Genomic DNA, 110,441 nt, shown 5'->3' on the forward strand with positions numbered 1-110,441 from the left:
CCCTGATAGCTTAGTTTTATATAATTCAACATTTTATCTCCGTTCAAATCAAATTCTGTCCAGCTGCTGCCTTGTCCAGCCTGACCCCAATCAGGGAAATAATTAATTCCTGCAACATTATTATACTTAGAACCATAAATAGAAATCACATCTCCCGCCTGTCTGTTTGGCGGAGTCGGGGCAGCTGATGTTGGATTAAGTACAAGTTTCGCAGTAACTTCAGTGGTATATTCTGTGGTTGCAATGGCAGCGCTTTTTGAAACCACGCGAACTGTATACACTCCAGCATTTTGGTATGTATAGGAAACTGATTCGCCGTTATTAGCCGAAATTGGATCCGGTTTTCCTGCTTCTCCAAAATAAACATCATAAAACAAAGCATAATCTGCGCTTGCTTTAACTGTTACTTTTTTAGATACTGATAAATCATTGGTTACAACAACTATTAAATTTTCCGGAGCTTTAAAAGAGACTACCACTTGCTGATTTGCTTCAGTGGTTTCTCCATTTAATCCCATTGCTATAATTTTAGCCGTATAAACGCCCTCTGTATATGCATGTGTCACGGTAGCTCCCGGCGAAATATATTCCGAAACGGCACTTCCATCACCAAAATCAACTTTGTATTGTGTTGCTCCTTCTCCCTTAGGCAAAAAAGTAACCTTGCCTGAATTATCCTGTGTTACCGTAGTCAAAGCAGATATATTTTCCGGTGAAGCTATACCATCCAAATCAATATCACTATTGTCGCTTGCACAACCCATCAGGATTGTCAAAACGAAAAAACTTATAATAAAATGTATTTTTTTCATAATTGATGTTATTTAATATATCCCGGATTTTGTTGCCAGTTTCCGGCTGAAAATTGAATTTCTTCAATTGGAATCGGAAATAATTCATTTTTATTAGCCTGAAAACCAGGAATTTTCCCAACTGCTTTTCCTGTTCTCACTAAATCAAAGAAACGATGTCCTTCACCAAAAAGCTCCAGTCTTCTTTCTGCTAAAATAAAGTCGGTTAATGCCACTCCTGATGCCGATATATTATGATTAGTATCTCCAAAAGCACGTTTTCTAACTTCATTCAAATATGTTCTTGCTTTGCCATCATCAATCCCTCCTCTGTTATAAGCTTCAGCTGCCATTAACAAAACATCAGCGTAACGGATTGCTCTGTAATTATTCGGATTTGTCAAATTCAAATCTCCGGCTGCATTCCCACTTCTTTTTCTTGGCAAATATTTTCGGTTAAAAAAACCTGTGTCTTCATTTCCTTTACCGAATATAATTCCTTTCTCTCCCTTTGCATTAACATAATTAGCATTTGCAGCTGCCCAGGCAGTAATATCCAGAATCGCTACATTTTTACGTTTATCACCTACCTCAAAAGCATCAGCACTTTCCTGAGTCGGAACATTAAAACTAAAACCTGAGGTAAAAAGAGGCCCGTCATAACCTCTTACTCCACTAAAACCAACAGCCACATTTCCTTCACTACATTGTAAACATGTAAAACCTGCACCTTCAACATCAGTATACTGAATTTCAAAAACAGATTCCGGCCCGTTTTCTCCCTCCATTTCGAATAATTTATTATAATCTGATTCTAAAGAATACGGAGAAGTACTTATTAAACTTTCTAAAGTTGTCGCTGCCTGCGGGAATTTATTTTGATACAAATAAGCTTTCCCTAATAATGCCTGAGCTGCTCCTTTTGTAACCCTTCCTTTATGAGCTGCTGTTGGAGATAAATTAGCAACCGCAAAAATTAAATCAGCTTCAATTACTGCATAAACCTCCTGAACTGAAGAGCGCGGTATTTTAGTTTCATCGCCAAGCTTAAATCTCGCATCTCCCTTCATCGGGATACCTCCAAACCATTTTACTAATTCAAATTGGTAGTAAGCTCTAAGAAAACGTGCTTCTGCTATAATCTGTGTCTTTCCTTCAAAATCTATTTTATTCTGAAATTCAAGTATATAATTCGCTCTTTGTACACCTGCAAACATCCAATCCCATATATTTTTAAGATTACTGTTTGTCGGAGTATGAATCATATCGTCAATTTGCTGCCAACCGATAACATCTGTAGGGCTTTCTCCACCGCATAAAGTATTATCTGAAGCAATTTCTCCCAGCAAAACATTTGCGTATGATGACTGTAGCAAATCATAAGCAGCTATCAATGCATCATTAAAGTCTTCTTCTGAATTAAAATAATTCTCTACATCTATAGAATAAGGTGGCTTGGTTTCTACAAAATCATCTGAACAAGAAATAAAAATGGTTGAAAACAGCATTCCTGTTAAAAGAAATATGTATATATATTTTTTCATTTTGATAACAATTAAAAGTTAAGATTTAGTCCCAAAAGATAAGTTCTTGGCATTGGATAGAATCCATAATCAATTCCGGCACCAATTGGAGACTGAGAAACCTGGTCTCTATTAGTTGGACCAACTGACGCTCCCGGGTCAAACCCTCTGTATTTGGTAAATGTGTATAAATTATTTACTGCTCCATAAAGTCTTAATTTTGAAATACCCACTTTTTGAGTAAGTGAAGGACTCAAAGTATATCCCAATTGTATATTTTGTATTCTTAAATAAGAGGCATCTTCAACATAATATTCAGAAAAATTATTATTTGCAGTAGCTCCGGTAGTTACTCTTGGAATTGAATTAGAAGTTCCCTCTCCTGTCCATCTTCCTAAAACATAATTTAAATGATTTACATCTGTTAAATTTCTTTCGTAATTACGAACCATATCATTACCAATTGAAGCAAATGTATAAAGTGCAAAATCAAAGTTCTTATAATTCATTTGCAAATTAAAGCCCATTGTTGCTTCAGGAATCGGGTCGCCAATATTCGTTTTGTCATTAGTATCGATTACCCCGTCATTATTAACATCAACAAAGCGAATATCACCCGGAGCAGCATTAGCTCCTAATGCTAACTGAGAAGGATGTGCATTAACTTCGGCTTGATTTTGGAAAATTCCATCCGTTTTATAACCATAAAAATATCCAATTGGTTTTCCAACTTCCATACGAGAAGGCGGTTGCTGTCCGACTGCAAATGCTCCTCCTTCAATAAAACCAGTACCATTGTTTACTTTTATAACTTCATTTTTTATAAAAGTTACATTATACCCAACATTCATTGAAAAAGAATCTGAAAATTTCTCCTTGTAGTCTATTGCAAATTCAAAACCTGAGTTTCTTACAGTACCAGCATTGACTGTTGGTGCGCTTGCCCCGGGTGCTCCAGTACCATTAATTCCTGAAACAGGAATATTTGGAATCAATAAATCTTTTCTGGTATCAATAAAATAATCAGTAACTATAGATACTTTATCATTAAATAACTTTAGATCTGCACCCACATCAAATTTTTGGGCTTCTTCCCATTTTATATTAGGATTTGGTAGTTGTCCCTGAGCTCTTCCTCCACTTAATTCGCCATCGAATACATAAGTTGCTTCACCATTTAAAATTCCTATATACCCGTAATTAGGAATTTGGTCATTTCCTAAAGTACCGTAACTTGCCCTAAATTTCAAAAAATTAATAGTTTTTGATTCTCCAAAGAAGCCTTCGTCAGAAACAACCCAGCCTCCTGTAACAGAAGGAAAATATCCTACTTTATTTCCAGGGCCAAATTTAGTTGAAGCATCCCTTCTTACCATTGCTGATAATAGATACTTGCCTTTATAGTCGTACTGAGCTCTTGCAAAATAGGACAATCTTCTTTGATCATAAGTGTAAGAACGACTAGTCAAAACTTTTGAAATCGTTGTTATTAAATCCAGATCAGCAAATTCCCATGAATTATAAGGTACATCATAACCAGTACCAGAAAGACCTTTGCCCCACGTCTTATATATTGTTGTCCCAATTGTACCGGCAATGTTATGGTTCTCTCCAATTTTATTAGTGTATGTTCCAAAAAGGTCAAAAGAATAATCATTATCATTTACAGTACTTTGCGTTACTGAACTTTGTACTACATCAAATACTTTTCCTCCATAACTGATTTGTTTTGCAAATTCTTTTCTTTCACTATTTGAAGTATTAAAACCAAATGAACTTGATAGTACAAAACCTTTAAAAATTTTATAATCAAAGCCAAAATTTCCGTTGATTTTTTTATAATTATAATCATTATAGGTATTTTCAATTTGTGCTAAAGGATTGATAATCTCGTTTCCTAAAGAATTTGGAATTATTGTAAAATCGCCATTTGCATCATATGCGCTAAATGTTGCAGGAATATTCAAAGCATTGAACAAAACTGATCCCAAACCATTTTCATTTAATGTTTTTCTGGTGAAATAGGTATAAATAACATTTGTTTTAACTTTTAGTTTCTCACTTACATCAGCACCTAATGCTACTCTGGCTGTATTTCGCAGAAAACCGGATTTGTCTCCGCCTACAATCCCTTCCTGATCTAAATGTGAACCACTTACTGCATAACTAATTTTCTCAGAACCTCCAGAAATAGAGATATCATGATTAATAATAGGAACTCCTTTACCAAAAACTTCATCCTGCCAGTCAGTACCTTTCCCTAAACCGGTAACATTCGGATAAGGAAGCGGTTTTCCTCCGTTAGCATAACTTTCATTTAATAAAAGGGCATATTCCGTAGCATTCAGAGTTGGTAATTTCCTTGACGTTTCCTGAAACCCTGTATAAGTATTGTACACAACTTTGGGTTTTGAATTTTTTTTACCCATTTTAGTTGTAACTAAAATAACTCCATTTGCTCCAATCGTACCATAGATAGCTGCCTGTGCATCTTTTAAAACGGTAATAGTTTCGATATCATTTGGATTTAACAAACCTAAATCTCCAACATAGCCATCAATAATAGCTGTTGGTTTGTTTTCTCCATTAGTAGCAATACCACGTATACGAATGTCTAATCCTGCACCGGGAGCACCTGATTGTGAAGTTACATTTACACCCGAAATAGTTCCTTGTAACGCTTGTTCTACTTTAATAGGTTTTAATGTTTCGATAGTCTTGCTGTCAACAATGGCCACTGCTCCTGTAACTTCCCTCTTTTTTTGGCTTCCGTAACCAATTACAACAACTTCTTCCAATGACTTTGCATCATCACTCATCTTAACAGTAATCTTGTTACTCGAAACCGAAACTTCCTGAGTTCGGAAACCAATGTAACTTAAAACAATTACAGTACCTTTTGACAGGCCTGATAATTTAAACGATCCGTCAAAATCTGTGGTTGTACTTTGTGATGAACTTTTAACTTTTACATTTACTCCAGGTAATGACATTCCCGAGGCATCCAGCACCGTACCATTTACATCAAATGTCTGCGAAAACGCAAAAGAGGTAAATAGCAGCAATACCATTAATAATAATTTTGGTTTCATAATTTAGTTAGTTTTTATTTAATGCTAAAAGTATTCTATCTCTTTGATAAAAAGACAAAATTAACCTCAACAAAAAACATACATCGTAAAAAAACCAATATTAAAATAAACATGCATTAAAAAAACCTCTATTTAATAACAATTCAGCAATGTTAATTTCCTTAACAATTAAGTGTAAAAATCACAATAAAAGGTTAATGTTGAGGTAATGTATAGTTGTTTTTTAGCTTATTTCACTGACTATACAGATAAAATATATTCTACTAAACCTATTTCGTGCTGTAAATCCATTTTTTTTCGTAATCGATATCTTTTTATTTCAACACTTCGTACCGAAATATTAAACAATGGCGCAATCTCTTTTGAAGAAAGATTCAATCGCAGGTATGCGCAAAGTCGCAAATCATTTGGAGTAAGGAGTGGATGGATTACTTTAATTCTTTTTAGAAAGTCTTTATCAGCATTATCAAAAGCTTCTTTAAAAACTTTCCAGGAATCTTCCTCGGTAATATTATCATTTATCGTTCTAATTACCGATTTTATATTTTTATCATCATTTTGAGTAGTTTTCTTCAAATCTTCTTTAATAAAAGCCAAAAGCTCATTTTTACTATTCAGACTCATTGTTGAAACTGCCAATTCGCGATTTTTATTATCTACATCTTGTGATAATTGTTCATTTCGAAGCTGCATTAATTGCTGTTCGTTTTCAAGCTCTTTAATTTCTAACAACAAGTTATTCTCTTCAATCAATTTCTCTTTTTGTTTTTGATAAAAATTCCGGTAAGCTTTATTTATAAAATACCCAATAATAACAAGAATTAACAAATAAATAAAACAAGCGACATTGGTTAAATACCAAGGCTTTAAAATTACAAAAGTATAATTAGCTGTGTTTTGTAAAAGTGTGTTGGCATATTTTGCACGAACTTTGAAAGTATATTTTCCTGGTGGTAAATTTTTAAAATTCACCGAAGATTTTGTACTCCATTCACTCCACTCATTCTGGAAACCTTCCAACAGATACTGATATTCTGAATTGATATATTTATTGTATTCCGGAACAGTATAATTTAAAGTAATATTGTTTTCATTCGATTCAAATCTTCCTTCATCATTTAAAACAACATTTTTTAAAGCCTGATTTTGCTCGTTAATTAAAATTTCTGAAATTGAAACGGTATAGTTTTTAAAACTTAGATCATCAATATTAAGCGTATAATAACCATCTGTAGTACCAATTAAATAAGTTGATTTTGAAATTTGAGTAATATTTTCAAAACCCAACATTGAATTCGTTAAAGAGGATGGAATTGGGATAACATTTTGCTTTAATTGATTACTTAGCTTACTGGCAGAAAAATAATGAATGTAATTTTTAGAAAAAAGCCAGATTTTATTTGATTGGTCTACAATTAATTTTCCCGACGTATATTCATCCTTTTCAAAAATAGAACTCAGTAATTTATCTTTTTCAAATTGTTTTGTAACTGAATTTAGTTTAAAAATACCATCTTTATAAGCATAATAAATGGCATTATTAAATTTCGTCAGACCTGCATTTTTTCCTTTATTAGGAGAAGAATAAGCATGAAAATCTTCTGCTTTTGAAAAAGAATAATCAGGTTTAAACCTAAAGATTCCTTTGTATTCGTGGCTTACATACACTTCCAGGCCTGGAGCAATTTCAAAATAACGCGACGAATAATTAAAACCTTCGATTTTATTTTTAAATCGCCATTGATTATTAGCTTTCTCTAAAACCGAAATACCATAATAATTTCCCTGAAGCAAAATATTTTTATTGTTTGGAACAGCCTCAAACTTCCATGTTCCTGAACTTCGAAATATATTTTTGGCCGATGTATTTTCTACAATAAAAGTTCCCGAATCGTGTCCGCAGAAAAGTGTATTATCATATTCAAATAATGACCAGACTTGCCCTTTTGTTCCATTAACAAAATCAAAATCCCCCGTGCTTTGATATTTTTTACAAAACAATCCCTGATTTGTTCCTACATACAGCATTCCGTTATGTGCAATTGAAGCATAAACAGTTCCTAAAACGCCTGTATCATCTGTAAAACTGTGCACAGGGGTCTGAAGATTGATACAATTAATTCCGTTATCAAGGCCAATCCAAACATTCTGGTCTTTATCTTCAAACAGAGACAAAGCGGTATTATTGCTTAATCCTTTACTTTGTGTAATATGATAATTTAGTTTTCCTGTATTTGATAAAATAAAAATTCCGTTAGAAACAGTTCCTAATGCATAACCTCCGTCATGAAGCTTCTGACTGCTATAAACAAAACTTGATTTTATCTGTGCATCTATTTCAGTTGCAAAAGGAGTTAATGATGATCCGACAAGCTTATAAAATCCATCTAATTGTGTTTGAATTAACAAACCTTCGTCTATGGAAAAAACATTTACAATTGTATATTTTTTTAGAATGGGGTTGTTTGAAACCAATTTTCCTTTTCCCCCTTCAATTTCAAAAAGCCCTTCATTTAGCGTTTGATAATAAATCGAATTTTTAGTACCGAATGATTTTACAACACCATTTTTTGGCGAAATAATTTTAAAAGTTTTTGTTTTGGTATCATAAATATAAATTCGGTTCAAAGACTGAAATAAAATCCACTGATCATATTTTAGAATGTTCCAAAACTGTTCGTCATCCAGAATTTTATTTTTGATCGTGTCGCTAAGCGAAGTATATTTTAATTTGCCATCTGATTGCCTGGTCCAATAACCAAAATTCATATAGCAACCTGTATAAATCTTATTATCAATTACTTTTACAGATCGCATAATGGTTTCGTTTGGAGTTGGATATAACTCCCAATTTGTTCCATTATATTCTAAAAGCCCTTCATTATTTGCAAAATAGATTATATTTTGGTCATCCTGCGAAATCATCCAGCTTTGATTTCCTGCGCCATAAACAGTCGAAGGATATTTAATAATTGGTGGTAATTCCTGAGAAAATAAGGTAAAACCTAATAAAGAACAAAGTATGTAAAGTTTCGTTTTCAAATTTATACGGTTAATTTGTTATAAAATCAGTTCTAAAATAGCTTATTTTAAATCAAACCTGCAAATTTTTAATAAATATATCCATAAGAAAAAGTTTGTCTTCCTTAGCTATTCTGTTAAAATTTGGAACAATCTCCTTAACAAAACTGAATTTAAAATTGATTACTTTTGTAGAAATTGACTTTTTTTATGCAAATTGATCTTTCTACACTCGACCCAAAACACAATATCATCATTAAAGGAGCCCAGGTACATAATTTAAAAAATGTAGATGTTGCCATTCCACGAAACAAACTTGTAGTCATCACAGGACTTTCAGGATCAGGAAAGTCAAGTTTGGCATTTGATACTTTATATGCTGAAGGGCAACGTCGTTATGTAGAAAGTTTATCATCATATGCACGCCAATTCTTAGGGCGTTTAGACAAACCTAAAGTAGAATACATTAAAGGAATAGCCCCTGCTATTGCCATTGAGCAAAAGGTAAATACAACAAATGCTCGTTCTACAGTTGGGACTTCTACTGAAATCTACGATTATATCAAACTTTTATTTGCCAGGATTGGACGTACTTATTCGCCGATTTCAGGCAGGGAAGTCAAAAAAAATACGGTAACAGATGTAGTTTCAGATGTAAAAAGTTTTCAACTGGATAGCAAATGGTTATTGCTTGCTCCTATTCATCTTGAAGAAGGCCGCCAGCTCGAAGACAAACTTAAGGTTCTTTTACAACAAGGATTTGCCCGTATTTTAGTTGATAACGAAATGGTTCGTCTGGATGAATTTACACCTACAGATATTCACAAATTAGATAATAAAGATATTTTATTAGTCATTGACAGAATCGTCGTTAAAGAAGAAGAAGAATTCTATAATCGCCTCGCTGATGCTGTACAAACTGCTTTTTTTGAAGGAAAGGGAATTTGTTACCTTCAGGAGTTAGGCTCAGACAAAAGATTTACATATTCAAACAATTTTGAATTAGACGGCATTACGTTCCTTGAACCAAATGTCCATTTATTCAGTTTCAACAATCCTTATGGCGCCTGCCCTGTTTGTGAAGGCTATGGAAATATTATTGGTATTGATGCTGATTTGGTTGTACCAAACACATCATTATCTGTTTTTGAAAGTGCTATTTATCCATGGAGAGGCGAAAGTATGAGCTGGTATAAAGATGAATTTGTAAAACATGCTTATAAATTTGATTTTCCAATTCACAAACCCTTTTTCGAACTCACAGAAGATCAGAAAGATTTAATTTGGAAAGGGAATCAATATTTTCAGGGATTAAACGGTTTCTTTAAGGAACTTGAAGAGAAAAATTACAAAATACAAAATCGTGTAATGTTGTCCCGTTATCGCGGAAAAACAAAATGTAACGCTTGTCGTGGAAAACGCTTACGCGAAGAAGCTTCGTATGTAAAAATAAACGGCAAAACAGTATCTGATTTAGTTGATTTACCAATTAAACATCTGGTGACTTTTTTCAAAAATATAGATTTGAATGTTTACGAACAGCAAATCGCAAAACGTTTGATGATTGAAATCAACAATCGTCTCTCATTTTTGACTGAAGTTGGTTTGGATTATCTTACTTTAAATAGAAATTCAGCCACACTTTCGGGAGGAGAATCTCAAAGAATAAATCTTGCTACTTCGCTGGGAAGCAGTTTAGTTGGATCAATGTATATTCTGGATGAGCCAAGTATTGGCCTGCATCCAAAAGACTCTGAACGATTGATAAAAGTTTTGCTCTCGCTTCGTGATTTAGGGAATACCGTAATTGTGGTTGAACACGATGAAGATATTATGAAAGCTGCTGATATGATTATTGATATTGGTCCTGAAGCAGGAACTTTTGGAGGGAATCTGGTCGCTCAGGGAACCTACGATGAAATTCTAAAATCAGAGTCTTTAACAGCTAAATATTTAAATGGTGATTTAGAGATTTCGGTTCCAAAAAAGAGACGGAAATTCAAAAATCATATTGATATCATTGGTGCACGCGAAAACAATTTGAAGAATATCAATGTTACTTTTCCATTGGATATCTTAACAGTAATTACAGGTGTTTCAGGAAGTGGAAAAAGTACATTAATCAAAAAGATATTATTTCCTGCCATGCAGAAAAAACTAGAAAACGCTGCCGAAAAAGCGGGTCAGTTTAGTGAAATAACAGGCTCTTTTTCGCAAATAAAACATATCGAATATGTTGATCAAAATCCTATTGGAAGAAGTTCGAGGTCAAATCCTGTTACCTACATAAAAGCTTATGATGATATCCGTGATTTGTATGCTAAAGAAAAACTTTCTAAAATAAGAGGTTACCAGGCCAAACATTTTTCTTTTAATGTCGATGGTGGCCGATGTGAAACCTGTAAAGGAGAAGGCTCTATAAACGTTGAAATGGTTTTCATGGCAGATGTTTCTCTACCTTGTGAAACCTGCGGAGGAAAAAGATTCAAAAAAGAAATTCTTGAAATTAATTTCAACGAAAAAAACATCAACGATATTCTAACTATGACTATTGATGATGCTATTGCTTTTTTTGAAAAAAATAAACAGACAAAAATTACTCAAAAACTACAGCCACTTCAGGATGTTGGTTTAGGATATGTGCAGTTAGGACAATCGTCTTCAACACTCTCAGGTGGAGAAGCACAACGTATTAAATTGGCCTCTTTTTTAGTAAAAGGCGCTACGAAAGACAAAGCTTTATTTGTTTTTGACGAACCTACAACAGGATTACATTTTCATGATATCAAAAAATTACTGGCATCGTTTGATGCTCTTATCGAAAAGGGACATTCGATTATTGTAATTGAGCACAATCTTGACCTTATAAAATGTGCCGACTGGATTATTGATTTAGGTCCTGAAGGCGGAGAAAACGGCGGTCATTTATTAGCCACAGGAACACCGGAAGACATTGTAAAAGTGAAAGAATCTGTTACAGGAATTTATTTAAAGGACAAACTAAACTAAATAAATTAGCCACGAATTACTTCTTTTTATTGATTAGTAAAAAGAAATAACTCGTGGCTATTTTTTTAAAATTATTTAATTGCTAAGCAACTAAACATCTTTCTTCAAAAGGAACTCCATCTTCATCTATAGCAACTAAAATCTTTTTTTGTTTAGATGCTTCAACTGTAAGATACAACCAAGCAACTGACCACAAACCTAATGTTAAACAAAAAATTATAAAATTGAATCCATGGTCTACAGCTTTTCCTCCTTTTGAAAGTACAGCAAAGAGCATTTTGTCATTACGCTCTTCAAGTACAAATCCATTATGAACCTTTTTTGAGATCATATTAGAAAATACTTGTAAACTTTCTTCCGGGTTGAATTGATTGTTTTTCATAATAGTTAACTAAAAAATCTTGCTTAATTATTTAAACATTAATTTTTAACAAAAATAAAAAAACTCAACATCTTTAACAATACCCACTTTTAGTGATTTATAAGAAAATTTTTAACATAAAAGAGGATTTGTTATTAATTTGAGAACTTAAAGTTAATTTTTATCTTATAAAATACAAAATAAACAACTGTAAATTTCAATAATAAAACCTATCTATTCAACATATTGAACCCTGTAAATCGTATTAAATACTAATTCCAACTTTTCTTAAAAGACCATCAATAACCTTATTGATATCAGGTGATATATTGAATTTATAATTCAAATAAAGATATAAAATCGTTACAAATATGGATTTTAAACCAATACCAATTAAAGGATAAACCGGAAATTCCCAAAAATAAAAAACTAAAAACAAAACTGTAGTAACTGCCAGAGAATATAAATTCTGTTTTGTAAAAGGATATAAATGAAGTTTTTTAACCACAAAAAGCAATTTAGCTAAGCTATAAAACGTAATAGACAATAAAGTAGCAAATGCTGACCCCATAATACCATAAAGAGGTATAAAAATTACATTTAGAATAAACGTCAATACCACTAAACCTAATCCTAAAAACAATACCGTTTTGTAGTATTTTGTATTAAAAATGATAGCATTATTATTTCCTAAAATCAAATCAAAATATTTTGATAAACCAATCATAAAAACAACCGGCACTCCTCCTCTATATTCTGCTGGAACTATTTCGTATAATTGATTAATATTTACGAAAATGCATAACATTACAAAACCACCAACAATCTGAAGATTTATAGAGGTTTTTTTATATAAATCATTTAGTTCATCATGTTTATTTTCATGCATTAATTTGGCTGTAATCGGATATACAATCTGATGCATTGCACGACTGGGAACAGAAATCACCAAAGCAATATAGGTCGCTACAGAATAATAAGCAATATTCTCAATTTCCATATATTGGTTTAGCATTATTTTATCACCATCTAATAGTAAATTAGCGACACTTCCGGAAAGAATGATATAAAAAGTGTATTCCATTACACTCTTTACATTTTCAGGTATTGTAATTTGAAAATTAGGCCTTTTAATATAAAAAGCATAAAACATCGTAACTAAAAACGCGACAAAATAAATACCTGCAGTCACATAAACAAACTCAACCAGCGTTATCCAATGAAAATACAAACCTATTAAAGCAACTGATGAAAACAACCTTAATCCTACTTCTTTAATAAAATTTCCAAAAACAGAATGCATATGCACTCTTGCCCATGCGTAGAAAATCTCAAAATAAGCCATACATATTCCGATAAACGGAATTAAAAGCATAAATTCTTTTACAACCGGATTTTTCTTTGATACAAAAGCAGTAATATCATCGAAGAAAAAGAGTCCTATAATTCCCAAAGGAATACACATTAATACAGGAAACAATGCCGTAAATGACAAAAATTGTTCTCTTTCTTCTTCTGTTTTGTATTGTGAATAAAATTTTACCAATGTATTTTGCATTCCGATAGCAAACAAAGGCATGATAACATTCGCTGCAGATAATATATAGTTTGTTAATGCATAATACGTTGCACCTAAAAAAACCGGGTATAAATAAAGTGTATTTATGGCTCCAATACCGAAACCTATATAGGTGATGATAGTATTTTTGAAAGACTGATTTAAAACAATACCCATATGTGGATTTATGAATTTAGATTTTAGATTCTTGCACTGTTATGATTGCTTAATCAATTGTGCCAATTGTTTGGTAAGGTTTTTTCTTGAATATTGTTGCAAACCAACCCCGTTTGCTTGTAATTTTCCTTCTAAAAATTGATTATAAAAGTCCAAAATTACACTTTTTAACTTCGTTTTTTCAGAATAATCAAAAAATACTCCCGTATTCGTTTCTTTTATAATATCCGAAAAATCAGAACCTTGCGGACCAATAGCGATTATTGGCCTTTCTGAAACCATATATTCAAACAACTTACCTGGAATAATGCTTTTTGTATCTTCAGAATTAATTTCGATTAAAAGTAAAACCTGAGATTTTTTTTGATGGGCAATTGCCTCATGATGGGATACATATCCAAGAAGATTCAAATAAGAATTCAGATTAAACGCTCCAATAGAATCAAGCACTTCCTGACTTACAGCACCGATTAATTTAATTTCTAAATGCGATTTAAAATCAGGAATTTCGTTTAGCAATTCAACCAAAGATTCCCATAAAAATTTCGGATTTCTATCTGACAAAAAAGAACCTATGTGAGCTAGAGTAAATTTAGTATCTAAGACTTGTTTCTCGACATTTTCAATATCATAACCATTTGTAATGACTGAAATCGGTTTATCTGTTATTGCCTGAAATTCTATTTTAGTCGTTTTACTGGTTACTATAACAGTATCTGCTGAATTGAGAACTTTATATTCTAATTGTTTGTGTTTTTTAGCAGCATAACCTGATAAACGCAGTGCTTTATGATAGCCAATAGTAGTCCATGGATCACGAAAATCGGCAAACCATTTTACATTTAGTTTCTTTTTTAATTCTAAACCAATTAAATGCAAACTGTGCGGGGGTCCGGAAGTAATAATTGTATCAATATTATTTTCCTTAATATACTTTTCAAGATAAGAAACAGAAGGCTTTACCCAAAATACACGTGCATCAGGAATAAATAAATTTCCACGCACCCAAAGAAAAAGTTTGTCAAGAAAACTTTGTTTTTTCTTATTAGGCATAATTCCCGAAGCAATCTTCTTGGTTTTATTTTTTGAAAAAACATAAGCTAGCTGATAAGGCTCCCATATTTTATTTTTAAGAATAATGACTTTATTTGAAATTTCTTTTACTAAACCTTCATCAACAATTGGATAAGTTGGATTTTCAGGAACATAAACAATGGGCTGAATATCAAATTCAGGCAAATATTTCACAAACTTCAACCAACGTTGAACACCTGGTCCTCCCGCAGGCGGAAAATAATAAGTAATTATTAAAAGTTTTTTTTGTTCCATATTCCAATTCCACAGAGATTCAGAAAGTCTCCACCAAGGATCACAAAGATTTTTAAATTATTTTTGAGTGCCTCCGTGATTAATTTGCGAATCTTTGCGAAAGAATTTTTCAAAATAAATTCCTCCAATTAAAAGCAACAAAATACCAATTGAACTTCCTAATGCAATTGCGCTTCCGGTTTTAACAACCTGAGGTTCGAATTTAAATTCAATCGTATGTTTTCCGCCTGGAATTTCCATTGCTCTTAAAACATAATCAACAGGAAAATGATCTGTTAACTGACCGTCAATATATGCATTCCAGCCATTTTTATAATACATTTCAGAGAAAACAGCCAAACCGTCTTTTCCATTGTCTGATTGATATTTGATATAATTTGGTTTGTATTCAATAACTTTAATTGTTCCTGTGTTATCCCATTGTTTTTTCAATCGGGCACTTTTAAATTTAGCTTCATAATCATGAACATTAAATACTGCAACATTTTTAGTATCTAAATTATCTAAAGCTTTCATAACATCATCAGGCTTGTTCACTAATTTTACTGAACTTACAAACCATGCGTTCCCATTCGCTTCAGGATTTGCGACCGGAACTTCATTTCCTTCTTTATCTGTTTGAATTACATACTTAACATTTAACATATTAAGAACTTCAATATTACCCTTTTGAATTTGATAATCCATCAACTGTTGCATTCTTCTTGGTCGTACAGCACTATAACCGCCAATTGTTTTATGGAAATACGAAGACCTCCCTTGCAATTGTCCCTGCACATCAAAAACACGATAAATCGATTTGTCTTCCAAAATTTTCGTATCAATTGGTGTTTCCTGAAAAGGAGCTGCAATTTGTACAGGACTTACAAAATCTTTAGCAGAAACATATCTTTTATCCACAAAAAACAAATCGAAAATCATTAAGATACCTATAAGAATTAACGTTGTATTTTGAGCAAGTTTATTTTTGATGAACATCCATAAAATTCCAAATGTCACAACTATAAAAAAACCTGAGCGTAATAAGTCTGCTGAATACAAACTCATTCGATCTTCCTTTAAGGCATCTACAAAAGCAGGCCCGTAACTTTGCAAGTAAGCATTATCACTCATTCCCGTAAAATGGAACATGCTTTTAGCAAATACTAAAATCAATAAAACGCCAATACCAAATACCCCTGTTTGGACTAATGCTTTTTGCTGCAGTTTCGGCTCGTTTTTTGCATTAAAAAAAGATTGTAATCCCATAACCGCAAGTACAGGAATACACAATTCTAATATAACCTGAATAGAAGATACTGCTCTAAATTTATCATACATCGGAACGTATTCGATAAAAAAGTTAGTCAAGACTGAGAAATTTTTACCCCATGAAAGCATCAGCGTAAATAAAGCACCTGCAAGAAATACATATTTAATCTTTCTTTCATCAATAAACAACGCCAGAACAGCTAAAAAGAAAACCACAACACCAATGTAAGCTGGTGCAGAAACTATTGGCTGATCTCCCCAATAAGTAGGCATTCCTGAGACAAAATCCTGTGCCTGACCAGCAGGAACACCTTGTTCAATCATAAACGAATACATACGGCTGTCAGTTCCTACATTTTCATGACTGGAACCTCCAAAAATTCTTGGTGCTATTAAATTTAAACTTTCTGCTATTCCATAACTGTATTCAGTTATGTAATCTGTAGTCATTGACGCTGTTGTAGTATTTTTTGATCCGTCCGGGTTAAAAGTCAATTCACTTTTATCACGAATACTAAATTTAGCATATTCGCTGGTTGCCATCAGATTTGTTGCATTTGCACCAATGGCAAAAATTCCGGCTACAGCCAAAACACCAACCGCAATACCTAGTTCTTTAAATTGTTTTTCTTTAATAAAAATAAAAGCAAAATATCCTGAAAGAATCAATAAGAAAATCAATAGATAATAAGTCATTTGAAAGTGGTTTGCATTTACTTCTAATGCAACCGCCAACATGGTGAGAAGACCTCCCCAAATGTATTTTTTCTGAAATACCAATATAAAACCGGCAATTACCAATGGCATATACGCAATCGCATGTGCTTTTGCATTATGCCCTACTCCAAGTATAATTATCAAATAAGTAGAAAAACCAAACGCAATTGCACCTATAAAAGCTTTTAATGGATCTGTTTTTAAAACCAGAAGCAAACCATAAAAACCTAAGAAATATAAAAATAAATAATCGGCAGGACGTGGTAAAAATCGTAAAACATCATCTAGCTTACCCACGTAATCATTCGGATAATTTGCACCTAATTGATAAGTTGGCATTCCTCCAAAAGCAGAATTCGTCCAATACGGTTCTGTATTTTGAGCTGCCCTAAAGTCATTTTGCTCTTTTGCCATTCCGGTATATTGAGCAATATCAGACTGAAAAATCTGTTTTCCCTGCAAAACAGGATAAAAATAAATTAATGAAACAAGAATAAAGCCCAGAATTACAAGGGCATGCGGATAGAACTTATTTACTATTTTCAATTTTGGGTGGTTTGGTTAAATGATGAATCCTGATAATTTCAGGGTACAAACTTAATCTATTTCTTCGTAATCAACATAATCGCCAACTTTTTTGGTTTCGCGGGGCTTTTTTGCATTAGCAGTATTGATGATTATCTCATCATTATTATTTTGAGTTCTTTGCCATGAATTATTCTGGCTATATTGCTGTTGTCTCTCAAAATTCTCACCTGCTTTCTCAACCGCTTTTTTTACCAGGACTGGTAAAAAGATTTTAGCTAAAAATTTAAAAATATAATAAAAAGCTATTACCCACATTATGGTTTTAAATAACCCTGAAAATGATGCTTCTTGCATAATCGTATAATTTTTTTCAAAATTAATAAAACCATCGTTCAAAATTAAAATATCAATCTTAAATAAATAATAAAATATAGTACATTTGAAAACGTTATTACTTTTTAATCAAAAAATACATATATGTTAAAAATTAAAAACTTTTTGATAGCCTGCCTATTTTTATTCCCACAATACTTTTTTGCTCAACATACAGATGTTATAAATTCAAATCGCCCAGGCGAAACTATGTCAGCTTTTTCTGTTGGAAAATCCGTAATACAAGGTGAAGTTGGTTTTTATGGTATAAATGAAAAACATGATGCACAAGATTATGAAGCCACAGGTTTTGGTACTGACTTTACTCTTCGTTGGGGGCTTTTTCACGAACAGCTTGAATTTATAGCCGATATTCAATATCAAAATGAAAAATTTGAAACCCCAGCAATTACTTTTAGAAAAAGCAACCTAAAACAAACGGTTTTGGGTGCAAAATACTTAATTTACGATCCCTTCAGACGTTACAATAAAAACATCAATATTTACAGCTATAACGCAAATAAAAAATTCAGCTGGCGTCAATTAATTCCGGCAGTTTCAATCTTTGCCGGTGCTAATTTTGTATTCAAAGACAATCCATATGCTTATAATACAAATACACTCAATTATTATTCAACCGAATTCAATATTGCCCCTAAGCTAATGTTGATTACTCAAAATCATTTTGGCGATGGAAGATGGGTACTAGTAACAAATCTTATTGCAGATTACATATCAACCGACAATCCCGGTTTTGGATATGTTCTAACTATAACAAGAGGTTTCAATAGCAAATGGTCTGGCTTCCTTGAAAATCAGGGCTATAAAAGTGACTTATATAGCGATGCTATTATAAGAGGAGGTGCAGCTTATTTATTATCAAGAAATGTACAAGTCGATGCTTCGGTTAGCAAAAATTTAAAAAATTCACCTTCATTACTTTATGGAGGAATTGGCTTTTCTATCCGTTATGATGACAATCATAAAGACAAACTTGTGAATTATGGCAAAGCAAGAAAAGTAAAAAAGACAAAAGACAAAAAGAAGAAAGATAAAAATGCAGTAGAAGAACCAACCGAAGAAGAAATAATAGACTATCAGGAAAAAGAACGTGAAAGAAAATCTAAATATGAATAAGCTTAAATTTATAAGTAGTTTTTTTACTCGAAAATTCAAATAAAAACACATTAATGATTACAATTAAAGAAGCCAAAACAAAAAAGGAATTAACAGAGTATATTAAATTCCCTTTTTCTTTATATAAAGACAATCCATACTGGGTTCCTCCCATTATTTCAGATGAATTGGAATCATTTGATAAAACAAAAAACCCTGCTTTTGAAAACGCTGAAGCTTATTTTTATATGGCCTATAAAAACAACGAAGTTGTTGGGCGAATTACGGCTATCATAAATTGGTCCGAAGTTAATAATCAACATAAAAGGAAAGTTCGTTTTGGCTGGTTTGATGTTATTGATGACATAGAAGTAACTAAGGCATTACTGGAAAAGGTTTATGAATTAGGAAAACAGCACAACCTGGAACACATTGAAGGTCCGATGGGTTTTTCAAATCTGGATAAAGTTGGAGTTTTGACTGAAGGTTTTGACCAGGTAGGAACTATGATTACATGGTATAACTATGAATACTATGTTACACATTTTGAGCAGCTAGGTTTTCAGGTAGAAAAACAATATATAGAAAGTATTTTTCCGTTTTCAAATGTAAAACCAGAATTCTTTTTGAAAGCACAGGAGCTTATCAAAAAACGATATGGTTTAAGGTCCTTAACCTTTACAAAAACAAAAGACATCATGCCACATGTTGACAAAATGTTTGATTTGTTTAATGAATCTTATGAAAAACTAGCTTCATTTGTGGCAATATCTGATGTTCAGAAAGAATATTTTAAAAAGAAATACATTAGCTTCATCAATCCGGAATATATCAAATTTGTTGTTGACAAAGACGATAAATTAATTGCTTTCAGTATTGTAATGCCTAGTTTTACAGAAGCTTTACAGAAAATTAAAGGAAAGCTTTTCCCATTTGGTTTTCTCCAATTATTAAAAGCCAGAAAGCATAGTAAAGATGTTGTTTTCTATCTTATTGGAGTTCACCCGGACTATCAAAACAAAGGAGTCACCGCAATCATATTTGATGAATATTACAAGACTTTTTCAGAAAAAGGAATTCAAAATTGCATCAGAACTCCTGAACTTTTAGAGAACAATGCAATTCATTTATTATGGAAAAATTTTGACCCGAAAATTCATTGTCAAAGAAAAACATATAGAAAAGATTTATCGCAGTGGAAATAAAAAAAAAACAAAATTATCTAATAATCTCTTATACAAAAAAAAGGTCGAAAACTAATTTCGACCTTTTTTGTATTCTTTCTTGCAAGAATTATTTCTTTTTATTCTGAACTTTTTTTGCTGCCTCCTGCTGCTCCATTACTTCCTGAAGACGCTGCTGGAACTTACTTGGTTTTTTAGGCTCTCTTTGTTTGTTTTCCTCAATCTGAGCGTGAATTTTTTCACTGTCTACAATATAGTTCTTGATTACAAACATAATTCCTATTGTAATTAAGTTCGAAATAAAGTTGTACAAACTTAATCCTGCACCATAACTGTTGAAAAAAATTAACATCATTAATGGTGAAACATAAATCATGATTTTCATCATTTTTGCCATATCCGGCATGCCTTCCTGCTGTGGAGCTGCCATTTGCTGATCTCCGGAAGTCATTTTCATATAGAAGAAAATCGCAATCGCTGCCAAAATTGGAAATAAACTGATATGATCTCCATATAAAGGAATATGAAATGGCAATTTAAAAACTGAGTCAAAAGAAGACAAATCATCCGCCCAAAGGAAACCTTTTTGCCTTAGCTCAAAAGCTGACGGGAAGAACTGGAATGACGCATACATAAAAGGAAGCTGGATCAATGCCGGAATACATCCTGCCATTGGGTTAACCCCTGCTTTATTATACAGCTTCATTGTTTCCTGCTGCTTCTTCATTGGGTCTTTTTTGAATTTTTCTCCCAATTCTGTAATTTCAGGACGCAAAACTTTCATTTTTGCCTGCGACAAAAAGGACTTATAAGTAATTGGCGACATCGCCAACTTGATAAGAATCGTAAAAATAATGATTGCAATTCCAAGAGATAACCCAATAGTTGAACTTAAGAATCCAAATAACGGAATGAAAATCCATTTGTTAATCCAGCCAAAAATTCCCCATCCAAGCGGAATAATTTTTTCAAAATTCTTATCGTATGATTTTAATACTTTATAGTCAGCCGGACCAAAATACCAACTCATTTTATAATCAATCTCTCCATTAGAAAACGCTAAAGGAACTGTTGCTTTAAATTGTTTTGTAAAAACAGTATCGATTTTTTCGTCTTTAACCAAATTCTGGGAAACCAATTGCGATTTTTCGAAAGATGTATTTGTTTGTAGAATCGTAGTAAAGAAATGCTGTTTAAATGCTACATAATCCACTTTTTCAGGCGTTTCTTCTTTATGATCACCCTGTCCTACATAGCTTTCTTTTCCATCTTCATAACTATAATAGATTTCAGCATAACGGTTTTCATACGAAATACTTTTTTCATTTCTATAGGTTTTTAAATCCCATTGCAAATCTAATGGCTTCGACGAATTCAAAACTTTATTCAATCCCTGAGAACGAATATCAAAACCAACTAAATAATCATTTGGTTTTAAAATGTATTTATATTCTAAAAATTCATTAGCTCCAGCTTTTAAGCGCATTGTTAAAATCTGGTCTGAACCATTTTTTGTCAGTATTGGCTCAAAAAACAAGTCTTTAGAATTTAAACTTCTATTATCAGTTGTTTGTAGCTGAATATTTAAATTTGAATTATTGTCTTTAATCAATTCAACTAATTGTTTTGAACCTTTTTCAAATCGCTCAAATTCTTTAAGAGTAGCTTCAACAATATAACCTCCTTTATTAGCGATTTTAAGCTTTATCTTTTCATTTTCAATCGTGGTAAAAGACTCTTTTGCAGAAGGAAGTGTAGCTGAATAAGCAAAACCACCTAATGTTTTTTGTAATTGGGCTAATTGAACCGTATCACCAGGAGTTGTTGCGACAGCTGGTAAAGCAGCAGTTTTAGATTTATCTTCTTTTGCTTGTGCCTCTTGTTTCGCAACTAATTCTTTCTTGGCTTTTTCAGCAGCAATTTCTTTCTCAGAAGGTTGATTTTGATACATAATCCAAATCAAAATTCCAAATATCAATACAAAACCAATGATTGAATTAAGGTCTAATTTTTTTTCTTCCATTATAATTTAAAAAAGTTACTCATTAAAGAATATTAGTTATGAGTTAGACTCAAAAGTTACATCCTCTTAGAATATTAATATTATTTTTTATGTGAATTTACAGCAGCAGCCACAAAATTCACAAAAATAGGGTGCGGATTTGCTACCGTGCTTTTGTATTCAGGATGGTATTGTACTCCAATAAAAAACGGGTGATTTTCTAATTCTACAATTTCTACTAAACCAGTGTCAGGATTAACTCCAGAAGCAATTAAACCTGCTTTCTGCAATTCATCTTTATACTTATTATTGTACTCATAACGGTGACGATGACGCTCCGAAATAGTTTTTTCTCCGTAAATTTTATGTGCTAAAGTATTTGGCTTAATGTCACATTTCCAGGCTCCAAGACGCATTGTCCCTCCTTTGTCTGTGATTGTTTTTTGCTCTTCCATCAAATTCACAACAGGATGTTTTGTTTTTTCATTCATCTCTGTAGAATTCGCTTCAGCATATCCTAAAATATTTCTTGAATATTCGATAACCGACATCTGCATTCCCAAACAAATTCCGAAGAACGGAATATTATTTTCACGTGCATAACGAACTGCCTCAATTTTTCCTTCAATTCCTCTTTCTCCAAAGCCAGGGGCAACTAAAACTCCGTCAAGCGGTCCTAGTTTCTCAGCCACATTATCAATATTAATATGTTCTGAGTGAATCGAAATTACATTTACTTTAGTTTCATTCGCAGCACCTGCATGAATAAACGCCTCCAAAATAGATTTGTAGCAATCCTGCATTTCTACGTATTTACCAATCAAACCGATATTTACAGTATGTTTTGGATTTTTTAATCTGCGTAAAAAAGTATTCCAGTTTTTAAGATCCGGAGCTGCTTTTTTAGGTAAATCTAACTTTTTCAAAGCCACAACATCTAATCCTTCTTCAAGCATTAAATTAGGAACTTCATATATGGTTGAAGCATCAATAGACTGAATAACTGCTTCTTTTTTTACATTACAAAACAAAGCTAATTTACTGCGTAATTCCTGAGACAATTCATGCTCAGTTCTACATACTAAAATATCTGCTTTGATTCCGCTTTCCATCAACGTTTTTACAGAGTGCTGTGTCGGTTTTGTTTTTAATTCTCCTGCAGCAGCCAAAAATGGCACTAAAGTCAAATGAATCACAATTCCGTTGTTTTCACCCAATTCCCAAACCAACTGACGAACAGATTCAATATATGGCAAAGATTCAATATCACCAACAGTTCCGCCAATTTCAGTAATCACAATATCATAATCGCCTGATTTACCAAGCAATTGCATTCTGTCTTTGATTTCGTTAGTAATGTGAGGAACAACCTGAACTGTTTTTCCTAAAAACTCTCCTCTTCTTTCTTTTTCAATAACCGAAAGGTAAACTCTTCCTGTTGTAACGTTATTTGCCTGAGAAGTAGGAACATTTAAAAAACGCTCATAGTGACCTAAATCTAAGTCCGTTTCGGCACCATCATCTGTCACATAACATTCTCCATGCTCGTAAGGGTTCAAAGTACCCGGATCAACATTGATATAGGGATCGAATTTCTGAATAGTAGTACGATATCCTCTTCCTTGTAACAATTTTGCTAAAGATGCCGCGATAATTCCTTTTCCTAAAGAAGAAGTCACACCGCCTGTAACAAAAATATATTTTGTTTGATTCATTCTGTTGTTAGTTTGTATTGTAGTTGTGTAAAAAACTTGGCAAAAGTACAATTTAATTAGACAATTTGCTAATTAGAAAATTAGAAAATGTATCAATTGAAAAATTTAAGAAATAGACAAGTGATAATTACAAAACAATGAATTAAATTCATTTTAAATCAATATTTTAAAGCTATCTGTCTAAACATTATCTAATTTTCTAATTTTCCATTATCTAATTCTTTTAAGGTTTCGGATACTGCTTTTTAATATTTCTGATTAACTCTTCTAATCCATTCAGTTTTAACTCATAAATAAGCTGTAGCTGCTGCCCTAACTCTCCTTTAGGAAAACCTTTATTATGATACCAAACCACATAATATTCGGGCAAATCAATTAAAAAACGTCCTTCGTATTTTCCGAAAGGCATTTTGGTATGAGCTAATTTTATAAGAAGTTTTTTGTCTTGTTCCATTTTTTTAAAGAAAAAAGAAGCAAGAAAAAAGAATGTAAATCTATCCTCTTTCCTGCTTCTTTTAATTCTATAATTAGATTCTTATTTCCAGTTAAAAGTGATTCGTTTTTCAATATCAGAATTTAGACTCAAAAAAACCGGACAAGTCATTGCTGCACGTTCTAAAATTATTCTGTTTTTTTCATCAGCATCACTTTTCAAATCAAAAACAATTTCGATGGCGCCAATTCTTCTTGGTTCGGCGTTCATGATTTTAGTTACTTCAGCTGTCGAATCCACTAAATCCACATTTAAATCACGAGCTTTAATTCCCATGATCGTAAACATACAACTTGCCAAAGCATTTGCAACTGTATCTGTTGGAGAAAACGCTTCTCCTTTTCCGTTATTGTCTAATGGTGCATCAGAAATAAGTTCGCTTCCTGATTGCACATGTATTGATTTTGTTCTTAAATCGCCTAAATAGGTTACTTTTGATGTCATTAATTTGCTACTTTTAAAGTTAAGTCTGAGTCGTAATATAAAATGTAAACACCTTTATTGGCGTGTCCTCCATCTTCTTTTTTATAATATTGAAATTTATTATCAACCTGCTCGGTTGTCATTAAATCTGCTGTTTCCTGATATGTTTTTCCCTGAACCAGACGCATCATGGTATCAAAAGTTACATCAAATCCACGAGTTGCGTACGTATTAGGATTTACTTTGTTTTTCAACTTGTATTCTTTTTCAAAAACTAATACACCAGCCTCATCGCTTTCACGAGTAACAGACGGATACATTAATTTTAATTTTACCAAATTTTCGAAATTAATCTCATCTGTATCCAATGTACTGTTTGGCTCCAGAATCACCAATTGTATCTGACAGGTTCTCTGAGCATCAATTAAAGCTTTTATGGTGGTTTTAATCATTGCGGTATTAGCTGTTTCCATTACAACATAATTCATTTTTCCCGGAAACAATAAACTTTTTAAATTAGCAACATCCAACCCTCCGGTTTCAGTAAAAGAAGCAAATGCTACTCCTTTTTGGTTTTGTTTAATATAACTGATAACTGATTCTTTTTTCTTATCAACCACAGCTACAATGTTACCGTTTTTAGAACGCATATAATCAAAAACAGTATTTCTTACGACATCATTAGACGGAACTGACTGATACAAATTATCAATTGGATTAGCCGAATCTTTTGACAATGGCGAAATCACAGGCACATTATACAATCGTAATGAATTTGCTGTGGCCTCAGCATTATTTTGATAAAATGGCCCAATAACAGCATTGGCATTCTGCAATTTATTTTGAGAAATCAACCCTGAAACATTCGATGTACTTTTCGTTTCCTGCGAATCATAAATTGAAATATCAATTGGCAATTTTAAAACTTTAGCTGAATCTATCGCCATCATTGCTCCCGAATAAAAGTCCAGTGTCATATTCAAAAATTTGTCGCTTTTAATTCGGCTGGCAGAACTTAACGTATCATTTTGCATTTTTGCTAAATTAAAAGGCAATAATAAAACCAGCTTTTTACGCTCGTTCTGACCTCTTTTTTTACTTAGTTCAACTATCTCCGGATCAGCAGAAACAGTTTCAGATTTTACTTTTTCAAGAATTTGAATTCCTCCTTTATTTTCTACCGGTTTTTCAATTTGTTTTTGTTCTTCTTTTACGATAATTGGAACCGGAGCAACATATCCTGATGGAACTTTTAAAACCATTCCTTCTTTTACACCTTCAGAAAGTGCCGGATTCAGTTCTGTTAATTCTTCCTGAGTGATATGAAAAGTTCTTCCTAAACTATAAAAAGTCTCTTTTGGTTTAACCTGATACTCCATATAAGTAGTTACTTTTTTTGAAGCTTCAACAGGCTTTTTAGCCTCAGCAGGTTTAGCATTATTTGCAATTACAGTTGTGGCTTCTGTATTTGGAGCCGTTCCTTTTATCGTTAATCTGTATCCAATTGGTAAATTAGATACAATTTCAGGATTACGTTTTTCTAAATCTTCAATAGTAGTATTGTATTTTTTGGCTATTGAAAATTTAGTTTCTTTAGCTATAACATCATGATAAACATATTTTTCCTGAGTTTTTTCCTTTACTGGTTTGGTAGAAGAAGGTGTTTTTACCGAAGCTCCTTTTGCAGGAATTACCAATTTTTGCCCAATTTGAACGCCGTCTTTTTCCAGAAACGGATTTGCAGCTTTCAGAGCTTCATCTGAAATACCATATTTTTTTTCAATACTGTAAAAGGTTTCTTTTGGCTGTACTTCATGTATAACTTCTTTAGTATTTCCGTTCTTTTTCGCTGCAGTTTCTTCTTTTTTAAAAGTTGCAGTTTTATCGCTGCTGCTTGGAATCAGTAAAACTGTATTAGGTTTTAAAGAAGTCCTTGCATCTGGATTTAACTGGTAAATATCATAAGGAGTAACCTTGAATTTTTGAGCAATCTGATTGATTGTCTCTCCATTCGACACAGTGTATTTAAATACTTTTCCTTGTGAAAAAGCAGAACACGTAATAAAAAAAGCAACAGAAAACAGGGTGAAAAAATATTTCATAATAGATATTAAAAACAATTATTCTTTAATTCGAACAAGGTACTAATTTCTGTTCAAAACAAAAATCAGTCCGAAAGTTAATTCTTTACTAATTATTACCTGAGATCAATCTCGGCCTTAACAATAATTACATTTTTATATAACTCATTTTCTTCCTTTTTCTTGCACTGATACAAAACTTCTTCCATAGTATTATATTTGTCAGAATACACATAATATGAAAGACTATTTATATTAAAAAAGAAGCTGGCATTAAAATCACCTGAATCAATTAACTTCATAATCAACTGATCTCTGGGCGCAGGATCTGTAAATGTGCCCAAAACTAAATAATAGCTGTTTGGAACTTCTTTCAGATTATCAAAAACTTCAATTTTTGTATTTTTTTCATTTTTAAACGGATTCTCTTTCAGTTCTTGTTTCATTTCCTCTAGCGAAACTGTTTTAGAACTTTCAACTAAACCAGATACATTTTGATTTTTAATGGCTTCATCCTGATACTTTTTCAGTTTGATCAAAGCCAGTTTATCATCAAAATTTCGCGCTTCCATACTATAATAAGTAGCTTTGCTAATGTGTCTTTTAACTTCAATCTTTTTCTGATTATCCAAAGAATCAATTTTAGCAATTAGTAACTGATTTTGGGCATCTCCTTGTTTCTGTTGGATTTTATAACGTTTGATTTCTTCTAATGAAAGCCTTTGCTGTATCGAAGTAACATTGTTCTTTTTCTCGCTTTCGCGGATTTTTTTCTTGTATTCCTGGTTTTCTTCTACGGCAATTTTCTCCACTTTATTCATTAAACCGGCATACACTTTTCGGTTTTCAGCCAGTTCTTTCTTTAATTGAGAAGATAATTCACTTGTTTTACCAATACTTTCATACGATTGCTTTTCTAATCGCTTTGATTCAGTAACATTCAGGACATCCATTCTTTTCAATTCGACCAAATCATTGTTCATCGTATTGACTAAAGAATCTAATTTTGCCATTAAAATATCCTGAACATTTTTATTCGCTTCTAAAACCAAACGCAGCTTTTCAACTGAATTCTCTTTAGAACCATTCATATCATCCAGATTCAGTTTTAAATCATTGATTTTTATGATTTTCTGATTCATTTCTTTCTGAACAACCAATCTGTCTTTTAAATCATCAATTTCAACTGTTTTGGCTTTTGTTTTTTCAACTACCACTTGTTTTTCGGCAAGAGCCAGCATCAACTCTTCACTTTCATTCGCCGGTTTAATTGCTTTTGTATTAATTGCCAGCTTATTTCCAACAATTAATCCGTTTACGATTTCAGGATTTTGAGATTCTAACTGATCAATTGAAATTCCATATTTTTTAGAAATTGAAAATTTGGTTTCTTTAGCTTCAACAATGTGAAAAACCGTTTCCTGATTTATTACACGAACTCTTCCGTCTAAAGTTTTTCTTTTGTTTGGAATTGTGATTGTCTGACCAATCTGCAGTCCGTTTTGAAGAATCTCTTTGTTTAAATTTTCTAAGTCCTGAACCGAGACATTATATTGCCTCGCAATACTGAACAACGATTCTTTAGCAACAACCAAATGTGTTGGTTTAGCTGAAGATGAAGCTTCCTGCTTAAATACATTATATGAATTTTGAGGAATTATTAGTTCTTGTCCGATTTGAAGTCCGCCCGCCAGAATTTCAAGATTAGCATTTTGAATAGCCTCAACAGAAACATGATATAGTTTTGACAAGCCAAAAAGAGTTTCTTTTGGTGCGACTAAATGCGTAAGCTGTGTTTTTTGATGGTTTTTGGTTTCGGCATGAACAGGAATTTTAATAATTTGATTATCCTTTATACCATTTTGCGATTCTGGGTTGAGTTTATAAATCTCGTCGACAGAAACCTTATACTTTTGGGCAATAAAATAAGCAGTTTCTCCTTTTTGAATTTTATGCTCAATAATTGAATCTTGCGCAGTTATTTTGTTAAAAGACAAAATAAACACAAGAGAAATCGTTAAAAAGTTTCTCATAAATAGTAGGTTATAAAAAATTAAGGCCTTACAAATGTAAGACCTTAATTTTAAATATGGTACTATTCCCACTCAATTGTTGCAGGTGGCTTTGAACTTATATCATAAACTACACGATTCACGCCTTTTACCTTATTGATAATGTCATTTGATATTTTCATCAGGAAATCGTAAGGCAATTGAACCCAGTCAGCAGTCATACCGTCTGTTGATTCTACAGCTCTAAGCGCAACTACTTTTTCGTAAGTACGCTCATCACCCATCACTCCAACAGAGTTTACAGGAAGTAAAATCGCTCCGGCCTGCCAAACTTTATCATACAGTCCCCATGATTTTAATCCTTCAATGAAAACAGAGTCTACATCCTGCAGAATTCGAACTTTCTCCGGAGTAATATCACCTAAAATTCTGATTGATAATCCAGGTCCAGGAAAAGGGTGTCTTCCTAATAATTCAGGATCTATTCCTAAAGTAGCACCTACTCGTCGCACTTCATCTTTAAAAAGCATTCTAAGTGGTTCTACAATTTTTAATTTCATATAATCCGGCAAACCACCAACATTGTGGTGTGATTTAATCGTAGCCGATGGTCCTTTTACAGAAACCGACTCGATTACATCTGGGTAAATCGTTCCTTGTGCTAGCCATTTTACATCTTCGATCAAATGTGATTCATCATCAAAAACTTCGATAAATACACGTCCGATTGTTTTACGTTTGGTTTCAGGATCGCTTATTCCGGCTAATTCGCCAAGAAAACGATCTCCGGCATCTACTCCTTTTACATTTAATCCCATTCCTTTGTATTGATCTAATACATTTTGGAATTCGTTTTTACGAAGCAAACCGTTATTTACAAAAATGCAATATAAGTTTTTACCAATTGCCTTGTTTAATAAAACTGCTGCTACAGTAGAATCTACTCCGCCAGAAAGTCCTAAAACTACTTTATCGTTTCCTAATTTCTCTTTTAATTCTGCTACCATTTCTTCTACGAAAGCACCTGGTGTAAAATTTTGAGGAACGTCAGCAATTTTTACTAAAAAGTTTTCCAGCATTTTTGATCCGTCAGTAGAATGGAAAACCTCAGGGTGATATTGAATGGCATAAGTAGTTTCACCTTCTATTTTGTAAGCGGCAAATTCTACGTCATGTGTACTGGCTAATTTCACTGCGTTGGTTGGAAGCGCCTTGATACTATCACTGTGACTCATCCAAACCTGACTGTTTTCTGAAACACCATTAAAGAAAACTTCATTCTCTTTAATATAAGATAAGTTTGCTCTACCGTATTCTCTGGTATTAGAGGCTGCTACTTCTCCGCCGCTAAAGTGTGCTAAATATTGTGCTCCGTAACAAACGGCAAGCATTGGAAGTTTACCTCTTATTTGCGATAAATCAGGATGAGGGGCATCTTCTCCGCGAACAGAAAAAGGGCTTCCTCCTAAAATTACGGCTTTATAAGGTGATAAATCACTAGGAAAGTGATTGTAAGGAAAAATTTCGCAGAATATATTTAATTCGCGAACTCTACGCGCAATAAGCTGAGTGTATTGCGATCCGAAATCTAAAATAAGTACGTTGTGTTGCATGCGCAAAAATACTTTTTATATTCGAAAATGAAAAATCGGAACAATGAAAAAAAATATTTTTTTTTCATTGTTCCGATTTTTAGGTTAGAGGCTATTAATTACAAAGACACAAAAACGTAGCAACTTTATTACTTCGATATTTTTTGAATAGTTTTTTTACCTTTTGTAAATACTTTATCCTCCTTTATAATAATAAATTTTGCTTTAAAACCCGTATCCAAATTATCCCAAGAGTCAGACAAAATAAGATGGCCTTCGGCATCGTAAAATTCAAATCCACCGGTATTTCCTCCAAGAGACCCCCTGTTAAGTGCTTCTATATCAAATGTATTAAAACCTTCATTAAAAATTATTTTAAACTCTTGATAATCTCCTCTTAATATCATTTTCTCTACTAAAACATTTTGATTAAAAACAGCTTTAATCAAGTCGCCATCAATCGCACCTACATCACGGCATTTTACAACAAAATAAGAAGAACCTGTATAAATATTACCGAATTCAAGATTTTTTCTAACTAATTGCCCTCTATCTTCTTTTAATCCGGCATCTGTCAAAGCCTGATCCAAATCTTTTTCCATTTTGCCAACATAACGATCTCCAGGGTTACCAAATTTATTTTCTGTTGACATCGAAAAATTGCTCTTTTCTTCTCCAATCTGAAATTTAGATTTTGGGGTTATAGTGGTATTATCAAAAACGTTTGGTGTTTTAATACTAGGAATATCTGTATTTTGTGCCTGTGGATCTTTAAATTCAGGAGCAGGTATTTTCTTAGGCTTTGCATCAAATTTTCGGGCAGGAATTGGTTTAAAACCCGAGTTGAATTCAGCCTGAGCAGAAGCAGTCAGGACAGTAAAAAATAATATGAATAATAAAATATGCTTCATTGAAAAAGTATTATCGAATTCGGCTTTTAAAATTTTATAAAATCAATGTTCAGGTCTGGCAAAAATAACATAATTTAATTATTGACTGTCTGTTTAAGAATTTTATAACAATATATTAGGCTAATTTTTGGAAGCAAAAAACCTGCCATTTATTTATGGTATTCAAAAAACGAATTGTGAATTGCATGAGGGATTGAAGCGATATCCTTTTATGAAGAGAAACGGAATAAAAGATTTAGCAGAAAGCCCGACCCGCTTTTTTTTTGCGGGACATGCCCAAACCTTCAAAATTATAACAAAATGAAGTTATTTTTTTACATAAGGAGTAATGTTGCGTGATAAGATTGTAATTCTATTTTTTTAAATTGCAAGCCATTAATCTAACTACAAAATGCTTTAAAGTATTTTGAAAAATTATAAAAAAATGAAAAGAGAAAACATCTTAACAGGATCACCGTGGGAAGACAAAATGGGATATTGTCGTGCCGTAAGAATTGGCAATATTATTGAAGTTTCAGGCACTGTGGCTATTGTTGATGGCGAAAAAGTAAAAGCCGATGATGCTTATGCACAAACTTATAACATTCTGGAGCGTATTGAAAAAGTATTAGAAGATTTGAATGTTGGAATGAAAGACGTTATCAGAACACGAATTTTCACTACCGATATTGCTACTTTTGAAGATGTTGCAAAAGCGCATGCTGTTTTTTTTAAAGATGTAAAACCTACAACCGGTTTTTATGAAATCAGCAAACTTGTTGCACCTGAATATTTAGTTGAAATTGAATTTACAGCTGTAGTACAGGAATAATTTTCTGCCACGAATTTCATCAATAACTTTTAAAATTCGTTTTTATTGGTGAAATTCGTGGCAAAACTATCTAAATGAATTTTCAAAAATTTAAAGAAATACTCCTCATCCTTTTCAAATGGGTCCTGATTTGTGTTTTAATCGGCCTTCTTTCAGGATCTGCATCAGCCTTCTTTTTACTTTCATTAGAATTTGTTACAGAATTTAGAATTCAACACCACTGGATTATATGGTTTTTGCCTCTTGGCGGATTATTAGTTGGATTCAGTTATTATTATTGGGGCGAATCTGTTGTAAAAGGAAACAATTTACTGCTTGAGGAATATGAAAAACCTCAGAAAGTGATTCCTTTTAAAATGGCTCCTTTAGTTCTTTTAGGAACTTTACTTACTCATTTATTTGGCGGATCTGCAGGCCGTGAAGGAACTGCTGTACAAATGGGCGGTGCCATTGCAGATCAATTCACAAAACTTTTCAATTTAGATAATTCCGAAAGAAAAATTCTGATTATTCTGGGAATCAGTGCGGGATTTGCATCTGTTTTCGGAACACCTTTGGCGGGTGCTATTTTCGCTCTGGAGGTTATATATTTTAGTAAAATCAATTTCAAAAGTATTATTTTATCTTTTTTAGTGGCTTATGCCGCTTATTTTACTGTTGAACTTTGGCAGGTAGAACATAGACAATATTACATTTATGAAGTGCCGGAAATTTCAATTAATGCTATAGAATGGACCGTTATTTTGGGAATTATATTTGGTTTAACTTCAATGCTTTTTTCCAGAAGCACTCATTTTTGGGGTTTTCTTTTTTCGAAAATCATAAAATATCCACCGCTTCGTCCTTTTATTGGCGGGATTGTTTTGGCCATTGCTATTGCTGGTTTCGGCTTTACTAAATTCTCAGGATTAGGAGTACCTGTAATTGCTGAAGCTTTTTGGAGTCCAAATCCATGGTACGATTTTTTACTTAAAATTTTATTTACCGGATTTACTTTAGGTGCGGGTTTTAAAGGCGGAGAAGTAACTCCCTTATTTTTTGTTGGAGCAACATTAGGAAGTGCTTTATCTCTAATTATTCCAATGCCAATTGCTCTTTTGGCTGGTCTTGGGTTTGTAGCTGTATTTTCCGGCGCAACTCACACTCCTATCGCCTGCACCATTATGGGAATGGAATTATTTGGAATTCAGCCTGGAATTTTTATTGCTGTCGCCTGTACAATTGCTTATTTCTCTTCTGGTTCTGTGGGGATTTATAAATCGCAGATTGTAAAAGGAGCTAAATATAAATTGTATCAAAAATTACAGAGAAAAGAGTTAGAGAATTTGTAAAATAAGATTCCAATTTTAGAAATTTCAAATCGCTATACACTTCAAAAAATTAAAAACAATTGCTATAAAATAAGCTGTTCTTGTCAAACGGGTTTAAACTTGAAACCTGAAACTTCAAACATCGAGAAACCAAATCCCTAAAAGTGTGTTAATCTATAAAATGATTTCAGCATTACATTAAAAAAATGTAAATTCGCACACTATGAAAATACAAGATATTGAAGCAGTAAAGTTATTACTCTCAACCCCAAAGAAAATTGCAATAATTCCGCATAGAGGACCAGATGGCGACGCTATGGGGTCTACGTTAGCATTATACCATTTTCTATTAAAAAACAATCATCAGCCAACCGTGATTGCTCCAAATGATTTTCCTGATTTCTTAGCCTGGCTTCCAGGTTCTGAAACCGTTAGAATATTTGAAAAAGACACTCAAAACTGCACCAAAATATTAGAAGAGGCTGAGCTGATTTTCACACTTGATTTTAATGCTTTTCATCGTACGGGTGAAATGGAACATACACTTGCAAGGCTTACATCTCCTTTTATCATGATCGATCATCATGAAAAACCACACGATTATGCAGCGTACTCTTACTCCGATACTTCGTTTGGCTCTACTTGTGAAATGATTTATAATTTCATATTATTTTTAAATAAAAAAGAAGATATTGACAAAACTATAGCAACTTGCATTTACACTGGAATATTAACAGATTCAGGTTCTTTTCGTTTTCCTAAAACTACTGGAAACACCCATCGCATCGTTGCTGAATTAATTGATTTAGGTGTAGAAAATACTGAAATCCCGGTTTTATTATTTGATAATAGTTCCTACAGCCGCTTACAATTACTGGGGCGTGCCTTGCAGAATCTGAAAATTTTATCAGAACATAAAACTTCATATACTTTTTTAACGCAGGAAGAACTGGATTCATTCAATTATGTCAAAGGTGATACAGAAGGAATTGTTAATTACGGATTAAGTATAAAAGATATTATTTTTACCGCTATTTTTATAGAAAACAAAGACGAAAACATTATTAAAATATCTTTTCGTTCCCAAGGCGGATTTGATGTAAATCAGTTTGCCCGAGATCATTTTAATGGTGGCGGCCATATCAATGCTGCCGGTGGAAGATCAGAAGTTTCAATGGAAGAAACCCTGAAAAAATTTGAAGATTTAGTAACTAAACTAAAAATATAACCCCATATGAAGTACTTAAAACTAAGCATTTACACCTTGCTTTTTACTGTTTTATTTCTTAGTTGCAAACATCATGAAGAAGCCAGAAGACCTATTTCTCAGTCTTCAGGTACGTTTATGAAAAAATCAGCAGACAGAAACAAAAAACTGGTTGCCAGCGAAGAAGATGTTATTAAAAAAATCATCAAAAGTAACCCAAAAGTAAAATATTATGCCACCAGAAAAGGATATTGGCTGTCATATGATGAAAAAAACACGACCGATACGCAGACTCCCAGGAAAGGAGATATTGCGTATTTTAATTTAGAAATAAAAGACATTGAAGGCAAAATTATCTATTCTGAATCAGAACTTGGTCCACAAACGTATTATGTAGACAAACAAGACATCATGATGGGATTGAGAGACGGAATTAAATTAATGCATAAAAATGAAACCGTAACTTTTCTGTTTCCTTCCCATATTGCTTATGGATATCATGGAGACAACAAAAAAATCGGAACAAATCAATCGTTAATCTGTACGGTTACGCTTAGAAATTTTGTTCCGGATCCCAGTGCTGCAACAGCAACTCCCACATCAAACACAAGCAATCCGGCAGAACAGACTTTAAAACCTGTAAGCCCAAAACCTGCTGTTAAAACTAAAAAAGACACATTAAACCCATAAAAACAACATTTTAAAAATGAAAAAGAGTATTCTATTATTACTATTAGCCGTTACCTCATTTTATTCCTGTAAAGACGAACACAGCAACCTGCCTGATGGTTTATATGCTGAAATAGAAACTAATAAAGGAAACATTATCGTAGAATTAGATTACAAAAAAGCACCTGTAACTGTTGCTAATTTTGTAACCTTAGCCGAAGGTAAAAATGAATTTGTTACTAATGAGAATCTTAAAAACAAACCTTTTTTTGACGGATTAAAATTTCACAGAGTTATTGAAAATTTCATGATCCAGACAGGAGATCCACTTGGAACAGGTTCAGGAGATACCGGTTATAAATTTAAAGACGAATTTAACGATTTAAAATTTGACAAAGCTGGTGTTTTGGCAATGGCCAACAACGGTCCGGGAACAAATAGCAGCCAGTTTTTTATTACACATGTCGAAACTCCCTGGTTAGACGGAAAACACACTATTTTTGGACACGTAGTTGAAAAAGGTCAGGAAGTAGTAAATCAGGTGAAACAAGATGATCAGTTAATTTCTATAAAAATAATCAGAAATGGTGAAGCTGCTAAAAAGTTTGATGCTGTAAAAGTTTTTCATGATTATTTTGCTGAAATTGCGAAAGAGCAAAGTAAATATGCCGGAGTACAAAAAGAAAAAACAGCATCTTTAGCTGCATTAAAAACTAAAGCAACAAAAACAAGCACAGGTTTAGAATATGTAATTACTGAAAAAGGAACAGGTAAAAAGCCTGCAACAGGAACTCAGGTATACATTAGTTACTCAGGTTTCTTAGAAGATGGAACTTTATTTGATTCAAGCTCACAAGATGTTTCAAAAACATTTGGAAAATTTATTCAGGAAAAAGCTGATGCTAATGGGTATCAGGCAATTCCATTTACTGCCGGAAGCAAACAAGGTTTAATTCCCGGATTTATTGAAGGGGTTGAGCAACTTTCATTTGGAGACAAAGCCGTTCTTTTTATTCCATCTCATTTAGCTTACGGAGAAACAGGAGCCGGTGGCGTTATTCCGCCAAATGCGAACATTATTTTCGAAATCCAATTATTAGAAAAGCCATAATAATACATTTTAAAACACATAATTTTAAAAATAATGAAATTTAAATTTTTATTTCTATTTTGTCTGGCAGTATTTAACATTCAGGCACAAACAACAAAAAAACCTGCTGCAAAACCAAAAGCAGCAACAACAAAAGGAACTACAAAAGCAGCGCCAAAAGCAAATCCTGCTGAAGGTATTTTTGCTACAATTTCAACCACAAAAGGCGATATTGTTTTGACTTTAGAATACGTAAAAGCTCCTGTAACTGTAGCGAATTTTATTTCTTTGGCAGAAGGTAAAAATCCTAATGTAAAAGTGGAAAAACTTAAAGGAAAACCATTTTATGACGGTTTAAAATTTCACAGGGTAATCAATGATTTCATGATTCAGGGAGGTGATCCTGACGGAAATGGTTCAGGTGGACCGGGATATTCTTTTAAAGATGAATTCGTAAAAGAATTAGTATTTGACAAAGGCGGAATTTTGGCAATGGCCAACTCCGGTCCTGCAACTAACGGAAGCCAGTTTTTTATCACTCATAAAGAAACTTCGTGGTTAAACGGAAAACATACTATTTTTGGACATGTGGTATCAGGAATGGATAATGTAAATAAAATTGTTCAGGATGATATCATGACAAAAATTACCATTACCCGTAAAGGTGCGGCTGCCAAAAAATTTGATGCTGTGAAAGTTTTAGCAGAGGACGCTAAAAAAGATGAAGCCAAAAAATTAGAATCTCAAAAAGTAGTTAAAGATAAAGCAGCTTATTTTACAGCCACAAAAGCAAAAGCGACTGCTACCGCATCTGGTTTAAAATATGTAATTACGCAAAAAGGAACCGGTACAAAAGGAGCTGATGGTTCTACAATCTATTTTCATTATGCAGGCTATTTTGAAGATGGAAATCTTTTTGACAGTAGTATGTCAAATGTAGAAAAAGCATACGGAAAATATAATCCTGCCAGAGACTCACAAGGCGGATACAAAGCATTCCCTTTTACTGTAGGAAAAAAAGACGGCATGATTCCGGGGTTTATTGAAGCCCTTGATATGATGACAGACGGAGATAAAGCAATTTTCTTTCTTCCTTCAAATTTAGCTTATGGTGAAGCTGGTGCGGGTGGTGTAATTCCGCCAAATGCTACTTTGGTTTTTGAAATTGAAACCTATAGTAAGCAACCTTAAAAATTACTTATAAACTATTCATAAAACAAAAACTCCATTAGAAATAATGGAGTTTTTTTGCTTTATATACCTATTTCTTATCACCTTTTATAAATTTTCCTTCCTTTGTAAATTCCAAATCAATTTTGTTTGTTAAATCCACATCAAGATCTTTGTGCCCATAATCGATGTGAGTAATTTTTTCATTTGGATAGTTCTTCGCTACATAATCTTTTACGGATTTGGGTATAAATGCGGTGGGAATTGGTTTTCCATCTCCGTCAACTTCGCGGTAAGAACCATCCTTCCAGAATTCTACCTCAGTACCATCCTTCAGCTTTACCTCATATCCTTTTTCGCCATGTTCAGCATCCTTTTTAACGATATCAATTGAAGTGTTGCTGAAATGTTTTTTTAAGAACTCCTGTGCAGGTTTTGGCAATTCTGTAACTTCTATTTTCTTCTGCGCGTTCGTCGATATTGCTAAACCAAGTAATAAAGCGACTGTGAATATTTTCGTTTTCATATTTATTGTATTAAAAGTTTTACAATCACTAATTTACAATAAGAAAAAACACATTCAAACCAATTTAAGAAACCTTTAGTTTTTTTTACATAAATGACAATCTTCTAAACTATTATTCAAAACAAACATTAATTTATGAATTGAAATATCACTATAAAAAAATGTGCTCGTTAATTTTAATAAGAAACATTAAAAAAAGAAATGCCAAAAAAGAATCAATGCAAAAAATTGTGGCAAAAATTATTATCCAATTTTTCATGCTTACTATAAAAGACAAATACGGCTCTTATTCAGAATACCGTATTTATCAACTAATTCAATCTTTATAGACTTGCTTTTACTTCACCGCAAGTCAGCATATTTTTTGGATAGTAGGGGTTCTTGATTTCTTTGCTATCACTTGTCCATACAGCTCCTGTCATTGGGCAGACCTGAAGATATAATATAGCATCATCCGCTTTAAACTTTGGAGCTAAATCCCAAAATTTAACCGAAAGGTCCTGAACAATTTTTCGCTGTTTATTGATATTTTTCGTTGCAGTAACTTCAGTAGCAAGATCTACAATTTCATTTCTTTTTGTAGTAGCCTCGTTCATTTGTTCAAGGCTTAGTTTTTTAAATTTAAAGTTTTTTAAGGAGCTCTTCAACGCATCTGCATTTTTAACAACAGCAAGACTGTCTGAAATTATAAGACTGTTTTTTAAAGCCAGGTAATTTTTTGTAATTTCTTTTTTCAGTGCTTCACGCTTTTCTACCAACTCCGGAGCCACTTCTTCTTTTGATTTCAATTGGGCATTCCCCAAAGCGCTTAAGCAGATTAATGCTATAACTAATATTCTTTTCATATATCTGTTTTATTTAGTTTTGAAATAATTTTGTCCATTTCGATCAAAATACTTTCGAAATGATCTTTGTTAATCCCTGTTGCTGTATTTTTTAACTTTGTAACATCTGTTTTTAATTTTAAAAGATGCTGCTTTCCGTATAATCTCACATCACTGCGTTGTGCCGCATTTAAGGCTTTACCCGGTTCTGTTTCTTTAGGTAATAACAGCATTCCTATTTTCTCAATATAACCTCGCTGCAAACTTCTTCTGTAAAAATCACGTTTTTCATCACCGCTAAAGTTTATCCATACGGTTTGACCCAAATCGTTTAAAAATTCAGGAACTGTATAAGCTCCTTCAGACTCCATCGTTTTAAGGCTGATATTGTAAAGCATACCCGAACTTAAAAGCATATTTAATATCTGATTTTGCTGATCTGCTATTTGATCTGCTGTTTTTAAAGGAATAAGTTCATCAATTTCCTTAGGGTACATCCAAAGAGGCGCTTCAAACAATTGTCTTCCTACATATCCGATAGCTGCTTTTACCTTTGCTTTTGGAATAGGTTTGTATACAATTGCTTTTTCGTCAACCGTTCTTTTGGTTACATAATTATTACCAATATATTTCAGCACATGATACAAATACCTTGAATATTGTGCTACAACTGCTTTATGCATATCCGATAAATTATCATAAGCATCGTTAGGCTGATAGGTCCATGAAATAAGGTTTGGTACTACACGCTTTAAATTTTTTATTCCGTAATCACTTGCCAATACTGCATCGTCACCAAGATCTTCTGTCTGGCTTCGGGGATCTTCTTCTTTTCCTTCGCCTCCAAACCATAATTTAGGATTAACTGTCAAACTATCAGTAGTCATTTTGCTCAGGATATTTTCTTCCTCGAACTCATCTTTCGCATTTGGAAGATAGCCATACCCCCACTTAATTGCCCATTTGTCATACATTCCGATACGTGGGTAAATTCCCGCCGGACCAATATTGTCTTCCGGCTGTGCAACGTAGTTGAAACGTGCATAATCCATTATAGAAACGGTATGACCATTGGCTTCTACCCATTTTTTATCTCTTAATTTTTCTACCGGAGTAGCACTGCTTGCTCCCATATTGTGGCGTAAACCAATCGTATGTCCAATTTCGTGAGAAGAAACAAAACGGATTAATTGTCCCATTAATTCATCATCCAAATGCATTTTTCTGGCTTTCGGATCTAAAGGTCCTGCCTGAATCATGTACCATCTTTGAACTAATTTCATCACATTATGGTACCAACCTACATGACTCTCAATAATTTCACCGCTTCTTGGGTCACTCACACGTGGTCCGTAAGCATTAGGCGTCTCAGAAGCATAATATCTTACGACAGAATATCGTGCATCTTCCAAACTCATTGTTTTATCATCTTCCGGCCATTCTTTACCGACAATTGCATTTTTAAAACCGGCTGCTTCAAAAGCTTTTTGCCAATCGTTGATTCCAGCAATCAGATAAGGCCTCCATTTTTTTGGTGTTGCCGGATCGATGTAATAGACGATTTGTTTTTTGGGTTCAACCAATTCGCCTCTTAGGTATTTCTTAACGTCTTTATCTTTTGGTTCCAGACGATAACGCTGAACAATGTATTTTGCCTTAGCACGTTGTTCATCATCATCAAATAAAACATATTTATTGGCAAAATACCCCACTCTTTCATCCGCAAAACGTTTGCGCATCGGCGTTTTTGGAAGCAATACAATTGAAGTATTAAATCTTAGTGTTACACCTCCGCTGCTAGCTGTGGAACTTGTATACGTTTTTGTCGTTTTTATTTCAATATTTATAGGATATACATCTATACCTTCGATAAAAGATTTATCATCAGAAAGAGTCGTTAGTTTTTTCTCTGTCTTCTCTTTGCTTTCCAAAGAAAACATCGCATTGTCTTTTTTGAACGTATCTGTTACCTCAATAACAACATCCCCATTATCAGGGTTGGTTGTTTTTATTGGGAAAGCGGCAACAATCGGATTTTCATTACTGCCGGCTAATGCTCTTGCCAGCATCGAATCTGCATTGCGTACATCCTGTTTGTACTGCAATGACCTTAAGTACACATTATTGTTCGATCCTTTTTCAAAGTAAATAGTCTGTTCATTGGCTTTTTCGCCTCCAAAACTTCCAAAGCCTTCCGGAGTAGAAAGATACCGGGTTACGACCAGCATATATCTGTTAAACAAACTATCCGGAATCTGAAAATAATATTTCGTATCGACCTGGCTAATCGTAAAAAGACCTGTTTTACTTTTAGCCTTATCAGTTATTACCTTGTTGTAAGCCTGTACGCCTTTTGGCTGCGTACTGGTACTATCTGCTTTTTTTTCTGTCGGATTTTGAGAAAAACCATGCTGCTGCGTGGCCAACAGCATGATTAATATTATAAATATTTTCTTCATCAGGATTAAAATGGAACTTTTTCGTCTGTATTTAAGGTAAGTTTTGGATTTTTCATTAATGCTGTTAAAGGAAACGGCACAATGTACAGTCTCGAGTTTGGCAGCAAGGTATATGTTTTTTGCGGAACGGTTTTGTTAACGATTGGAAATACTCTTGTAATCGTTTTTGCATATTCCGTTTCAGTATTTAATCGTTTAAGATCAAAGAAACGATTAAAACCTAGAAGTAATTCTTTTCTTCGCTCGTTTATAACAAGCTCCATAGTTTCTTTTCGGGTAGCCGGAACAGGTAAATTTACAGTACCTGATAAAATACGTTTTGCTCTTAATGTATTTAAAACATCTACAGCTTCAGTCAATTTATCTTCTCTGGCATAACATTCTGCCAGCATCAAATATACTTCAGTCGTTTTCATTCCAACAGTAGGATAGAAGAATTTCGTGTATACAGTTCCCCAATACGCCGTATTTGAGCCCTGATCCAAATTGGTTGTACTGGTAGTGTTGAAAAATAAATTAAAGCGTGCATCATTTGTACCAAACAAAGTTCTCAACTCCGGACTTATTATATAAAGTTGACCAAAATTCATTTCATTATAACCATTCATATACATGTAGCTAAGCACTTCTATATTATTTGCCGCTGGTACAGGTACTACATTTGGTCCTCCCTGTGCATTATAAGCTACCATATCAAATATTTTATTATTATAGCTTAGCGATTTTTCTGCAGCTTCTTTTGCTTTGGTAATTTCGCGTTTAAACAAGTGTACTTTGGCTTTAAATGCATAAGCGAATGCGAGTGAAGGATGATAAACATCAAGCGGTTTTTCCTGTAAATATGGGAGTGCATCCTCGATATCTTTTTGAATAAAATCGTATACCTGCGCCACTGTTGATTTTGATGGTTGAGCTTCTAAATCAAATTTATCCATGATACAAATACCTCCATCAGAAGCGGCAGTTTGCGGATCATACCCTTTTGCGTAGTGATTTACTAACAAAAAGTGATCGTATGCCCTGTAAATTTTGGCCTCTGCTTTTGCTAATTGTTTGGTACTTGCTTCTCCTTTACTATCATCCACCAGTGAAATAATGGTATTCCATCTGTTAATATATGTGTAAGCCTGATTGTAAAAGCTGGAACCTGTCATTAAGGAAACCCTGTCTACACTTTCATCAAAAGTAAAATTAATTGTATTGATATTAGGAGTTACTCCTATTACATTTGATTCTTTCATCCATTGATCATCTACCAGATATTGAAAGTTCGTGATTGGATATCCTCTTCCCGGCAAGGATACCATTTCGTGAAATTGACCGGCAGTCTCTACTACCAGAGCTCCTTTTGGGGTAAGATCTGTATATTCTTCGCAGGATACTGCAGTAAGCATAATCAGCGACAGGATTGTAATATGTAAATGTTTCATTTTTTTAAAGGGTTAAATTAAAACCAAATAAGTATGTTTTAGGCAATGGTAAATTACGTATGCCTGAGTTAGAAGAATAAACTTCCGGATCAATACGATTACCAGCCGCACTCCAATACCAAATATTATTTACCTGAAAAGTAAATTTCGCCGATTCCATTTTTATTCTGTTTGCAAAAGTTTTTGGCAAATTATAACCTAACGAAATGTTTCTAAGTTTAATGTAATCACCATCTACAACATTTGCATTTGAGTTTCTCCATTGGCTGCTGATGGTTCCGGCATAACTTCTGAGATTATCTGCAAAATCTACAAGTAAACGCGTGTTGCCATTTTGCTGGGTATCTGTGTAACGATCTGTAATACCTGAAAGATTTACATCATCTGTACTCATATCAATAGTTTCCCTGCGCATTACATTTCCGCCTGAGAAAACAAATAACATATTCAAATCAAATTGTCTGTATGAAAATCGCTGTGATAAAGAACCTGTATAAGTTGGTGTTAAACTTCCCATATTTACCAAAGCCTCAGGATTAGTAATTGTTTTTATACTGGTCGATATTGGATTCCCATTAGCATCAAAAGTAATTGACGGATTTCCGTTTTCATCCAGAACATAAGGATATCCATTAACCGTACCCCCATATTTGTAAGCGTACAAACTATTGAATACCTCTCCTTCAAAAAAGTAATTGGTTGGAGAACTAACGTATACCGAAGCAGACGATTGCGCTCTGGTAACTTTGTCTACCGTAGTTTTATTAAAGCCAAAAACTACATTAGAATTAATTCGGAAATTACCGTTGTTGTACCATTGGGAACCAACACTAAATTCGATTCCTTTATTTAGCAAAGCCCCGGCATTAATTCTTCTGCTTGTTGCACCAACAGTAGGATCTAAATCAGTTGTCGCTAATAAATCACTGCTGTATTTACGATAAACATCTATACTACCGGTTAGCTTATTTCCTAATAAGGTATAATCTAAACCTAAATTGGTCGTTTGTGTTTTTTCCCATCTTAACATTGGATTAGGCTGTCCCGTGATATTGATATATTGTAAAGACTGATATAAATTATCGTTTCTTCTTGTGGCAGTTACATAAGGTGTTGTACTTTGATCTATATTTCCGCTTACTCCATAAGTAGCTCTAAACTTAAGCATGTTGACCCATTTTACTTCTTTCATAAAGTCTTCGTTGCTGACATTCCAGCCCAAACCTGCCGACCACAACGGGCGGTTTTTATACTTAGAATCTACTCCAAACAAATCTGCCCTGTCAACACGGTAGCTTCCTGTTACATTATATTTTGACAGAAAAGTATAGCCTGCAGTACTGAAAACTGAAAAATAATGATGTAAAACTTCATCCTGTTTTCTTCCTAAGGCTGCTAAAGTGGCGTTATTTCCATAGATATAACTAGCAACACCGGTTTGGCTAAGTGCAAGATTATTCAATACCGCAGAGGTAAGCGTAACGGGATCATAGCCATATCGTAACTGTTCAATACCTCTTGGAACGAAAGTTTCGCGCATTTCAAAACCCACTATAGCATTAACAGAGTGTCTGCCTTCACTAAAGTCCTGACTAAAATCTAATTGATTTCTAAAAGAATAATTGCTTGCCTGACTGCTCCATTGTTTGAAACGGCCTCCAGTAGAAAAACCATCCACGTAGGTGTAGGCATTCGTAGTGGGATTATAACCCGTTAAGGCATTAATTGCATAACGCATTCTATAGGAGTCTACAGCATAATACTGATCGTTATCATTTTTTCTTAGCTCATACTGAAATTGTGTATTCAGACTTAAGCCTTTCCATATCTTGGCACGCAGGTTTGTAAAAGCTCTCAGGCTTAGCGAATTTTCATTTGTAATACCTTCCTGAAGCGCATCCAGCACATTAAAATTTACTGATTTAAAGCCGCTTAAACTATTTATTTTTGCAGCCATAGCAGGGTTAAGAACACTGCTGCCCGTAAAACCATCTCTAATACCTACAAACTGAGAGTTTACAAGATCTCCATTATCATCGGTAATACGCTCGTATCTTTTTTGGATATTATAATTACCCAAATCAAAATCAGTAACATCATCATTGCTATATGTTGCGTTTACTCCAAAAGTTGCATTTAGCCAGTTGTTTACCTGAAAACTGCTTTTGGCATAAAGATTAAACTCACGGCTTTCGTTATTTTTGATTCTGTTTTTTGAATCGTCATAATTTAATGACACATACGTATTTTGTTTAGAAGTACTGCCTGAAAAAGCAATATTGTAACGCTGTCTAAATTCATTTTGCCAAACGTTATCACGATAATCTTTTATGTAATCGTTCTTTCTCCATTGGGCAATAGTACTGCTGTAATCTGAATTACTTATTTTTCCATCCTCCAGATCTCTGTTCAGTTGATATAGTGGGCTATAATATTTTGGGCTGCTGCTTCCAATGTCTCCATAAGCATTGAACATAGTAGCTGTATTGGCAAATCTGCCTCTCTCTCTGTCATATACAGCCTGCTCAAAATCAATAATATCAATGGTAGAAGCATAATTCATGTCCTTTATATTTGGCTTCGTAGCAATAAAGAAATCCGAGTTTATACTTACTTTTAATTTACCATTTCCTTTTTTCGTAGTTAGAACAATGATTCCGTTTGCTGCTCTTGCACCATAGATCGATCCTGCTGCTGCATCTTTAAGAACATTTACACTTTCAATATCATAAGGATTAATTTCGTCAAGAGTCAATTCGGTTGGCAAACCATCTATTACCACAAGCGGACTATAACCTACCTCTCCAACAGAAAAAGTACCTATACCTCTTAATATTGGCGTATCTGTTGAAGCTCCGGTTGGATTTTTCTGAAACATCAGACCTGCCACACGACCTTCAAGAGCACTGGCTAAGTTGGTGTTGATGTTTTCGTTTAATACTTTTTCATCGACTTTAGTAATTGCTCCGGTAGAATGCGTTCTGGTAAGCGTCTGAAAACCGGTCACCACAACTTCTTTCATAGCAGATACTTTATCTTCAACGATTAAAGTCAATGGATTACGGCCAGCTACTGAAAAAGATTTTTTCTCAATAGTTAATCCGGAACACTCAATAATACAATGCGCAGACACATTATCAAAAGAAAAACTTCCGTCAAAATCAGTTACGGCGTGTCTGTTTGTTCCTGTGATATTAACATTCACCCCCGGAAAAGGCTCGTTTTTACTATTTAGTACTTTTCCTTTTAGGGTTGTTAGTTCGTTTCCCAGGTGTTCCTCTTTTGAAGCAGTTACAACAATGGTCTGATTGGTAAGCGTATATTTTAAATTCTGATCTTTAAAAATTTGATTTAAAGTTTCTTTTAAAGTAGAATTTTTAACATTGATCGTTACAGGGCTCGAATCTTTTAGCAATTTCTGAGTATAGAAAACTTCGAAATCTGCCTGTTTTGCCACTTCTTTAAGGACTGTTTCAAGCGGTGCATTCTTAAAATTGATGGTAACATTCTGTGCCTGGCTCGAAAAACTGCAAAGCAGCATAACCAAAACACTCAACATCAATGCGTAATTAGAAAAATCTAGTCCCGGGATTTTTTTCCTGAGTTTTTTGTAAGGTTTTTTTGGTTGTAAATTAAATTTCATACATTTACATTTAGTTATAGTTAAACAATAGTGGACAACTTATATTGGCTATAAACCTATTAACAACCAGAAGCATTGCAACTGCCTCTGGTTTTTTAGTTTATAATCTCAACATAATTCGGTAAACTTAAAATCAGGGATATACAATAATCGTTTTTCCTTCGACCTTAAATTTTATATTACTAAGCTCAAGTACTTTTAATACTTCAGACAAATTTTTATTCATAAATGTGCCTCCGTTAAATCTCACATCCGATACATCGCCACGGTATTCAACTTTAATCCCGTACCAGCGCTCCAGTTGCTTCATTACAGATTTCAGATCGGCATTATCAAATTTAAAACGGCCATTTTTCCAGGCTACAGCTGCTTCGGTATCTACTTTTCGAATTACAATCTTATTTAAATTATCAGCTACATTCGATTGTTGTCCCGGTTTTAAAATCGCTTTTTGATTTTTATAAGTAATAGCAACACTTCCTTCTAACAAAGTGGTTTTTATAACTGATTCATTATTATAAGCATGTACGTTAAAATGCGTTCCAAGGACTTCAATAGACTGATTTGCTGATTTAACTATAAAAGGTTTATCCTTATTTTTAGCCACTTCAAAATAAGCCTCCCCTTCTAACTCAACCATTCTTTGATCTCCATTAAAACGGGTCGGATATTTAATAGACGAAACCGTATTAAGATACACTTTGGTTCCATCTGCCAGAACAATGTTGTATTGTCCCCCTGTTGGTGTCGAAAGTGTATTGAATGCATTAGCATCTTCTTTTGAAACCTCAGCATCCGGGTTTATTGTGTAGGTAATCACTCCGTTTGCATCCATCTTAATGGTTACTTCCTCTTTTTCGCCTTCTTTGGCAATAGTATCTTTTGCCGAAATATCAGACAGCACAATTTGCTTTCCGTTCGAAAGTGTCAAAATTCCTCTCGTTCCTCCCGGTGCGATTTCTTTGGGTTTTTCAACAAACTGAGGAATTTGCTCTTTTGGTTTTGTGAAATAAAATATTCCCGCACCCAGTAACAAAGCTATTGATGCTGCCACAGCTACACGCGGCCAAAGACTGATTACTTTTGTTTCCTTGTATAATGGCAATTTTGATTTTAAAGATTCATAACTGTCTTCAAGTTCATACTCGTTAAGCTGTATATTACTGTTAGAAGCTTTGTATAAATACCACGCATCCAGTTTATCCTTATCTGCATCAGATAAAGCACCTTCCCGGTATTTTTGCAGCAACGCTAAGATTTGAGTTTTATCCATAATTACAACACGATATTTTTTCTTTTTTTAAGTAAGACAGTCAGAAATAACTTTTGTCATAGACGATCACAAAAAAAAATTAAAAAAATATTATTATATCATTAAGAAATTCCCGTGAATGCTATTTTTTATTTACCAATCAGAAGATTATCAGTAAATTTTATCACAGAAATTAACAAAAACAGTACTATAATTTACCAAATAAAAACACCCAATAAGGATTTGAGTTTTTCCCGTAGTATTTTCAGCGAATTATAGACTTGCTGTTTCGCTGTCTTATCTGTAATGTTTAACTGAAGTGCAATTTCATCGTATGACAGTTCTTCTACCTTTCGTAAAAGAAAAACTTCGCGCATTTTTTCCGGAAGTAAAGCCACTTCTTTTGCTATAATGGCTTCTAATTCTTTTTCCCTGAGATTAGAATCTGCAAAGACATAATCGTTCTCAATGAAATTCGAAATGGAATCTGCATAGCGGGAAACCACTTTTTCGTGGGCGATATGATTTAGTATTCTGTTTTTTGTGGCTTTGTATAAATAAGAAGAAAGAGAGCCTGTAAGTATCAATTCATAACGTTTGTTCCAAATAGATAAGAATACTTCCTGAACAGCATCGTTTGCTTCATCCTGATTACCGAGCATTCTATAAGCATGATTGACCAGGACTCTGGAATATCTTTCGAAAATTTCTGTATACGCCAGTTGATCATCCTCTTTAAGAAGATTTACTAAAATATGATCAGCATATTTGCTATAAACAGACATGAATTAAAAAAGATGAAGAATCTAAAACGCAATATTAATCATTTTTTATGTTAAAAACTACCAAGGTGATGCGGTTAAAAAAGTACATCTTATTTTCGCAAAACAGATTTTAACAGAAGCAAACATAAATCAAAAAAAATAACCTTATTAATTTGACTAATCTTCAATATGGATAATATCACTAGTTGTAATACTTTGAAATCCGCAATTATGCCAATTACGAATTCTCCAAATCTTTCTTTTATAAAAAAGTGGCATCAAAAAAAAAGCTGTATCATTATTGAAACAGCTTCTTTTTTTTATCGAATTATTTTTAGATACGCACTATAAATATTGTCCAGAATCGATGTTCTCATATACATGACGTTTTCATCTTTTTCTGCTAATTCATATTGAATTAAACCCGCATCACAATAATAATATAAGGAATCGCCTTCGGGAAATTCAAGATTTGAAATAGGCATGGTTGTTAATTTTGTTTCGAATAACATTTCGCCATTTAAGTCTAATTGAAAAAGTTTTCCCTTTTTTGTATATCCCCATATATTATCATCCTGCTCAGTCATGTATTCGATACTGTCTTCTTTAAAATCAGTTTTCCATATCCGGGTTCCGGTTTTTGAATCAACAGCATAAATAGAAGAACCTGTTGTGCCTTGTGTTCCAAAATAGACTTTGTTGTCTTTGCAGAATATTCTTTCCCGGATATTACTTTGATTTTCTTCTAATTTAAATTGCCATAAAACATCCAGTTTATCCGGACTTAAGGCATAAAGTACATCTTTTTCGCTTGCTGCAAATACATTTTCGCCATCTGTTACCGGTTTTCCGGTCATGGTCTGCTCAAAGCTTTTTTGGCTAAGGACTTTTCCTGTTGCACCATCAAAACTATAGAAATTAGCTCCGCTTGGCGTAAAAACTTTGTTTCCAAAAGACAGCACCGGAATATCATTATTTACAAGATCCAGTTTGTATTTCCATGCTAAACTGCCGTCTTTTAAATTAAGGGCATAAATAGTCTGGTTTTGTGCCGTTACATACAGTTTGCCGTTACTAATAACCGGAACCTGATCTTTTAATATGATCTGATCTTTACTGTCCCCTAATCTTGATTTCCAAAAAATAGTTCCGTCCTGATTGTCAATTGCGAAAATTTCACCGTTGATAAAAGGTGCATATACAACTCCGTCCTGCAGCGTTATTTTATTTCCACACATCGGAGTATGGGCATCTGTTGCTTTTACAGTCCACACAATAGTTTCAGATTCTAAATCATAAGAAAAAAGGTTACCATCGTAATCATAAATCAGGATGGAAGCCAGATCTAACGGAATTTTTGCAAGTGCCTTTATGCTTTTATTAGTAACCATATCATTAAGAGGCAAAACTTCAGCAGCAACTGGATTAGTTTTCTCCGGTTCTGATGTAGTTGTCACTTGCGCAAAGACATTTATAACAGTAAATACAAATAAAAGAGTTATGAGTTTCTTTTTCATTTTAAATTTGGGTTTTATAATTTGATTTGGGCAATTATTTGAAGCAAAAAAATTTTGATTCCCGAAACAACAATCTTTATGCCAAATATAGTGAAAATTTATTCGGGTGTTTTTAAGCAACAAGTCTTTAGGTTGTAAACTGTTTTTTTAAAGAAAATAAGTTTCCGAAATTGTTTTAATACCATTCGAAAAAATAAATAATTGTAGTAAAAATATTCTTTATATTCGCTCAACGCGCTAGATGTAATGGCTCTAATTTGGAACTAAAAACCTAAAATATCATTATAGTAACCAACTATTAATTCAATAAATGAGAAAAAAATATATTGTATTTTTATTACTTGCCCTTTCTAAACTAAACGCACAAGTCAAAATAGTTTGTGATGATGTTAAATTAGCCAGTAAGCCGTTACCCGAAGTCTCTTATGTAAAAGCAATTGAAACCAGAATAGGAGGGAAATTTGAAGCTTGTGAATTTAAACTCAGAAATGATTTATTTGTCGAGACCGAAATACATCCATTTGTTGAGTGTCTATATATTGCTTACGCAGATCACCGACGAATAAGTATAAGCCCGGATATGATCTGGCTGCTGATATGCCAGGGTTTTTCTACACATGTCAACATCAATTCCGAAAAATTAAGGGCAAAATTTGTGGCATTCGACGATAAAAAAAAATTAACAGTTGATACTCAGCCCATCAGTACAGAGTTTAAAAAAGGAAGTATCAATTCGCCATGGCCATTAGCTTTTCCCGTTATGGCAGATTCAATTTCTAAATATATCAAATCTGATATACATAATCTATATGTACAATCATTTAGCACTACAACAGCTGTGGAGAAAGCTGCTTACGAAGTAGCCTTATTAAATGTAATGAGTGGTTATTTCGAATACGAATACGCTTCAGCATGTGGTATCCCTGAAATAAACATTGAAGGAAAAAAAGAAGATTGGCTAAAAATTAAAAAAAACATAAAAAGATTTAAAGGATACGAGATCGATAATTGGATAAACTCAATTGAACCCATTATTCAGCAATTTATCAATGCAAGTGATAACAAAATAGATCACAAATTTTGGTCAAACATATTTAAAAGAAAAGATGAAAGCGGTGGTCCATATATAACTGGCTGGATTATTAAGTTTTTCCCTTATGTTAGTGATGGAAATCAAAAAATGATTAACAATCCTTTCATAGAAAGAGAGCCGGAAAAATTTATGGAAGGACTGACAACTAATCAATTTAACAACGGGCTTTCTAAAGCTGATTTTATTTGGAATTATTTTGGAAAGAAATATGAAATGCAATTTTTAGCCGGGTTTATCGGAATAAAACAAGATAAAAAATCAGTAACTCTAAGACCGGAAATTGGCTGGTTAGTTAAAGATAAAAAGCAGCTCATTGAAACAAAGAAACCCGGCGAAATAAAAGAAAAAAGCCGTGAATCCAATAAAAATTATCCAACCAATTGGAAAATATATTTATCAATCCTGACTGGCATATTATCATTGGGACTTATACTATTTTATAAATTCAGAAAAAAATAAACAATCTGTTTTAACACCTATCGCTAAATATCAAAAAAGGCTTTAAGTTATGTAAAACTTAAAGCCTTTTTAAAATCCTTATTAGAGAAGATTTAATTTTTTATAAACTTTCCCGACTTATTATCCAGTTTGTAAATGTAGACACCATTTTGAAAGGCACTAACATCTACTTTAATTTCTTCTTCTGTATGATTTTCTTCTAATATTTTTTTACCATTTGCAGAAAATATTTGTAAAACTGAAGCTTTACCAGTACTGTTCGCATTTGAAATAGTAATCATATTGTTGCTTGGATTCGGAAATACAAAAGCTTTTTTCGTCAAAATATCCTGTTGCTCAGTTGACAATGTTCCTGTTAGTCCGTATACATCGTATTCGTATGAATTTGTAACAGGATTTTCAAGTGAACCTGAAACAATCATTTTATAATTGTTCGAATTATCTCTAACTATTCCAGCATAATATTTGTCCGGAAAACTTTGAAGAAGAACTCCTGTATCATTGCATAAGTATATTTTCTGAGTATTGTTCTTGTATGATTTATACAAAAATTCAATTTGACCGTCATTATTGAAAAGTTTATCTGTTACGAAAATAAATTCAGAAAGAAAATGCCCCGAATCTAACGGAATTGTAAAAGAAGTTTCAAGTACATGAGATTGGTTGTAAATTTCGACCGTGTTTGTCTCTCTGTCAAAAGTATAATATTTTAACCCGTTAGCTGAATTAAACCCAACAACGTCTTTCATGCTTGATTTTTGTATATCAGTACTGTAAGTATGTTCAAAAGTTGCTTGTGAATAAGAATAGGAGTAAATAAAAAGATTGGATAATAATAAAAAAGTAATTTTTTTCATGAATTGAAATGATATAATTGCCTACTTTCAGTTTTTTAAAGTCGCTGTTTCAGTTTTCCGACTTAGCATCAACCTTTAACCTATACATTAATAACCAACATCTTGCTGAAATTTTCGATTTTATTTGATAAAAACCTCCTGCAGATATCTTTTTTTTCTAATGATCAGTCTTAGTTTTGCTTCGACGAATGTAAGAAAAGTATTTTGAATTTTAAATCACAATTTGGTGCTTTTTCAAAGTCATTTAGTCCGGTAATTTTCATGCGTCATTTCGAGTTATTTTTAATAATAATGCGATAGCTTTATAATTAAAAATTGTATCGAGAAGCTTTTTAATTATAAAGTCCCTTTAATTTAGTGACGTTGTGTACTCGTTGAAAACTGACCGGAGTATGACTTTAAACAATCATACATTTATAAACAAAAAACAAATCCATACCTGATTAGGTATGGACTTGTACTACTAATTACTAATATTCAAAAATTTATTTATTGGATTACATCGCTTATAGTATTACCTCCCCGGACCGGTACTCCCTCCTATTTTTGTCACCATAGATGTCAACGTAAAACTTGAAGATACCGTAGAATTACTAAATGTTCCTCCCAAATATAATCCGTTAAAATCCGAAGCGTTAGTTACCGCAGAAACCGTAACCAATTTATAGGTTTTGCCCGAACTAAATTTACTGCCGGACAAAAGTAATGTTGTAAAACTCACAGGTGATTTAAACGTCATTACCTCTGCGTTATCACTATCTAATACGCTAAATATAGTTCCCGCATTTCCGCTTCCCAAAATAGCAGAAGCCTGTGTAGATACGCTGGCAGTCGGTGAGCTGGTAGCTCCTCCGGCACCAATCAAAAGCCCTCCAGTAATTTTGAACGTATTATTATCGCAATCAAAACCTTCTTCCGGGCTTTTGGCTCCTGTAGAAAAGATTCTTCCGCCGGTAATAGTCAGTGTACCATTAGAATCGATACCATCATTTGTTGTACTATAGACAACAATAGTTCCCCCATTGATATAAATGGCATCTGCGGCATTGATGGCATCATCGACAGCCTTGATATAAATAGTGCCGTCATTGATTGTCAGTTTACTTTTGCTCTCGATTCCTTCACCGCCTTCACCAGTTGTAGTGATCGTAATGGTGCCTCCATTAATTACAACATAGGGATCAATCGTATCGTCTGTGTCGTATGAAGCCACTATTCCGTCATCGGCAACAGTAGCGGTGATCGTTCCACCATTGATAATGATATGTCCCTCTTCTGCTTCGATCCCGTCACTGGACGCAGTAATGCTCAGAGTACCTCCATCAATATAAACCCCATCATTGGTATGAATACCATCTGAAGAAGCTTTCGTTATAGTAATCGTTCCGCTTTGTACACGCACATAATCATCTGCAGCAATACCATGTTTATTATTACCTATAATATTAAGTATCCCGGTACCTGAAAAAATAAGTTGTCCTTCGCTAAAAAAGGTTCCCTTTTGGTCTTCTGTAGAAGTAGCATACGTTACTCCGTCCTCTAATGTGTTTGTTCCGCTCAATACAACAAAAGCACGCTTACCGGACTGGATATTGACTGCCGATCCATCATTGTTTTTGATAGACACGCCATTAAGTGTAAGCTTATATTTTTTGTCGCTGTAGATTTTGAGCATCCCATCTGTGGTACTGCCGGAAACTTCATAAGCTACTCCGGCAACTGTAGAAGTAACGGTAACATCTGCTCCGGAAGTAGTAACGGTTACTCCCGTTACCGCATTTTCTATCGTTGCACTAGTGCCGCTAAATGTTATTTTTACTGTAGAAGCAAAGGTTGAATTGGCCAGTATATCCTCCTCGTTTGCTCCGGTCTCAGATGATCCTTCTGCTGTTCCCTTCGCATCCGTTGCACTAATTGTAACAGGTTCAGTAGTTGTAACATTGGTTTCTTCCTCATTACTATCGTTATCTTTTGAACAGGATAAGGTAAGAATGCCTAAAAACAGACTGAAATAGAAATATCTTTTTGTTTTCATAGTATTTGATATTAATAAAGTTAGTAATCGCAAAATGTTCAATTTTTATCAAAACAAACTGCTATACCATAATGCTCTTATAAAGTAATAGTTGCAATACTATGCATATTCAGGAACTCCAACAATAAATTGAGGTGAACGTACATTTTTTTGTGGTAAAAAGAAATTATTAGCTTAAATCCAGCTTCATTTGATGCACGTCTGCGATGAGTACCTGCTTACATTTTTGAACTCAATCAAGCATTTACCACGCAGCTCCAATAAGGATAATCCTCTCATATAAAAGTACCGGTCTCGCACTCCCTTAGAAATTAGTTTATATTTGAAATGATTTGCTTCGCCTGTTCGTCATCGGCTCTTGTGGCAAATCCGAAAACAAGGTTTAATTAGATCTTTTAAATAAAAAAAAACCGCCAAATAGCGGTTTTTTACACATAATAATGTTTTATCTTGTTCTGTATATATACTTATAAAGTAGTTCATCATTGCTGTATTCCAAACATTCAATATAGCCTTTTTTTCTCTCGTAGGTGTGTTTTGAAATTAATCCAATGTTTAAATTCATATAAATGCTGACAAATTTACCATTTTCAAATGTCACCGGACTTTGAGTATAATAGCCTTTACTGAATTCGTATGTCAATAATTTTGTCTTTTTTTCATAATACAAACGGCTATCATCTGTTGTATACAATGCACTATTTGTTATTTCCTCCCAAGTGCCTGCATTATTATAATATGTTTTTGTTTCAATTATTTTAAAACTAAACGATTTATCTTCTGTATACTGCTCGTCACTATCACTACTGCAGCTAATTAACGTACTTATCGCAATAAATGCGCATAGTATTGCTTTTCTCATATTTCTGTTTTTTATTTTTTAACAAGTATACTAATAATAATCATAATTGATAAAGTTGAAACGAATTGTTTTTAAGGAATAATCCGCCTTTGAACGGGTTAGTTTGTTTCTTATTTGGCAAATCCAAAAACAGAGTTTAATTTAGTCCCAGACAATAAACAGCAAAACTCAAAAACAAAAGTATAAAATGGAAATACGTTTATTGGTTTTAAGAACAGGAGACACAAAAAAACTATCCGATTTTTACAGCCTGTTCGGATTGACTTTTGAGTACCACCAACACGGAAATTCGCCATTTCATTACAGTGCGACTATCGGAAAAACAGTTTTAGAAATTTATCCTTTAACCAAAAGCCAGACCAAAGCAGACGAAAACCTAAGATTAGGATTCGGAATTGACAACTTCGAAGCAACAATTCAAAAATTAACAGCTTTAGAAGTCGTGTTTGCATTGCCTCCTACACAAACAGAGTTTGGATTCATGGCCGTAATTGAAGATTTTGAGGAAAGGAAAATTGAGTTGTATAAAAATAGCTAGTTGAAATGTGTAATTTAAAAAATCAACAACTGAATTATCTGTTTTTTATGAGTTGACAATCATCTGGTGCTCTGTGACGAGTACAACTTAGATTTTTAAACTAAATAAAGCGTTTGAATGCGGCTTTTGAGATAATTGCGTATGTAAAAAATAGCTTTATAAGAATTCTATTTTAATAAACCGTACAAACGCTACAATTCATCTTTTAAATTAAGCAAGTACTCGTTGAGCAATGTGCGGCTACTGAATAATTCTGACGGCTATTTTCCAATAATTTTTCTTCTATGAGTTTGTCCCCACTCTGATAGATTGTTTATAATGATTTGTAATGTTTTACCATGTTCTGTAAGTTCATATTGAACACTTATGGGTTGTGTATCCAAAACAGTACGGTTGACTATTTTATTTACTTCCAATTCTTTCAGTTCTTTGCTCAGCATTTTATTGGAAATACCCACAACATCATGTAAAATATCTGAAAATCTTCTCTTGTTATAATAACAAATTGAAGATATTATTGGTATTTTCCATTTACCACTTAGCACATCCATCGAATCTTGAATTGCTATTAAGTTTTTCTTATTCTCTTGTAAACACTGAACTTTTCCCATACTGTTGGTTACTTTTAGGTTACTTGATTCCCTGAATGATACAATTACTTTCCGATACAAAGTTACAAAAGTATACTTTCACTTTCTAACTTTGCAGCTCACAAATTAAAAAAGTAAAAAATGAGTAAATTAAAAAACAAAGTTGCTGTAGTTACAGGAGCATCAAAAGGAATAGGCGCATCAATAGCCAAATATCTTGCAAAAGAAGGTGCAAGTGTAGTCGTAAACTATGCATCAAGTAAAGAAGATGCAGAGCAAGTAGTTAAAGTGATTACTGACAATAGTGGTAATGCTATTGCAGTTCAAGGCGATGTATCCAAAAAAGCAGATGTGATAAGACTGTTTACAGAAACAAAAAATGCTTTTGGGACATTAGATATTTTGGTGAACAATGCGGGTATCTATCAATTTGAGTCAATTGAGCATTTTACTGAAGATTCGTTTCACCAGCAATTTAATATTAACGTGTTAGGTTCATTGTTGACCATTCATGAATCTTTAAAACTATTTGGCAAAACAGGCGGTAACATAATTAACATAAGTTCAGGTGCTAGTAATACGCCAATGCCAAACGGTGCTGCATATTCAGCAACAAAGGCTGCTTTAGATGCTATTACGATTTCATTATCCAAAGAATTTGCAGGAAAGAATATTCGTATCAACTCTGTTTTACCCGGAATTGTAGAAACAGAAGGTTATCATACAGTGGGAATGGCAGGAAGCGAAGCAGAAACTTTTATGATTTCCAAAACACCACTTGGAAGATCAGGTAAACCTGAAGACATTGCAAAAGTGGTAGCATTTCTTGCCTCTGATGATTCATACTGGATAAATGGGGAAAAAATTTCTGTAATGGGAGGACTTTACGGGATTTAAAAACAAAATTATTTATTCTTGTATTTATCCATTTCAAAATGATAGCCTGCGAAAATAAATAAATTATATAAATCCTACCTCCATTTATCTTATAAATACTTATTGAACTACTGCCAAAATGGATTAGTTGAAAGTTTAGGATTCAGTAAAAGATTAGATAATCTAAGAAAATCTTAATCCATAAAACAATAAAATCCATGAGTTTAGGGAATAAAAAAACTCCAGAATCGCAAGACTTTGGAGTTTTTGGTAATTTGTGGGGAGAGCAGGATTCGAACCTGCGAAGTTCACACAGCAGATTTACAGTCTGCCCTCGTTGGCCGCTTGAGTATCTCCCCAAATTTGAGTTTGAATCTACAATCCGTCAACACTGGAAAAATCGTAAAAAAAACTCCTTAATTTCTTAAGGAGTTTCTTGGTGGGCGATGAGGGGTTCGAACCCCCGACCCCCTCGGTGTAAACGAGGTGCTCTGAACCAGCTGAGCTAATCGCCCTATTTTACTAGGCTGCTATCATTTTGTGATTGCGAGTGCAAATATACACCTAGATTTTGTAATTGCAAGCCTTTTTGACAAAAAAATAAAAAGAAAATTTGCTGATAGTTTTAGAAAGCTATTTTTCAGCTTCTTAAAAACAAAATAAAATCCATCGATAGCTTAAGATTGAGTTAAAAAACGAATTTTGAAAGGCTAATTTAAATTATTCTTTTGTATTCACTTGCTATAGTCATACATTTGCATACCTTAATTGTATACTCAAATGGCAAGATTTCAGGAAAATGATTTACCGAAAGCTAAATTAGACTCTAACTCCCTTCAAAAAGCAATCCGAATTTTTAAATATGCTAAAAACCACAAATGGAAATTTTTCCTCGGCCTGGTTTTCTTATTATTAACCAGCGCCACTGCCCTCGCCTTTCCTAAATTAATGGGAATGTTGGTCGATTGTGTTACAAATAAAGATCTTGATAAAGCGAATGAGATTGCAATCGCTCTTATGGGAATTCTGGTTTTACAGGCCATATTCTCGTTTTTCAGAATTTCTCTTTTCGTCAACTTTACTGAAAACTCCTTATCGAATATTCGTTTTGCCCTGTATGAGAATTTAATCAAACTTCCAATGTCGTTTTATTCCCAAAAACGTGTTGGGGAACTGAACAGCCGAATCAGCGCTGATATTTCACAATTACAGGACACTTTTACCACAACAATTGCCGAATTTTTACGTCAGTTTATTTTAATCATTGGAGGATTTGTAATCTTAGGAAGCATCAGTCCAAAATTGACTTTGATGATGCTGGCCATCGTTCCGGTTGTAGCTGTTGCTGCTGTTATATTTGGAAGGTTTATTCGTAAGTACGGAAAAAAAACACAGGACAAAGTAGCCGAAAGTCAGGTTATTGTGGAAGAAACGTTACAGGGAATCAGCAACGTAAAAGCGTTTGCCAACGAATGGTACGAAATTCAGCGTTATAAAAACAAAATCAGAGAAATTGTAAAAATCGCTATCAAAGGCGGTCAGTACCGAGGATATTTTGCTTCCTTTATCATTTTATGCCTTTTCGGATGTGTGGTTGCCGTTGTCTGGTACGGAATTACCTTAACCATAAAAGGTGAAGTTGAAGGTGTGGGTGATTTGATTTCGTTTGTACTTTATACAACCTTTATTGGTGCCTCTTTTGGAGGAATAGCCGAAATGTATGCTCAGATCCAAAAAGCAGTAGGAGCCACAGAACGTGTTTTTGAATTACTGGAAGAAGCTCCGGAAGCCATCAATGCAAACCCGAAGACTTCAGCTGTAGAAAAAATAAAAGGAAACGTCGCTTTTAAAAATGTGGCTTTCAGTTATCCGTCAAGAAAAGAAGTTCAGGTATTAAAAGATGTAAATTTCAATGCCGAATTTGGTCAGAAGATTGCTCTTGTCGGACCAAGTGGTGCCGGAAAATCGACTATTTCTTCTTTATTATTACGTTTTTACGATATTACATCAGGAGAAATTCTGGTTGATGGAAAAAACATTTATGATTACGATTTAGAGAATCTTCGCGGAAACATGAGTATTGTTCCTCAGGACGTTATTTTATTTGGAGGAACGATTAGAGAAAATATAGCTTACGGAAAACCGGATGCTTCTGATGAAGAAATAATGCTGGCTGCGAAACAGGCCAATGCCTTGAATTTTGTGGAAGGTTTCCCGGAAAAATTCGAGACTTTGGTTGGAGAACGCGGTGTAAAATTATCTGGAGGTCAGCGCCAAAGAATTGCAATTGCAAGAGCTTTATTAAAAAATCCGAGTATTTTAATTTTGGATGAAGCAACTTCTTCTTTAGACAGTGAAAGTGAAAAATTAGTTCAGGAAGCACTGGAAGTTTTAATGGAAGGAAGAACCAGCATTATTATCGCACACCGTCTTTCGACCATTAGAAATGCTGATAAAATTTTAGTTTTGGATAACGGAAAAATTACTGAAGAAGGAACACACCAGGAATTGATAAATCTTGAAAACGGAATTTATAAAAACCTGAGCAATCTGCAGTTTAGCAATTCTTAAAAACTTTTAGAATCAATAATTTAAATGCAATAAGACGAAACGTTTTATTGCATTTTTTTTGAAGCTTGTCTGAGATTTTGCCTAATAAATATATAACTCGTTGGGTGTTTTTTGATGATAATTTTTCGTCAGTTCGAGTGATCACGATTTTTCATCGGGATTGTATCGAGAATAGAAAAAATATCATTGAAGACGGTTCTCGATACATTTTTTGTTCCGTTTCTCTGCACAAAAAACACTCGAACTGACGTTTTTAATACTAACACCTCACTGTTTTTTAAACCTTTTAGAATAACAAATTCATATTCTCACCAAAAAGCCCTAGCCCTGATGGAAGCGGCATCTCCCGATTTAGAAAAACAAGGCTTTAGCCGTAGTTTTTGTTTATCGGGAATATAGTGTACAGCAGAATTAACTTCTCAAAATTATTAAAAAAAACAACATTTCAATTAAACCTTTTTTCGAAACCTCAGTCTAAGCTTTTCAAGCTTAAAAACACTTGTACATACAATTGTTAAATAAACATTAAGAGCTTTTGTATTCGCATCAAAAAACTAAATTTGTAAACCACTAATTCCATATCTAAAACACATTTACCTTAATTTTATGAAAGTAAAACACCTAATTTACGCCCTTATCATTATAGTACTAGGAGGATTCATCACTTACAGGATCATTTCCAATAAAAGTAAAAACGAAGAATCTAAAAAATTTGGCGATAAAGACAGACCTACGAGTGTAACCGGAATTGTGGTTAAAACTTCTACTTTTGATAATAACTTATCGTTATCCGGATCTATTGAAGCTAACGAACAGGTAGAAATTCACAGTGAAATTTCAGGAATTGTTGAAGGGATTTACTTTAATGAAGGAAGTTATGTAAATAAAGGTCAGGTACTTTTTAAGGTAAATGATATTGAATTGAGAGCTCAGTTGAGACAGGCGCAGACAAAAGAAGGCCTTGCCGGCGAAAATCAAAGAAGAGCTAAATTATTGTTACAAAAAGAAGCCATAAGCCAGGAAGAATTTGATGTTGCAAACGCAGATTACGCTTCCGCGAAAGCGCAGACGCAATTAATAAGCGCCCAAATTGCCAAAACTTCTGTTAAAGCACCTTTTTCAGGAAAAATTGGTTTGCGTTCTATTTCACCCGGAACCTATATTACACCAACGTTATTAGTAGCTAAACTGGTAAATACAGGAAAATTAAAAATTACATTCTCTATTCCTGAAAAATATGTTTCTCAGGTAAAATCAGGGTCAGTTATTGATTTTACAGTTTCAGGATCGGATAAAATTTATAAGGCAAAAATATATGCAATCGAACCGGAAGTAGAAGTAGCGACACGTACTTTAAAAATTCGCGCCATTGCAGAAAATATTGACGGAAAACTTTTTCCCGGAACATTTGCCGATATAAAATTACCTTTAAACATTATTAACGATGCGATCGTAGTCCCTTCTGAAGCAATTGTACCAATTCAGGATGGAAAAAAAGTTTTTATTTCGAACAATGGTAAAGCTAAAGAAGTTATCGTTGATGCGACTACCAGAACTGATGCTTCGATTTTGATTTTATCAGGATTAAAAGCCGGTGATACCTTAATTACAAGTGGCGTAATGTCGTTGAAAAACGATTCTCCGATAAAAATTAAAGTAAAGTTATAAGTTAAGAATTATAAGTCTTGGAATTAATACTATCATTCTTCCGGAACTTATAATTATAATTCATAATTAATAACTTATAATTTATAATTCAAAAAAAATGAGTTTATCAACTACAAGTATAAGAAGACCTGTTTTAACCATCGTACTGAATCTTCTAATTATATTATTCGGTTTCATTGGTTATACTTTTCTGGGAGTTCGGGAATTTCCTTCGATTGATCCGGCGCAGGTTTCTATCAGAACCAATTATACCGGAGCCAATTCGGATATTATTGAATCACAAATTACCGAACCTCTCGAAAAAGCCGTAAATGCTATTGATGGGATTCGAAATATCACTTCTTCCAGTAATCAGGGAAGCAGTAATATTACTATCGAATTTAATTTAGATAAAAATTTAGAAGAAGCTGCAAACGATGTTCGAGACAAAGTTTCGAGAGCCATCCGGGATTTACCTGAGGATATCGATGCTCCTCCAGTAGTTTCTAAAGCAGATGCTGATAGTGAGTCTATCATTTCTATGACGGTTCAAAGCGACACACGAAGTTCGTTGGAATTAAGCGATTATGCCGAAAATGTTATCTCTCAACGATTAGAAACTATTCCAGGAGTAAGTGGAGTTCAAATCTGGGGACAAAAACGTTATGCCATGCGTCTGTGGATTGATCCTGCAAAATTGGCTGCATATGGCTGCACTGTATCAGAAGTTCGTGCTGCGTTAAATGCTCAAAATGTGGAATTACCATCGGGTAAATTGACGGGTAATAATACCGAATTGACAGTAAAAACCATTGGAAATCTATCAAAGGCAGAAGAATTTAACAATATCATTATTCGTACGGATGGAGATAAAATCGTTCATTTAAGTGATATTGGAAATGCTGAATTAGGGCCTGAAAATCCGGAAACACAATTAACACAATCGGGACTTCCAATGATTGGTTTGGCAATTGTTCCAATGCCGGGAGCTAATTATTTAGATATTTCAAAAGAATTCTACAAAAAATACGAAGCATTACAAAAAGATTTACCAAAAGACATTAAACTAAATATTGCTTTGGATAACACTCTTTTTGTAAAAAAATCAGTGCTTGAAGTAGTAGAAACTTTAGGAATTTCTATTGTGTTGGTAATTATTATCATTTATTTGTTTTTTAGGGACTGGGCTATTGCTTTCAGACCTTTAATTGATATTCCAGTTTCGTTGATTGCTACGTTTTTTATCATGTGGCTTTTTGGCTTTTCAATCAACGTATTAACACTTTTAGCAATTGTTTTGGCAACAGGTTTAGTAGTTGATGACGGAATTGTAGTTACTGAAAATATCTTCAAAAAAGTCGAAGAAGGAATGTCGCCAATTGAAGCAGCGATAAAAGGTTCTAATGAAATTTTCTATGCTGTAATTTCCATTTCCGTGACTTTAGCGGCAGTATTTTTACCTGTAATTTTCCTGGAAGGTTTCGTAGGAAGGTTATTCCGGGAATTTGGAGTCGTTATTGGTGCTGCGGTATTAATTTCGGCTTTTGTATCCCTGACTTTAACGCCAATGCTGAATGCTTATTTGATGAAAGGCGGAGAACAGAAAAAATCTAAATTTTATATCAAAACCGAGCCATTTTTTGAAAAACTAAATAGCGGTTATGCTGACTCTTTGAAACGTTTCATGGATAAAAAATGGATTAGTTTCCCTATTCTGATTGCTTGTTTTGGATTGATTTATTTATTCTTTACTATTCTTCCAAAAGAAACCGCTCCTTATGATGACCGTAGTTCAGTGACAATGCGTATGGCAACTCCTGAAGGCTCTTCATATGAATATACAGATCGCTTTATGCAGGAAATTTCGAAATTAGTAGACGATTCTATTCCGGAGAAAAAAGTGAGCTTGGTTATTACAGCACCCGGTTTTGGAGCTTCAGCAACCAATTCTGGTTTTGTCAGGCTTTCATTAAAAGAACCAGATGAAAGAAAAAAATCTCAAAAAGATATTGCCGATCAACTATCAAAATGGACAAAAAAATATCCTGATGCTAAAACATCTGTGCTGCAACAAGCTACAATTGCGGTAAATAGACGTGGCGGCTTACCTATTCAGTATATTATTCAAGCGCCAAATTTTGAAAAGCTTCGTGAAAAAATCCCATTGTTTATGGATGAAGTTGGTAAAAGCGATGTGTTTTCAGTTACTGATGTGAATTTAAAATTTAATAAGCCGGAATTAAACGTAAGTATTGATCGCGCAAAAGCCGAAAGTCTTGGAATTTCTATTATTGATATTGCTCAAACCTTGCAGCTTTCATTAAGCGGTCAGCGCTTTGGTTATTTCATTAAAAATGGAAAACAATATCAGGTTATAGGACAATTTGATCAAAAAGACCGATCTAAACCATTGGATCTGACTTCGATATTTGTCAAAAATAACAAAGGTCAATTGATTCAGATGGATAATGTTGTAAACGTTGAAGAGCAAAGTAACCCGCCACAATTGTATCATAATAACAGATATATGTCGGCTACAGTTTCTGCAGGTCTTGCGCCGGGAAAAAGTATGGGTGATGGAATTGATGCTATGAATGAAATTAAAGCAAAAGTCTTGGATGACACTTTCACCACAGATTTAAGTGGAGAATCGAGAGACTTTGTCGAAAGTAGTTCCAATACTTCTTTTGCATTCGGATTGGCTTTATTATTAATTTTCCTGATTTTAGCAGCGCAATTCGAAAGTTTTGTTGATCCTTTAATTATCATTTTAACTGTACCAATGGCAGTTGCAGGAGCATTATTCTCGTTATGGCTGTTCAACCAGACATGGAATATCTTTAGCCAGATTGGTACCGTAATGCTTATCGGACTGGTAACCAAAAACGGTATTTTGATCGTAGAATTTGCGAATCAGTTACGTGAGCAGGGAAAACCAAAATTAGAAGCTATTTTAGAGGCTTCAGAGGCGCGTTTACGACCTATTTTAATGACGAGTTTAGCCATCGCATTAGGAGCTTTACCAATTGCAATGTCGCTTGGAGCAGCTTCTACGAGTAGAATCGGAATGGGAGTTGTAATTGTTGGAGGAACTATTTTCTCTTTGGCATTGACACTTTTTGTAATTCCTGCTATTTATTTAATGTGGTCGAAAGCCAGAAAACATTATCCGGAATTTGATCATATTGAAGAATACGAAAGAGACAGCAAAGTGTAGATTCTTAATTTTGAAATCAATATCAAGAGCTATGAATTTAATTTAGTAATATAATTCACAGCCAAAATTCATAATATGAAAACTAAAACAATATTAAAAAGTCTGATTTTATTTTTGTTTTGTATAGCAAAAGGTAATGCTCAGGAAATCCTGACTATTGAAGAGGCTATGAAAATAGCTTTAGAAAATAATTTTGAAATTAAAATTGCCAAAAACAATTCGAAAATAAACGAAACCAATGTAACTATTGGAAATGCAGGTATGCTCCCTACTGCTACAGCTTCTGTAACAGACAACAATAGCATTACCAACTCATCTCAAACACGACAGGATGGAACTACAACCTCTCTGGATAACGCCAAAAATAACAGCTTAAATTACGGTGTAAGTCTTGGCTGGACCGTTTTTGACGGAATGAAAATGTTTGCCAGATTAGACCAGCTGAAGGAGCTTCAAAAATTAGGCGATGCGGAATTAAAAAGAACTATTTTAATAAAAATTGCCCAGGTCAATTCTGCCTATTATGATTTGGTGCAACAACAACAACAACTTGCAGCCTTAGATACCACCATTGTCATTTCAAACCAAAGATTAGAGTTGGCAAAAAATCGTTTTACAATTGGTAAAGCTTCCAAACTAGAGGTTTTGAATGCTCAAGTTGATTTGAATTCAGATCAGGTAGCTATGTTACGCCAAAAAGAATCTTATGTTAATGCTAAAATTCTGCTTAATCAATATTTAGCGCGTGATCCTAAAATTGATTTTAAAGTCACAGATCAGGTTACTGTTGATGATAAATTAATTTTTGCAGATTTATTGGATTTAGCACAAAAACAAAACCCCGGATTAGAAGCTCAGATAATTAATAAACGAATTGCCGAATTGCAGTTGAAACAAGTAAAAGCAGACAGATATCCTGTTATCAACTTAACTTCTGGTTATAATTTTGCAGAGAGTCAGTCCAGTTTAGGTTTTACAAGTGAAGCTTCATCAAGAGGTTTGAATTATGGTTTTAATGCTACACTTAATATATTTGATGGTTTTAACCAGCATCGAAATGAAAAAATAGCCAAATTGCAAATCGAAAATTCTCAAATTGCAATTGAACAGCAAAACTTGATTTTGAATACACAATTAAGCACTGCTTTTCAGACCTATTTAACTAATATTGAACTGATAGGACTGGAAGATGATAATGAAGAAATAGCAAGACAAAACCTTTCCATTACACTGGATAAATTCAGAATTGGAACGATAACAACATTAGAATTCAGAACTGCCCAGCTAAATTATGTGAATGCAAAAGTTCGTTACAGCAATGCGCAATATCAGGCAAAATTATCTGAAATTGCATTGAAAGAATTAGCCGGAAATATTAGTTTTTAGTTTAATTTTGTCCGAAAAACATTTAAATGATTTCATACAACACAAAGGACTGGGTAACTTTTATTTTTCGTTTCCACAAATCTGATACCATAAGAAAATTGTTTTCTGTCATGATTATCATTGGAATTTACAGTGCTGCCGTTGGTTACTTGGAAGTTGAGTATTTTAATATCGGAAAAAACGACTACATTCATAATATAAATGTTATGCACGGTATGCTTGGTTTTGTTATCTCATTATTACTTGTTTTCAGAACCAATACTGCCTACGACCGTTGGTGGGAAGGAAGAAAATTATGGGGCAGTCTTGTCAATAACAGCCGTAATCTGGCCATTAAGCTATCTGCAATTTTAAAAGATGAAAATGATAGAAATTTTTTCAGAAAATTTATTCCGATGTATGCACATGTTTTGCAAATTCATTTAAAAGATGATGACACCAGTAAACAACTTTTTGAGGACGTAGATTTAGAAATCGATCATCACAAGCATAAACCAAATCAGTTAAAAAAAATCATATATCAAAAAATTAATGATTTGTATGAGGCAAAAAAAATCACCGGGGACCAACTAATCATTTTAAACGACGAATTAAGATCTTTTACTGATATCTGCGGTGCCTGTGAGCGAATAAAAAACACACCCATTCCCTACTCTTATAGTGCATTTATAAAAAAATTCATCTTTTTTTATACTATGACGCTTCCTTTTGGATATTCTGTAAGCCTGGGTTACTTTGTAGCTCCTGTAGTGGTTTTTGTATTTTATGTTCTGGCAAGTTTAGAATTAATTGCCGAAGAAATCGAAGATCCGTTTGGAGATGATGAAAACGATTTACCCATCAAAAAAATATCCGAAAACATCAAAAAACATGTTGAGGAATTGATTTAAATCTAATTTATCTCTTTAAAAATTTTAAAATTTATTGCCATTTATAATTTTGATTAAGGAATTTTAGAAAACAAAAAAATAGTTTCAAACTCCCGCAATCAATCCTTATATTTGTAGTCTTATTCAAGAATACTGAAATCAACATGAAAATATCTTACAACTGGTTAAAACAATTCATTAAAACAGACTGGACATCAGAGCAAACTTCAGAATTACTTACAGATTTAGGTCTGGAAGTTGAAGTTGTCGAAAAATACCAATCAGTAAAAGGGGGCTTAGAAGGAGTTGTTGTAGGACATGTGCTTACTTGCGAAAAACATCCTGATGCAGACAGATTAAAAGTGACAACTTTAAACATTGGTTTAGAAACTCCTATACAGGTTGTTTGTGGTGCAGCTAACGTTGCCGCTGGTCAAAAAGTACCCGTAGCCACAATAGGAACTATTTTATATGACAAAGAAGGTAATGAATTTACCATTAAAAAAGGAAAAATTCGCGGTCAGGAAAGCCATGGAATGATTTGCGCCGAAGATGAATTAGGTCTTGGCACAGGTCATGACGGAATTATGGTTTTAGACGACGCCCTGATTCCTGGAACTCCGGTTTCAGAAGTTTTCAAAATAGCAAATGATGAAGTTTTCGAAATTGGATTAACTCCAAATCGCGCAGATGCCATGAGCCATTATGGAACTGCACGTGATTTAAGAGCAGGAATGCTGCAACGCGGTGTGAACGTTGAATTGATTACACCATCTGTAAGCAATTTCAGAGTTGATATGCGTACTTTGAAAATTGACGTAAGTGTCGAAGAACCGCTTTTAGCGCCAAGATATTGTGGAGTGACAATTTCCGGTATTACCGTGGAAGAATCTCCAACATGGCTGAAAGACCGTTTAAAAGCTATTGGATTAACTCCAAAAAATAACATTGTAGATGTTACCAATTATGTTTTACACGAATTGGGACAGCCTCTACATGCCTTTGATGCGGCAAAAATCAACGGAAAAGTAATTGTAAAAACACTTCCGGAAGGCACAAAGTTTATTACTTTGGATGATGTTGAAAGAACATTACACAAAGAAGATTTAATGATTTGCGACGAAAAAGGACCACTTTGTATCGCAGGCGTATTTGGCGGAAAAAAATCAGGAGTTTCTGAAGGAACTACTTCAATATTTTTAGAAAGTGCCTATTTTGATGCCGTAAGCGTTCGTAAAACAGCCAAAAGACATCAGTTAAACACAGATGCTTCTTTTAGATTTGAAAGAGGAATTGACCCAACTATTACTGAATATGCATTAAAACGTGCAGCTCTGTTAATCCAGGAAGTTGCAGGAGGAAAAATTACGTCTGATGTAATCGAAGTATATCCTAAAAAAGTAGAAGATTTTTCTGTTTTCTTAAACTTTAGTCATGTATCTAAAATTATCGGACAGGAAATTCCAAAAGATACTATCAAAAAAATATTAGTTTCTTTAGACATAAAAGTAAATAGTGTTTCTGATTCCGGTTTAGGATTAACAATTCCAGCATATAGAGTTGATGTTCAGCGTGAAATAGATGTTATTGAAGAGATTTTGAGAGTATATGGATACAATAATATTGATTTCTCTAAAAAATTCAATGCAACTGTTTCAAATTCACCAAGAACTGAAGATTATAAAGTACAGAATGTAATAGCATCACAGTTAAACTCACAAGGTTTTCATGAGATGATGGCAAATTCGTTAACTACGGCTGTTTACGCTAAATTATCTGCTGACTTAAAAGAAGAGCACAATGTTACGATGCTGAATCCTCTAAGCAGTGATTTATCTACGATGCGTCAGTCATTATTATTTTCAGGTTTAGAAGCCATTTCATACAATATCAACAGAAAAAATTCTGATTTGAAATTATTCGAATTTGGAAAAACATATCATAAATATCTTAATGGCTATGAAGAACACAAACATTTAAGTTTGTTAATTTCCGGTAACAGGAATAAGGAAAGCTGGACAAATCCACAAAAAACCACTGACTTCTTTTTACTGAAAGGATATGTAACCGGCATTTTAAGCCGTTTAGGAATAGACAAAATTTCAAATGTTCCGTCTAAGTCAGATGTATTTTCTGAAGGAACGGCAAAAGTATACAACAATGAGGTTTTAGTTGAGATTGGAGTAGTTAAAAAATCAATTTTAAAACATTTCGGAATCAAACAAGAAGTTTATTATGCTGATTTTAACTGGGATTTGATTCTAAAAATCATTACAGGAAAAATTAAATATTCAGAAATCCCTAAATACCCAGAAGTCCGCAGAGATTTAGCATTATTAATTGACCAAAGCACAACTTATGAAAACATTTACACACTGGCTAAACAGACAGAAAAAGCGCTTTTAAAAGATGTGAATCTGTTTGATGTTTATGAAGGCAAAAATCTTCCGGAAGGCAAAAAATCGTATGCTCTGAGTTTTACAATTCAGGACAGCACCAAAACGCTTACCGATAGTCAGATTGATAAAATTATGTCAAAACTGCAGCAGACCTTCGAAACTCAGCTTGGAGCAAGCTTAAGATAATTTCATAAAAAAACACCAGCAATTGCTGGTGTTTTTGTTTTATATATGATTTGTTGTTATCGTTTCTTTCCGAAAACCTTTTTAAACAAATTTACAATTACCAGAACAACACATCCTAAAACAAGGCCCGTTACAAATTCTTTTAGTATTGAAGGAAGTTGAATACCTTCTGATAAATGATGAAAAAATGGAATGTAATGTACAAAGATTCCACCAGCAACTAGTAATAATGCAATTGTACCAATTACAGTTAAACTTTTTATAACCAATGGCAGCGCTTTTACCAAAATATTACCAATGAATTTTGATACACTTTTTTCTCTTTTACTAAATTTAATAAGCTTGTAACCTGCCTCATCCATTCGGACAATAAGAGCAACAATACCATAAACACCAATTGTTGCAATTAATGCAATTATTGAAGTTACAACGACTTGCTGCATTAAAGGCTCTTCAATTACGGTACCTAAAGCGATAATTACAATTTCTACAGATAAAATAAAATCTGTTATGATTGCTGATTTTATTTTCCCTTTTTCCATTGCCAGAATTTCTTCCTCTGTAAAGGATTCTTCCGTTATTCCTTCTGATTCTTCATGCGAATGAGGAAAGACAAATTCGTATATTTTTTCAGCTCCTTCGTAAGCTAAAAACAATCCGCCCAGAACTAAAATCACAATAATAGCAACTGGTAAAAAAGCACTCAGTAAAAATGCTATCGGCAGAATAATAATTTTATTAAGTAGCGATCCTTTGCTAATCGCCCAAAGCACAGGAAGCTCTCTTGAAGAAGCAAATCCGGAAGCTTTTTCTGCATTTACGGCTAAATCATCACCAAGAATACCAGCAGTTTTTTTTGCTGCAACTTTACTCATTACAGCAACATCATCCATAATTGCTGCGATATCATCTAATAGTACGAAAAAACCTGATGCCATTATAATCTATTTTTAGTATTAAAATTCCAATAATTTTAGTTGTGCGAATCTAATACTTTTGATTTAATTTTCCTTGAAAAATTAGCTGCATTGTCCTAAAAGAAGCCAAATAATAATGAAAACGAATATAGTTCCAAAACAGCCTCCGCCTAATTTTTTAGCTCCGTAACCTGCGATTAATCCTCTAAATATATTGTTCATAATGTTTGTTTTAAGTTATTTGTAAAGATGAAAACATAAAGATCATTTTGATTTATAAGAATTTTAGAAAAAGTTTCATGATTTACGGTTTCTCTTAATACCTCAAAAAAATATCAGCTTTTGACTGGTGATTTTTTAAGTATTAAAAATGATTATGAATTAATCTGTTGTAACAATATTACCCTTGCTTATTAAAGTTGCTTTATCTATAATTCCTTGGCCTGTTGGAGGAGCTGTTGGATTTTGATTATGCAATTCAATATAATTTTGTTGAGAAGTTAGATTTAGCAGTCTATTTAAAATTAAATTAACCTGAGAACTTGGAAGCGCATTATGCCTAAAACTAATACCTTCAGAATTACGAACAAAAGATAATGATGGCAAATCAATAGACGTTAAAACAGGGTTAAGTCTAAAAGAAAGTTCTTTTGATTTAGCTAATAAAGGTAAAGAAATAGATGTCAAAGATGCATTATTTGAAATATTAGCATTATCCCCATGTACTACTTTTAAGACTGGAAATAAAATTGAATTGACCTTTTCGTTATTTTCTATATGTAAGTCATTATAAACTTCTGTAAGACCATTTAAATTTATGGTAACTAATTTTAAATTATCGCTTATATTTAAATCTATTAAATTTTTTATTTGACTTAGATCTAAATTTGTCAAATTAGTTGTGCCATTAACATATACATTTTCTGTATTGGGTCCAAACTCCGCAGCTATTTTCGCTGTCGCTTGTGCATCTGTAATATCACCCGTTAATACGATACTCGTTTTTCCCGGGTTTTGGCTACTTCCAGCATATAAGGCGTATGGAACACTCAAAAGCTGACTTGTACCATTAATAGTGTAATTACTCCCTCCTGTTGGATCAATTTCAGTCTTAATAAAATGTGATCCTGAACCCCAATCTATACCTGCAAAAGTTCCTGTAGAGGGGGGTCCGCCTCCAATTTCGATTGTTGCTAATCCGTTATTGTTAGTGGTGGTTGTTTGTGTTTCAATATAAGAAGCCGTGCCACTTGCTGAACCTAATAAAATACTGCTTTTTATACTTACTAAAGTATTTGCAACCAATGTCCCGTCTGTTTTACGAATAACTGATTGGTAACTCATTTTCTGTGGAGCCTGAGCAAATAAAATACTAAAAGAACTTAATAATAGTAATGCAAGAGTAATTTTTTTCATATATTTTTCTACGATTTAATTGTTATTTTTTTATGACTTTAAAAATTTTTATTGTTTTGTTACCATTATTTATTGCCAGAAAATAAATTCCCTGATTTAATCCTTGCATGTATATACCTGTTTCTGAACTTGTTATTCCTAAGTTTCTAGATACTGCTTTTCCACTGATATCGAATAAACTATATGATAATTCATTCCATTTATCAGTTGCTATAACTAAATTAAGCACATCAATAGCAGGATTTGGATATGCAGTGATTACCAGATTAATATCAGTAATTTCATCGTTCCCTAAGGTAGTTATTTCATAAGGCTGCTGAATACCTTGCAAAACATATCCATCAGTGCCGGATAAACTTGTGTAAACTGTTTGTCCAATTGAATAACTTGCTGTACCTCCCGATCCAGTGGTATTTCCTCCAGCAACCACTACTCCCTCTTGAGAATAACTACTTACAAATGAAATACTGGTAATAAAAAAAATAAAAAAAATCTGTTGGTTTCCTTTCATATAATTGATTTATATAGTGAATTATCTATTTGATTCAAGATTTGATGTTCTTCATTAAATTAAAATTAATTTTAAATTTGATGATTCAAATATATATTAATTCTTACAGTAAAATCTTATTATTGCGAAAAGAAACATAAAAAAACACCAGCTTTACAACTGGTGTTTTCAAACTATTAAAAACTAAGCTTTTATTTCGCTACTTCTGCAGTTTGATTTCTAAAAACCAATTTACCATCAAAAGCATCAATCAAAATAATACTGTCTGTTGTTATATTTCCTGCCAGAATTTCTTTAGACAATTGGTTTAAAACCTCTCGCTGAATGACACGTTTTACCGGTCTTGCACCAAACTCGGGGTCATATCCTTTATCTGATAGATATTTGATTCCTTCAGGAGTTGCATCCATTGTAATACCTTGAAGTGCCAACATTTTGCTAACACTTTTAAGCTGTAAACTCACAATTCTCGAAATGTTATCGACTGTTAACGGAGTAAACATTACAATTTCGTCGATACGGTTTATAAATTCCGGACGAACGGTTTGTTTCAACAATCCTAAAACTTCAACTTTCGCAGCTTCAGTAGCGGCTTCTACACTTCCTTTTAGATTTTCAAACTTCTCTTGTATAATATGGCTTCCCATATTAGAGGTCATAATGATAATTGTGTTTTTAAAATCAGCCAGACGACCTTTGTTATCAGTTAATCGACCTTCATCTAAAACCTGCAATAAAATATTAAACGTATCCGGATGGGCTTTTTCGATCTCGTCTAACAAAATCACAGAATACGGTTTTCTTCGAACAGCTTCGGTCAATTGCCCACCTTCATCATAACCTACATAACCCGGAGGAGCTCCTACTAAACGGCTCACACTGTGGCGTTCCTGATACTCACTCATATCGATACGTGTCATGGCATTTTCATCGTCAAAAAGATATTCGGCCAAAGCTTTTGCAAGTTCTGTTTTACCCACTCCGGTTGTTCCAAGGAATAAAAAGGTTCCAACAGGTTTTTTCATATCCTGTAATCCTGCTCGGCTTCTGCGAACAGCGTCGCTCACTGCTTCAATTGCCTCTTCCTGCCCTACTACTCTTCTATGCAGTTCTTCTTCAAGATGAAGGAGCTTTTCTCTTTCTGTCTGAAGCATTTTCATTACCGGAATTCCGGTCCATTTTGCAACAACTTCCGCTATATCTTCGCGGGTTACTTCTTCTTTAATCAATGAAGTTCCGGATTGATACTCCTGTAATTGTTTTTGTAAACCATCCAGACGTTCTTGGGCCTCTTTTATTTTTCCGTAACGAATTTCAGCTACTTTACCGTAATCACCTTCACGTTCTGCACGTTCAGCTTCGTGTTTAAAATCTTCTATTTCTAATTTCACTGCCTGAACTCCATCTACAACATCTTTTTCAGTTTTCCATTTAGTAAAGATTACATTTCGCTCTTCTTTCAGATTAGCCAAATCCATACGCAGGATTTTAAGCTTGGACTCTTCTTTTTCACGTTTAATAGCTTCAATTTCAATTTCCAACTGCATAATTTTACGATCCAAAACATCCAGTTCTTCTGGTTTTGAATTGATTTCCATACGCAATTTAGAAGCCGCTTCATCCATCAGATCAATAGCTTTATCCGGTAAAAAACGATTCGTGATATAGCGCTGTGAAAGTTCCACTGCTGCAATAATTGCTTCATCTTTTATCTGAACCTTATGGTGCGTTTCATATTTTTCTTTGATTCCACGTAAAATAGAAATGGCACTTTCAGTATCGGGTTCATCTACTAAAACCTTTTGAAAACGACGTTCAAGAGCTTTGTCTTTTTCAAAATATTTTTGATATTCATCTAAAGTCGTCGCCCCAATCGCTCTTAATTCTCCACGAGCCAAAGCCGGCTTTAGAATATTTGCCGCATCCATAGCGCCTTCACCTCCACCTGCACCTACAAGAGTGTGAATCTCGTCAATAAATAAAACAATATCACCTTCGGCAGCTGTAACTTCTTTAACAACCGATTTTAAACGCTCTTCAAATTCTCCTTTGTATTTCGCTCCGGCAATCAAAGCTCCCATATCCAAAGAAAAAACAATTTTGTCTTTTAAATTTTCAGGCACATCGCCATCCACAATTCTGTGCGCTAAACCTTCTGCAATAGCGGTTTTACCAACTCCAGGTTCCCCAACTAGCATTGGATTGTTTTTTGTTCTTCGTGTTAGAATCTGTAATACACGGCGAATTTCTTCATCACGGCCAATCACGGGATCCAGTTTCCCGGTTCGTGCTAATTCGTTTAAGTTTTTAGCGTATTTATTCAGTGCATTATAAGTTTCCTCAGCAGAAGCAGAAGTTACCCTTTCGCCTTTTCTAAGTTCTTCTATAGTTGCTTTTAAAGCTTTTCCGGTAACACCCTGATCCTTTAAAATTTGGGCAACTTTACTTTTTGAATCAAAAATGGCTAAAATTAAATGTTCGATCGAAACGTATTCGTCGTTCATTTTTTGTGCGATGATTTCAGCTTCATTCAAAGCTTTATTCGCATCTCTGGAAAGCAAGATATCACCTCCGGAAACTTTTGGAAAACTTTGAATTGTACTGTCCAGGACTTGCAAAAACAAGGGTACATTTACATTGAGTTTTTTCAAAATGAATGGCGCAACATTTTCATCAACCTCAAAAATGGCTTTAAAAATATGTTCGTTTTCTATTTGTTGCTGTCCATATCTTTGTGCCAGTTGCTGAGACAACTGAATGGCTTCCTGCGATTTAGTTGTAAATTTATTTATATTCATATCTGTAAGATTTAGGATTGGATTATTATTTTATCAATATTCGATAACATTAAAATTAGAATTTATTGCATTAAATTTTTAACTTTAAATGCTCTACCTTTGTGCATATTTCAAAATATATTCCACACTAAAATTACAGACAAAATGACACCAAAAAGAGTTTTTTTAGCTGTTTTCAAACGTCAAAAAGTCACAAAACAAGTCAAATATGAGTTTTTTAAATTCAATCTTCGGAAATTCAGAGAATACAGATTCTCCTAAAAGCAATATAAACTGGACCGAATTAACGGATATTTTACAGTTACAGGAAATTGAAGCAATATCGAAAGAAAAACCGGTTGTGATTTTCAAACACAGCACAAGATGCAGTATTAGCCGAATGGCTTTGAAGCAATTTGAACGCGAGTTTGATCTTAATGACATTGTAGATGCCTATTTTCTTGATTTGATTGCGCACCGAGATGTTTCGAATGAAATAGCCCGAAAATTCAATGTATACCACGAGTCACCACAATTGATTTTAATAAAAAACGGTAAAGCTGTTTATGATGTTTCACACAGCGATATTGATGCAGAAGCACTGAAAAATAAAGTCTAATTAAAATGGGCGCTTTAAATAATTTAAAGCGCCCATTTTAAATTTATTTTAATTCATAAATAAAAGATTCAGAAGGCAGGATATTAACTTTCATGACTCCTTCACCTTTATCTATTTTTAACTGAACTGAATTCTTTTCATACAATTGATCTGTTAATTTATATTCCCTGTCTTTTAAATTCCATTTCGAAACAACATCAGAAGGAATTTTCAAATTGAATTCACTTGTTTTCTCAGAAGAAAAATTGACCACAATAATTAATTTTTGATTATCAGACCAACGCACAAAAGAATAAATCGAAGGATCATAATCCTGATTATTCAAACGATTTACAGATTGAATCTCTTGAAATTCGCCCATTAAAGCTGAGCTGGTAATGGAAAAATTCAGTAAACGTTTGTAAAAATTACGTAAACTTTTTTCTGAATCAGATAATTTTCCGCCATCAAATCTTCCATCATTCATCCAGCGCTGATGATTGGGAACTCCAATATAATCAAAAATAGAAGTTCTGGACCGCGTTCCAAAGCCAGCATTTTCATTTCCGGCCTCGCCAACTTCCTGACCAAAGTAAATCATTGTTGGAGAGGTACTGATTGTTGTTGAGATAACCATTAAAGGTTTTCCCCTCTCGGGAGTTCCTGCAAATTCAGGACTTGCTAATCGCTGCTCATCATGATTGTCTAAAAAATGCAGCATATGATGTTCAATATCCGACATTCCTTTTTGAATATCTGATAAACCGTCAGGAGAAGATTTTCCTCGAATTATATCTTTGAGTTTATCGTAGGTTTCTACTTTATCATACAAATAATCCATTTTTCCTAAGTGGATATAATTGCGATATTCTTTCGGATTATAAACTTCTGCTAATAAAAAAGCATCTGGATTTTTCATTTTAATGGATGAATTCATATAACTCCAAAATTCATACGGAACCATTTCTGCCATATCGTAACGAAATCCGTCAATACCTTTTGCTGTCCAATATAAAGCGATCGATTTAAATTTTTTCCAGGAATCAGGAACATCTTTGTTCTGCCAAAATGCAAAATGCTCCTGATATGATTTTTGCTCAAATCCGGCAGGAAGTTCAGGAAAATCTTTAGAACCGTCAGGACGAATCCCGTAATTTACTTTTACGGTTTCATACCAGTCGTTTTGATCCGGCTTTGCTTTTCTGGAACCATTGCCCGTCCATTTTGCAGGATTTTCATCAAAAAAACCATCAACCAATGGATTTTTTGCTCCATTTAACGGAATATCATCTTCCGGTATTTGAAAAGGCGTTTTTGGAATGTAATAAAAATTATTGTTCCTGCTGTATTCAACACTTACATCATCATCGATTCCAAAATCTTTCACACCGTCAGGATTATTTTTACCTTCATATTTCCTCGCAATATGATTAGGCACAATATCAATAATCACTTTTAAACCGGCTTTATGCGTACGTGAAATCAAAGCCTCAAATTCCTGCAATCTATTAGCAGGATTTACTGCTAAATCAGGATTTACATTATAATAATCTTTAACAGCATATGGAGAACCTGCACGTCCTTTTACTGCTTCAGGATCATCATTTGAAATCCCATAAGCAGTATAATCACGTACTAAGGCGTGATGAGGAACTCCTGTATACCAAATATAATTTACACCCAAATCCTTTATTTCATCAAGTGCTTTATCTGTAAAATCACTAAATTTTCCAACACCATTTTCTTCAATGGTTCCCCAAGGCTTATTTGTTGTATTTTTATTCCCAAACAAACGGGCAAAAACTTGATAAACAACAATTTTTCCCTGATCAGGTTTTTTATCTTTAATATCTATGTGTTTTGTTTTACAGGAAATTACAACGAAAACGAAAACAACTATTACTGCTATATTTTTTTTATTTATCATTTTTCATTCAATTGATTCACAATAATCACTTCTAAAGTTAGATTAATTTGTAAAGATTAAAAGTTTTTAGAAAAAATATATCAGGGTTTATTTTCAAAAAAAGAACTACAACGAAAGAGTTTCTGTTTTTGTTGATAAATTTAAATTTCCAAATATCAGTTTTGCATTATAAATAAATCTTAATATGGATTCAGGTTGCTACCTTTTTCATAAATTTGACAAAAATTAAATCAATTGAAGAAATTACTCTTTTTCATATCTTTTTGTTTGCTTTTAGTAAATGTGCAAGGCGTTTTTGCACAAGCACCTAAAAAAATAATAGTAGAAAACTCAGACTTTTCAGATGTCAACGAAGTAGAAATCCCAGGTGCACTTTTACTTACCGGAAATGTAAAAATAAATCATGATGGTGTAGTCCTTACTTGTAATAAAGCCTATTTCTTTCAAAAAGAAAATTACATCAAAGCTTTTGGAAATGTACAACTCGTACAAGGTGATACATTATACTTAAATAGCAAATACGCCGAATACAGTGGTAATGTAAAAAAAGCTTTCGCAACCGGAAATGCTGTTATGACCTCTCCTGATGCAACTTTACAAACGGACACCATCAATTTTGACCGAAATGTACAAGAGGTTTTTTACAATACTAAAGGAACAATTGTTAACAAAGACAATACATTGGTTAGTAAATCAGGAAGATACTACGTAGCGCAGAAAAAATTTCAGTTTTTAACGGAAGTAACGCTTACAAACCCGAAATATGTTATGAAATCTAATCACTTAGATTATTACAGCAACTCAGGGCATTCCTATTTGTTTGGACCATCAACCATTACAAGCAAAACAAATTATATCTATACCGAAAATGGTTTTTACGACACCAAGAAAAACCTGGCACACTTCCTACGAAAATCGTACATAAAATACGATGACCGGCGAATAGAAGGTGACAGTCTGTTTTACAATAGAAATACCGAATTTGCTTCAGCTACTCGAAACGTAAAAATTACAGATTCTATAAACAAGGGAATCGTAAAAGGTCATTATGCCGAATTATACAAACTAAAAGATTCCATGTTTGTAACTAAAAGAGCGGTTGCCATAAATTTGGTTGAAAAAGATTCTGTTTATATACATGGTAAAAAATTAATGGTTACCGGAAAAGAAGGTGAAAGAATTATCAGGGCTTTTAATAATGTTCGCTTTTACAAAATAGATATGAGTGGAAAATGTGATTCTCTTCATTCAAACAGCAAAACAGCGCTCACAAAATTAATAAAGAATCCAATTTTATGGAATGGAGAAAGCCAGATTACGGGGGATCTAATGCATTTAATTGGGGATAACAAAACCCGAAAATTAGATTCCCTTAAAGTGTTCAATAATACCTTTCTCATATCGAAGGATACGCTCGGAACAGGATATAATCAGGTCAAAGGCCTCAACCTGTTCGGAAAATTCAGGGACGGAAAACTTCATGATGTAGATATTATAAAAAACACTGAAGCTATATATTACGCACGAAATTCAGCAAACGAACTTGTAGGAATTGACAAAAGTGTAAGCAGCAGAATTAATCTTATTATAGAGAATAACCAAGTTGACAACATCACCCTTTTTAAGAACGTGCAAAGCGATAGTTATCCTGAAGACGAATTAGCCGAAAATGACCGTAAATTAAAAGGTTTTGTCTGGCGTGGAGACGAACGAATAAAATCAAAAGATGATATTTTTCCTCCCGAAGAAAACGAACTGAATGATAAATTAGTTAAAGAAGGAAAAGCAGAAGATGCTAAACCAAATGTTCCCATGAAAGTCAGGAAGGAAACATTAAATTACGACAAAAAGAAACCTGCTGCAAAAGCCAGTACAGCGACCAAAGCAAAAGCTAAAAAATAATTTTAGTTGCAGTCGGATTTTAAGCAACTGGAAAACAACTCAGAACATAAAAATCTTAGTTCCTTAGAAACTCAAAAAAATGAATCCGGATTTTATAAAATATCAGGCGCAAACTTCCCCTTATCCACTCGGAATGGAAGTTTCACATGCCATTGGCTCTTATATTTACGATACGAACAATAAAAAGTATTTAGATTTTGTAGCTGGTGTATCAGCCTGTACACTTGGTCACCAGCATCCACGCGTTAATCAGGCTATAAAAGATCAGTTAGACAAATATTCGCATGTAATGGTTTATGGTGAATATTCTCAAAGTCCGGCTGTTGAATATTGCAAATTAATGGCTTCACTCCTGCCGGAATCTTTAAATAAAACCTATTTAGTAAATTCCGGAACAGAAGCAATCGAAGGAGCGCTTAAACTGGCTAAACGAACAACAGGCCGCAGTCAGCTTATTTCATGTCACAATGCCTACCATGGAAACACCATGGGTTCGATGAGTGTTATGGGATTTGAAGAACGCAAACAGGCTTTTCGGCCATTACTCCCGGATGTTGATTTTATTACGTTTAACAACGAAGATGATTTACAAAAAATAACCACACGAACAGCCGGAATTTTACTTGAAACGATTCAGGGAGGTGCCGGTTTTATTCAGCCTGAAAATAACTTTCTGCAAAAAGTTCGTAAACGTTGTGACGAAGTGGGTGCGATGATGATTTTAGATGAAATTCAGCCAGGTTTTGGACGCACGGGAAAATTATTTGGTTTCGAAAACTATAATGTTGTTCCGGATATTGTGGTCATGGGAAAAGGTATGGGCGGTGGAATGCCCGTAGGTGCTTTTACGGCAGCTGCTGAAAAAATGGACCTTTTAACAGAGAATCCAAAATTAGGACATATCACAACTTTTGGAGGCCATCCTGTCATTGCGTCAGCCTGTCTGGCGACTTTGAAGGAATTAACTGAAACTAATTTGATACCGGAAACTTTAGAGAAAGAAAAGCTCTTCAGATCATTTTTGGTACATCCTTTGATAACAGAAATTAGAGGAAAAGGATTAATGCTTGCCGCCATGACTGAAACTGCCGAAATAACCAATCAGGTAATTTTAAACTGTCAGGAAAAAGGGCTCATTTTATTCTGGCTGCTGTTTGAAGGCTGCGCTATTAGAATAACACCGCCATTAACAATTTCTGAAGAAGAAATAAAAGAAGGTTGTACCATAATCTTAAATGTTATGGATGAAATCCTAAAACAAAAAGCATAATACCAATTTGGAGCTAATTCCAGCTATTCACTTTATCTTTTGCTTTTTAAAGAAAAAAACAAAAGGATATCGTTTCTATCTGGGCTATGGCTGCTGAATTAAAATAAAAACCAAAAAAATAAAGAACAAATAATCTTTTATATATCAGAAGATTAAAACTAAAAACAGAACATAAATTCTGTCCATATTGTTAATTAAATTGTTCAAAACAATAAATTTCCTTTTCTCACTAAATAATATGGTTGCCTAAATTTATAACAGGCTAATTTCAAAAAAACAAAGTATGCAATTAAGCAACGAAGAAGAAGATTATAACCTATCCCTATCCAAATTTGAGTCAATGTTAAAAACTAACAAAGTGCTCTTTTTTGATTCTGAAGAATTCGAAGAAATTATTCTTCATTACTTAGACATAGGCAAGGCTAATTTAGCAAAAAAGGCCTTAAAACTTGCATTAGACCAACACCCAAAATCTACAGGCTTAAAATTAGTACAAGTAGAAATGCTGGTTTACGATGATAAATTAGATATCGCCGAGAAACTTTTAAATGAGTTATATGCAATTGAACCGAACAACGAGGAAATTTACATTCAGAAAGCAAATATCTGTTCTAAAAGAGATCAACACGAAAAAGCAGTAGAATTACTTAAAATTGCCTTGCAATATACAGATGATTTCGCCGATGTATATAATTTAATCGGAATGGAGTATCTTTTTATGGATAACCTCGAGATGGCCAAAGACAGCTTCATCAAATGTCTTGAAGAAGATTTAGAAGATCAGTCGGCTTTATACAATGTCGTTTATTGTTTTGAATTTTTAGATCAAAATCAGGAAGCAATTGTATATCTGAATGATTACATCAATAAAAACCCGTATAGCGAAATCGCGTGGCATCAGCTTGGAAGACTGCATTATGGTATAAAAGAATACGAAAACGCAATTCGCGCTTTTGACTATGCAACCCTGATTGACGAAGAATTTCTGGGAGCTTTCATGGAAAAAGCAAAAGCTTACGAGCGTCTTAAAAAATACACTCAGGCGATAGAAAGTTACAACCGAACTATTGAATTGGATGACGCAACTTCTTACGCATTATTGCGAATTGGAAAATGCTATGAAAAATTAGGAAATACAGTTTTAGCCCTAAAATATTATAACCAAACCGTTCACGAAGATCCACTTCTTGACAAAGGATGGATCGCTATTACTGATTTTTACGTTCGCCAGAAAAACTTTCAGAAAGCATTATTTTTTGTCAATAAAGCATTAGCAATAGATAATCAAAATCGGTTATACTGGAAACGTTATGCTACTATAAACAAACAAATGAACTTTTTTGAAGAAGCTGAGTTTGGATACAGAAAAGCTGTAGAGTTTGGTGATTATGCATTAGACACGTGGTTATTCTGGGTAGATATTCTTCAGTTTTTAGGTGAATTTGACAGCGCAATACAAACATTACTGCAAGCTTCCGAATATTTTCCGGAAGAAAACGAGGTAGAATACCGTTTGGCCGGATTGTATTTTATGATTCAGGACAATACAAAAGCAAAATTTCATTTAAGTAACGGCTTGCGTTTAAACTTTGATAATTATATTTTAATCGAAGATTTATTCCCTGTAGTCTGGACAAAAAAAATGGTAAAAAATTATATTGAAAAACATAGAAAACAATAATGATCGATATTTTAAAAAGACGTTTTGGCTTATTAGGCAGAAATATTAGTTACTCCTTTTCAAAAGGATATTTTACAGAGAAATTTAGTGATGAAGTTTTTGCAGGTAATAGCTACGAAAATTTCGATATCTCAGAAATCAATCATTTTACAGGTTTACTTAAAAACAATCCAGACTTAAAAGGTCTGAACGTTACGATTCCTTATAAAGAACAGGTCATTCCTTTCTTAGATAAACTTTCAAAAAAAGCAACCTTAATTGGTGCTGTAAATACAATAAAGTTTACCAAAAACGGAAAATTAAAAGGATACAATACTGATTATTATGGATTCAAAAAATCGTTGAAACCATTATTAGAACCACATCACAAAAAAGCGCTCATTCTGGGTACCGGAGGCGCATCAAAAGGAGTCGCATTTGCACTGGATGAACTTGGTATTCCATATACATTTGTTTCAAGAGAAGCTAAGGAAAACATCATTGATTATAATTTAATTAATGCTACAACTTTTGACAATTTTCAAATCATAATTAATTGTACTCCTGTTGGAACCAGTCCTAATATTGAAGCTTGTCCCGATATTCCATACGAGTTTTTTACTGATAAACATATCGCTTACGATTTAATTTATAATCCTGCTGAAACTCAATTCTTAAAGAATGCAAAAGAAAGAGGTGCGGTAATAAAAAATGGTCTTGATATGCTTATTTTTCAGGCAGAAAAAGCATGGAAAATCTGGAATAAATAAATCTCCAAAAACAATTATAATTTGGCTACACTCAAAATGTAGCCTTTTTTTATTCTGTTAATTCATAAAACCAAGTCCAAACATTTTTATTAAAAAAATAAATTCATTATATTTAAATCAGTTTTGACATTTAAAAACATAAGATTTTTAAGTCACAAATTATATAAACAAACGATTTATTTTGTATTTAGAAACACCTTTACTATCTTTCGCAATGTTTAAAATAAAAACCTTACACATTTAAAATGTTAGAAGAAAAGAATGATAACCTGCAGGATGCAGATGGAAAATTAGGAATCGACTTGAATGATCCTTCACAAAATGATGCAATAGAAACATCAATTTCTGAAACGACAACAGAAAATGAAATTTCACTGCCTGAGAGTGAAATCCAAAATATTGAAGCCGAAGAAACAAATCATCAGGAGGTGCTAGATGCAATAACAAATTCTAACGCTGAAGAAAGTGAAGACGAAACATTAAAAGAACGTCATGATATTCCTATGCAGGATTATGATACATTTTCTTTGGACAAACTCGTTGATGAATTAAAAAAATTAGTAAACACAGACAAAGTGATGTCTGTAAAAGAGCATATTGAAGAAATTAAAAAATCTTTTTTACTTCAATTTAATCATCTTATTGAGGAGAAAAAAGAAGAATTTAATGCTTCAAATCAGGACCCTAATGAAGAATTTCAATATCATTCTCCTCTAAAATCAAAATTCGACGAATATTATAATATTTTCCGCGAGAAAAGAAACGCTCATTTTAAACATTTACAAACCAGCTTAAAATCAAATTTAGATAATCGGCTTGCCATAGTTGAGGAACTAAAAGAACTAATAAATCCTCAGGAAAATATCAAAGATACTCTTAAACATTTTAATGAATTAAGAGAAAGGTGGAAGAACGCCGGTGCAATTCCAAAAGACAAATACAATCACGTTTGGAATAATTACCATTTTCATGTTGAAAATTTCTATGATTATCTACATTTAGACCGTGAAGCGAGAGATTTGGATTTTAAATATAATCTGGAACAAAAACAAAAAATAATTACTCGTGTTGAAGAATTAGTAAACGAAACCGACATTAGTAAGGCGTTTCGTGAATTACAGGATTTACACAGAATCTGGAAAGAAGATATTGGCCCTGTATCCAAAGAGCATCGTGATGCAATCTGGAATAAATTTAGTGAGCTAACTAAAAAAATTCATGATAAAAGAGAACTTTTATTTGAAAGCCAAAGAGCAAACGAACAACAAAATCTCGAAATTAAAAAAGGCATTATTGCCACAATAGAAGTTCTAGCAACTGAAAAGGTAGGCTCTCATTCACAATGGCTGATACAAATACAAAAAGTAGAAGCCCTTAGAAATGAATTTTTTGCTGCCGGAAAAGTACCTAGCGATGTAAACGAACAGACCTGGGCTGCATTTAAAGCTGCCGTCAGAAGCTTTAATTCTTTTAAAAATTCTTTTTATAAGGACATAAAAAAAGACCAAAACGATAATTTAAACAAAAAAACAGCTTTGGTTGCTAAAGCCAAAGAATTACAGGAAAGTACTGATTTTAGTGCGACTACTCCAATCATGAAACAAATTCAGGAAGAGTGGAAACAAATTGGCCATGTACCAAAAAAATACTCGGATAAAATCTGGAAAGAGTTCAAAGATGCATGTAATCATTATTTTGACAAGTTAAAGGAACACAAATCTGAAGAAAACGGAGAAGAAGTCGCTGCATTTGACAACAAAAAGACATATTTGGAAAATTTAAGATCATTTGAACTTACCGGAGATCACAAAACAGATTTAGATGCGATTAAATTGCATATTGAGACCTGGAAAGGATTTGGAAAAGTTCCTTTTTCAAGACGTCATATTGAAGGCAAATTCAACAAAATCTTAGATGCACTTTTCGAAAAACTAAGCCTAAGCAAGAAAGACACTGAAATGATGCGTTTTTCTAACCGAATTGATTCTTTATCTGAAAGTAACGACACTCGTAAATTAGATAATGAAAAGATTTTCTTAATGCGTAAGATTGAAGAAGTCCAAAATGAAATTTTTCAATTAGAGAACAACATTCAGTTTTTTACTAATACAAAAAATGCAAAAAAGGAAAACTCTATAGTACTTGAGGTTCGTAAAAATATCGCTATTCACAAGGAAAGTCTTGAAGTATGGAAAGATAAACTAAAACAATTGCGTAATTTAAATCAAGAATAAGGTATTAAGTTATAAATTAAAAAGGGTATAATGAAAATTTTTCATTATACCCTTTTTAATTTTTTTTACTTTTCAGTAACAAATTGACAAAACAATACTACAAAATATTAACTATATTTGATTAACACATTATCAATTGACAATCAACAGATAAACAAGTTTAATTATTAATTCTAATAAACAATTAAAATGAAATTTACAAGAAAAGCAAATGCCAACTGGAAAGGAACCGGTATGGAAGGAACAGGAACAATAAGCACACAAAGCACAACGTTAAATAATGCACAATTATCTTTTAAAACAAGATTTGCAGACGGAGTAGGAACCAATCCGGAAGAACTTATTGCAGCGGCTCATTCGGGTTGTTTTACAATGCAATTAAGCTTCTTATTAAACGAAGGCGGTTTTGTTGCTGATGATTTATCTACAGAAGCCACAGTTACTTTTGAAGATGGCTCTATAACTTTAATCCATTTAGAACTTAAGGGAAAAGTACCTTCAATAACAGCCGAAAAATTTGCAGAAATTGCAACAAAAGCAAAAGAAATTTGCCCAATTTCAAAGTTATTAAAAACTGAAATTACGTTAGGAATTAATTTAGTTTAGAAATTCTAATTTAATTAAATCTCATAAAAAAGCTCCGATTACTCGGAGCTTTTTTGCTTATTTATTCAGATACTGCTTTGCTTTTAACTACAAGTCTAAAACCTTCTCCGTGAATGTTTAAAATTTCAACATCCTCGTCAGATTTTAGATATTTTCTAAGTTTCGCAATATAAACATCCATGCTTCTTGAAGTAAAGTAATTATCGTCTCTCCAAATTTTTGTCAACGCTAATTCTCTTGGCATTAAATCATTTTCATGTAAAATCAACATTTTTAGCAATTCATTCTCTTTTGGAGATAATTTTATTGGCTCTTCATCCTGGAATGTTAAAAACCTTAATTTAGAGTTTAAATGAAATTTACCAATGTTGAATTCAAACTGAACTTGCTCTGCTTTTGTATCAGATGATTTCCTTTGAATAATAGCTTTTATTTTCATCAATAACACCTCAGAATCAAAAGGTTTATTCAGATAATCATCAGCTCCTGCTTTGTATCCTTTTAAAACATCTTCTTTCATTGATTTAGCTGTTAAAAAAATAATCGGCACTTCACTATTTTTCTCTCTGATTTCTTTTGCTAAAGTATAACCATCCTTATAAGGCATCATTACATCCAGAATGCATAAATCATAAACATCCTTTTTGAATTTTTCGAAACCTTCCATGCCATTTTTTGCCAAAGTAACTTCAAAGTCGTTTAGCATTAAATAATCTTTAAGAACTGCACCAAAATTAAGGTCATCTTCTACTAAAAGTATTCTTTTATTAATATTTTCCATATTTTAATTTATTAGTGGTATTTTTATTATGAAGGTACTACCTTTTCCCTTTTCACTTTCTACATAAACCTGACCATTGTGATCTTCAACAATCCTTTTTACATAAGCAAGTCCTAATCCATGACCTTTTACATTATGTAAATCTCCAGTATGCTCCCTATAAAATTTCTCAAAAACTCTTTTTTGAGCTACCTTACTCATTCCTAAACCATTATCCTTAATTTTTATCAGAATCATATCTTTAATATTCTCTGTAAAAACCTCAATTTCAGGAACATTAGGTGAATACTTTATGGCATTCTCTAATATATTAACCAACACATTTGTAAAATGAACTTCATTAACCAAACAAGTTGTTCTCGCAGCATTATAGTGCTTTACAATTGTACCCTGTTTATCTTCTAAAATCAAATTAACATGTTCAATTGCATCTTCAATAATATCGTGAATTACAGTAGGTTCTTTACTAATATCAAGTTCTTTTTTCTCCAGCTTGGAAATTCGGAGCACATTTTCAACCTGAGCATGCATCCTTTTGTTTTCATCCCGAATCATTTGGAGATAACGAAATACCTTTTCTTTATCTTCTATAATTTTAGGATTTCGAATCGCATCAAGAGCTAAATTTATTGTAGCAATTGGAGTTTTAAACTCATGCGTCATATTATTTATAAAATCTGTTTTTATTTCAGATATTTGTTTTTGACGAATTAGCTGATTTAGGGCACTTGTGTAAGCAATTATAATAATCAATGTAAAAATTATAGATAGTACCGTAATACTTACCAACTGCGATAGTAAAAATTTCTTTTTATTCGGAAAAGTAACAGATAATTCATATTTACTATTTCCTTCATTATCAGCAAAAACAGGTATATTATAAGTAGCATCCTTATCAAAATGAAAACCTTCTGATTTTATCTTTGTAGGGGTGCCACTGCTGTATATCCCGAATTCAAATTTTGTCTTAACTCCATGTTCAGCAAGCTCTTTTTTTAAGATACTTCTCAACTTCTCTTTTGTAATCCTCTCATCTATAGGCAATGCAGAAGCATAATCCTTATATGAAATTTGTAATTGTGCTTTATTTAAAATATCTAAGTTACCTTCTTTTTCATCTCTTAAATCAGGAATTGTACTTTGATTTAAAACTGAATTATCAATGATGCTATTATTATTGTAAACCTCTGTTAGTCTTTTGGAGCTAAAACTTTTAAATCCATCTGAACCGAATTTTTTATTAAATAGCGATCCATTAATATCGTATTTTTCAGAACTAATACTGTTTTTATAAACGATAGTTTTATTTGTTTTCGTGTTTCTTTGAACAAACAAAATTTCTAATAAATCTTCTTTTTGAGGGATTTTCCCGGTACTGTCTTTTATATGATTGATTTTATCATAAAAACTGTACTCTTCTTGTTGTTCAAGTTTATCAGAAACATTACTGATAACCTGAGTAACGTGGTATTTAAATTGTTCATCATTATTTTCAAATGAGGAATTAAACCAATATACCTGAACCAGAATTATACCAATTAAGGACAAACTCATTAGTAAAACAAGTATTCTAAAAAATAATTTATTCATCAAGACAAAATTAATATTTTAACAATATACTAAATAATACATTAACCAAATATTAACATTTAAGACTGATTTTGTTTAATATTTAAAATTTTAAGAATTTTAACAACTTCTTCTTTTGCATTTTTAAGATTATCATTGTTTATAACATAATTACTCTTAACAATGCGTTCTTCGTCTTTCCATTGCATTTTCATCCTGTTTAAAACCTGTTCTTTAGTTGTTTTGTCCCGTTTAATAACCCTTTCGATTCTTACTTCTTCAGGTGCAGTTACCGTTATAACAATATCACAATCTTTATACCTGCCGCTTTCAAACAAAATGGCTGCTTCATAAATTACGTAATCGTAATTTTTATTTTTTTGCAGCCATGCTTCAAAATCTTTTTTAACTGCCGGATGTATAATTGAATTTAACTGATTTAACTTATCACTATTACCGAAAACTATTTCTGCTAATTTTGCCCTGTTAAGAACTTCACTTTCAAATACAGTTTCACCAAAAACTGATTTAATCTCTTCAATTATCAATTTTGACTGCATTAATTTTTTTGCTTCATTATCTGCAATGTAAACAGGTACTCCCTTTTCTTCAAAATAATTTGCTATGGTTGTTTTTCCGCTTCCTATTCCGCCTGTAAGACCAATAATCTTTGTCATATTATATTTTAAAAAACATTTTAGGAAAAACTTCCTGAGGTTTTTTCTTTAAAAGAATAATTTTTACAAAAGATTCTAAAAAACCTGTTCCGTACCCATAAAATTGTTTCCAAACAGCAATTACGGAAAGATATCCAATTTTAACACTCTTATTACTAACACTAGATGTAAGAAAAATTATAACGAAATATACAAAATATATTTGTAATAAAAGATCGAAATTAAAAATTAACAATAAAAAAGCTAATAATAATCCTGCCATAAAGAATGTAGGAAAGAAAAAAGTCAACTTATTATACTCAGGATACCAACTATTTAGTATCGGTCTTGCTTTTCCAAATTTATTTACCTGAATAGAAAATTTTTCCCAATCAATTCTTCGTTTATGATAAACAAATGCATTAGGAAATAATCTGGTTTCAAAACCCAAATTCCAAAGTCTGATAGATAAATCCGGATCTTCACCAGGATGAATATTTCCAAAACCCTTTGATTCCTCAAAAGCTTTTTTTGAAATCCCCATGTTGAAACTTCTTGGCTGAAATTTACCAATTTTCTCAGAACCACCACGAATTCCACCGGTTGTTAGAAAGGAAGTCATTGCAAAATTAATTGCCTTCTGTATGTCTGAAAAGCTATCCAAAGCCTTATCCGGACCTCCAAAACAATCTACATATTCTCTATCTAATTCTTTTCTAACTTCTGTTAAATAATTAGAAGGAATTATACAATCAGAATCGAAAATAATAAAATAGTTACCTACTGCTTTTTGCATGCCAAAATTCCTTGAATCACCAGGGCCGGAATTTTGTTTAAAATAATAGGATATATTAAGTTTTCCCTGATAATTCATTACAACACTTTTACAGGGATTTGACGATCCATCTTCAACAAGAACGATTTCAAATGCCTCATTATAATCAGATTTTGATAAACTTTCCAAAAGTTCATCTACTTCATCAGGGCGATTATACACGGGTATAATTAAAGAAAAAACCATAGTAGAATATGCGGTATTAAGAAGGTAATTTTATGAATTAAAAATTTCGTGCAAAGATAAGTTATATTCATAAAAAAACCATCAACTTAGGGTTGATGGTTTTCATTTATAATGATTTAAATAAATTATTTTATACTTTCTACCTGAACAAGTTCATTTTCTTCAGCATTATAATCTACTCCGTCAAATCCAAATCCGAAAAGATTTAAAAAGTCATTTTTATAACCTGCCAAATCTCCTATTTCCGGTAAGTTTTCGGTAGTTGCTTCAACCCATAATGCAGCTACTTTTGCCTGAACATCTTCACGCATTTCCCAGTCATCAATTCTGATTCTTCCTTTTTCATCAACTGGAACATCTGAACCGTTATATAATCTATCCTGAAATAAACGCTGAATCTGCTCAATACAACCTTCATGTATTCCTTCTTCTTTCATAATTTTATATAAAAGAGAAATATACAAAGGAATAACCGGAATTGCAGAACTAGCCTGTGTAACCAATGCTTTATTTACAGAAACATAAGCCTTTCCTCCTAATGATTTCAAGCTATCTGTAATTGTAAATGCAGTCGCTTCTAAATGATCTTTTGCACGTCCAATTGTCCCCTTGCGGTAAACTGCTTCTGTCAAAGATGGCCCTATGTATGAATATGCCACTGTTGTAGCTCCGTCAGCTAATAAATTTTCAGATTTAAGAGCTTCTATCCACATCGCCCAGTCTTCTCCACCCATAACAGCAACTGTGTTATCAATATCTTCATCATTAGCAGGCGCTATTGAAACCTCAGATACTTTTCCTGTATGAAAATCAACTGTTTTATTTGTAAAAGTTTGTCCAATTGGCTTTAAAGTAGAACGGTGTAAAACTCCTGTATTTGGATTTGTACGTACCGGAGAAGCTAAACTATAAATTATAAGATCTACCTGACCTAAGTCAGATTTAATCAAATCTAAAGTTTCTCTTTTTATTTCGTTTGAAAAAGCATCTCCATTGATACTCTTTGCATATAATCCTGCTTTATGAGCTTCAGATTCAAAAGCTGCTGAATTGTACCATCCTGGTGAAGCAGTTTTTCCTTCAACTGGTGGTTTTTCAAAAAACACTCCAATTGTTGCTGCATCAGACCCAAAAGCACTTGTAATTCTTGAAGCCAGGCCAAAACCTGTTGAAGCCCCAATTACCAATACTTTTTTAGCTCCGGCAATAGGCCCTTTTGATTTTATATATTCAATCTGATTTTTAACATTCTGCTCTGCTCCCTTTGGGTGGGCTGTCAAGCAAATAAATCCTCTCATTCTAGGTTCTATAATCATACTGTCTTTGTTTTTCGTCAATTTTGTAATCGTCAATTTAGACAATCAATTAACTTATTTACGTTTGTTTAATTTAATTTTTAAGATGACAAATATAAAGTATTTCTTTAGTTCAACAAGGCTTTGGCATGATTTAAAGCCGAATCAGAAACCACAGCCCCAGACAACATTTGAGCAATTTCTATAACTCTTTCTTCCTGAGACAAAAGCTTTAATTCTGACTGTGTATCATCATTTGTAGTAGATTTGAATACTTTAAAATGCGAATCACCTTTAGCGGCAATCTGAGGTAAATGTGTAATGGCAAATATTTGCATTTTAGCACTCATCTCTTTCATAATTTCTCCCATTCTAATAGCAATTTCCCCGGAAACACCTGTATCTATTTCATCAAAAATCAAAGTCGGCAATTTAGAATATTGCGCCAAAATCGCTTTGACTGCCAGCATAATACGGGACATTTCTCCACCCGAAGCAACTTTCTTTAACAACCCAAAATCAGTTCCTTTATTAGCAGAAAATAAAAATTGTAGTTCGTCTTTTCCGTTTTGAAAATAGGTTTCAGATGGTAAAAGTTCCATTTTAAATCGAACATTCGGCATTCCTAAAGTCTCTAATATCGAAATTAACCGGCTTGACAAAACAGGAATTGCTTCTTGTCGGTTTTGATTAATTTTAGCAGAAAGAGTGTCTAACTCCAACGTTTTTTGTTCATTTAATTTTGATAATAAAGTAATTTCTTCCTCAATATTACCCAATTCTAAAACTGAATTTTCCAGATTAGCCTGAATTTGTAATAATTCATCTACTGTTGTTACCTGATGTTTTTTCTGTAAATTATAAATCAGCTGCAATTTCTGATTTGTTAATTCTAATTTTTCAGGATCGTTTAATAATTTTTCGGAAGCATTTTGCAACTCTTTTGAAATATCATCAAATTCAATTGATACACTTGTAATTCTTTCAAACAAGCTCTGATATTCTGATGAAAAAGCTGCAATTTTTTGCAACGACGTTTTTATTTCATTCAAATTATGAAAAACACCAAACTGTTCTTCATTACCAATTACTATCGATTTGTCAATTGATTCTTTTATGATTTCAACATTATTCAGCTTTTCAAAATCAGCCTCAAGCTCTTCCTGCTCTCCGGATTTTAATTTTACAGCAACCAATTCATTTAATAAAAAAGTATTATACTCCTGCTCTTTTCCTGCATCACTTTGTTTTTTAAGCAATGCATTTAATTTTGATTTATCTGATTTGTATAATTTCAAAACCTTTTGATAAGAATCGATAGTCGCTATATTTTGAGCAATTGCATCAATTATTTTAAACTGAACATCTTGATCTGATAGCTCCTGAGTTTGCTGCTGTGAATGAATATCAATCAAAAAAAGACTTAAATCTTGTAATTCCTGAAGATTAACCGGACTATCATTGATAAATGCACGTGATTTACCTGAGGGAAGAATTTCGCGCCTTATAATTGTTTCATCCTCATAATCCAGGTCATTTGCTTCAAAAAACTCCTTTAAATTGTATTTAGAAATCTCGAACTGTGCCTCAATTACACATTTTTCTTCTTTATTTTTAAGAGAAGTTAAATCAGCTCGTTTTCCCAAAACTAATCCTAACGCACCTAAAATAATTGATTTACCAGCACCCGTTTCCCCTGTAATTATAGAAAAACCTTTAGAAAAATCTATAGTGAGTTTTTCAATTAATGCATAGTTTTTAATTGATAATGAAGTAATCATATAGCTTTAAAAGTAAAATTATTGGAGTAGTAAATGGGTCAAAAACTGAATTAATATTTAATCTGCGCCCATTTTGTTGAATTTAAAGGCGAAACCTTATTTAAATTTTCCGTTAAATCTGTAATTGTAATAGTTGGTCCTCCAGAAAAAACAGAAACTATTTCATCTGATTTTGCATCAAAGAATACTCTTGTCAAAAAAGCATTTGGCTTAACCGAATTCAATTTTCCTATGAGCATTAATGAAGATTTTATCTTCTCTTTTGCACTTTTTAAATCCTGGCTCATTATATCTAAACCTGTGTGGTATTGAAAAGTTGTTTGTCTCAAATCAGAATAAGTTGGAGCAACCATATCATTTATCAAAAAATAACGATTTTGAAGACCATCAGCCTGAGTCCAGCCTTTAGAACCTCCTTGTTGTGCTACGTTTGCAACATTCAGAGCCGTTTCAAAATAAGGATTACCCCCTGCAAACTGAAAAGTATCTGCATCCATACCTAAAATCATATAACTGTAGAATGATATAACTGATATTAAATTAGATTCAAAAGTAGTAGGATTGTACAATAAAGGTTCGAATTCTGTATATCTAAAATTAAAATCCTTATCGTTAAAATTAAAAACAGGAGAAGAATAAGTCGAGTTGTAAATTAATCTTGAAGATTGAATCTGTATAGTACCTGAAAACTGATCAGAATTATGAGAAAAAAGCGTTATGTACATTGAACAGTTAATACGCTCATTTTGCTTTAAAACTGATCCAATCCAATCTGTTTTATTTATAAATTCAGACAATGATGTCTGAAGTGTTTTATAAACCTGCTGATTTGGAGTTGGCAATCTTTCCGCATTTATTGTAACAGTACAATTTAACTGTTGTGCCTGCGCAAAACCAAAAAACAAAAACGTTAAGAAAATAACTAATTTATTATACATAAAAATGTCCTATAACTTTGTTTAAAATGTCAACTGCAACTGACTCTTTTGACTTTAAATCCATTGGTTCAATTTTAAATTCTTTGTCAATAAAAGTAACTTTGTTAGTTGGTTGCTGAAAGCCTGCTCCTTTATCCTGCAATGAATTTAAAACAATCAAATCTAAGTTTTTTTTCTGAATTTTCAACTTAGCATTTTCAATTTCATTTTCAGTTTCCAAAGCAAAACCAATTAAAAACTGTTTTTTTTTGATTTTACCTAATGATAATAATATGTCTTTTGTCTTTTCGAGTTCAATTGAAAACTCGTCAGTACTTTTTTTAATTTTTTGAACAGCTATTATTTTCGGCTTGTAATCTGCAACTGCCGCCGCAGCAATGGTCACATCTACATTATTAAAGTACAAATGACAGGCATCATACATTTCCTGAGCAGAAACTACATCAATTACTTCAATCAAAGAACTTTTAACTTTCAAATTTGTTGGTCCGGAAACCAATATAACAGAAGCCCCTAAATCAGCAGCAGCATTTGCAATATCAAATCCCATTTTTCCTGAAGAATGATTTCCAATAAAACGCACAGGATCTATAGCTTCGTATGTCGGACCTGCTGTAATTAGGATTTTTTTTCCTTTTAAAGGCAATTTACTTTCTAAATCAGCTTCTAAAAAAGCGATTATATTTTCAGGCTCAGCCATTCTTCCTTCACCTGATAAACCACTTGCTAATTCTCCATTTTCTGCCGGAATCATTATATTTCCAAATTGCTTTAAAGCACTAAAACTTGATATTGTAGAAGGATGTTTATACATATCCAAATCCATTGCCGGTGCAAAATAAACAGGACATTTAGCCGACAAATAAGTTGCAATAAGAAGATTATCACAATTACCGGTGGCCATTTTAGATAATGTATTCGCAGTTGCCGGAGCAATCAACATTAAATCGGCCCAAAGCCCTAATTCAACATGATTATTCCAAACAGCATCCTGATCCTCCTGATTAAAGAAAGTGGAGTGTACAGGATTTTTTGACAACGTAGATAACGTAAGTGGGGTTACAAAATCCTTAGAAGCAGGTGTCATGATCACCTGGACATGTGCACCTGCTTTTATAAAGAGTCGTACTAATGAGGCTGTTTTATAGGCTGCAATTCCACCGGAAACTCCCAGTAGAATTTTTTTCCCTCTTAAAACTGACATTATACTATTATTTGTTTGAACCTCTGTGGTATGTTTTACCGTCTAACCATTCCTGAACGGCTAAAGCGTGTGGTTTAGGTAATTTTTCGTAAAATTTAGAGACTTCAATTTGTTCTTTATTTTCAAAAACTTCCTCAAGACTGTCATTGTAAGTAGCAAACTCTTCTAATTTTTCAGTTAATTCTTTTTTAATTTCAGAATTAATCTGGTTTGCTCTTTTAGCCATAATTGTGATTGCCTCATACACATTTCCTGTTGGCTCTTCAATAACCGTTTTATTGTAAGTTATTGTATTTACAGGAGCATTCGTCTTTTTTAAATCCATGACTTTATTTATTTAGTAAATTTTTGTAAATCTGTTTCAACTCTCGCATTCATTTCGTCTGCCTTCACTTTGTATTTTGAGTCGCTTTTAAACTTTAACAAGTTGTTATAAGCAACTTTAGCAACATTTAAACGCTCTTCCATTTTAGCCGGAACACTATTTATAGCCAACTGATATGCTGAATCATATTTGTAAAATAAGGCATCTTCTTTAAAAGGAGTTCCCGGATAATCTGCAATAAAATTATCAAAAGCAATTAATGCTGATTTATAATCGGAAATTGTATTGTAACCCTTAGCATTTTCATATGCCTTTTTTTCAAGTTTTCCGCTTAAAATCTTCACAGCTTCATTTGCCTGAGCAATGTATTCTGAATTTGGATAATTATCAATAAAAGCTTGTAACTTATCCAATGCTTTAACCGTGTCTGTCTGATCTAAGCTATACACAGGAGCCAATTTAGAATAACTATAGGCACCTAAAAAAGCAGCTTCCTGAACTTTTTCACTTCGTGGATAACCCGATACAAAACTTTCAAATTGATATCCTGCCAAATAATATTGTTTTGTTTTATAATACGACTGGGAAAACATATAAAACAGTTTTTCCGCCTGAGGTTTTCCTCTGTATGTTGGTGCTAATTGCTCAAAAAGTCTGATTGCTTTATTATACTTTCCTGCTTCATACATCTTTGTTGCAATTTCAAACTTTGCTGCAACATCTTCATTTTTTAATGCCTTTTGGTAATCACTACAAGAACAAAAAAGGGCAACAACAATTAACAGCGATACTATTTTTTTCATTTTCTTACTATTATTATGATTTCTTAGACAATTAGGCAAAGCAAAATCACACCGAAGATTCGGTGGCAAATTTAGTTATTAATTTAGCTACTACAAAATATTTTTTGGTATAATAAAATATGGAGATTTTTATTTTATTTTAATGCTGTTTTTACAAATTCATCTAATCGTTCTGCTAATGATTCATCTACTGATACCAATGGCAAACGTACCGTATTATCAGCAATTCCAAGTAACTGGAACACATGCTTGATTCCGGCAGGATTTCCTTGTTCAAAAATCATATCAATACAATCAGACAAAAAGTAATGCGTTTTGAAAGCCTCATTTACTTTTCGGTTCAGTCCTAAACGAATCATTTCTGAAAATTCTTTTGGAAAACCTTGCCCAATAACTGATATTACTCCTCCTCCTCCCGCTAAAACTATAGGTAAAGCAATCATATCATCGCCAGAAATAACCAGAAAATCTTTTGGAGCATTTTTAATCAACTGAAGTGCCTGAGCCATGTCGCCGGCTGCCTCTTTTATTGCTACCACATTTTCAAATTCATTTGCCAGACGAACAACCGTTGACGGCAGCATATTACTTGATGTTCTGCCCGGAACATTATATAAAATCACAGGTATAGGAGAAGCCTCTGCAATAGCTTTAAAATGCTGATAAATTCCTTCCTGGGTAGGTTTATTATAATAAGGAGAAACAGAGAGAATGGCTTCAAATGCTGAAAAATCCCTGGTTTTTAATTCTTCAACAACCTGCATCGTATTATTACCTCCAACTCCAAGAACCAAAGGCAATCTTCCATTATTTACTTCAATTACTGTATTAATGACTAATTCTTTTTCAGCTTGTGTTAAAGTCGCATTTTCTGCGGTTGTCCCCATAACAACAAGATATTCAACCCCACCATCAATCGAAAAATTAACAATTCGCTGTAATGCTTCGATATCAACTGAAAAATCTTTTTTAAATGGAGTGACAAGGGCAACACCAGTTCCTATTAATGATTGCATATTCTAATTTATATTTTTATTTTATACTTTTTAAATACTTAAACAATTCGAAAACGAAAAGTTTATAATTACCTAAAGAAGTATTTATCATCCACCGATTTATATTTTTATCGATTGATGCAAATCCAACTTTAAATTTAGCTTTTGATTTATTAGTAATCAGTTTCAAAATGGGTTTTTGAACATCGTAATAACTAATCAAAAGATCAAATTCTGTCTCAATAAATTCAGCCAAAAAATCTATCCTACTGTCGCCTTTCCAATCTACATGCTTTTTTCCAAAAGTAGGAAACGAGTATTCTTTTTTGTCCTTAAATTTATTCCTGTACACAACAACTTTAATTCTTTCAAAATCAATCCTATTTGAAACTAATTCCTTTATGAGTGCTTTTGAATGCTTAAAATCACTTTCATCAATCAATAAGCCAATTGTTTGTATATTACTGGTAAAGACTTCATTTTTTACATTATGTAAATTATTTTTTAATGTTTTTTTTATAAAAAAATCCTTCAAATAATTTAAAAACATACTACTTTTACCAGATTACAAAATTAATTATTTAAGTCGCATTTAAGATGGTAAAACTAAAAAAGTATAACGGATTTTTAAAACTTTTTGTTATATTCTTAACACTTTTTTTTATATTTTCATGCAGCCCGAAAAATTATAATGTAACTAAGATAGAAGGAAAACAACTTCCTGTTACTGAAAAAGACAATCAAACTCCTGAGATTGAAAATTTCATCAAGCCTTTTCGGGATCATATCAATAAAGATTTAGACAACGTATTAGCTTATTGTCCGGAAACACTTGATAAAAGCACTGGCAAATGGCAAACAAATATTGGAAATCTACTGGCTGATGTTTGCCTACAAAAAGGCAATCAGGTTTTTAGAGCCCGTGAAAAAAAGGATATCGATTTGTGTTTCTTAAATCATGGCGGAATCAGAGCGATATTACCGGTAGGAAATGTTACTACAAGAACAGCTTTTGAAATTATGCCTTTTGAAAATAATTTGGTGGTACTGGCTTTAAAAGGCGATCATATTCTTGAAATGGTGAACTATATGATTAAAGAAAAAAAACCTCATCCCCTGGCCGGAATGACTTTTACCATTACAAGAGACAATAGTCCTAAAAATATTCTAATTCAGGGAAAACTTCTCGATACAAACAAAACATACTATGTTGCCACAAACGACTACCTGGCAAATGGAGGTGACAGCATGAACTTTTTCCTGAAAGCTGTTCAGAAATTTGATTTGAATTATAAACTTCGAAATGTACTGATTGATTATTTTAAAGAAGTCGATACGATTCCGGTTCCAAAAGATATTAGGATTACAGAAGAATAATCAAATTGAATTAGAGATTAAAACACCCGCTTTTCGCAAAAAACATATAAAATGAAAAGAAGAGAATTTATCGAAAAGACCGCTGCAAGTACTGCACTATTAAGTTTAGGTCTATCATTGAGCAGTTTTGAAACAAACGAAATAAAACATCTAACGGTTCTGCATACAAATGATGTGCACAGCCATATAGATCCTTTTCCTGCTGATGATCCACGCAATCCTAATAAAGGCGGGGTATCGCGCAGGGCAGCACTTATTGAAACTATTCGTAAAGAAAATCCAAATGTACTTTTATTAGATGCAGGTGATATTTTTCAGGGAACTCCTTATTTTAATTATTATGGTGGCGAACTTGAATTTAAGCTAATGAGCATGATGAAATATGATGCTTCTACAATTGGAAACCATGATTTTGATAATGGTCTTGACGGATTGTATGCGCAAATGCCACACGCCAGTTTTGAATTTATCTGTTCTAATTATGATTTTAAGAATACAATCATGAACGGACTTGTAAAACCCTACAAAATCTTCAATAAAAATGGAATAAAAGTTGGTGTTTTTGGTTTAGGAATAGAGCTTGACGGATTGGTTGACAAAAAAATGTACAAGGAAACCGTTTATAATAATCCTGTTGAAATTGCGCAGGATATAACTCAATTATTAAAAAAAGAAGAAAAATGCGATTTAGTTATCTGTCTTTCGCATTTAGGCTATAAATACAAAGAAGACGCAACAAAAATTTGTGATTTAAAATTAGCCGAGCTGACACAGAATATTGATTTGATTATTGGCGGACATACACATACCTTTTTAGACAAACCAACTATTGTAAAAAATAAAGCCGGTGAAAATGTATTAGTAAATCAGGTGGGATGTTACGGAATAAATTTAGGAAGAATAGATTTCTATTTTGATAAAAATAAATCACATACCAATCAGGGTAAATCAATTATTGTTTAATCCTTTTTTTATTTGAAACTATAAAGTATTTTGCCATAAAAAAATACGCCAGAATTTGTGCAATATCCCGAATTAGAATCAATACTAAAGAATAGGAAAAATATTCATTAAAAATAAAAAAGATATCAGAAATTATAAAACTGGTAATCATTAATGTTAACAGCAAGGTAACATAAGTACCTCTGGTTATATATTTTGTATAACATATAATTCCTAAAACACTTAATACAACACCGTAAATCCCGTACAATAAGTGATAATCTTCCATTTTGTCAAACTGTAGACTTAATACAGAAAACAATAAATATAGAATTATTAAAATTACCAGAGCAAGTGGCAGCAGGTCAGTTCTTTTAAGTTTTATCTTTTCAACAATAATCTTTTTGATTAATAGTAAATAAACAAACAAAAAGCATATTAAAGATCCAATATTTGAAATTTCTACATCCATAAGATGAAAAACTTCTCCAACAAAACACAAAGAAAAAATTAAAATTTGGGTTTTACTAATTTTAAAATTATTTGACGAATAAAAGTAGAAGAAAACTGAAGGAATTACAATTGATTTCATACAAACTGTAAGATAATCGTATTGTAGGATATCAAACAAAATTGTAAAAAAAAATGCAGTCGAATATAAAATCAATGAAGGTCTACTTGCTTTCATTCAGTTTATTTATAAATTCTTGTTCAGATAATATTGGAATATTTAATTTATTTGCTTTTTCTAATTTTGCAGGTCCCATATTATCTCCGGCTACTACAAAATCTGTTTTTGCAGAAATGGAGCTTCCTACTTTACCGCCGTTATCTTCTATGGTTTTCTTTAGGTCATCTCTTGAAAACTGAGCAAAAACACCTGACACAACAAATGTTTTCCCAATGAATTTTTCAGTAGCATTTGGATTTATTTTTTCAACTATTTCAAATTGAACACCATAACTTTTTAAGCGGTTTATTATTTGTTTGTTTTCTTCATTTTCGAAAAACTCAATCACACTTTTTGCAATTCGTTCTCCAATTTCATCAACCAAGATTAATTCCATTAACGAAGCCTGGCTTAATGCATCGATGTTTTTGTAGTGTTTTGCTAACTTTTTAGCAACGGTTTCACCCACAAAACGAATTCCGAGTGCAAACAATACACTTTCAAACGGAATTTCTTTTGATTTCTCAACACCATTTACCAGATTTTCAGCAGATTTTTGTGCCATTCTTTCTAAATGCAAAATATCTTCTACTTTCAATTCATATAAATCAGCATAATTATGAACCAGATCATTTTTGAAAAGCAAAGCAACCGTTTCCCCACCTAGACCTTCAATATCCATTGCTTTTCTTGAAATATAATGCTGGATTCTGCCAATAATCTGCGGAGGGCAACCATAGAAATTCGGGCAATAGTGATTGGCTTCTCCTTCGCTTCGAATTAATTCTGTCTGGCATTCCGGACAATGTGTAATATATACTGTTTTTTCTGAATTCTCTGGACGCTGCTCTAAATCCACAGCAATAATTTTCGGAATAATTTCACCTCCTTTTTCAACAAAAACAGTATCATTTATTCGAATGTCTAATTTCTCAATTTGATCAGCATTATGTAATGAAGCTCTTTTTACAATAGTTCCTGCCAATTGCACCGGCACTAAGTTAGCAACAGGAGTTATTGCTCCGGTACGCCCAACCTGATAGGAAATCGAATTTAGTTTAGTTGAAACCTGTTCTGCTTTAAATTTATATGCGATTGCCCAACGAGGTGATTTTGCCGTATAACCTAATTCTTCCTGATGACGGAAACTGTTTACTTTTACAACCACACCATCCGTTTCATAAGGCAATTTATGACGATGTATATCCCAATAGTCAATGAAGTCGAAAACTTCTTGCAAGTTATTGGCCAATTTTGCTTCACTTGGCACTTTAAATCCCCAGTCCCTTGCAGATTGTAAGCCTTCAATTTGTGAAGAGAAAGGCAAATTATTACTTGTTACTGAATATAATAAACATTCTAAAGGACGTTTGGCAACCTCAGCACTATCTTGCAGTTTTAAACTTCCTGAAGCTGTATTTCTTGGATTTGAATAGGGTGTTTCTCCAATTTCAATTAAGTCCTGATTCATTTTTTCGAAACCTTTTAAGGGTAAAATGATTTCTCCGCGTATATCAAACTTATCAGGATAATTTCCTTTTAATTTTAACGGAATTGATTTAATTGTTTTGATATTATTAGTAACCTCATCACCCTGAAAACCATCTCCACGTGTTAAAGCCTGTACCAGTTTTCCATTTTCGTATGAAATACTTATTGAAGCTCCGTCGTATTTTAATTCACAGGTATATTGTAAATCCACATTTCCCAAAACTCTCTGAATTCGGTTTTCCCAGTCCAATAAATCTTCTTTGGAATAGGAATTATCCAAAGAATACATTCTAAATTGATGTGCAATGGTTTTGAAATTTTTGGTAACCGTTCCTCCAACCCGCTGTGTTGGAGAATGCTCGTCAAAAAATTCAGGATGTTTTTTTTCTAAATCCTGAAGTTCCTTCAGTTTTAAGTCAAAGTCATAATCAGAAATTGTAGCGTCATCAAGTACATAATAATTGTAATTGTGCTGATTAAGTTCATTTCGTAAAGCCTGAATTGTCTCTTGAATACTCATAAATTATTAAAATAGTGCCGATTGTAATTTAGAAAAACTGAGCCTCAAAATTAGGATTATTTTTTATTGTAAAATATTAAATCCAAAAAGTTTTAAAAAATCAAAAATCAAGCTGCAAATTAATGCAACTTGATTTTCTTCTTGTCCATTATTCTTAAAAAAGAATTAAACAAAACCAGCTTCCAAACGGTTTTAAGTTCTATACTTTTAAAACTGATAATCAACAACCTAATATAACACCAAATTTATTTTTGAATAATTATAAAGTCCGAACGTCTGTTTAATAAATGTTCTTCTTCGGTGCATTTTACACCATTTTTACATTTATTAATTAATCGGCTTTCACCATAACCAATTGCACTTTCGATTCTTGAAGCATCAATATTTTGTGAAATAATATAATCACGAGTCGATTTTGCCCTGTTATCAGAAAGCTTTAAATTGTAAGCATCTTTTCCGCGGGAATCCGTATGAGATTCAATTTTAATACGGATGTTTGGGAATTTTTGCATGATAAAAACCACTTTTGTCAATTCTTCGATAGCCAAAGGCGTGATATCGTATTTGTCGTAATCAAAATAAATGGGTTTTACGTCTACTTTTTCTACACCTTTTTTCTTTACTACCAAATCATCATAATTGCTGAGCTCAAAATTGATATTTGGAATTTCACCTTCGTTTTGTATTGAAGTTTCTACAATTTTTTCGTCGCTGCTGTAATTCGGTTTTGCAGCAATCATTTTAACTGTTTTTCCGCATGGAACACTTAAGGCATACTTTCCTTCATAATTTGTTTTTGTTTCGCCGAGAATATCACTAAAAGAGTTGTATCCCATAATTACAACGTCTGAAAGAGGTAATTTTGTTTTACGATCTACTGCAATTCCCGAAATAGTCTGATTGCAAACCGGAATCCCCTTGGTAAAAGAATAAATATCATCATCGCCCTTTCCGCCTTCTCTGTTTGAAGACATGTAACCAAAACGACCTGTTTTATCAATTATAAAAGCAAAATCATCTTTATTACTATTTATCGGAGCTCCCAAATTTCGTGGATCAGAAAAACTTCCATCAGATAAAAATTTACTTTCATAAATATCCAGATCCCCCCAGCCGTAATGACCGTCTGAAGAAAAATAAAGCACACCATTGCTGAAAAACGGAAAAAGATCGTTTCCAATAGTATTAATTTTTGAGCCTAAATTTACAGGAGAACTCATGGTTCCATCAGCAGCTATCTTTACATAGTACAAATCGGTTTCCCCGTAACCTCCCGGCATATCTGACGCAAAGAAAAGCCATTCTCCGTCTTCGCTTAATGAAGGGTGCCCGACAGAATAATCATCACTATTGAAAAATACTTTTTGGGGATTTTCTAACTTATTGTCAACTATAGCCCCTTTAATAATTTGAAAATTATTGGTTTTTGTTTCATCAACAACCAATTTATTCTTTTTAACAATGTTTGTAGTATAATAAATTGTTTTACCATCTGCCCCAAAAGTGGCCGTTGCCTCGTGATACTTAGTCATTACATTTGGTAAAAATACTGTTTCATTAAACAAACTCGCATCAGCCTGATTTCTTTCGGCAATATATAAGTTCAAAAAAGGCTGATTATTCCAGGTGTATAGCTTTTCACTAAACTTAGTGGTATCTCTTGCAGAGGTAAAAACAATTTTGTCCTGAAAAAATGTGGCACCAAAATCTGATTTACTAGTGTTGATATCCAGATCTTTTATTTCATAAAGCGATTTGGTTTTGGATAAACTGTCCATTTGCTTTTTTTGAGCCAGATATCTGTTGATTTCATTTTTATCGCCTTTTTTATCCAGATATTCTTTCGTAACCCTATTTGCTTCATCGTAATCCATAACTGCTTTCATAGATTGTATGTAGCGTAAATAGTAAATATCCGTTAAATTATTGCCCTGTACTTCGTATAATTTTCTGTACCATTTTAATGCATTTCTTGAATCGGAAATGAAATAATACGAATCAGCTGCATTCTTTATCGTTTGTGTCGAAGGCTTTTTTATATTCTGTAAAATTTCTTCGTATGCTTTTGAAGCATCGGCATAAGAATAGTTTTTAAACAGTGCATCGGCCTTTTTTAAATTAGTCTGAGCAAAACAAACCGTAAAACTCAAAACTAAACTTAGGATATATAGTTTTTTCATAAGATTATTTTTTAGAAGAATCGAGGTGATTTGATTTTGCTTTCATTTTTGTTAAACTGATATTTCAGAATGATTTCATGCGAACCATCATTATACTTATTCAATTCACTTATTGTGTAATCAAAAGCGTATCCGAGATAAAAACTTCTTGATATTTGAAAACCTGCCAAAGCACTCACAGAATCATCTGTACGATACGATGCGCCGATAACAAATTTTTCATAAATCATAAAATTTGCAGAAACATCAGCGGTAAGTGGAGCGCCACTTACTGCTTTTACTAAAAATGCAGGTTTGAATTTTAAATTTGGATTTAAATCAAACACGTATCCTCCCATAAAATAATAATGCAGACGATCATAATTTATAGACTCCTGAACATCATCATAATAATCATTTTCGATAAAACTTGGAATTGCAAATCCTAAATACCATTTATCGGTATAATAGTAAACCCCTGCCCCAACGGCTAATTTCATCTGATTGTCAATATTCTGATTCAAGAGGACATCATTAGGATCATAATACCTTCCTTTGGTCCAGTCTATATTAAGCATTCTCATACCGGCTTTTAAACCAAATGCCAGCCTTTTTTCATAGCCTAATGCCAAAGAATAAGAAAAGTTTCCATCAACGTATAATTCACTTGAAGGACCAATTTTATCATTAACTACACTAAATCCTAAACCAACTTTTTCGTTTCGGAGTGGTGCGTGAATAGAAAATGATTGTGTTTCAGGAGCACCTGAAATTCCGACCCATTGTGAACGATGTAAAAGTGTAGCTTCTAAAACACCGGTAGACCCGGCATAAGCCGGATTTACCGCCATTGTATTATACATATATTGTGTATACTCAGGATCTTGCTGTGCAGTTGCACTAAATGTGATGATAGAACATATTAAGATTAAATACGTTTCTAATTTTATATATAGTTTCATAACGATACTTATTTAGTTTTAAATTAATTAGATGATTAATAACGGTGCTTATCTCATTATAGATAACCATCCTTTTTTAACTTTTCCGTCTCCAATTTCTATTACATAAAAATAAGTACCGGTTGGCAGCATATCTCCTCTATTTATCACTCCGGATACATTTGCTGTACCGTCCCAATCATTTTGATACCCTCTTTTACTGTATACTAAAGCACCATATCTGTTAAATACTTTTAATTCATTATTTGGATATGATTCGATACAGTCAATTCTGAAAAGGTCATTTGCTCCATCACTATTTGGTGTGAACTCGTTATAAACTGTTAAACAAATTGGTTCTATAGTCGCTGAAGCTGTATTGTTTGTTGGATCAACATCTAAAGGAGTTGAAATTTCAATAGTGGCTACATTTAAGTAATTACCATTTGGCAACACAATGACTCTGATTTCGAGCGTTTCACTTTCTCCAGGACTTAATGTCGGAATTGTCCAAATCTGAGATGCATCATATACACCTGCTGATGTTGAAGCTGATACAAATTCATATCCGCTTGGAAGCAAATCACTAACCAGTGTATTAAGAATAGTACCCTGACCAACATTGTTTACTGTTATTGTAAAGACAATTTCTTCACCGAAATTAGGAGTAGGATTACTAACCGTATTCGTTATAGTAAGATCTGAACATGTTGCTACTGTAACATTTAATGTTTTTGTAGTCGTTTCATCACATGTATTGATGTAAGTTACCGTAACTGTTCCTGCACCGATATCTGACCATGAAACTGTTACAGATCCATCTGCAGTTCCTCCGCCTGAGGTTACTGTTCCGTTAGTAACAGACCAAACATAATTTGATTTTCCGTTTGCTACTGAATATGTTACACCTTGGAAAACACATGGTGTGTCGTCTGTTGAAGTAATTGGATACAAGGCGTCATTTTCAAAACTAACCGTTATTGCTAAACGTGTCGCATTTGCACAGCCATTTGTTATATTGCTAAGTAACGTAGCATAATAAGTTGTAGCTGTAAGCGGCGTATTTGCGGCTAATGGTATTCCTCCTGTTGGATTATTATACCAAACTACATTTGGTTCATTTACCTGAATATTAGCAATTGTTGGTATTTTAGATAAACAAAACTTTTGCGCTGTATTTGTAGTAGTAACTACTCCAGGAACATTCACATTTACTGTAACTATCAATCGAACAGGATTTTCGCATCCTATTGTACTTGAAATAGCTCCATAATATAGCCCTGTAGCTAAAGGTGTTATTGAAGCTAATGCCGTTCCTCCACTCGGATTATTGTACCAAACTACGTTAGCTTCATTTACCTGAATATTGGCTACTGTTGGTGCATTTAATGAACAGAAGTTTTGAGTTGCTGAGTTTGTCGTTGGTGTTGCTGTTGGATTATTAATCGTCACACTTACCTGCAATCTTGTACTGCTTTCACAACCTGTCATCGGATTCAAAATAACTCCATAGTAGATTCCGTTTACTAAAACTGTAGTTGGTGCAAGTGGTGTTACACCGGTTAATGTACCATACCAAACAACATTGGTTTCATTTACCTGAATATTGGCAACCGTTGGTGCATTTGAAATACAGAAATCTTGCGTATTATCTGTAGTTGTTGGTGTAGCCGGGTTAGTTACAGTAACAGTAACCTGTAATCTTACAGCACTTTCACAACCTGTTACTGGGTCTAAAATAGCTCCGAAATAAATGCCGTTTACCAAGGCTGTTGTTGGTGCAATAGCTGTTGTACTGGTCAATGAATTATACCAAACAACATTTGCTTCGTTTACCTGAATACTGGCAACTGTTGGCGCATTCACCAAACAGAAATCCTGTGTATTATCAGTAGTTGTTGGCGTACCAGGATCATCTACAGAAATAGTTACCTGCAAACGAACTGAACTTTGACAGCCTGTTACAGGGTCTAAAATTGCTCCGTAATAAATACCATTAGCCAAGGCTGTTGTTGGTGCGATTGCTGTTGTACTGGTCAATGAATTGTACCAAACTACATTAGCTTCATTTACCTGAATACTGGCAACTGTTGGTGCATTCACCAAACAGAAATCCTGTGTATTATCAGTAGTGGTTGGAGTTAATGGATCAGTAATAGTTACAGTAACTTGTAATCTTACAGCGCTTTCACAACCTGTTACAGGATCTAAAATCGCTCCGTAGTAAATACCGTTTGCTAAAGCTGTTGTTGGTGCTATAACTGTCGTACTTGTCAATGAATTGTACCAAACTACATTAGCTTCATTTACCTGAATACTGGCAACTGTCGGCGCATTCACTAAACAGAAATCTTGTGTTGCATCTGTTGTAGTCGGTGTGCCCGGATCATTTATGGTAGCAGTAACCTGTAATCTTACAGCGCTTTCACAACCTGTTACTGGGTCTAAAATAGCTCCGTAATAAATACCGTTTGCTAAAGCTGTTGTTGGTGCAATAGCTGTTGTACTGGTCAATGAATTATACCAAACAACATTTGCTTCGTTTACCTGAATACTGGCAACTGTTGGCGCATTCACTAAACAGAAATCTTGTGTTGCATCTGTTGTAGTCGGTGTACCCGGATCATTTATGGTAGCAGTAACCTGTAATCTTACAGCGCTTTCACAACCTGTTACTGGGTCTAAAATCGCTCCGTAATAAATACCGTTTGCTAAAGCTGTTGTTGGTGCTATAGCTGTCGTACTTGTCAGTGAATTGTACCAAACTACATTAGCTTCATTTACCTGAATACTGGCAACTGTTGGTGCATTCACCAAACAGAAATCCTGTGTATTATCAGTAGTAGTTGGAGTTAATGGATCAGTAATAGTTACAGTAACTTGTAATCTTACAGCGCTTTCACAACCTGTTACTGGGTCTAAAATCGCTCCATAGTAAATTCCGTTTGCTAAAGCTGTTGTTGGTGCTATAACTGTTGTACTGGTCAATGAATTATACCAAACAACATTTGCCTCATTTACCTGAATATTGGCAACTGTCGGTGCATTCACCAAACAGAAATCCTGTGTATTGTCTGTTGTAGTTGGAGTACCAGGATCATTGATTGTAATAGTAACTTGTAATCTTACAGTACTTTCACAACCTGTTACTGGGTCTAAAATCGCTCCGTAGTAAATTCCGTTTGCCAAAGCTGTTGTAGGTGCGATTGCTGTTGTACTGGTCAATGAATTATACCAAACAACATTAGCCTCATTTACCTGAATACTGGCAACTGTTGGTGCATTCACCAAACAGAAATCCTGTGTATTATCAGTAGTGGTTGGAGTTAATGGATCAGTAATAGTTACAGTAACTTGTAATCTTACAGCGCTTTCACAACCTGTTACAGGATCTAAAATCGCTCCGTAGTAAATACCGTTTGCTAAAGCTGTTGTTGGTGCTATAACTGTCGTACTTGTCAATGAATTATACCAAACAACATTTGCCTCATTTACCTGAATACTGGCAACTGTCGGCGCATTTACTAAACAGAAATCTTGTGTTGCATCTGTTGTAGTCGGTGTGCCCGGATCATTTATGGTAGCAGTAACCTGCAATCTGACAGCACTTTCACAATTGGTTACTGGATCTAAAATCGCTCCGTAGTAAATACCGTTTGCTAAAGCCGTTGTTGGTGCGATTGCTGTTGTACTGGTCAAGGAATTATACCAAACAACATTAGCCTCATTTACCTGAATACTGGCAACTGTTGGTGCATTCACCAAACAGAAATCCTGTGTGTTATCAGTAGTGGTTGGAGTTAATGGATCAGTAATAGTTACAGTAACTTGTAATCTTAAAGCGCTTTCACAACCTGTTACAGGATCTAAAATCGCTCCGTAATAAATACCGTTTGCTAAAGCCGTTGTTGGTGCGATTGCTGTTGTACTGGTCAAGGAATTGTACCAAACTACATTAGCTTCATTTACCTGAATACTGGCAACTGTTGGTGCATTCACCAAACAGAAATCCTGTGTATTATCAGTAGTGGTTGGAGTTAATGGATCATTTATGGTAGCAGTAACCTGTAATCTTACAGCGCTTTCACAATTGGTTACAGGATCTAAAATCGCTCCGTAGTAAATACCGTTTGCTAAAGCTGTTGTTGGTGCTATAACTGTCGTACTTGTCAATGAATTGTACCAAACTACATTAGCTTCATTTACCTGAATACTGGCAACTGTCGGCGCATTTACTAAACAGAAATCCTGAGTATTATCAGTAGTGGTTGGAGTTAATGGATCATTTATGGTAGCAGTAACCTGCAATCTGACAGCACTTTCACAATTGTTTACTGGATCTAAAATAGCTCCGTAATAAATACCGTTTGTTAAAGCTGTTGTTGTGGCAATAGCTATTGTACTGGTCAAGGAATTATACCAAACAACATTTGCTTCATTTACCTGAATATTGGCAACTGTTGGTGCATTGACTAAACAGAAATCCTGTGTATTATCTGTAGTAGTCGGTGTACCTGGGTCGTTTATGGTAGCAGTAACCTGCAATCTGACAGCACTTTCACAACCTGTTACTGGGTCTAAAATCGCTCCGTAATAAGTACCGTTTGCTAAAGCTGTTGTTGGTGCAATAGCTATTGTACTGGTCAAGGAATTATACCAAACAACATTTGCTTCGTTTACCTGAATATTGGCAACTGTTGGTGCATTGACTAAACAGAAATCCTGAGTATTATCTGTAGTAGTCGGTGTACCTGGGTCGTTTATGGTAGCAGTAACCTGCAATCTGACAGCACTTTCACAACCTGTTACTGGGTCTAAAATCGCTCCGTAATAAGTACCGTTTGCTAAAGCTGTTGTTGGTGCAATAGCT

78 protein-coding genes and 2 tRNA genes (1 of these 80 cut by a window edge) are annotated in these 110,441 nt (G+C 33.4%); 27 read left to right on the forward strand and 53 right to left on the reverse strand.

Features of this window, described 5'->3' with window-relative positions; translation table 11 throughout:
• The 4 genes from DMB68_RS19540 to DMB68_RS19555 form a co-directional block, all read right to left on the reverse strand.
• On the reverse strand, positions 1-812 hold the start of the coding sequence (locus DMB68_RS19540) for a PKD domain-containing protein (RefSeq protein ID WP_110348318.1). It extends 814 nt beyond the left edge of the window; 812 of the gene's 1,626 nt are visible here — the first part of the coding sequence; its start codon is at positions 810-812; its stop codon lies off the left edge, out of view.
• Between the two features lie 8 nt (positions 813-820).
• Positions 821-2,335: a RagB/SusD family nutrient uptake outer membrane protein gene (locus DMB68_RS19545; protein WP_110348319.1), complete on the reverse strand. Its 1,515-nt coding sequence runs from the start codon at positions 2,333-2,335 to the stop codon at positions 821-823.
• Between the two features lie 11 nt (positions 2,336-2,346).
• Positions 2,347-5,406 (reverse strand): SusC/RagA family TonB-linked outer membrane protein, encoded by a 3,060-nt coding sequence (locus DMB68_RS19550; RefSeq protein WP_110348320.1) that lies wholly within the window; start codon positions 5,404-5,406, stop codon positions 2,347-2,349.
• Between the two features lie 240 nt (positions 5,407-5,646).
• Positions 5,647-8,331: a triple tyrosine motif-containing protein gene (locus DMB68_RS19555; protein ID WP_449404080.1), complete on the reverse strand. Its 2,685-nt coding sequence runs from the start codon at positions 8,329-8,331 to the stop codon at positions 5,647-5,649.
• A gap of 306 nt (positions 8,332-8,637) precedes the next feature.
• Between DMB68_RS19555 and uvrA the strand changes: the two genes are divergently transcribed.
• Positions 8,638-11,436: an excinuclease ABC subunit UvrA gene (uvrA, locus tag DMB68_RS19560; protein ID WP_110348322.1), complete on the forward strand. Its 2,799-nt coding sequence runs from the start codon at positions 8,638-8,640 to the stop codon at positions 11,434-11,436.
• 82 nt (positions 11,437-11,518) lie between these two features.
• On the opposite strand, the gene DMB68_RS19565 is transcribed toward uvrA, so the two are convergent.
• The 5 genes from DMB68_RS19565 to DMB68_RS19585 form a co-directional block, all read right to left on the reverse strand.
• A complete protein-coding gene (locus DMB68_RS19565) occupies positions 11,519-11,818 on the reverse strand; it encodes a hypothetical protein (protein ID WP_110348323.1) in 300 nt (99 codons plus the stop codon).
• A gap of 244 nt (positions 11,819-12,062) precedes the next feature.
• On the reverse strand, positions 12,063-13,532 hold the full coding sequence (locus DMB68_RS19570) for an oligosaccharide flippase family protein (RefSeq protein WP_110348324.1): 1,470 nt from the start codon (positions 13,530-13,532) through the stop codon (positions 12,063-12,065).
• Between the two features lie 39 nt (positions 13,533-13,571).
• Entirely contained in the window at positions 13,572-14,861 is a 1,290-nt protein-coding gene (locus DMB68_RS19575) for a glycosyltransferase family 4 protein (RefSeq protein WP_110348325.1), read from the reverse strand.
• Between the two features lie 57 nt (positions 14,862-14,918).
• Positions 14,919-17,375, reverse strand: coding sequence for a YfhO family protein (locus DMB68_RS19580; protein WP_110348326.1), 2,457 nt, complete (start codon positions 17,373-17,375; stop codon positions 14,919-14,921).
• A 51-nt stretch (positions 17,376-17,426) separates the two neighbouring features.
• Positions 17,427-17,711, reverse strand: a complete 285-nt coding sequence (locus tag DMB68_RS19585; protein ID WP_110348403.1) for a DUF4834 family protein — start codon at positions 17,709-17,711, stop codon at positions 17,427-17,429.
• A gap of 123 nt (positions 17,712-17,834) precedes the next feature.
• Here DMB68_RS19585 and DMB68_RS19590 point away from each other — a divergent pair, with 123 nt between their 5' ends.
• Positions 17,835-18,866, forward strand: coding sequence for a transporter (locus tag DMB68_RS19590; protein WP_110348327.1), 1,032 nt, complete (start codon positions 17,835-17,837; stop codon positions 18,864-18,866).
• A 53-nt stretch (positions 18,867-18,919) separates the two neighbouring features.
• On the forward strand, positions 18,920-20,050 hold the full coding sequence (locus tag DMB68_RS19595; protein WP_110348328.1) for a GNAT family N-acetyltransferase: 1,131 nt from the start codon (positions 18,920-18,922) through the stop codon (positions 20,048-20,050).
• Between the two features lie 88 nt (positions 20,051-20,138).
• Here the strand turns inward: DMB68_RS19595 and yidC are convergent, their stop codons facing one another.
• From yidC to DMB68_RS19635, 8 genes are all read right to left on the reverse strand, one after another.
• Entirely contained in the window at positions 20,139-22,052 is a 1,914-nt protein-coding gene (yidC, locus tag DMB68_RS19600; RefSeq protein WP_110348329.1) for a membrane protein insertase YidC, read from the reverse strand.
• Between the two features lie 80 nt (positions 22,053-22,132).
• Positions 22,133-23,746 (reverse strand): CTP synthase, encoded by a 1,614-nt coding sequence (locus DMB68_RS19605; RefSeq protein ID WP_110348330.1) that lies wholly within the window; start codon positions 23,744-23,746, stop codon positions 22,133-22,135.
• A gap of 223 nt (positions 23,747-23,969) precedes the next feature.
• Entirely contained in the window at positions 23,970-24,200 is a 231-nt protein-coding gene (locus DMB68_RS19610) for a DUF3820 family protein (RefSeq protein ID WP_057118843.1), read from the reverse strand.
• An 81-nt stretch (positions 24,201-24,281) separates the two neighbouring features.
• Positions 24,282-24,683: an OsmC family protein gene (locus DMB68_RS19615; protein ID WP_110348331.1), complete on the reverse strand. Its 402-nt coding sequence runs from the start codon at positions 24,681-24,683 to the stop codon at positions 24,282-24,284.
• A complete protein-coding gene (locus DMB68_RS19620; RefSeq protein ID WP_110348332.1) occupies positions 24,683-26,764 on the reverse strand; it encodes a PBP1 and LysM peptidoglycan-binding domain-containing protein in 2,082 nt (693 codons plus the stop codon). Before DMB68_RS19620 ends, DMB68_RS19615 begins: the two co-directional genes overlap by 1 nt.
• 95 nt (positions 26,765-26,859) lie before the next feature.
• A complete protein-coding gene (locus tag DMB68_RS19625) occupies positions 26,860-28,776 on the reverse strand; it encodes a LysM peptidoglycan-binding domain-containing protein (protein ID WP_110348333.1) in 1,917 nt (638 codons plus the stop codon).
• A 62-nt stretch (positions 28,777-28,838) separates the two neighbouring features.
• The gene (guaA, locus tag DMB68_RS19630; protein WP_110348334.1) at positions 28,839-30,368 is read right to left on the reverse strand and encodes a glutamine-hydrolyzing GMP synthase; all 1,530 of its coding nucleotides are present in this window, start codon (positions 30,366-30,368) and stop codon (positions 28,839-28,841) included.
• A 128-nt stretch (positions 30,369-30,496) separates the two neighbouring features.
• Positions 30,497-31,258, reverse strand: coding sequence for a hypothetical protein (locus DMB68_RS19635; RefSeq protein WP_110348335.1), 762 nt, complete (start codon positions 31,256-31,258; stop codon positions 30,497-30,499).
• Between the two features lie 424 nt (positions 31,259-31,682).
• Here DMB68_RS19635 and DMB68_RS19640 point away from each other — a divergent pair, with 424 nt between their 5' ends.
• The 6 genes from DMB68_RS19640 (at position 31,683) to DMB68_RS19665 (ending at position 37,536) form a co-directional block, all read left to right on the forward strand.
• Entirely contained in the window at positions 31,683-32,069 is a 387-nt protein-coding gene (locus DMB68_RS19640) for a RidA family protein (protein ID WP_110348336.1), read from the forward strand.
• Between the two features lie 74 nt (positions 32,070-32,143).
• A complete protein-coding gene (locus DMB68_RS19645; protein WP_110348337.1) occupies positions 32,144-33,400 on the forward strand; it encodes a voltage-gated chloride channel family protein in 1,257 nt (418 codons plus the stop codon).
• Positions 33,401-33,602: 202 nt separating this feature from the next.
• Positions 33,603-34,607 (forward strand): DHH family phosphoesterase, encoded by a 1,005-nt coding sequence (locus DMB68_RS19650; RefSeq protein ID WP_110348338.1) that lies wholly within the window; start codon positions 33,603-33,605, stop codon positions 34,605-34,607.
• Positions 34,608-34,613: 6 nt separating this feature from the next.
• Entirely contained in the window at positions 34,614-35,276 is a 663-nt protein-coding gene (gene gldI / locus DMB68_RS19655; protein WP_110348339.1) for a gliding motility-associated peptidyl-prolyl isomerase GldI, read from the forward strand.
• 16 nt (positions 35,277-35,292) lie between these two features.
• The gene (locus tag DMB68_RS19660; RefSeq protein ID WP_110348340.1) at positions 35,293-36,366 is read left to right on the forward strand and encodes a peptidylprolyl isomerase; all 1,074 of its coding nucleotides are present in this window, start codon (positions 35,293-35,295) and stop codon (positions 36,364-36,366) included.
• A 33-nt stretch (positions 36,367-36,399) separates the two neighbouring features.
• The gene (locus DMB68_RS19665; RefSeq protein WP_110348341.1) at positions 36,400-37,536 is read left to right on the forward strand and encodes a peptidylprolyl isomerase; all 1,137 of its coding nucleotides are present in this window, start codon (positions 36,400-36,402) and stop codon (positions 37,534-37,536) included.
• 70 nt (positions 37,537-37,606) lie between these two features.
• Here DMB68_RS19665 and DMB68_RS19670 read toward each other — a convergent pair whose 3' ends face one another.
• The 8 genes from DMB68_RS19670 to DMB68_RS19705 all read right to left on the reverse strand — a co-directional run bounded on the left by DMB68_RS19670 (position 37,607) and on the right by DMB68_RS19705 (position 49,930).
• Complete coding sequence (locus DMB68_RS19670) at positions 37,607-38,041, reverse strand: PepSY-like domain-containing protein (RefSeq protein WP_110348342.1); 435 nt, start codon at positions 38,039-38,041, stop codon at positions 37,607-37,609.
• Between the two features lie 323 nt (positions 38,042-38,364).
• Positions 38,365-38,886: a DUF3347 domain-containing protein gene (locus DMB68_RS19675; RefSeq protein WP_110348343.1), complete on the reverse strand. Its 522-nt coding sequence runs from the start codon at positions 38,884-38,886 to the stop codon at positions 38,365-38,367.
• A complete protein-coding gene (locus tag DMB68_RS19680) occupies positions 38,883-41,324 on the reverse strand; it encodes a zinc-dependent metalloprotease (RefSeq protein ID WP_110348344.1) in 2,442 nt (813 codons plus the stop codon). The genes DMB68_RS19675 and DMB68_RS19680 overlap by 4 nt, the downstream gene beginning before the upstream one ends.
• Before the next feature lie 5 nt (positions 41,325-41,329).
• Entirely contained in the window at positions 41,330-42,754 is a 1,425-nt protein-coding gene (locus tag DMB68_RS19685) for a RagB/SusD family nutrient uptake outer membrane protein (RefSeq protein ID WP_110348345.1), read from the reverse strand.
• A gap of 4 nt (positions 42,755-42,758) precedes the next feature.
• Positions 42,759-46,397: a SusC/RagA family TonB-linked outer membrane protein gene (locus tag DMB68_RS19690; RefSeq protein ID WP_110348346.1), complete on the reverse strand. Its 3,639-nt coding sequence runs from the start codon at positions 46,395-46,397 to the stop codon at positions 42,759-42,761.
• Positions 46,398-46,530: 133 nt separating this feature from the next.
• On the reverse strand, positions 46,531-47,670 hold the full coding sequence (locus DMB68_RS19695; protein ID WP_110348347.1) for a FecR family protein: 1,140 nt from the start codon (positions 47,668-47,670) through the stop codon (positions 46,531-46,533).
• A 194-nt stretch (positions 47,671-47,864) separates the two neighbouring features.
• Positions 47,865-48,434 carry an RNA polymerase sigma factor gene (locus DMB68_RS19700; protein WP_110348348.1) on the reverse strand — a complete coding sequence of 190 codons (570 nt, stop codon included), beginning with the start codon at positions 48,432-48,434 and terminating at the stop codon, positions 47,865-47,867.
• A gap of 299 nt (positions 48,435-48,733) precedes the next feature.
• Positions 48,734-49,930, reverse strand: coding sequence for an outer membrane protein assembly factor BamB family protein (locus DMB68_RS19705; RefSeq protein WP_110348349.1), 1,197 nt, complete (start codon positions 49,928-49,930; stop codon positions 48,734-48,736).
• A 310-nt stretch (positions 49,931-50,240) separates the two neighbouring features.
• Here DMB68_RS19705 and DMB68_RS19710 point away from each other — a divergent pair, with 310 nt between their 5' ends.
• Positions 50,241-51,482, forward strand: a complete 1,242-nt coding sequence (locus DMB68_RS19710; RefSeq protein WP_110348350.1) for a DUF4419 domain-containing protein — start codon at positions 50,241-50,243, stop codon at positions 51,480-51,482.
• 92 nt (positions 51,483-51,574) lie between these two features.
• Here DMB68_RS19710 and DMB68_RS19715 read toward each other — a convergent pair whose 3' ends face one another.
• The 3 genes from DMB68_RS19715 to DMB68_RS19725 all read right to left on the reverse strand — a co-directional run bounded on the left by DMB68_RS19715 (position 51,575) and on the right by DMB68_RS19725 (position 55,236).
• On the reverse strand, positions 51,575-52,339 hold the full coding sequence (locus tag DMB68_RS19715; protein ID WP_110348351.1) for a T9SS type A sorting domain-containing protein: 765 nt from the start codon (positions 52,337-52,339) through the stop codon (positions 51,575-51,577).
• A gap of 514 nt (positions 52,340-52,853) precedes the next feature.
• Positions 52,854-54,374 (reverse strand): carbohydrate-binding domain-containing protein, encoded by a 1,521-nt coding sequence (locus DMB68_RS19720; RefSeq protein ID WP_196783712.1) that lies wholly within the window; start codon positions 54,372-54,374, stop codon positions 52,854-52,856.
• Between the two features lie 445 nt (positions 54,375-54,819).
• Positions 54,820-55,236: a hypothetical protein gene (locus DMB68_RS19725; protein WP_110348352.1), complete on the reverse strand. Its 417-nt coding sequence runs from the start codon at positions 55,234-55,236 to the stop codon at positions 54,820-54,822.
• 187 nt (positions 55,237-55,423) lie between these two features.
• On the opposite strand from DMB68_RS19725, the gene DMB68_RS19730 reads away from it, so the two are divergent.
• Entirely contained in the window at positions 55,424-55,774 is a 351-nt protein-coding gene (locus DMB68_RS19730) for a VOC family protein (protein ID WP_110348353.1), read from the forward strand.
• Between the two features lie 260 nt (positions 55,775-56,034).
• On the opposite strand, the gene DMB68_RS19735 is transcribed toward DMB68_RS19730, so the two are convergent.
• Complete coding sequence (locus DMB68_RS19735) at positions 56,035-56,385, reverse strand: winged helix-turn-helix transcriptional regulator (RefSeq protein WP_110348405.1); 351 nt, start codon at positions 56,383-56,385, stop codon at positions 56,035-56,037.
• Positions 56,386-56,505: 120 nt separating this feature from the next.
• Between DMB68_RS19735 and DMB68_RS19740 the strand changes: the two genes are divergently transcribed.
• A complete protein-coding gene (locus DMB68_RS19740; RefSeq protein ID WP_110348354.1) occupies positions 56,506-57,261 on the forward strand; it encodes an SDR family NAD(P)-dependent oxidoreductase in 756 nt (251 codons plus the stop codon).
• A 257-nt stretch (positions 57,262-57,518) separates the two neighbouring features.
• Here the strand turns inward: DMB68_RS19740 and DMB68_RS19745 are convergent.
• Both DMB68_RS19745 and DMB68_RS19750 read right to left on the reverse strand, forming a co-directional pair.
• Positions 57,519-57,599: transfer RNA gene (locus tag DMB68_RS19745), tRNA-Tyr, on the reverse strand.
• Positions 57,600-57,677: 78 nt separating this feature from the next.
• A tRNA-Val gene (locus DMB68_RS19750) sits at positions 57,678-57,755 on the reverse strand.
• Positions 57,756-58,020: 265 nt separating this feature from the next.
• Between DMB68_RS19750 and DMB68_RS19755 the strand changes: the two genes are divergently transcribed.
• The 6 genes from DMB68_RS19755 (at position 58,021) to pheT (ending at position 69,515) form a co-directional block, all read left to right on the forward strand.
• On the forward strand, positions 58,021-59,811 hold the full coding sequence (locus DMB68_RS19755; protein WP_110348355.1) for an ABC transporter ATP-binding protein: 1,791 nt from the start codon (positions 58,021-58,023) through the stop codon (positions 59,809-59,811).
• A 606-nt stretch (positions 59,812-60,417) separates the two neighbouring features.
• A complete protein-coding gene (locus DMB68_RS19760) occupies positions 60,418-61,479 on the forward strand; it encodes an efflux RND transporter periplasmic adaptor subunit (protein WP_110348356.1) in 1,062 nt (353 codons plus the stop codon).
• Between the two features lie 97 nt (positions 61,480-61,576).
• Complete coding sequence (locus DMB68_RS19765) at positions 61,577-64,675, forward strand: efflux RND transporter permease subunit (RefSeq protein WP_110348357.1); 3,099 nt, start codon at positions 61,577-61,579, stop codon at positions 64,673-64,675.
• A 75-nt stretch (positions 64,676-64,750) separates the two neighbouring features.
• Complete coding sequence (locus DMB68_RS19770; protein WP_110348358.1) at positions 64,751-66,061, forward strand: TolC family protein; 1,311 nt, start codon at positions 64,751-64,753, stop codon at positions 66,059-66,061.
• 26 nt (positions 66,062-66,087) lie between these two features.
• Positions 66,088-66,951 (forward strand): bestrophin family protein, encoded by an 864-nt coding sequence (locus DMB68_RS19775; RefSeq protein ID WP_110348359.1) that lies wholly within the window; start codon positions 66,088-66,090, stop codon positions 66,949-66,951.
• Between the two features lie 143 nt (positions 66,952-67,094).
• On the forward strand, positions 67,095-69,515 hold the full coding sequence (pheT, locus tag DMB68_RS19780; protein WP_110348360.1) for a phenylalanine--tRNA ligase subunit beta: 2,421 nt from the start codon (positions 67,095-67,097) through the stop codon (positions 69,513-69,515).
• A 56-nt stretch (positions 69,516-69,571) separates the two neighbouring features.
• Here pheT and DMB68_RS19785 read toward each other — a convergent pair whose 3' ends face one another.
• From DMB68_RS19785 to clpB, 4 genes are all read right to left on the reverse strand, one after another.
• Positions 69,572-70,453, reverse strand: coding sequence for a DUF808 domain-containing protein (locus tag DMB68_RS19785; protein ID WP_110348361.1), 882 nt, complete (start codon positions 70,451-70,453; stop codon positions 69,572-69,574).
• Between the two features lie 360 nt (positions 70,454-70,813).
• The gene (locus tag DMB68_RS19790; RefSeq protein ID WP_110348362.1) at positions 70,814-71,848 is read right to left on the reverse strand and encodes a hypothetical protein; all 1,035 of its coding nucleotides are present in this window, start codon (positions 71,846-71,848) and stop codon (positions 70,814-70,816) included.
• Positions 71,849-71,870: 22 nt separating this feature from the next.
• Positions 71,871-72,359, reverse strand: a complete 489-nt coding sequence (locus DMB68_RS19795) for a T9SS type A sorting domain-containing protein (RefSeq protein WP_110348363.1) — start codon at positions 72,357-72,359, stop codon at positions 71,871-71,873.
• A 191-nt stretch (positions 72,360-72,550) separates the two neighbouring features.
• On the reverse strand, positions 72,551-75,157 hold the full coding sequence (clpB, locus tag DMB68_RS19800) for an ATP-dependent chaperone ClpB (protein WP_110348364.1): 2,607 nt from the start codon (positions 75,155-75,157) through the stop codon (positions 72,551-72,553).
• A 208-nt stretch (positions 75,158-75,365) separates the two neighbouring features.
• Here clpB and ytxJ point away from each other — a divergent pair, with 208 nt between their 5' ends.
• A complete protein-coding gene (gene ytxJ, locus DMB68_RS19805) occupies positions 75,366-75,755 on the forward strand; it encodes a bacillithiol system redox-active protein YtxJ (RefSeq protein WP_110348365.1) in 390 nt (129 codons plus the stop codon).
• 43 nt (positions 75,756-75,798) lie between these two features.
• Here ytxJ and DMB68_RS19810 read toward each other — a convergent pair whose 3' ends face one another.
• Positions 75,799-77,661, reverse strand: coding sequence for an alpha-amylase family glycosyl hydrolase (locus DMB68_RS19810; RefSeq protein ID WP_110348366.1), 1,863 nt, complete (start codon positions 77,659-77,661; stop codon positions 75,799-75,801).
• Between the two features lie 234 nt (positions 77,662-77,895).
• Between DMB68_RS19810 and DMB68_RS19815 the strand changes: the two genes are divergently transcribed.
• The 6 genes from DMB68_RS19815 (at position 77,896) to DMB68_RS19840 (ending at position 86,103) form a co-directional block, all read left to right on the forward strand.
• Positions 77,896-79,563, forward strand: a complete 1,668-nt coding sequence (locus tag DMB68_RS19815; protein WP_231131700.1) for an OstA-like protein — start codon at positions 77,896-77,898, stop codon at positions 79,561-79,563.
• Positions 79,564-79,642: 79 nt separating this feature from the next.
• Entirely contained in the window at positions 79,643-80,833 is a 1,191-nt protein-coding gene (locus DMB68_RS19820) for an aspartate aminotransferase family protein (protein ID WP_110348368.1), read from the forward strand.
• A gap of 283 nt (positions 80,834-81,116) precedes the next feature.
• The gene (locus DMB68_RS19825) at positions 81,117-82,514 is read left to right on the forward strand and encodes a tetratricopeptide repeat protein (protein ID WP_110348369.1); all 1,398 of its coding nucleotides are present in this window, start codon (positions 81,117-81,119) and stop codon (positions 82,512-82,514) included.
• Positions 82,514-83,263 carry a shikimate dehydrogenase family protein gene (locus DMB68_RS19830; protein ID WP_110348370.1) on the forward strand — a complete coding sequence of 250 codons (750 nt, stop codon included), beginning with the start codon at positions 82,514-82,516 and terminating at the stop codon, positions 83,261-83,263. The genes DMB68_RS19825 and DMB68_RS19830 overlap by 1 nt, the downstream gene beginning before the upstream one ends.
• Before the next feature lie 245 nt (positions 83,264-83,508).
• Complete coding sequence (locus DMB68_RS19835; protein WP_110348371.1) at positions 83,509-85,497, forward strand: DUF349 domain-containing protein; 1,989 nt, start codon at positions 83,509-83,511, stop codon at positions 85,495-85,497.
• 189 nt (positions 85,498-85,686) lie between these two features.
• On the forward strand, positions 85,687-86,103 hold the full coding sequence (locus tag DMB68_RS19840) for an OsmC family protein (RefSeq protein WP_110348372.1): 417 nt from the start codon (positions 85,687-85,689) through the stop codon (positions 86,101-86,103).
• A 61-nt stretch (positions 86,104-86,164) separates the two neighbouring features.
• Here DMB68_RS19840 and DMB68_RS19845 read toward each other — a convergent pair whose 3' ends face one another.
• The 12 genes from DMB68_RS19845 to DMB68_RS19900 form a co-directional block, all read right to left on the reverse strand.
• Positions 86,165-86,884 carry a response regulator transcription factor gene (locus tag DMB68_RS19845; RefSeq protein WP_110348373.1) on the reverse strand — a complete coding sequence of 240 codons (720 nt, stop codon included), beginning with the start codon at positions 86,882-86,884 and terminating at the stop codon, positions 86,165-86,167.
• Positions 86,885-86,887: 3 nt separating this feature from the next.
• Positions 86,888-88,474: a sensor histidine kinase gene (locus DMB68_RS19850; protein ID WP_110348374.1), complete on the reverse strand. Its 1,587-nt coding sequence runs from the start codon at positions 88,472-88,474 to the stop codon at positions 86,888-86,890.
• A 59-nt stretch (positions 88,475-88,533) separates the two neighbouring features.
• Positions 88,534-89,130 carry a dephospho-CoA kinase gene (coaE, locus tag DMB68_RS19855; protein ID WP_110348375.1) on the reverse strand — a complete coding sequence of 199 codons (597 nt, stop codon included), beginning with the start codon at positions 89,128-89,130 and terminating at the stop codon, positions 88,534-88,536.
• Position 89,131: 1 nt separating this feature from the next.
• Complete coding sequence (locus tag DMB68_RS19860) at positions 89,132-90,130, reverse strand: glycosyltransferase (protein ID WP_110348376.1); 999 nt, start codon at positions 90,128-90,130, stop codon at positions 89,132-89,134.
• Between the two features lie 125 nt (positions 90,131-90,255).
• Positions 90,256-91,446: an enoyl-ACP reductase FabV gene (fabV, locus tag DMB68_RS19865; protein WP_110348377.1), complete on the reverse strand. Its 1,191-nt coding sequence runs from the start codon at positions 91,444-91,446 to the stop codon at positions 90,256-90,258.
• A 107-nt stretch (positions 91,447-91,553) separates the two neighbouring features.
• Positions 91,554-93,206: a DNA repair protein RecN gene (gene recN / locus DMB68_RS19870; RefSeq protein WP_110348378.1), complete on the reverse strand. Its 1,653-nt coding sequence runs from the start codon at positions 93,204-93,206 to the stop codon at positions 91,554-91,556.
• Positions 93,207-93,256: 50 nt separating this feature from the next.
• Positions 93,257-94,144: a type IX secretion system protein PorD gene (gene porD, locus DMB68_RS19875; protein ID WP_110348379.1), complete on the reverse strand. Its 888-nt coding sequence runs from the start codon at positions 94,142-94,144 to the stop codon at positions 93,257-93,259.
• Positions 94,137-95,348, reverse strand: coding sequence for a bifunctional phosphopantothenoylcysteine decarboxylase/phosphopantothenate--cysteine ligase CoaBC (gene coaBC, locus DMB68_RS19880; RefSeq protein ID WP_110348380.1), 1,212 nt, complete (start codon positions 95,346-95,348; stop codon positions 94,137-94,139). The genes porD and coaBC overlap by 8 nt, the downstream gene beginning before the upstream one ends.
• A 7-nt stretch (positions 95,349-95,355) precedes the next feature.
• Positions 95,356-95,673: a DNA-directed RNA polymerase subunit omega gene (locus DMB68_RS19885; RefSeq protein ID WP_007807938.1), complete on the reverse strand. Its 318-nt coding sequence runs from the start codon at positions 95,671-95,673 to the stop codon at positions 95,356-95,358.
• Positions 95,674-95,681: 8 nt separating this feature from the next.
• Positions 95,682-96,476 carry an outer membrane protein assembly factor BamD gene (locus DMB68_RS19890; RefSeq protein WP_110348381.1) on the reverse strand — a complete coding sequence of 265 codons (795 nt, stop codon included), beginning with the start codon at positions 96,474-96,476 and terminating at the stop codon, positions 95,682-95,684.
• 134 nt (positions 96,477-96,610) lie between these two features.
• Positions 96,611-97,492, reverse strand: coding sequence for a 4-hydroxy-tetrahydrodipicolinate synthase (gene dapA, locus DMB68_RS19895; protein WP_110348382.1), 882 nt, complete (start codon positions 97,490-97,492; stop codon positions 96,611-96,613).
• Positions 97,493-97,508: 16 nt separating this feature from the next.
• The gene (locus DMB68_RS19900) at positions 97,509-98,021 is read right to left on the reverse strand and encodes a DUF6913 domain-containing protein (RefSeq protein WP_110348383.1); all 513 of its coding nucleotides are present in this window, start codon (positions 98,019-98,021) and stop codon (positions 97,509-97,511) included.
• Positions 98,022-98,068: 47 nt separating this feature from the next.
• On the opposite strand from DMB68_RS19900, the gene DMB68_RS19905 reads away from it, so the two are divergent.
• Positions 98,069-98,848, forward strand: a complete 780-nt coding sequence (locus DMB68_RS19905) for a 5'-nucleotidase C-terminal domain-containing protein (protein ID WP_110348384.1) — start codon at positions 98,069-98,071, stop codon at positions 98,846-98,848.
• 51 nt (positions 98,849-98,899) lie between these two features.
• Positions 98,900-99,811: a bifunctional metallophosphatase/5'-nucleotidase gene (locus DMB68_RS19910; RefSeq protein WP_110348385.1), complete on the forward strand. Its 912-nt coding sequence runs from the start codon at positions 98,900-98,902 to the stop codon at positions 99,809-99,811.
• Here DMB68_RS19910 and DMB68_RS23690 read toward each other — a convergent pair.
• The 5 genes from DMB68_RS23690 to DMB68_RS19935 all read right to left on the reverse strand — a co-directional run.
• Positions 99,801-100,079 (reverse strand): hypothetical protein, encoded by a 279-nt coding sequence (locus DMB68_RS23690; protein ID WP_231131701.1) that lies wholly within the window; start codon positions 100,077-100,079, stop codon positions 99,801-99,803. The two genes, DMB68_RS19910 and DMB68_RS23690, sit on opposite strands and share 11 nt — an antisense overlap.
• Positions 100,080-100,464: 385 nt before the next feature.
• A complete protein-coding gene (gene ligA, locus DMB68_RS19920; RefSeq protein WP_110348387.1) occupies positions 100,465-102,471 on the reverse strand; it encodes an NAD-dependent DNA ligase LigA in 2,007 nt (668 codons plus the stop codon).
• A 245-nt stretch (positions 102,472-102,716) separates the two neighbouring features.
• On the reverse strand, positions 102,717-104,651 hold the full coding sequence (locus DMB68_RS19925) for an OmpA family protein (RefSeq protein WP_110348388.1): 1,935 nt from the start codon (positions 104,649-104,651) through the stop codon (positions 102,717-102,719).
• 11 nt (positions 104,652-104,662) lie between these two features.
• Entirely contained in the window at positions 104,663-105,592 is a 930-nt protein-coding gene (locus DMB68_RS19930; RefSeq protein WP_110348389.1) for a PorP/SprF family type IX secretion system membrane protein, read from the reverse strand.
• Positions 105,593-105,640: 48 nt separating this feature from the next.
• Positions 105,641-110,441 (reverse strand): T9SS type B sorting domain-containing protein (locus DMB68_RS19935; RefSeq protein WP_124019456.1); only part of this gene is annotated, 4,801 nt, incomplete at its 5' end.

It is taken from the genome of Flavobacterium hydrophilum, from assembly GCF_003202405.1.
Taxonomy (GTDB): domain Bacteria; phylum Bacteroidota; class Bacteroidia; order Flavobacteriales; family Flavobacteriaceae; genus Flavobacterium; species Flavobacterium hydrophilum.

Excerpts from the sequence above, each read along its gene's own strand:
- DMB68_RS19545 (WP_110348319.1), bottom strand. The coding sequence starts at position 2,335 with ATGAAAAAATATATATACATATTTCTTTTAACAGGAATGCTGTTTTCA.
- DMB68_RS19550 (WP_110348320.1), bottom strand. The coding sequence starts at position 5,406 with ATGAAACCAAAATTATTATTAATGGTATTGCTGCTATTTACCTCTTTT.
- DMB68_RS19555 (WP_449404080.1), bottom strand. The coding sequence starts at position 8,331 with ATGATTTCGCAGGATGACCAAAATATAATCTATTTTGCAAATAATGAA.
- uvrA (WP_110348322.1), top strand. The coding sequence starts at position 8,638 with ATGCAAATTGATCTTTCTACACTCGACCCAAAACACAATATCATCATT.
- DMB68_RS19565 (WP_110348323.1), bottom strand. The coding sequence starts at position 11,818 with ATGAAAAACAATCAATTCAACCCGGAAGAAAGTTTACAAGTATTTTCT.
- DMB68_RS19570 (WP_110348324.1), bottom strand. The coding sequence starts at position 13,532 with ATGGGTATTGTTTTAAATCAGTCTTTCAAAAATACTATCATCACCTAT.
- DMB68_RS19575 (WP_110348325.1), bottom strand. The coding sequence starts at position 14,861 with ATGGAACAAAAAAAACTTTTAATAATTACTTATTATTTTCCGCCTGCG.
- DMB68_RS19585 (WP_110348403.1), bottom strand. The coding sequence starts at position 17,711 with ATGCAAGAAGCATCATTTTCAGGGTTATTTAAAACCATAATGTGGGTA.
- DMB68_RS19590 (WP_110348327.1), top strand. The coding sequence starts at position 17,835 with ATGTTAAAAATTAAAAACTTTTTGATAGCCTGCCTATTTTTATTCCCA.
- DMB68_RS19595 (WP_110348328.1), top strand. The coding sequence starts at position 18,920 with ATGATTACAATTAAAGAAGCCAAAACAAAAAAGGAATTAACAGAGTAT.
- yidC (WP_110348329.1), bottom strand. The coding sequence starts at position 22,052 with ATGGAAGAAAAAAAATTAGACCTTAATTCAATCATTGGTTTTGTATTG.
- DMB68_RS19605 (WP_110348330.1), bottom strand. The coding sequence starts at position 23,746 with ATGAATCAAACAAAATATATTTTTGTTACAGGCGGTGTGACTTCTTCT.
- DMB68_RS19610 (WP_057118843.1), bottom strand. The coding sequence starts at position 24,200 with ATGGAACAAGACAAAAAACTTCTTATAAAATTAGCTCATACCAAAATG.
- DMB68_RS19615 (WP_110348331.1), bottom strand. The coding sequence starts at position 24,683 with ATGACATCAAAAGTAACCTATTTAGGCGATTTAAGAACAAAATCAATA.
- DMB68_RS19620 (WP_110348332.1), bottom strand. The coding sequence starts at position 26,764 with ATGAAATATTTTTTCACCCTGTTTTCTGTTGCTTTTTTTATTACGTGT.
- DMB68_RS19625 (WP_110348333.1), bottom strand. The coding sequence starts at position 28,776 with ATGAGAAACTTTTTAACGATTTCTCTTGTGTTTATTTTGTCTTTTAAC.
- guaA (WP_110348334.1), bottom strand. The coding sequence starts at position 30,368 with ATGCAACACAACGTACTTATTTTAGATTTCGGATCGCAATACACTCAG.
- DMB68_RS19635 (WP_110348335.1), bottom strand. The coding sequence starts at position 31,258 with ATGAAGCATATTTTATTATTCATATTATTTTTTACTGTCCTGACTGCT.
- DMB68_RS19640 (WP_110348336.1), top strand. The coding sequence starts at position 31,683 with ATGAAAAGAGAAAACATCTTAACAGGATCACCGTGGGAAGACAAAATG.
- DMB68_RS19645 (WP_110348337.1), top strand. The coding sequence starts at position 32,144 with ATGAATTTTCAAAAATTTAAAGAAATACTCCTCATCCTTTTCAAATGG.
- DMB68_RS19650 (WP_110348338.1), top strand. The coding sequence starts at position 33,603 with ATGAAAATACAAGATATTGAAGCAGTAAAGTTATTACTCTCAACCCCA.
- gldI (WP_110348339.1), top strand. The coding sequence starts at position 34,614 with ATGAAGTACTTAAAACTAAGCATTTACACCTTGCTTTTTACTGTTTTA.
- DMB68_RS19660 (WP_110348340.1), top strand. The coding sequence starts at position 35,293 with ATGAAAAAGAGTATTCTATTATTACTATTAGCCGTTACCTCATTTTAT.
- DMB68_RS19665 (WP_110348341.1), top strand. The coding sequence starts at position 36,400 with ATGAAATTTAAATTTTTATTTCTATTTTGTCTGGCAGTATTTAACATT.
- DMB68_RS19670 (WP_110348342.1), bottom strand. The coding sequence starts at position 38,041 with ATGAAAACGAAAATATTCACAGTCGCTTTATTACTTGGTTTAGCAATA.
- DMB68_RS19675 (WP_110348343.1), bottom strand. The coding sequence starts at position 38,886 with ATGAAAAGAATATTAGTTATAGCATTAATCTGCTTAAGCGCTTTGGGG.
- DMB68_RS19680 (WP_110348344.1), bottom strand. The coding sequence starts at position 41,324 with ATGAAGAAAATATTTATAATATTAATCATGCTGTTGGCCACGCAGCAG.
- DMB68_RS19685 (WP_110348345.1), bottom strand. The coding sequence starts at position 42,754 with ATGAAACATTTACATATTACAATCCTGTCGCTGATTATGCTTACTGCA.
- DMB68_RS19690 (WP_110348346.1), bottom strand. The coding sequence starts at position 46,397 with ATGAAATTTAATTTACAACCAAAAAAACCTTACAAAAAACTCAGGAAA.
- DMB68_RS19695 (WP_110348347.1), bottom strand. The coding sequence starts at position 47,670 with ATGGATAAAACTCAAATCTTAGCGTTGCTGCAAAAATACCGGGAAGGT.
- DMB68_RS19700 (WP_110348348.1), bottom strand. The coding sequence starts at position 48,434 with ATGTCTGTTTATAGCAAATATGCTGATCATATTTTAGTAAATCTTCTT.
- DMB68_RS19705 (WP_110348349.1), bottom strand. The coding sequence starts at position 49,930 with ATGAAAAAGAAACTCATAACTCTTTTATTTGTATTTACTGTTATAAAT.
- DMB68_RS19710 (WP_110348350.1), top strand. The coding sequence starts at position 50,241 with ATGAGAAAAAAATATATTGTATTTTTATTACTTGCCCTTTCTAAACTA.
- DMB68_RS19715 (WP_110348351.1), bottom strand. The coding sequence starts at position 52,339 with ATGAAAAAAATTACTTTTTTATTATTATCCAATCTTTTTATTTACTCC.
- DMB68_RS19720 (WP_196783712.1), bottom strand. The coding sequence starts at position 54,374 with ATGAAAACAAAAAGATATTTCTATTTCAGTCTGTTTTTAGGCATTCTT.
- DMB68_RS19725 (WP_110348352.1), bottom strand. The coding sequence starts at position 55,236 with ATGAGAAAAGCAATACTATGCGCATTTATTGCGATAAGTACGTTAATT.
- DMB68_RS19730 (WP_110348353.1), top strand. The coding sequence starts at position 55,424 with ATGGAAATACGTTTATTGGTTTTAAGAACAGGAGACACAAAAAAACTA.
- DMB68_RS19735 (WP_110348405.1), bottom strand. The coding sequence starts at position 56,385 with ATGGGAAAAGTTCAGTGTTTACAAGAGAATAAGAAAAACTTAATAGCA.
- DMB68_RS19740 (WP_110348354.1), top strand. The coding sequence starts at position 56,506 with ATGAGTAAATTAAAAAACAAAGTTGCTGTAGTTACAGGAGCATCAAAA.
- DMB68_RS19755 (WP_110348355.1), top strand. The coding sequence starts at position 58,021 with ATGGCAAGATTTCAGGAAAATGATTTACCGAAAGCTAAATTAGACTCT.
- DMB68_RS19760 (WP_110348356.1), top strand. The coding sequence starts at position 60,418 with ATGAAAGTAAAACACCTAATTTACGCCCTTATCATTATAGTACTAGGA.
- DMB68_RS19765 (WP_110348357.1), top strand. The coding sequence starts at position 61,577 with ATGAGTTTATCAACTACAAGTATAAGAAGACCTGTTTTAACCATCGTA.
- DMB68_RS19770 (WP_110348358.1), top strand. The coding sequence starts at position 64,751 with ATGAAAACTAAAACAATATTAAAAAGTCTGATTTTATTTTTGTTTTGT.
- DMB68_RS19775 (WP_110348359.1), top strand. The coding sequence starts at position 66,088 with ATGATTTCATACAACACAAAGGACTGGGTAACTTTTATTTTTCGTTTC.
- pheT (WP_110348360.1), top strand. The coding sequence starts at position 67,095 with ATGAAAATATCTTACAACTGGTTAAAACAATTCATTAAAACAGACTGG.
- DMB68_RS19785 (WP_110348361.1), bottom strand. The coding sequence starts at position 70,453 with ATGGCATCAGGTTTTTTCGTACTATTAGATGATATCGCAGCAATTATG.
- DMB68_RS19790 (WP_110348362.1), bottom strand. The coding sequence starts at position 71,848 with ATGAAAAAAATTACTCTTGCATTACTATTATTAAGTTCTTTTAGTATT.
- DMB68_RS19795 (WP_110348363.1), bottom strand. The coding sequence starts at position 72,359 with ATGAAAGGAAACCAACAGATTTTTTTTATTTTTTTTATTACCAGTATT.
- clpB (WP_110348364.1), bottom strand. The coding sequence starts at position 75,157 with ATGAATATAAATAAATTTACAACTAAATCGCAGGAAGCCATTCAGTTG.
- ytxJ (WP_110348365.1), top strand. The coding sequence starts at position 75,366 with ATGAGTTTTTTAAATTCAATCTTCGGAAATTCAGAGAATACAGATTCT.
- DMB68_RS19810 (WP_110348366.1), bottom strand. The coding sequence starts at position 77,661 with ATGATAAATAAAAAAAATATAGCAGTAATAGTTGTTTTCGTTTTCGTT.
- DMB68_RS19820 (WP_110348368.1), top strand. The coding sequence starts at position 79,643 with ATGAATCCGGATTTTATAAAATATCAGGCGCAAACTTCCCCTTATCCA.
- DMB68_RS19825 (WP_110348369.1), top strand. The coding sequence starts at position 81,117 with ATGCAATTAAGCAACGAAGAAGAAGATTATAACCTATCCCTATCCAAA.
- DMB68_RS19830 (WP_110348370.1), top strand. The coding sequence starts at position 82,514 with ATGATCGATATTTTAAAAAGACGTTTTGGCTTATTAGGCAGAAATATT.
- DMB68_RS19835 (WP_110348371.1), top strand. The coding sequence starts at position 83,509 with ATGTTAGAAGAAAAGAATGATAACCTGCAGGATGCAGATGGAAAATTA.
- DMB68_RS19840 (WP_110348372.1), top strand. The coding sequence starts at position 85,687 with ATGAAATTTACAAGAAAAGCAAATGCCAACTGGAAAGGAACCGGTATG.
- DMB68_RS19845 (WP_110348373.1), bottom strand. The coding sequence starts at position 86,884 with ATGGAAAATATTAATAAAAGAATACTTTTAGTAGAAGATGACCTTAAT.
- DMB68_RS19850 (WP_110348374.1), bottom strand. The coding sequence starts at position 88,474 with ATGAATAAATTATTTTTTAGAATACTTGTTTTACTAATGAGTTTGTCC.
- coaE (WP_110348375.1), bottom strand. The coding sequence starts at position 89,130 with ATGACAAAGATTATTGGTCTTACAGGCGGAATAGGAAGCGGAAAAACA.
- DMB68_RS19860 (WP_110348376.1), bottom strand. The coding sequence starts at position 90,130 with ATGGTTTTTTCTTTAATTATACCCGTGTATAATCGCCCTGATGAAGTA.
- fabV (WP_110348377.1), bottom strand. The coding sequence starts at position 91,446 with ATGATTATAGAACCTAGAATGAGAGGATTTATTTGCTTGACAGCCCAC.
- recN (WP_110348378.1), bottom strand. The coding sequence starts at position 93,206 with ATGATTACTTCATTATCAATTAAAAACTATGCATTAATTGAAAAACTC.
- porD (WP_110348379.1), bottom strand. The coding sequence starts at position 94,144 with ATGTATAATAAATTAGTTATTTTCTTAACGTTTTTGTTTTTTGGTTTT.
- coaBC (WP_110348380.1), bottom strand. The coding sequence starts at position 95,348 with ATGTCAGTTTTAAGAGGGAAAAAAATTCTACTGGGAGTTTCCGGTGGA.
- DMB68_RS19885 (WP_007807938.1), bottom strand. The coding sequence starts at position 95,673 with ATGGATTTAAAAAAGACGAATGCTCCTGTAAATACAATAACTTACAAT.
- DMB68_RS19890 (WP_110348381.1), bottom strand. The coding sequence starts at position 96,476 with ATGAAAAAAATAGTATCGCTGTTAATTGTTGTTGCCCTTTTTTGTTCT.
- dapA (WP_110348382.1), bottom strand. The coding sequence starts at position 97,492 with ATGCAATCATTAATAGGAACTGGTGTTGCCCTTGTCACTCCATTTAAA.
- DMB68_RS19900 (WP_110348383.1), bottom strand. The coding sequence starts at position 98,021 with ATGTTTTTAAATTATTTGAAGGATTTTTTTATAAAAAAAACATTAAAA.
- DMB68_RS19905 (WP_110348384.1), top strand. The coding sequence starts at position 98,069 with ATGGTAAAACTAAAAAAGTATAACGGATTTTTAAAACTTTTTGTTATA.
- DMB68_RS19910 (WP_110348385.1), top strand. The coding sequence starts at position 98,900 with ATGAAAAGAAGAGAATTTATCGAAAAGACCGCTGCAAGTACTGCACTA.
- DMB68_RS23690 (WP_231131701.1), bottom strand. The coding sequence starts at position 100,079 with ATGGAAGATTATCACTTATTGTACGGGATTTACGGTGTTGTATTAAGT.
- ligA (WP_110348387.1), bottom strand. The coding sequence starts at position 102,471 with ATGAGTATTCAAGAGACAATTCAGGCTTTACGAAATGAACTTAATCAG.
- DMB68_RS19925 (WP_110348388.1), bottom strand. The coding sequence starts at position 104,651 with ATGAAAAAACTATATATCCTAAGTTTAGTTTTGAGTTTTACGGTTTGT.
- DMB68_RS19930 (WP_110348389.1), bottom strand. The coding sequence starts at position 105,592 with ATGAAACTATATATAAAATTAGAAACGTATTTAATCTTAATATGTTCT.